General features: G+C 70.3%; 110 protein-coding genes and 1 tRNA gene (1 of these 111 cut by a window edge). 54 read left to right on the top strand and 57 right to left on the bottom strand.

Going from position 1 to position 112,084, the window contains the following annotated elements:
• On the bottom strand, positions 1-453 hold the beginning of the coding sequence (locus AWQ71_RS26780; protein ID WP_067137890.1) for a quinone-dependent dihydroorotate dehydrogenase. The gene continues 609 nt to the left of window position 1, outside the view; 453 of the gene's 1,062 nt are visible here — the first part of the coding sequence; its start codon is at positions 451-453; the stop codon falls past the left edge of the window.
• Positions 454-609: 156 nt separating this feature from the next.
• Complete coding sequence (locus tag AWQ71_RS43370; RefSeq protein ID WP_067137889.1) at positions 610-1,131, bottom strand: COG4315 family predicted lipoprotein; 522 nt, start codon at positions 1,129-1,131, stop codon at positions 610-612.
• Positions 1,132-1,475: 344 nt separating this feature from the next.
• On the opposite strand from AWQ71_RS43370, the gene AWQ71_RS26770 reads away from it, so the two are divergent.
• Positions 1,476-2,285 (top strand): SAM-dependent methyltransferase, encoded by an 810-nt coding sequence (locus AWQ71_RS26770; RefSeq protein ID WP_067137887.1) that lies wholly within the window; start codon positions 1,476-1,478, stop codon positions 2,283-2,285.
• A gap of 18 nt (positions 2,286-2,303) precedes the next feature.
• Positions 2,304-3,215 (top strand): LysR family transcriptional regulator, encoded by a 912-nt coding sequence (locus tag AWQ71_RS26765; RefSeq protein ID WP_067137886.1) that lies wholly within the window; start codon positions 2,304-2,306, stop codon positions 3,213-3,215.
• On the opposite strand, the gene AWQ71_RS26760 is transcribed toward AWQ71_RS26765, so the two are convergent.
• The 5 genes from AWQ71_RS26760 to AWQ71_RS26740 are packed head-to-tail and all read right to left on the bottom strand — an operon-like array spanning position 3,212 to position 8,243.
• Complete coding sequence (locus AWQ71_RS26760; RefSeq protein WP_067137974.1) at positions 3,212-4,021, bottom strand: serine hydrolase; 810 nt, start codon at positions 4,019-4,021, stop codon at positions 3,212-3,214. The two genes, AWQ71_RS26765 and AWQ71_RS26760, sit on opposite strands and share 4 nt — an antisense overlap.
• A 52-nt stretch (positions 4,022-4,073) precedes the next feature.
• Positions 4,074-5,669: an N-acyl-D-amino-acid deacylase family protein gene (locus AWQ71_RS26755; protein WP_067137885.1), complete on the bottom strand. Its 1,596-nt coding sequence runs from the start codon at positions 5,667-5,669 to the stop codon at positions 4,074-4,076.
• On the bottom strand, positions 5,666-6,442 hold the full coding sequence (locus AWQ71_RS26750) for an amino acid ABC transporter ATP-binding protein (RefSeq protein WP_281196260.1): 777 nt from the start codon (positions 6,440-6,442) through the stop codon (positions 5,666-5,668). The genes AWQ71_RS26755 and AWQ71_RS26750 overlap by 4 nt, the downstream gene beginning before the upstream one ends.
• Positions 6,439-7,368: an amino acid ABC transporter permease gene (locus AWQ71_RS26745; protein ID WP_245658479.1), complete on the bottom strand. Its 930-nt coding sequence runs from the start codon at positions 7,366-7,368 to the stop codon at positions 6,439-6,441. The genes AWQ71_RS26750 and AWQ71_RS26745 overlap by 4 nt, the downstream gene beginning before the upstream one ends.
• Positions 7,359-8,243 (bottom strand): ABC transporter substrate-binding protein, encoded by an 885-nt coding sequence (locus AWQ71_RS26740; protein WP_067137884.1) that lies wholly within the window; start codon positions 8,241-8,243, stop codon positions 7,359-7,361. Before AWQ71_RS26740 ends, AWQ71_RS26745 begins: the two co-directional genes overlap by 10 nt.
• Before the next feature lie 250 nt (positions 8,244-8,493).
• Here AWQ71_RS26740 and AWQ71_RS26735 point away from each other — a divergent pair, with 250 nt between their 5' ends.
• The gene (locus tag AWQ71_RS26735; RefSeq protein WP_067137883.1) at positions 8,494-9,738 is read left to right on the top strand and encodes an SLC13 family permease; all 1,245 of its coding nucleotides are present in this window, start codon (positions 8,494-8,496) and stop codon (positions 9,736-9,738) included.
• A 10-nt stretch (positions 9,739-9,748) separates the two neighbouring features.
• Here AWQ71_RS26735 and AWQ71_RS26730 read toward each other — a convergent pair whose 3' ends face one another.
• A complete protein-coding gene (locus tag AWQ71_RS26730; protein WP_067137882.1) occupies positions 9,749-10,714 on the bottom strand; it encodes a TIGR03557 family F420-dependent LLM class oxidoreductase in 966 nt (321 codons plus the stop codon).
• A gap of 138 nt (positions 10,715-10,852) precedes the next feature.
• Here AWQ71_RS26730 and AWQ71_RS26725 point away from each other — a divergent pair, with 138 nt between their 5' ends.
• Genes AWQ71_RS26725 through AWQ71_RS26705 form a run of 5 tightly spaced genes read left to right on the top strand, consistent with a single transcriptional unit; the run spans position 10,853 to position 14,958 of the window.
• Positions 10,853-11,746: an ABC transporter ATP-binding protein gene (locus AWQ71_RS26725; protein ID WP_067137880.1), complete on the top strand. Its 894-nt coding sequence runs from the start codon at positions 10,853-10,855 to the stop codon at positions 11,744-11,746.
• Positions 11,746-12,513 (top strand): ABC transporter permease, encoded by a 768-nt coding sequence (locus AWQ71_RS26720; protein WP_067137879.1) that lies wholly within the window; start codon positions 11,746-11,748, stop codon positions 12,511-12,513. Before AWQ71_RS26725 ends, AWQ71_RS26720 begins: the two co-directional genes overlap by 1 nt.
• Positions 12,514-12,537: 24 nt before the next feature.
• Positions 12,538-13,755, top strand: a complete 1,218-nt coding sequence (locus tag AWQ71_RS26715) for a sensor histidine kinase (RefSeq protein WP_157570589.1) — start codon at positions 12,538-12,540, stop codon at positions 13,753-13,755.
• On the top strand, positions 13,752-14,357 hold the full coding sequence (locus tag AWQ71_RS26710; protein WP_067137877.1) for a response regulator transcription factor: 606 nt from the start codon (positions 13,752-13,754) through the stop codon (positions 14,355-14,357). The genes AWQ71_RS26715 and AWQ71_RS26710 overlap by 4 nt, the downstream gene beginning before the upstream one ends.
• Before the next feature lie 46 nt (positions 14,358-14,403).
• Positions 14,404-14,958, top strand: a complete 555-nt coding sequence (locus AWQ71_RS26705) for an AAA family ATPase (protein ID WP_067137876.1) — start codon at positions 14,404-14,406, stop codon at positions 14,956-14,958.
• Between the two features lie 17 nt (positions 14,959-14,975).
• Here AWQ71_RS26705 and AWQ71_RS26700 read toward each other — a convergent pair whose 3' ends face one another.
• Positions 14,976-15,398 carry a hypothetical protein gene (locus AWQ71_RS26700; protein WP_067137874.1) on the bottom strand — a complete coding sequence of 141 codons (423 nt, stop codon included), beginning with the start codon at positions 15,396-15,398 and terminating at the stop codon, positions 14,976-14,978.
• Between the two features lie 160 nt (positions 15,399-15,558).
• Between AWQ71_RS26700 and pip the strand changes: the two genes are divergently transcribed.
• From pip to AWQ71_RS26670, 6 genes are all read left to right on the top strand, one after another.
• Positions 15,559-16,521: a prolyl aminopeptidase gene (pip, locus tag AWQ71_RS26695; RefSeq protein ID WP_067137873.1), complete on the top strand. Its 963-nt coding sequence runs from the start codon at positions 15,559-15,561 to the stop codon at positions 16,519-16,521.
• A 29-nt stretch (positions 16,522-16,550) separates the two neighbouring features.
• On the top strand, positions 16,551-17,282 hold the full coding sequence (locus tag AWQ71_RS26690) for an MOSC domain-containing protein (protein ID WP_067137872.1): 732 nt from the start codon (positions 16,551-16,553) through the stop codon (positions 17,280-17,282).
• Positions 17,283-17,336: 54 nt separating this feature from the next.
• The gene (locus AWQ71_RS26685) at positions 17,337-18,089 is read left to right on the top strand and encodes an SAM-dependent methyltransferase (RefSeq protein ID WP_067137871.1); all 753 of its coding nucleotides are present in this window, start codon (positions 17,337-17,339) and stop codon (positions 18,087-18,089) included.
• A 177-nt stretch (positions 18,090-18,266) separates the two neighbouring features.
• Positions 18,267-19,451: an acyltransferase family protein gene (locus tag AWQ71_RS26680; protein ID WP_084259322.1), complete on the top strand. Its 1,185-nt coding sequence runs from the start codon at positions 18,267-18,269 to the stop codon at positions 19,449-19,451.
• A gap of 142 nt (positions 19,452-19,593) precedes the next feature.
• On the top strand, positions 19,594-19,788 hold the full coding sequence (locus AWQ71_RS26675; RefSeq protein ID WP_067137868.1) for a DUF5999 family protein: 195 nt from the start codon (positions 19,594-19,596) through the stop codon (positions 19,786-19,788).
• On the top strand, positions 19,785-20,318 hold the full coding sequence (locus AWQ71_RS26670; protein ID WP_169806633.1) for an ATP-binding protein: 534 nt from the start codon (positions 19,785-19,787) through the stop codon (positions 20,316-20,318). Before AWQ71_RS26675 ends, AWQ71_RS26670 begins: the two co-directional genes overlap by 4 nt.
• Here AWQ71_RS26670 and AWQ71_RS26665 read toward each other — a convergent pair.
• From AWQ71_RS26665 to AWQ71_RS26655, 3 genes are all read right to left on the bottom strand, one after another.
• Complete coding sequence (locus AWQ71_RS26665; protein ID WP_067137971.1) at positions 20,307-20,735, bottom strand: nuclear transport factor 2 family protein; 429 nt, start codon at positions 20,733-20,735, stop codon at positions 20,307-20,309. The two genes, AWQ71_RS26670 and AWQ71_RS26665, sit on opposite strands and share 12 nt — an antisense overlap.
• A 118-nt stretch (positions 20,736-20,853) precedes the next feature.
• Complete coding sequence (locus AWQ71_RS26660; RefSeq protein ID WP_067137864.1) at positions 20,854-22,857, bottom strand: bifunctional rhamnulose-1-phosphate aldolase/short-chain dehydrogenase; 2,004 nt, start codon at positions 22,855-22,857, stop codon at positions 20,854-20,856.
• Between the two features lie 149 nt (positions 22,858-23,006).
• Positions 23,007-24,416, bottom strand: coding sequence for an ATP-binding protein (locus AWQ71_RS26655; RefSeq protein ID WP_067137862.1), 1,410 nt, complete (start codon positions 24,414-24,416; stop codon positions 23,007-23,009).
• Between the two features lie 172 nt (positions 24,417-24,588).
• On the opposite strand from AWQ71_RS26655, the gene AWQ71_RS26650 reads away from it, so the two are divergent.
• Entirely contained in the window at positions 24,589-25,440 is an 852-nt protein-coding gene (locus AWQ71_RS26650) for an alpha/beta fold hydrolase (RefSeq protein ID WP_067137860.1), read from the top strand.
• Positions 25,441-25,518: 78 nt separating this feature from the next.
• Here AWQ71_RS26650 and AWQ71_RS26645 read toward each other — a convergent pair whose 3' ends face one another.
• Positions 25,519-25,746: a hypothetical protein gene (locus AWQ71_RS26645; RefSeq protein WP_067137854.1), complete on the bottom strand. Its 228-nt coding sequence runs from the start codon at positions 25,744-25,746 to the stop codon at positions 25,519-25,521.
• Between the two features lie 141 nt (positions 25,747-25,887).
• On the opposite strand from AWQ71_RS26645, the gene AWQ71_RS26640 reads away from it, so the two are divergent.
• A complete protein-coding gene (locus tag AWQ71_RS26640) occupies positions 25,888-27,852 on the top strand; it encodes an MMPL family transporter (RefSeq protein ID WP_245658477.1) in 1,965 nt (654 codons plus the stop codon).
• Between the two features lie 92 nt (positions 27,853-27,944).
• Here AWQ71_RS26640 and AWQ71_RS26635 read toward each other — a convergent pair whose 3' ends face one another.
• Entirely contained in the window at positions 27,945-28,829 is an 885-nt protein-coding gene (locus tag AWQ71_RS26635) for a hypothetical protein (RefSeq protein WP_067137852.1), read from the bottom strand.
• A gap of 101 nt (positions 28,830-28,930) precedes the next feature.
• Positions 28,931-29,668, bottom strand: a complete 738-nt coding sequence (locus AWQ71_RS26630; RefSeq protein ID WP_067137969.1) for an MBL fold metallo-hydrolase — start codon at positions 29,666-29,668, stop codon at positions 28,931-28,933.
• Between the two features lie 230 nt (positions 29,669-29,898).
• Here AWQ71_RS26630 and AWQ71_RS26625 point away from each other — a divergent pair, with 230 nt between their 5' ends.
• Both AWQ71_RS26625 and AWQ71_RS26620 read left to right on the top strand, forming a co-directional pair.
• The gene (locus AWQ71_RS26625; RefSeq protein WP_067137850.1) at positions 29,899-30,723 is read left to right on the top strand and encodes a putative RNA methyltransferase; all 825 of its coding nucleotides are present in this window, start codon (positions 29,899-29,901) and stop codon (positions 30,721-30,723) included.
• 172 nt (positions 30,724-30,895) lie between these two features.
• On the top strand, positions 30,896-32,611 hold the full coding sequence (locus AWQ71_RS26620; RefSeq protein WP_067137967.1) for a S9 family peptidase: 1,716 nt from the start codon (positions 30,896-30,898) through the stop codon (positions 32,609-32,611).
• On the opposite strand, the gene AWQ71_RS26615 is transcribed toward AWQ71_RS26620, so the two are convergent.
• Positions 32,586-34,118 carry a SpoIIE family protein phosphatase gene (locus AWQ71_RS26615; RefSeq protein ID WP_067137848.1) on the bottom strand — a complete coding sequence of 511 codons (1,533 nt, stop codon included), beginning with the start codon at positions 34,116-34,118 and terminating at the stop codon, positions 32,586-32,588. The two genes, AWQ71_RS26620 and AWQ71_RS26615, sit on opposite strands and share 26 nt — an antisense overlap.
• A gap of 154 nt (positions 34,119-34,272) precedes the next feature.
• On the opposite strand from AWQ71_RS26615, the gene AWQ71_RS26610 reads away from it, so the two are divergent.
• Both AWQ71_RS26610 and AWQ71_RS26605 read left to right on the top strand, forming a co-directional pair.
• Positions 34,273-38,448, top strand: coding sequence for a HAMP domain-containing protein (locus AWQ71_RS26610; RefSeq protein ID WP_067137846.1), 4,176 nt, complete (start codon positions 34,273-34,275; stop codon positions 38,446-38,448).
• A 3-nt stretch (positions 38,449-38,451) separates the two neighbouring features.
• Positions 38,452-39,084, top strand: a complete 633-nt coding sequence (locus tag AWQ71_RS26605) for a response regulator (RefSeq protein ID WP_067137845.1) — start codon at positions 38,452-38,454, stop codon at positions 39,082-39,084.
• Between the two features lie 13 nt (positions 39,085-39,097).
• Here the strand turns inward: AWQ71_RS26605 and AWQ71_RS26600 are convergent, their stop codons facing one another.
• Both AWQ71_RS26600 and AWQ71_RS26595 read right to left on the bottom strand, forming a co-directional pair.
• Positions 39,098-40,594: an NYN domain-containing protein gene (locus AWQ71_RS26600; protein WP_067137843.1), complete on the bottom strand. Its 1,497-nt coding sequence runs from the start codon at positions 40,592-40,594 to the stop codon at positions 39,098-39,100.
• 193 nt (positions 40,595-40,787) lie between these two features.
• Entirely contained in the window at positions 40,788-43,301 is a 2,514-nt protein-coding gene (locus tag AWQ71_RS26595; RefSeq protein ID WP_169806632.1) for a zf-HC2 domain-containing protein, read from the bottom strand.
• Between the two features lie 119 nt (positions 43,302-43,420).
• Between AWQ71_RS26595 and pyrE the strand changes: the two genes are divergently transcribed.
• Positions 43,421-43,957 (top strand): orotate phosphoribosyltransferase, encoded by a 537-nt coding sequence (gene pyrE, locus AWQ71_RS26590; protein WP_067137838.1) that lies wholly within the window; start codon positions 43,421-43,423, stop codon positions 43,955-43,957.
• Here the strand turns inward: pyrE and AWQ71_RS26585 are convergent.
• The gene (locus AWQ71_RS26585; protein WP_067137836.1) at positions 43,935-44,345 is read right to left on the bottom strand and encodes a hypothetical protein; all 411 of its coding nucleotides are present in this window, start codon (positions 44,343-44,345) and stop codon (positions 43,935-43,937) included. The two genes, pyrE and AWQ71_RS26585, sit on opposite strands and share 23 nt — an antisense overlap.
• Positions 44,346-44,447: 102 nt before the next feature.
• Entirely contained in the window at positions 44,448-45,131 is a 684-nt protein-coding gene (locus AWQ71_RS26580) for a DedA family protein (RefSeq protein WP_067137833.1), read from the bottom strand.
• A 137-nt stretch (positions 45,132-45,268) separates the two neighbouring features.
• On the opposite strand from AWQ71_RS26580, the gene fbaA reads away from it, so the two are divergent.
• The 4 genes from fbaA (at position 45,269) to AWQ71_RS26560 (ending at position 49,452) form a co-directional block, all read left to right on the top strand.
• Positions 45,269-46,291 carry a class II fructose-bisphosphate aldolase gene (gene fbaA, locus AWQ71_RS26575; RefSeq protein ID WP_067137831.1) on the top strand — a complete coding sequence of 341 codons (1,023 nt, stop codon included), beginning with the start codon at positions 45,269-45,271 and terminating at the stop codon, positions 46,289-46,291.
• A gap of 272 nt (positions 46,292-46,563) precedes the next feature.
• Entirely contained in the window at positions 46,564-46,983 is a 420-nt protein-coding gene (locus AWQ71_RS26570) for a DUF3151 domain-containing protein (RefSeq protein WP_067137830.1), read from the top strand.
• Between the two features lie 151 nt (positions 46,984-47,134).
• The gene (locus AWQ71_RS26565) at positions 47,135-48,418 is read left to right on the top strand and encodes an adenylosuccinate synthase (RefSeq protein WP_067137828.1); all 1,284 of its coding nucleotides are present in this window, start codon (positions 47,135-47,137) and stop codon (positions 48,416-48,418) included.
• Between the two features lie 107 nt (positions 48,419-48,525).
• Complete coding sequence (locus AWQ71_RS26560) at positions 48,526-49,452, top strand: glycerophosphodiester phosphodiesterase family protein (protein WP_067137826.1); 927 nt, start codon at positions 48,526-48,528, stop codon at positions 49,450-49,452.
• Positions 49,453-49,487: 35 nt separating this feature from the next.
• Here the strand turns inward: AWQ71_RS26560 and AWQ71_RS26555 are convergent, their stop codons facing one another.
• Together AWQ71_RS26555 and AWQ71_RS26550 are read right to left on the bottom strand one after the other, a co-directional pair.
• A complete protein-coding gene (locus AWQ71_RS26555) occupies positions 49,488-49,712 on the bottom strand; it encodes a ferredoxin (protein WP_067137824.1) in 225 nt (74 codons plus the stop codon).
• Positions 49,713-49,724: 12 nt separating this feature from the next.
• A complete protein-coding gene (locus tag AWQ71_RS26550; protein WP_067137823.1) occupies positions 49,725-50,924 on the bottom strand; it encodes a cytochrome P450 in 1,200 nt (399 codons plus the stop codon).
• Between the two features lie 137 nt (positions 50,925-51,061).
• Between AWQ71_RS26550 and AWQ71_RS26545 the strand changes: the two genes are divergently transcribed.
• Complete coding sequence (locus AWQ71_RS26545; protein WP_067137821.1) at positions 51,062-51,697, top strand: TetR family transcriptional regulator; 636 nt, start codon at positions 51,062-51,064, stop codon at positions 51,695-51,697.
• Positions 51,698-51,790: 93 nt separating this feature from the next.
• Here AWQ71_RS26545 and AWQ71_RS26540 read toward each other — a convergent pair whose 3' ends face one another.
• From AWQ71_RS26540 to AWQ71_RS26530, 3 genes are all read right to left on the bottom strand, one after another.
• Positions 51,791-52,684 (bottom strand): GlxA family transcriptional regulator, encoded by an 894-nt coding sequence (locus AWQ71_RS26540; protein ID WP_067137819.1) that lies wholly within the window; start codon positions 52,682-52,684, stop codon positions 51,791-51,793.
• Positions 52,685-52,695: 11 nt separating this feature from the next.
• Positions 52,696-53,280 (bottom strand): cysteine hydrolase family protein, encoded by a 585-nt coding sequence (locus AWQ71_RS26535; RefSeq protein WP_067137818.1) that lies wholly within the window; start codon positions 53,278-53,280, stop codon positions 52,696-52,698.
• A gap of 432 nt (positions 53,281-53,712) precedes the next feature.
• A complete protein-coding gene (locus tag AWQ71_RS26530; protein WP_245658476.1) occupies positions 53,713-54,759 on the bottom strand; it encodes a magnesium and cobalt transport protein CorA in 1,047 nt (348 codons plus the stop codon).
• 475 nt (positions 54,760-55,234) lie between these two features.
• Here AWQ71_RS26530 and AWQ71_RS26525 point away from each other — a divergent pair, with 475 nt between their 5' ends.
• The 6 genes from AWQ71_RS26525 (at position 55,235) to AWQ71_RS26500 (ending at position 61,887) form a co-directional block, all read left to right on the top strand.
• A complete protein-coding gene (locus tag AWQ71_RS26525) occupies positions 55,235-55,609 on the top strand; it encodes an ASCH domain-containing protein (RefSeq protein ID WP_245658486.1) in 375 nt (124 codons plus the stop codon).
• Positions 55,610-55,833: 224 nt separating this feature from the next.
• Positions 55,834-57,075, top strand: a complete 1,242-nt coding sequence (gene purD / locus AWQ71_RS26520; RefSeq protein ID WP_067137812.1) for a phosphoribosylamine--glycine ligase — start codon at positions 55,834-55,836, stop codon at positions 57,073-57,075.
• 124 nt (positions 57,076-57,199) lie between these two features.
• Entirely contained in the window at positions 57,200-58,048 is an 849-nt protein-coding gene (locus AWQ71_RS26515; RefSeq protein WP_067137810.1) for a phosphoribosylaminoimidazolesuccinocarboxamide synthase, read from the top strand.
• A gap of 93 nt (positions 58,049-58,141) precedes the next feature.
• On the top strand, positions 58,142-59,419 hold the full coding sequence (gene murA / locus AWQ71_RS26510) for a UDP-N-acetylglucosamine 1-carboxyvinyltransferase (protein WP_067137809.1): 1,278 nt from the start codon (positions 58,142-58,144) through the stop codon (positions 59,417-59,419).
• A gap of 220 nt (positions 59,420-59,639) precedes the next feature.
• A complete protein-coding gene (locus AWQ71_RS26505; RefSeq protein ID WP_084259315.1) occupies positions 59,640-60,926 on the top strand; it encodes a transcriptional regulator in 1,287 nt (428 codons plus the stop codon).
• A gap of 31 nt (positions 60,927-60,957) precedes the next feature.
• Positions 60,958-61,887, top strand: a complete 930-nt coding sequence (locus AWQ71_RS26500) for an EamA family transporter (RefSeq protein ID WP_067137807.1) — start codon at positions 60,958-60,960, stop codon at positions 61,885-61,887.
• Positions 61,888-62,006: 119 nt separating this feature from the next.
• On the opposite strand, the gene hisC is transcribed toward AWQ71_RS26500, so the two are convergent.
• The 3 genes from hisC to AWQ71_RS26485 all read right to left on the bottom strand — a co-directional run bounded on the left by hisC (position 62,007) and on the right by AWQ71_RS26485 (position 64,133).
• Positions 62,007-63,071 carry a histidinol-phosphate transaminase gene (hisC, locus tag AWQ71_RS26495; protein WP_067137805.1) on the bottom strand — a complete coding sequence of 355 codons (1,065 nt, stop codon included), beginning with the start codon at positions 63,069-63,071 and terminating at the stop codon, positions 62,007-62,009.
• A gap of 253 nt (positions 63,072-63,324) precedes the next feature.
• Positions 63,325-63,753 carry a GNAT family N-acetyltransferase gene (locus AWQ71_RS26490; protein WP_157570586.1) on the bottom strand — a complete coding sequence of 143 codons (429 nt, stop codon included), beginning with the start codon at positions 63,751-63,753 and terminating at the stop codon, positions 63,325-63,327.
• Positions 63,754-63,797: 44 nt separating this feature from the next.
• On the bottom strand, positions 63,798-64,133 hold the full coding sequence (locus AWQ71_RS26485; RefSeq protein ID WP_066934578.1) for a YnfA family protein: 336 nt from the start codon (positions 64,131-64,133) through the stop codon (positions 63,798-63,800).
• 73 nt (positions 64,134-64,206) lie between these two features.
• Here AWQ71_RS26485 and AWQ71_RS26480 point away from each other — a divergent pair, with 73 nt between their 5' ends.
• The gene (locus AWQ71_RS26480) at positions 64,207-64,854 is read left to right on the top strand and encodes a PadR family transcriptional regulator (RefSeq protein ID WP_067137802.1); all 648 of its coding nucleotides are present in this window, start codon (positions 64,207-64,209) and stop codon (positions 64,852-64,854) included.
• A 159-nt stretch (positions 64,855-65,013) separates the two neighbouring features.
• Complete coding sequence (locus AWQ71_RS26475; RefSeq protein WP_067137801.1) at positions 65,014-65,685, top strand: class I SAM-dependent methyltransferase; 672 nt, start codon at positions 65,014-65,016, stop codon at positions 65,683-65,685.
• 244 nt (positions 65,686-65,929) lie between these two features.
• Here AWQ71_RS26475 and AWQ71_RS40575 read toward each other — a convergent pair whose 3' ends face one another.
• Positions 65,930-66,097: a phosphotransferase-like protein gene (locus AWQ71_RS40575; protein ID WP_281196258.1), complete on the bottom strand. Its 168-nt coding sequence runs from the start codon at positions 66,095-66,097 to the stop codon at positions 65,930-65,932.
• Between the two features lie 267 nt (positions 66,098-66,364).
• Between AWQ71_RS40575 and AWQ71_RS26470 the strand changes: the two genes are divergently transcribed.
• The 4 genes from AWQ71_RS26470 to AWQ71_RS26455 all read left to right on the top strand — a co-directional run bounded on the left by AWQ71_RS26470 (position 66,365) and on the right by AWQ71_RS26455 (position 68,994).
• A complete protein-coding gene (locus AWQ71_RS26470) occupies positions 66,365-67,096 on the top strand; it encodes a DUF899 domain-containing protein (RefSeq protein ID WP_067137800.1) in 732 nt (243 codons plus the stop codon).
• 75 nt (positions 67,097-67,171) lie between these two features.
• Positions 67,172-67,366 carry a hypothetical protein gene (locus AWQ71_RS26465; RefSeq protein ID WP_067137798.1) on the top strand — a complete coding sequence of 65 codons (195 nt, stop codon included), beginning with the start codon at positions 67,172-67,174 and terminating at the stop codon, positions 67,364-67,366.
• Between the two features lie 111 nt (positions 67,367-67,477).
• On the top strand, positions 67,478-67,855 hold the full coding sequence (locus AWQ71_RS26460; protein WP_067137796.1) for a VOC family protein: 378 nt from the start codon (positions 67,478-67,480) through the stop codon (positions 67,853-67,855).
• 5 nt (positions 67,856-67,860) lie between these two features.
• The gene (locus AWQ71_RS26455; protein WP_084259314.1) at positions 67,861-68,994 is read left to right on the top strand and encodes a sigma-70 family RNA polymerase sigma factor; all 1,134 of its coding nucleotides are present in this window, start codon (positions 67,861-67,863) and stop codon (positions 68,992-68,994) included.
• Positions 68,995-68,999: 5 nt separating this feature from the next.
• On the opposite strand, the gene AWQ71_RS43365 is transcribed toward AWQ71_RS26455, so the two are convergent.
• The 8 genes from AWQ71_RS43365 to AWQ71_RS26415 form a co-directional block, all read right to left on the bottom strand.
• Complete coding sequence (locus AWQ71_RS43365) at positions 69,000-69,188, bottom strand: hypothetical protein (RefSeq protein ID WP_067137791.1); 189 nt, start codon at positions 69,186-69,188, stop codon at positions 69,000-69,002.
• A gap of 386 nt (positions 69,189-69,574) precedes the next feature.
• On the bottom strand, positions 69,575-70,231 hold the full coding sequence (locus AWQ71_RS26445; RefSeq protein WP_067137789.1) for an NUDIX hydrolase: 657 nt from the start codon (positions 70,229-70,231) through the stop codon (positions 69,575-69,577).
• A gap of 295 nt (positions 70,232-70,526) precedes the next feature.
• Positions 70,527-70,883, bottom strand: a complete 357-nt coding sequence (locus tag AWQ71_RS41970; RefSeq protein ID WP_157570585.1) for a DUF6036 family nucleotidyltransferase — start codon at positions 70,881-70,883, stop codon at positions 70,527-70,529.
• Positions 70,880-71,266: a hypothetical protein gene (locus AWQ71_RS26435; protein ID WP_067137786.1), complete on the bottom strand. Its 387-nt coding sequence runs from the start codon at positions 71,264-71,266 to the stop codon at positions 70,880-70,882. The genes AWQ71_RS41970 and AWQ71_RS26435 overlap by 4 nt, the downstream gene beginning before the upstream one ends.
• A gap of 168 nt (positions 71,267-71,434) precedes the next feature.
• Entirely contained in the window at positions 71,435-73,276 is a 1,842-nt protein-coding gene (locus tag AWQ71_RS26430) for a DUF4434 domain-containing protein (RefSeq protein WP_067137963.1), read from the bottom strand.
• A gap of 66 nt (positions 73,277-73,342) precedes the next feature.
• Complete coding sequence (locus AWQ71_RS26425) at positions 73,343-74,431, bottom strand: glycosyltransferase (protein WP_174550765.1); 1,089 nt, start codon at positions 74,429-74,431, stop codon at positions 73,343-73,345.
• 12 nt (positions 74,432-74,443) lie between these two features.
• Positions 74,444-75,715 (bottom strand): nucleotide sugar dehydrogenase, encoded by a 1,272-nt coding sequence (locus AWQ71_RS26420; protein ID WP_281196257.1) that lies wholly within the window; start codon positions 75,713-75,715, stop codon positions 74,444-74,446.
• A gap of 107 nt (positions 75,716-75,822) precedes the next feature.
• Complete coding sequence (locus AWQ71_RS26415) at positions 75,823-77,403, bottom strand: glycosyltransferase family 4 protein (protein ID WP_245658474.1); 1,581 nt, start codon at positions 77,401-77,403, stop codon at positions 75,823-75,825.
• 135 nt (positions 77,404-77,538) lie between these two features.
• On the opposite strand from AWQ71_RS26415, the gene wecB reads away from it, so the two are divergent.
• The 5 genes from wecB (at position 77,539) to AWQ71_RS26390 (ending at position 84,431) form a co-directional block, all read left to right on the top strand.
• The gene (wecB, locus tag AWQ71_RS26410; protein ID WP_067137782.1) at positions 77,539-78,666 is read left to right on the top strand and encodes a non-hydrolyzing UDP-N-acetylglucosamine 2-epimerase; all 1,128 of its coding nucleotides are present in this window, start codon (positions 77,539-77,541) and stop codon (positions 78,664-78,666) included.
• 65 nt (positions 78,667-78,731) lie between these two features.
• Positions 78,732-80,744: a glycosyltransferase family protein gene (locus AWQ71_RS26405; RefSeq protein WP_245658472.1), complete on the top strand. Its 2,013-nt coding sequence runs from the start codon at positions 78,732-78,734 to the stop codon at positions 80,742-80,744.
• 72 nt (positions 80,745-80,816) lie between these two features.
• Positions 80,817-82,373, top strand: coding sequence for an MDR family MFS transporter (locus AWQ71_RS26400; RefSeq protein WP_218001973.1), 1,557 nt, complete (start codon positions 80,817-80,819; stop codon positions 82,371-82,373).
• Positions 82,374-82,887: 514 nt separating this feature from the next.
• On the top strand, positions 82,888-83,850 hold the full coding sequence (locus tag AWQ71_RS26395) for an ankyrin repeat domain-containing protein (protein WP_067137778.1): 963 nt from the start codon (positions 82,888-82,890) through the stop codon (positions 83,848-83,850).
• A 143-nt stretch (positions 83,851-83,993) separates the two neighbouring features.
• Positions 83,994-84,431 (top strand): ATP-binding protein, encoded by a 438-nt coding sequence (locus AWQ71_RS26390; RefSeq protein ID WP_067137776.1) that lies wholly within the window; start codon positions 83,994-83,996, stop codon positions 84,429-84,431.
• A 62-nt stretch (positions 84,432-84,493) separates the two neighbouring features.
• Here AWQ71_RS26390 and AWQ71_RS26385 read toward each other — a convergent pair whose 3' ends face one another.
• Both AWQ71_RS26385 and AWQ71_RS26380 read right to left on the bottom strand, forming a co-directional pair.
• Positions 84,494-85,948, bottom strand: coding sequence for a flotillin family protein (locus AWQ71_RS26385; protein WP_067137774.1), 1,455 nt, complete (start codon positions 85,946-85,948; stop codon positions 84,494-84,496).
• 30 nt (positions 85,949-85,978) lie between these two features.
• Positions 85,979-86,179, bottom strand: coding sequence for an NfeD C-terminal domain-containing protein (locus AWQ71_RS26380; RefSeq protein ID WP_066934616.1), 201 nt, complete (start codon positions 86,177-86,179; stop codon positions 85,979-85,981).
• Positions 86,180-86,234: 55 nt separating this feature from the next.
• Here AWQ71_RS26380 and AWQ71_RS41965 point away from each other — a divergent pair, with 55 nt between their 5' ends.
• Positions 86,235-86,381 (top strand): hypothetical protein, encoded by a 147-nt coding sequence (locus tag AWQ71_RS41965; protein WP_157570584.1) that lies wholly within the window; start codon positions 86,235-86,237, stop codon positions 86,379-86,381.
• 585 nt (positions 86,382-86,966) lie between these two features.
• On the opposite strand, the gene AWQ71_RS26375 is transcribed toward AWQ71_RS41965, so the two are convergent.
• Entirely contained in the window at positions 86,967-87,782 is an 816-nt protein-coding gene (locus AWQ71_RS26375) for an SDR family NAD(P)-dependent oxidoreductase (RefSeq protein WP_067137772.1), read from the bottom strand.
• A 186-nt stretch (positions 87,783-87,968) separates the two neighbouring features.
• Here AWQ71_RS26375 and AWQ71_RS26370 point away from each other — a divergent pair, with 186 nt between their 5' ends.
• From AWQ71_RS26370 to AWQ71_RS26355, 4 genes are read left to right on the top strand one after another with little or no spacing between them, the layout of a single operon-like run.
• Positions 87,969-90,416 carry a sensor histidine kinase gene (locus AWQ71_RS26370; protein ID WP_067137770.1) on the top strand — a complete coding sequence of 816 codons (2,448 nt, stop codon included), beginning with the start codon at positions 87,969-87,971 and terminating at the stop codon, positions 90,414-90,416.
• On the top strand, positions 90,413-90,811 hold the full coding sequence (locus tag AWQ71_RS26365) for a roadblock/LC7 domain-containing protein (RefSeq protein ID WP_067137768.1): 399 nt from the start codon (positions 90,413-90,415) through the stop codon (positions 90,809-90,811). Before AWQ71_RS26370 ends, AWQ71_RS26365 begins: the two co-directional genes overlap by 4 nt.
• Positions 90,812-90,833: 22 nt before the next feature.
• Positions 90,834-91,202 carry a DUF742 domain-containing protein gene (locus AWQ71_RS26360; protein ID WP_067137766.1) on the top strand — a complete coding sequence of 123 codons (369 nt, stop codon included), beginning with the start codon at positions 90,834-90,836 and terminating at the stop codon, positions 91,200-91,202.
• Positions 91,183-91,761 (top strand): GTP-binding protein, encoded by a 579-nt coding sequence (locus tag AWQ71_RS26355; protein WP_067137764.1) that lies wholly within the window; start codon positions 91,183-91,185, stop codon positions 91,759-91,761. Before AWQ71_RS26360 ends, AWQ71_RS26355 begins: the two co-directional genes overlap by 20 nt.
• A 54-nt stretch (positions 91,762-91,815) precedes the next feature.
• Here the strand turns inward: AWQ71_RS26355 and AWQ71_RS26350 are convergent, their stop codons facing one another.
• The 5 genes from AWQ71_RS26350 to xylA all read right to left on the bottom strand — a co-directional run bounded on the left by AWQ71_RS26350 (position 91,816) and on the right by xylA (position 97,559).
• The gene (locus tag AWQ71_RS26350; protein ID WP_067137762.1) at positions 91,816-92,193 is read right to left on the bottom strand and encodes a DUF742 domain-containing protein; all 378 of its coding nucleotides are present in this window, start codon (positions 92,191-92,193) and stop codon (positions 91,816-91,818) included.
• Positions 92,190-94,133 carry a sensor histidine kinase gene (locus AWQ71_RS26345; protein WP_169806631.1) on the bottom strand — a complete coding sequence of 648 codons (1,944 nt, stop codon included), beginning with the start codon at positions 94,131-94,133 and terminating at the stop codon, positions 92,190-92,192. Before AWQ71_RS26345 ends, AWQ71_RS26350 begins: the two co-directional genes overlap by 4 nt.
• Before the next feature lie 78 nt (positions 94,134-94,211).
• Positions 94,212-94,901, bottom strand: a complete 690-nt coding sequence (locus AWQ71_RS26340) for a DUF998 domain-containing protein (protein WP_067137758.1) — start codon at positions 94,899-94,901, stop codon at positions 94,212-94,214.
• A gap of 106 nt (positions 94,902-95,007) precedes the next feature.
• Positions 95,008-96,417 carry a xylulokinase gene (gene xylB / locus AWQ71_RS26335; RefSeq protein ID WP_067137756.1) on the bottom strand — a complete coding sequence of 470 codons (1,410 nt, stop codon included), beginning with the start codon at positions 96,415-96,417 and terminating at the stop codon, positions 95,008-95,010.
• Positions 96,414-97,559, bottom strand: a complete 1,146-nt coding sequence (gene xylA / locus AWQ71_RS26330; protein ID WP_067137754.1) for a xylose isomerase — start codon at positions 97,557-97,559, stop codon at positions 96,414-96,416. The genes xylB and xylA overlap by 4 nt, the downstream gene beginning before the upstream one ends.
• A 260-nt stretch (positions 97,560-97,819) precedes the next feature.
• Here xylA and AWQ71_RS26325 point away from each other — a divergent pair, with 260 nt between their 5' ends.
• The gene (locus AWQ71_RS26325; RefSeq protein ID WP_067137752.1) at positions 97,820-99,139 is read left to right on the top strand and encodes an ROK family transcriptional regulator; all 1,320 of its coding nucleotides are present in this window, start codon (positions 97,820-97,822) and stop codon (positions 99,137-99,139) included.
• A 112-nt stretch (positions 99,140-99,251) separates the two neighbouring features.
• On the opposite strand, the gene AWQ71_RS26320 is transcribed toward AWQ71_RS26325, so the two are convergent.
• The gene (locus AWQ71_RS26320) at positions 99,252-99,464 is read right to left on the bottom strand and encodes a hypothetical protein (RefSeq protein WP_067137957.1); all 213 of its coding nucleotides are present in this window, start codon (positions 99,462-99,464) and stop codon (positions 99,252-99,254) included.
• 117 nt (positions 99,465-99,581) lie between these two features.
• Between AWQ71_RS26320 and AWQ71_RS26315 the strand changes: the two genes are divergently transcribed.
• Both AWQ71_RS26315 and AWQ71_RS26310 read left to right on the top strand, forming a co-directional pair.
• Entirely contained in the window at positions 99,582-100,091 is a 510-nt protein-coding gene (locus AWQ71_RS26315) for a VOC family protein (protein ID WP_067137750.1), read from the top strand.
• Between the two features lie 343 nt (positions 100,092-100,434).
• Positions 100,435-100,510: transfer RNA gene (locus AWQ71_RS26310), tRNA-Arg, on the top strand.
• A gap of 242 nt (positions 100,511-100,752) precedes the next feature.
• Here the strand turns inward: AWQ71_RS26310 and AWQ71_RS26305 are convergent.
• The 10 genes from AWQ71_RS26305 to AWQ71_RS26265 form a co-directional block, all read right to left on the bottom strand.
• Positions 100,753-101,991 carry a pentapeptide repeat-containing protein gene (locus tag AWQ71_RS26305; protein WP_067137748.1) on the bottom strand — a complete coding sequence of 413 codons (1,239 nt, stop codon included), beginning with the start codon at positions 101,989-101,991 and terminating at the stop codon, positions 100,753-100,755.
• A gap of 139 nt (positions 101,992-102,130) precedes the next feature.
• Positions 102,131-103,369 carry a site-specific integrase gene (locus AWQ71_RS26300; protein WP_245658470.1) on the bottom strand — a complete coding sequence of 413 codons (1,239 nt, stop codon included), beginning with the start codon at positions 103,367-103,369 and terminating at the stop codon, positions 102,131-102,133.
• A complete protein-coding gene (locus AWQ71_RS26295; protein WP_067137746.1) occupies positions 103,366-103,548 on the bottom strand; it encodes a helix-turn-helix domain-containing protein in 183 nt (60 codons plus the stop codon). The genes AWQ71_RS26300 and AWQ71_RS26295 overlap by 4 nt, the downstream gene beginning before the upstream one ends.
• Positions 103,520-104,920, bottom strand: coding sequence for a replication initiator (locus AWQ71_RS26290; protein WP_067137744.1), 1,401 nt, complete (start codon positions 104,918-104,920; stop codon positions 103,520-103,522). Before AWQ71_RS26290 ends, AWQ71_RS26295 begins: the two co-directional genes overlap by 29 nt.
• Positions 104,921-105,020: 100 nt before the next feature.
• On the bottom strand, positions 105,021-105,155 hold the full coding sequence (locus tag AWQ71_RS44470) for a hypothetical protein (RefSeq protein WP_281196254.1): 135 nt from the start codon (positions 105,153-105,155) through the stop codon (positions 105,021-105,023).
• Positions 105,156-105,167: 12 nt separating this feature from the next.
• The gene (locus AWQ71_RS26285) at positions 105,168-105,905 is read right to left on the bottom strand and encodes a DUF2637 domain-containing protein (RefSeq protein WP_067137742.1); all 738 of its coding nucleotides are present in this window, start codon (positions 105,903-105,905) and stop codon (positions 105,168-105,170) included.
• Positions 105,906-105,938: 33 nt separating this feature from the next.
• Positions 105,939-107,312 (bottom strand): FtsK/SpoIIIE domain-containing protein, encoded by a 1,374-nt coding sequence (locus AWQ71_RS26280; RefSeq protein ID WP_067137740.1) that lies wholly within the window; start codon positions 107,310-107,312, stop codon positions 105,939-105,941.
• Positions 107,312-107,644, bottom strand: a complete 333-nt coding sequence (locus tag AWQ71_RS42765; protein ID WP_067137738.1) for an SCO3933 family regulatory protein — start codon at positions 107,642-107,644, stop codon at positions 107,312-107,314. Before AWQ71_RS42765 ends, AWQ71_RS26280 begins: the two co-directional genes overlap by 1 nt.
• A 328-nt stretch (positions 107,645-107,972) precedes the next feature.
• A complete protein-coding gene (locus tag AWQ71_RS26270) occupies positions 107,973-109,175 on the bottom strand; it encodes a helix-turn-helix domain-containing protein (RefSeq protein ID WP_067137736.1) in 1,203 nt (400 codons plus the stop codon).
• Complete coding sequence (locus AWQ71_RS26265) at positions 109,172-109,480, bottom strand: putative quinol monooxygenase (protein ID WP_067137734.1); 309 nt, start codon at positions 109,478-109,480, stop codon at positions 109,172-109,174. The genes AWQ71_RS26270 and AWQ71_RS26265 overlap by 4 nt, the downstream gene beginning before the upstream one ends.
• Before the next feature lie 152 nt (positions 109,481-109,632).
• Between AWQ71_RS26265 and AWQ71_RS26260 the strand changes: the two genes are divergently transcribed.
• The 3 genes from AWQ71_RS26260 to AWQ71_RS26255 all read left to right on the top strand — a co-directional run bounded on the left by AWQ71_RS26260 (position 109,633) and on the right by AWQ71_RS26255 (position 110,672).
• Complete coding sequence (locus AWQ71_RS26260) at positions 109,633-110,037, top strand: ATP-binding protein (protein ID WP_067137955.1); 405 nt, start codon at positions 109,633-109,635, stop codon at positions 110,035-110,037.
• Positions 110,034-110,264 carry a hypothetical protein gene (locus AWQ71_RS41960; RefSeq protein WP_157570583.1) on the top strand — a complete coding sequence of 77 codons (231 nt, stop codon included), beginning with the start codon at positions 110,034-110,036 and terminating at the stop codon, positions 110,262-110,264. The genes AWQ71_RS26260 and AWQ71_RS41960 overlap by 4 nt, the downstream gene beginning before the upstream one ends.
• Positions 110,265-110,375: 111 nt before the next feature.
• Positions 110,376-110,672 (top strand): hypothetical protein, encoded by a 297-nt coding sequence (locus AWQ71_RS26255; RefSeq protein ID WP_067137733.1) that lies wholly within the window; start codon positions 110,376-110,378, stop codon positions 110,670-110,672.
• A gap of 755 nt (positions 110,673-111,427) precedes the next feature.
• Here AWQ71_RS26255 and AWQ71_RS26250 read toward each other — a convergent pair.
• Positions 111,428-112,084: tetratricopeptide repeat protein (locus AWQ71_RS26250; RefSeq protein WP_157570582.1), on the bottom strand; the 657-nt coding region annotated here is incomplete at its 5' end.

The raw sequence follows: 112,084 nt of genomic DNA, 5'->3' as shown, positions 1-112,084 counted from the left end.
CACCTTGGTCTTGCCGATGTTCACCCCGACGACGGCGGGGACCGCGCGAGGACGGCGCAGCCGGGCCGCGACGGCGCGGGCTCCCGAGTTGTTGAAGCCCATCCTGTTGATGATCGCGCGGTTCTTCGTCAGCCGGAACAGGCGGGGCCGCGGGTTCCCCGGCTGGGGCCGCGCGGTGATGGTCCCCACCTCGACGTGGCTGAACCCGAAGGCCGCGAGCGCCTCGAAGCACTCGGCGTTCTTGTCGAATCCGGCGGCCAGGCCGAAGGGGCCGGGGAAGTGCACTCCGAAGGCGCGGACGCGGAGCGCCTCGTCACGGGGGGCCAGCCGCCGGTGCAGCACCCGTTTGGCGACCGGGAGGACCGCCAGCAGGCGGAGCGCCCTGATCGTCCAATGGTGGATGTCCTCCGCGTCGAGGCGGCTCAGGACCTGCGTGAACACGAATCGATACATCACGGTCAGGGTAGCGGTTCGCCCCCGAGCGCCGGTCGCCGGGCGGACCGGCGGGACCGGGCGCCGCTTCCGCTGACGGCCGGAGAGCTCGTCGCCCGGGCCGGTGAGCCCGGGGCGACGAGTGTCCGGTGGAGCCGGAGCCTCGGAACCGAGGCGCTAGCCCACCTTCTTGCCGTCCGGTCCCACCGCGAACCACTCGGCGCCGAAGTCCTTGAGCTTCTGACCCTTGGTGTCGCCGGGCTTCTCGTCCTTGATGAAGTAGTACAGCGGGTGGTTGTTGTACGTCACCTGCATCTTGCCGTCGGGGCGCTTGTGGGTGCCGAGGAGGTTCGCCTTGATGCCCTCGCCCGCCTCGGGCTTGCCCTCGGTGAGGACCGGAGGCCAGGCCTCCGCGCAGGCGTCCGTGCAGGACGACTTGCCGTTCTTGTCCTTCTCGAAGAGGTAGACCGTGTGCTGGTTGCTGCCGACGAGGATCTTGCCGATGCTCGCCGGCATGACCGAGAGCTTGGCGGGACCGGTCTCGGCGGGCATCGGCGTCATCATCTCCGAGGGAGTCATCCCGCCGGGCGAGGTCTCCTCACCGGCGACGGGGCTGGCTCCGCTGGTGTCGGTGCCGGTTCCGCAGCCGGTCGCCAGAACGCCGAGCGCGAGCGCACCGACGCAAAGCAGTTTCTTCATGTTCGGCCTCCAAGGCAGTAGGCGAATACGGCTATCTAGGAGACACGCCATGGAGCCTTTCCACAGGCGAGACACGAAGTACTGAGAGATGCCTTTACAAGTCTTTTGAATTTGCGGTCGCGCCCATTCCCCAGGGCGCGCCGAATCGGTGGTGATTGGCCGTACAGGACGGGCATTTCCGGCAGGTCACATTTCCCGGCGCACCGGTCGGACGCGGGGGGCACGAGAAGTCCGGAACGCGCCCCGAACTGCGCGAAATATAACGATATGGGGGTTTAATCGCATACCGTGCGGCAATCGGCTAGCGTCCCTGAACACGATCGAACCAGAGCGAGGCGGGACCGATGACCACGGAACAGGCACCCCCGGGGGTCGATCCGGCCATTCCAAGCGTGGCGCGGATCTATGACTACCTCCTGGGCGGAAAGGACAATTTCGCCTCCGACCGGGCCGCGGCCGAGAAGGTCATCGCCCTCACCCCGAACGTGCGGGAGGGCGTGCAGGCCAACCGGCGCTTCCTGAGCCGCGCCGTGGAGTTCCTGGCCGGGACCGGGATCCGCCAGTTCCTGGACATCGGCGCCGGGCTGCCCACACAGGAGAACGTGCACCAGGTGGCGCTGCGCGCCGCCCCGGACTCCCGTGTCGTGTACGTCGACAACGACCCCATCGTGCTGGCCCACGGGCGCGCCCTGCTGGCGGACAACTCCCGGACCATCGTCATAGACGGCGACCTGCGGGATCCCGCGGCCATCCTCGGCGATCCGCGGGTCACCGGGCACCTCGACCTGGACCGGCCCGTCGGGCTGCTCATGCTCGCCGTACTGCACTTCATCCCGGAGGACGACCTCGCCGAGCGGGTGGTCAGGACGCTGCGCGACCGGCTCGCCCCCGGAAGCGCGATGGTCATCAGCCACCTCTCGTTCGGCGACCTCGACGACGACGCGCTGCGCGAGGGCCGCGAGCTGTACGCGCGGACCTCGGCGGGCAACGCCACGCCCCGGACCAGGACGCAGATCCTGCGCTTCTTCGACGGCTTCGAGCTGGTGGAGCCGGGTCTGGTCTCCACCGGCGACTGGCGTCCCGAGGAGGGCGAGCCCGAGCTGCCCAAGCTCCCCGGCGTCGACGGCTTCAGCGGGGTCGGTCTGCTCCGGTGATGCACCGATACTGGGTGAATGCTGAGCAGCCACCGCCTGAGGGTGCTTCTCGAGGTCTTCAGGACGGGGAGCATCGCCGGAGCCGCGCGTAATCTGCGACTCTCCCCCTCCGCCGTCTCCCACCAGCTCTCCCGGCTGGAGGAGGAGGCCGGGGTGGGGCTGGTGGAGCGCGCGGCGCACAGCCTGCGGCTCACCGCGGCCGGGCGGCGGCTCGCCACCCGGGCGCACGAGGTGCTCGACCTGATCGAAGCCGCGGAGAAGGACCTGCTCGCCCAGGCGCGGGCCGACGCCGGGCAGCTCCGCATCGGGTTCTTCGCCTCGGCGGGCTACCGGCTGCTGCCGCTCGCGTTGTCCACCTTCACCGCCCGGCATCCCGCCGTCGAGCTGGACCTCGTCCTCGGACAGCCGCATGATCTGCTGCCGGACGTGGAGCGGGGCGCCCTGGACGTGCTCGTCGTCTTCGAGCACGCGCTCGACCCGTGGAAGCCGCCGAAGGGCGTGGAGGTCACCCACCTGTTCGACGAGCCGCAGCTGCTCGTGCTGCCGCTCGGGCACCCGGCCGGGCAGCGCCCCCGGGTGCGGCTCGCCGACCTGGCCGACGAGCCGTGGATCACCACGTACGGCACGGACACGCCGGTGTCGGTTCTGGAACGCGCCAGCGCGCTGGAGGGGTTCAGCCCGACCATCCGGTGCCGCAGCGACCACTACGAGGTGACCCTCGGCCTGGTGCGGGCCGGGCTGGGAGTGGCGTTGGTGCCGTGCCTGGGCGCGCACGGCGCGAGCGGCATCCAGGTGTGCCAGGTGGACGCGCCCAAGCTCTATCGGAGGATCGGCGCCGCGTCCCGGCCGACCAACCCCAACCCGGCGCTCCGCTCCTTCCTGGACTACCTCCGCGACGCCTCGTCCCGGATGCGCATCGCCCTTCGCTAGTGAATGAGCGCGGCGACGGCGCGGCCCACCTCGCGGATGGCCAGGACCAGGTCGTGGTCGCCGCCCTCCGGTCCGTGCGCCAGCACGGCGTACCCCACCCGGCGGGTCCCGACGAGCAGGCCCACGTCGGCTCGGGTCCCCGCGTCGGTGCCCGTCTTGTTGGCCACCCACACCTCCGGGTACGGCATGGCCGCGCGGATCTCCCGGTCCTCGGGCTCGTGCGGCAGGAGCGCGGGCACCAGGCCGCGGTCCGTGTTGTACGCCATCCAGCCGAGCATCAGGCGCTTCCACGGCTCCGGACCGTCGAGGGAGGCGGCGAGGGTGGCCAGCTCCTGGGCGGTGCCGAGGGCGAAGGTCGGGGGATGGACGGGCAGCCGCGGCTCCCTGATCCGGTCCAGGATCCGGGTCCTGGCCAGCCCGAGCCCGGCCGCGACCGTGGCGACCCGGTCCAGGCCGAGCCGCCGCAGCAGCGCGTTCGTGGCGGTGTTGTCGCTGACCGACGCGGTGAGCAGCGCCAGGTCCCCGATCGTCCAGGTCCGGGCGGACAGACCGATCAGCAGCCCGGATCCGGCCGCGTAGTCGTCCTCGGCCAGCTCGACCGGCTCGCCGGGGTCGAGTTCGCCGCCGGTCACCCCTTGGGCGACCGCGGCGAGCAGCAGCAGCTTGCCGGTGCTGGCGAGCGGCAGTTCGACGTCCTCGTTCACACCGATCAGGCCGGGCACGCAGGCGGCGAGCGTCCCGGGGCAGGACGCGGCGACCTCCTCGACCCGGGCGGCCGCCGCCCGCACCCGCTCGTCAACCGTCATGGCCTCATCGATCCCGCTGGTCAATTTCCGCTCCACCGTCACAGCTCCACCGTCACAGCTCCAGCACCGTGCCCGGCCGCGCGCCGGTCTCCACCCCCTCGCGGGCGACGACCGAGCCGCCCACGACGACCGCTTCCACGCCCGAGGGCGGCAGCAGCGGATCGGTGAAGGTCGCGCCGTCCGCCACCGTGTCCGGGTCGAAGACCACCAGGTCGGCGTGCGCGCCGTCGCGGATCACACCGCGCCCGGCGAGCCCGAACCTGGCCGCCGCCATCCCGGTCATCTTGTGCACCGCGCTCTCCAGCGTGAGCAGCCCGAGCTCGCGGACGTAGTGTCCGAGAACGCGCGGGAACGTTCCCGCCCAGCGCGGGTGCGGCCGGCCGCCCGGCTTGGGCACGCCGTCCGAACCGATCATCGCGTACGGCGCGGCCAGCACCCGGCGCACGTCGTCCTCGATCATCGAGTGGCTGATGATCGTCACCTCGCCGCCCTCGGACAGGAGGAGCTCCGCGACCACGTCGAGGGGGTCTGCCGCCGCGGCGGCGGCCAGCTCCGCGACGGTCCTGCCCTCGGTCTGCGGGTTGCGCGGCGCGCAGGCGACCGAGATGCGGTCCCAGCCGCCGTTGCCGACCGTGTTCTCCCAGCCGGGCACGCCCTCGGCGATGGCGCGGCGCATCCGGTCCCGCTCTTCGGGGCTGCCCAGCCGGCGGGTGAGCGCGGCCAGGCCGCCGTCGTTGGCCCATGGCGGGAGCATCGCGGCCAGCGCCGTGCTGCCCGCCGTGTACGGGTACACGTCGCAGGTCACGTCCATGCCGCCGGCCCGCAGCTCGGCGATCCTCGGCAGGGTGCGCTCCGTACGGCCCCAGGCGTACCGGCCGGCCGTCTTGTGGTGGGAGACGTGCAGCGGCGCGCCACTGCGGCGGGCGATCTCGACGGCCTCCTCCAGCGCCTCCTCCACGCGGGACATCTCGTCGCGCAGGTGGGTGACGTACGGCTTGCCGTGCCGGGCGGCGACGGCGGCGAGGGCCACCACCTCGTCGGTGCTCGCGTACGTGCCCGGGGTGTAGATCAGGCCGGTGGAGAGCCCGGCGGCGCCCTGGGACAGGGCGCGGTCGAGCAGGTCGCACATCGCGGCCAGCTCGGTGGGGGTCGCCGGCCGGTCCACGGGGCCGAGCACTCCGGAGCGGAGGGTGCCGTGGCCGACGAGCGAGGCCAGGTGGTTGGCCCTCGGCACCCGGGCGTGCGCCTCGGCGAAGCCCGTGAAGTCCTGGTACATGCCGACGTCGCCGCCGAAGGTCACCCGGGTGTCCGCCCGCATCGCGTCCACCCGCTCGGGCAGCGCCGGGAACAGGCCGGAACCGCAGTTGCCGGAGATCTCCGTGGTCACGCCCTGGATCACCGCGGCGCGCACCAGCTCGCGGTCGTCCTGGCGGAGCAGGGCCACGCCGTCGGAGTGGGTGTGGACGTCGATGAACCCGGGCGCGACGGCCCGGCCGCGGGCGTCGATCACCTCGGCGGCGTCCGCCGCGGCGCCGGGCGGCAGTATGGTCAGCCGTCCGCCGTCGGCGGCGACGTCCGCCTCGCGGCCGGGACGTCCCGTGCCGTCGAACACGAGACCGCCGCGGATCAGGAGATCGAATCGGCTCACAGGACCTGCCCGAGGAAGGTGCGGAAACGGTCGTTCTTGGGTGCGGCGAGGACCTCGCGGGGGTCTCCCCGCTCCACGATCACACCACCGTCAACGAACACGAGCTGGTCGCCGACCTCGCGGGCGAAGCCCATCTCGTGGGTGACGACCATCATCGTCATGCCGCTCGCGGCGAGGTCGCGCATGACCGCGAGCACCTCCTGCACCAGCTCGGGGTCGAGCGCGCTGGTCGGCTCGTCGAACAGCATCAGTTTGGGCCGCATCGCCAGGCTGCGGGCGATGGCGACGCGCTGCTGCTGGCCGCCGGAGAGCTGGGACGGGTAGTGGTCGGCGCGGTCGGCCAGGCCGACCCGCTCCAGCAGCTCGGTGGCCTGCCGCCGGGCCTCGGCCCGGGACGCGCCGAGCACGGTGACCGGGCCCTCCATGACGTTCTCGATCGCCGTACGGTGCGGGAACAGGTGGAAGCGCTGGAACACCATGCCGATGGGCCGCCGCTGGCGGCACAGCTCGGCCGGGGGAAGCAGGTGCAGCCGGTCGCCCCGCTCGGCGTAGCCCATCAGCTCGCCGTCCACCCAGACCCGGCCGGAGTCGATGGTCTCCATCCGGTTGACGCAGCGCAGCAGGGTCGACTTGCCCGACCCGGACGGGCCGACCACGCACACCACCTGGCCGTGCGGCACGTCGAGGTCGATGCCCTTGAGCACCTCCACCGAGCCGAACCGCTTGCGCAGCGAGCGGATCTTCACCATCGGCTCGGCCTGCATGATCGTCATGCCGGCTCCTTCGCGAACGGCCGCAGGTTGCGGCGGACCCGTGCCCCCAGCGCGGCGTGGCCGCGCTCGAACCGCTTCTCGATGAAGTGCTGGCCGATGCTGGCGATCGTGGTGAGCACGACGTACCAGATCGACGCCACGATGAGCATGGCGATGACCTCGAAGTTGCCCAGGTAGATGCGCTGGGCGACGGTCAGCAGCTCGGCCCCGGCGATCACCGACACCATCGACGTGGTCTTCAGCATGGAGATGAACTGGTTGCCGGTCGGCGGGATGATCACCCGCATCGCCTGCGGGAGCACCACCCGGATCAGCACCTGCCGGTGCGACATGCCGAGCGCTTCGGCGGCCTCACGCTGGCCGGGGTCCACCGAGCGGATGCCGGCCCGCACGATCTCGGCCATGTACGCGCCCTCGTTGATCGCGAGGCCGAGCAGCGCCGCCGTGAACGGTGTGATCAGCTCGTTGGCCTGCCACTCGATCAGCTTCGGCCCGTCGAACGGCACGCCGATCCCGAAGTTCGGGAACACCAGCCCGATGTTGAACCAGAAGATGAGCTGGACCAGCAGCGGCGTGCCGCGGAAGAACCAGGTGTAGAGGCCGGAGGTGCCGCGCAGCACGGGGTTGTCGGAGAGCTGCATCACCGCGGCGAGCACGCCGAGGACCAGGCCGATCGCCATGGAGAAGACGGTGAGCTGGATCGTCACCCACAGGCCGCCGAGGATCCGGCCGTCCATGAGGAACGAGACGATCACGTCCCAGTGGAGGTTCTCGTTGACGATGACCGTGTACGCGAGCCAGACCATGAAGAAGAGCGCGACGGCCGCCCCGATCAGGCGGCCGGGGCGCGGGGGCCGCACCGCGTTGATCGGCAATTCGACCGGCGAACCGCCGGTCGGCATCTGCCCGGTGGGGGTCACTTCCATGGGGCGGTGTTCACCATGACCTCGGGGACGGCGTTGGCGCCGACGCCGTACTCGTCGAGCACGGCCTTGTAGCCGCCGTCGGCCTGGAGCTCGCCCATCGCCTTGGCCACGGCGTCACGCAGCCCGGTGTTGCGCTTGTCGATCGCGATGCCCCACGGGCCGGCGTCGTACTGCTCGGAGAGGACCTCGTAGTTGCCGGTGTCGTTCGCGTACATGTGCGCGACGGGCGAGTCGACGATGGTGGCCACCGCGCGGCCGGAGTCCAGGGAGAGCAGGCCGGTGGGGGCGTCCTCGCTCTGCATGATCTTCATCTTGGTGGCGCACTTCTCGTTCTGCCGCTCGCCGATGGCCAGGTTGGAGCTGCCCTTGGCGAGGACCACCGTCTTGCCGCAGAGGTCGTCGAGGGTCTTGATGCCCTCGGGGTTGCCCTTCTTGACCATGATCGCGCCACCGGCGTTGAAGTAGTCGACGAAGTCGACCGCGCCGCGCCGTTCCTCGGTGTCGCTCATCGACGACATCACGATGTCCCAGCGGCCGCCCTGGAGGCCGGGGATGAGGCCATCGAAGGCGGCGTTGGTGATGGTGAACTTGAGGCCCAGCTTCTCGGCGATGGCGGCGCCGAGGTCGGGGTCGACTCCGGTGAGATCCTGGGTGCCCTTCTTGTACATCTCCATCGGGGGGTACCCCTCGGACGTGGCCACCCGCAGCTCACCGGTCTTGCGCACGGCTTCGGGCACCAGATCCTTGGCGGACTTGCCCGCCGTCGCCGCCGCGCCCTCGCCCGCGGTGGTTCCCGACGACGAACGCCCGCAGCCGCCCGCGAGCGCGGACACCACCAGCGCGCCAGCAATGGCAACAAATAGGCGATTTGCCATGGATCCTCCTGATTTGCGAACGATTGAGCATATGCTGGCGATGCCGTGTCACAGCCCCAAGAGTCGTGAACGCTTGCGGGTCTGAGCGCCGAATTCTTCGATGCTCCCCTCCGGCGTGCCCGTGACGGCTACTGCTTCCGGGCCGCGGTATCGCTCCGCGTAGCCTCTCAGGTCCCCGGAACCGGCCTCGACACGTGATCGGGCGGAGCGCTCCCGGTAACGTCCTCCTGCGCGCGGCGAAGGGAGATCGGTGGCGGAGGCGGCGTCGATCATTCTGCTCCTGTCGGTGCTCGCCTTCGCCGTCGTCAAGCCGAAGGGTCTGCCGGAGGTCGTGGCCGCCGCCCCCGCGGCCGTCCTGGTGGTCGTGACCGGCCTGGTCTCCCCGGAGGTCGCCGGCGCGGAGGTGCTGCGCCTGCTTCCTGTGGTCGGCTTCCTGGCCGCGGTGCTCGCGCTGGCCCACCTGTGCGACCGGGAGGGGCTGTTCGAGGCCGCGGGCGCGCTGATGGCGCGCGGCCCCGGAGGCCTGCTGATCCGGGTCTTCGCGGTCGCCTCGGTGGTCACGGCGGTGCTCAGCCTGGACGCGACCGTCGTGCTGCTGACCCCCGTGGTCCTCGTCACCACGTCACGGCTGCGCGTGCGCCCCGCCCCGCACCTTTACGCGTGCACCCACCTCGCCAACACGGCGTCGCTGCTGCTGCCGGTCTCCAACCTGACGAACCTGCTGGCGTTCACGGCCAGCGGGCTGTCGTTCACCCGGTTCGCGGCCCTCATGGCACTGCCGTGGCTGGCCGCGATCGCGGTGGAGTACGCCGTCTTCCGCCGGTTCTTCGCCGCGGAGCTGCGGCCCGCGGAACCCCGCGCGCCGGAGCCGGAGCCTGCGCCGGGAAAGCCGGGGGTGCCGGTCTTCGCGATCATCACGGTCGCACTGACTCTCGCCGGATTCGTCGTCGCGTCCGCCGTGGGTGTCAACCCCGCCTGGGCCGCGCTCGGGGGCGTGCTCGTGCTGGCCGTACGCGCGCTGGCCCAGGGGCGGGTGACCGCACGGGCCGTGCTCAGGTCCGCCGACTTCCCGTTCTGCGGGTTCGTGCTCGCGCTCGGGATCGTCGTACGCGCGGTGGTGGACGGCGGGCTGGGCCGTGCCGTACGGCCTCTGGTGCCGGAGGGGTCGTCGCTCCTCGGGCTGCTCGCGATCGCGGCCATCGCCGCCGTGCTCGCGAACCTGTTCAACAACCTGCCCGCCGTGCTCGTGCTGCTGCCGATCGCCGCCGCGAGCGGCCCCGGCCCCGTGCTCGCGACGCTGATCGGGGTGAACGTCGGCCCTAACCTCACCTACGTCGGGTCGCTGGCGACCCTGCTCTGGCGGCGGGTGCTGCACGCCCACGACCACGAGCCCGACCTCGGCCGGTTCCTCCGCCTCGGCCTGCTCACGGTCCCGCCGGCACTCGCCGTGGCGGTGGCGGGGCTCTGGGCGGGGCTCCGCGTGATCGGCCCCTGAGCGCGTCCCCTCACAGGCGGCGCAGCGTCGCCAGCAGCTCCCGTTCCGCCCATTCGAAGAACCCCTTCTGGTGCCGCTGCCCGATCTGGACCAGGGCGACGTGGGTGAACCCGGCGTCCATGTACGTGCGCACCGCCTCCACCACCGCGTCCACGTCCGCGCCGCAGGGCACCTTCGCCGCGACGTCCTCGGGCCGTACGGTCCCCGCGTACGCGTCGAAGTTCACCGGTGCGGGCAGCTCGGCCATCACCTTCCAGCCCGCCACCGACCAGCGCCACAGCCGGTGGGCCCGCTCGACGGCGGCGTCCCGGTCGGTGTCGTAGGAGATCGGGAGCTGGCCGTAGACCGGCTTGTCCCGGCCGCCCTCGGCGAAGAACTTCGCGACCAGCGCGGCGTCCGGATCCACGGCGACCAGACCGTCCCCGTACTCGGCGGCGATCTCGACGGACTGCTCGCCCGAGGCGGCGACGGCGATCGGCACCGGCTGGTCCGGCAGGTCGTACAGGCGGGCCGAGTCGACGTCGAAGTGCGCCCCGCGATAGCTCGTGTAACCGCCCTCGAACAGCTCCTGGATGATCTCGATGGCCTCGCGGAACATGTCGTGCCTGGTGTTGACCGGCGGCCAGCCGCGGCCGATCACGTGCTCGTTGAGGTTCTCGCCCGCCCCCAGACCGAGCGTGAACCGCCCTTCGGACAGGACGCCCACCGTGGCCGCCTTCTGCGCGACCACCGCCGGGTGGTACCGCATGATCGGGCAGGTGACGTACGTCATGAGCGGCAGCCGCCGCGTCGAGACGGCCGCCGCGCCCAGCACCGACCACGCGTACGGCGCGTGTCCCATCTCCTCCAGCCAGGGGAAGTAGTGGTCGGAGATGACGGCGTAATCGAAGCCGACCCGTTCGGCGGCGACGACGTCGTCGACGAGCTGCCGGGCGGGTGTCTGCTCGGTCATCATCGTGTACCCGATTTGCACCATGGGGCACGGATACCCGCCTCACGTCCGCCCTCGCCGGGGCGGACGGTCTCTTTGCCGGAACCGGTTCCGGGGCGGTTCCGGGGCAAGTCGTGAATTTTTCACTGCCGCCGCGCGGCGCGGCTCCGAAGAATCGGAGCCATGGAAGCGATCCAGGTGGACGGGCTCAGGAAGAGCTACGGCGACTTCGAGGCGGTCCGGGAAATCTCCTTCTCCGTCGCCCGCGGCGAGATATTCGCCCTGCTCGGCAGGAACGGCGCGGGCAAGAGCACGACGCTGGAGATCCTCGCCGGGTTCCAGCGCCCCGACGGCGGCACCGTACGGGTGCTCGGCCTCGACCCGGTGAAGGACCGGGGCAAGGTGCGCAAGAGCACAGGGATCATGCTGCAGGAGGCGGGCTTCTTCCCCGACCTGACCGTGGCGCAGACAGTGGACTCCTGGCGGCAGCTCGTCCCGGCCGCCCGGCCGCGCGCCGAGGCCCTGGAGCTGACCGGGCTGACCGCCAAGGCGGGCACCAAGGTGCGCCAGCTCTCCGGCGGCGAGAAGCGGCGGCTCGACCTCGCGCTGGCCACGCTGGGCCGTCCCGACCTGCTCTTCCTGGACGAGCCGACGACGGGCATGGACCCGGAGGCGCGCAAGGCCACCTGGGACGTCGTCACGGATCTGGCGGCGCACGGCACCACCGTGTTGCTCACCACGCACTACCTGGAGGAGGCCCAGCGCCTCGCCTCCCGGATGGCGATCATGGACAAGGGCGCCATCGTGGCCGCCGGCGGCATGGCCGAGACGCTCGCCGCGCAGACCGGGCGGGTGGCGTTCGAGCTGCCCGCCGGCGTGGAGATCCACGACCTGCCCGTGGAGGTCACGGCCGTGGAGGGCGGCACCGTGATCTGCCGGGTGCCCGACCCCGATGTGGCCGCGCAGACGCTCCTCGGCTGGGCCGGCGAGCGCGGACTGCGGCTGCGCGGCCTGGAAGTCCGTACGGCGACGCTCGAAGACCTGTTCCTCGACCTGGCGAGCAAGGAGAACGCGTGATGACGGCTCGTGAGACCCTGGCGGTCGCCCGCCTCGGCGGCCGGATCTACTGGCGGGACAAGCAGGCGCTGACCGCGACCGTGCTGACCTCCCTGGGGCTCGGCATCGGCCTGCCGGTGCTGATGGACCGGGTGCGTGCGGGAGACCCCTCGGTGGTGGCCGCCCAGTTGCTCGGCATGCTGGCGGTGGTGCTCACGCTCAGCGGGTTCAACCAGAGCGCCGTCTCGCTGACCGCACGGCGCGACCAGCTCATCCTCAAGCGACTGCGCGCCACCGGGCTGGGCGACGGCGCGGTGCTCGGCGGTGAGCTGCTCAACATCATGGTCCAGAGCGTGCTGATCGCGCTGGTCACGACGGTGGCGGTGGTGAGCCTCACCTCGGCCTCTGCACCGCGCGACCCGATCCTGTTCGCCGTCTTCGTGGTGCTCGGCGCGGCCGTGATCACGCTGCTCGGGGCCGCCTGGACCACGGTCATCCCCCGGGCCGAGGTGGCCGCCCCGATGAGCATCCCGTTCTTCATGATCGCCGGGCTGGGCGCCGGGGCCTTCGGGCCGATGGGCCAGCTCCTCCCCGGCTGGCTGACGACCGCGCTCGACCTGCTGCCCACCGCGGCGGTGGTCAAGGTGGGCAGGGCGACCTTCTCCGACGGCACCTTCGCCGGCGACCTCCAGACGGCGGCGGTGCCCCTGCTGATCCTGAGCGTCTGGGCGGCCATCGCGCTGCTGGTGATCAGCCGCCGGTTCCGCTGGGAGCCGCGCCGCTCGTAGGCGCCCCGCCATAATCAACCCATCATGCGTATAACGCCCCAGGGGCTCGCGATCACCGTGGTCGGCACGATCTCGGTGGGGTTCACGGTCAACCTGATCGCCTCGGTCCTGATGTTCGGCTCCCCGCTGCACGACGGGATCATGGTCGTCGCGATGGCCGGGTTCTTCGTCCCCCACTACCTGCACATCCGCGCCGCCCTGCGCGGACAGGCTTTCCGGGGGTTCCCGGTGGCCCTCCTCGTGCAGGCGGTGGCCACCTACGCGACGTCCCTCGCCTTCGGCGACCTGTGGTTCTTCTGGATCGCCCCGATGGTCCCGATCCTCATGGGCTCGGTGCTGATCCGCCTGCGGTTCGCCGTGGCCCTGCCGATCGTGGCCGGCGCGATGGCCGTCCACGCCTGGGTGTTCACCACCGTCCCGCCGGACGGGAACCTGTCGAGCGGGTTCTACTTCGCCATCACCGTCTTCGTCACCGGATTCGTGACCTACGCGGTGATCCGGCTGGTGGTCGTGACCAGGGAGCTGGAGCGGGCCCGCGCCGACCTGGCCGAGGCGGCGGTGCTGAAGGAGCGGCTGCGCATCTCGCGTGATCTCCACGACGGCCTCGGGCACAGCCTGTCCGCCATCGCGCTGAAGGGCGATCTCGCGCGGCGGCTGGTCGAGCGCGACCCCGCCGTGGCCGCCGGCGAGCTGGAGGAGCTCGTCCGGGTCGCCAGGGACGCCGCCCAGGACGTACGGCAGGTGGTCCGGGGGTTCCGGGAGATGTCGCTGTCGCAGGAGGTCGATCGGGGCGTGGCGCTGCTCACGGCCGCGGGCGTCCGCTGCCACGTCAACCTCGTGGACGTCGAGTGGCCGAAGGCGGTGGGCGAGACCCTGGCCTGGGGCGTGCGCGAGGGGGTCACCAACGTCGTACGGCACAGCCGCGCGACGACCTGCTCGATCACCACCTCGCGGCGCGGCCGGGCCGTACGCCTTGAGGTCGTGAACGACGGCCGCGTCGAGGAAGACGGCGGCCCCTCACCCGTCCCCGGTGCTTCCGCCGGCGGCCGGGGTGGCGGCGGCAGCGGGCTGGCGGGCCTGCGGGAACGCGCGGAGCAGGTCGGCGGCTCGGTGGTCGCGGAGCGGGTCGGCGACAGCGGGTTCCGGCTCGTCATGGAGATCCCCGTGCCCGACGCGTCCTCCCAGGGGACGGCGGACGGTTCCGGGACATCGGAGCTTTCCCGGCCGGAGGTGACCGGATGATCAAGGTGCTGCTCGCCGAGGACATGCATATGATCAGAGCGGCCCTGACGGCGTTGCTGCGCCTCGAATCGGACATCGAGGTGGTCGCCGAGGTGACCCGGGGTGACGAGATCGTCCCCGAGGCGCTCCGCACCCGTCCGGACGTGGCGGTCGTCGACATCGACCTCCCCGTCGTGGACGGCATCACCGCCGCGGCCGAGTTGCGCGGCCTTTTGCCCTCCTGCCGCATCCTGGTGCTCACCGCGATGGGCCAGCCCGGACAGGTACGGCGTGCCCTGCAGGCCGGCATCGAGGCGTTCCTGGTGAAGGACGCCCCCGGCGACCGGTTGGCGGACGCGATCCGCCGCACGGCCCAGGGGCTGCGCGTCCTGGATCCGGAGCTCGTCGCGTCCGCGATGGAGTACGGCGCCAGCCCGCTGACTCCCCGGGAGGCGACCGTGCTCAAGGAGGCGGCCCACGGGGCGGCGGCGGAGGAGATCGCGGCCCGGCTGCACCTCTCCCCGGGCACCGTGCGCAACTACCTGACCAGCGCGATCACCAAGATCGGCGCACGCAACAAGATCGACGCCATCCGGGTGGCCCAGGACGCCGGCTGGCTGTGACGGGGCGGCCGGAAGCCGCACCACGTGAGAACGAGGAGGCGGCCGGATGCCGGTCCGAGCAGGAGATCCCGGGGAGTTCGTCGTCATCACCGGAGGGCCCGGTTCAGGGAAGACGACCCTGATCGACCGGCTTGAGCGCGCCGGGTTCGCGCGGTCACACGAGGCGGGACGCGCGATCATCCAGGACCAGACCGCGATCGGCGGGCGCGCCCTGCCCTGGCGCGACCCGGAGCTGTTCGCCGAGCTGATGCTCTGCTGGGAGCTGCGCTCGTACCAGATCGCGCGCGGCCGGCCGGGGCCGGTCTTCTTCGACCGCGGAGTGCCGGACATCGTGGGATATCTGCGTCTCGAAGGGCGCGCGGTGCCCGATCACGTGGACGCCGCCGCGCGGACCTTCCGGTACCACCCGCGCGTCTTCATCGCCCCGCCCTGGCCCGAGATCTACCGCCGGGACGGCGAGCGCAGGCAGTCGCCCGACGAGGCCGAGCGGACGTACGCCTCCATGGTCGCCGCGTACACGGAGTACGGGTACGAGCTGGTCACGCTGCCGCGCGGCTCGGTGGAGGAGCGGGCGCGCTTCGTCAGGTCCGAGATCGGCTGATCCGCGAAAAGTACGGGTCAGTCGCGGCGGCCGAGCTCCTCGCAGAGGAGGCTCGCCCCGATGCCCACCAGCCAGGTGTCCTTGGCGATGGCGACGCCCTCCTGCGTCGGCCGCAGGCTGCCTTCCTGGCGCAGGCCCGGCGTCTTCAGGTAGAGGCCCATCAGCCCGCCGGCGAACGCGGTGAGCGCCGCCCCGGCGACGACGGAGGGGACGACCGGGAGCAGCAACGCCACGCCGAGCGCGATCTCGCTCTTCGACAGCAGCTTGGCGAAGGTCATCGGCTCCATGTCCTTGAGGAAGGGATAGGTCCCGGACGCCATCCCGTGCAGCGCGGCGGCGGTCTCCTCGTCCGCCGACGCCTTGCTGAGTCCCGAGTTCAGCATGAACAGCCCGGTGGCCAGCCGTACGGGGATCTGGTGTGGCCGGACAAGAACCCGCATGTCGTCCCCCGAAGAGTGATTTATCCGGTTTCTTCGCCCTACCCGATGAGGTCGTGGCTATCCGTCGAAGGGGCGCTCATCGCGGCTCCCGCCCCCGATCGGCCCCGTCGCGATCGGCGGGACTCCGCTCCAGGCGCCTTGTACGGCAGGATGGCCGCTCATGAGGACGCTTTATCCGCCGATCGAGCCCTACGACTCCGGCCTGCTCGACGTCGGCCACGGCAACCAGATCTACTGGGAGATCTGCGGCAATCCGGAGGGCAAGCCCGTCGTCATGGTGCACGGAGGCCCGGGCGGCGGCTGCACCGCCGACCACCGCCGCCAGTTCGATCCGGAGGCGTACCGGATCGTGCTGTTCGACCAGCGCAACTGCGGGCGCAGTCTCCCGCACGCGTCCGACCCCGCGGTGTCGCTGGAGGACAACACCACGGGGAACCTCGTCGCCGACATGGAGCGGCTCCGCGAACTCCTGGGGATCGACCGCTGGATGGTCTTCGGCGGGTCGTGGGGCAGCGCGCTCTCCCTGGCGTACGCGCAGACCCATCCCGACCGGGTGTCCGAGCTGGTGCTGCGCGGCGTCTTCACGCTGCGGCCGTTCGAGCTGCGCTGGTTCTACCAGGAGGGCGCCTCGATGGTCTATCCCGACCAGTGGGAGAGCTACGTCGCGCCGATCCCGGAGGACGAGCGCGGCGACCTCATCGCCGCCTTCGCCCGGCGGCTGAACGATCCCGACCCGGCCGTACGGATCCCCGCCGCACGGGCGTGGAGCGTCTGGGAGGGCTCGACCATCACGCTGCGCCGCGATCCCTCGATCGTCGCCAAGCACGCGGACGACGACTACGCCGTGGCGTTCGCCAGGATCGAGTGCCACTACTTCGTGAACGGCGGCTTCTTCACCGAGGGGCAGTTGATCCGGAACGTCGATCGGATCAGGCACATCCCCTGCGTCATCGTCCAGGGGCGGTACGACATGTGCACCCCGGCGGTCACCGCCTGGGACCTGCACCGGGCGTGGCCGGAGTCGGAGCTTCACATCGCCGACGACGCCGGACACGCCTACACCGAGCCAAACATCCTGGACCGACTCATCGAGGCCACCGACCGGTTCGCCCGGCACCACTGATCTTCCCGGGGCGCATCTAGGATCGAGGCATGCATCGGGGAACCGTGGACGGCCTGCACCGCTGGCCGGTCAAGTCCTTGCGCGGAGAGCGCCTCTCCGCCGCCCTCCTGGACCACCGAGGCCTGGCCGGCGACCGCGCGTACGCGCTGATCGACGAGCGGCCGGCGCACGCGGGCAAGCGGCTCACCGTGCGCCAGTCGCCGCCGATGCTGGCCTGGGAGGCGGCCTACCCGGCCACCTGCGACGGCTCCCCCGAGCCGCCCGGCCCTCCGGTGCTCTACTCGCCCGGCGGCGTGCCGTGGGCCTGGGACGACCCCGGACTCCCCGCCGAGCTGGCGGAGTCGTACGGCGTGCCGCTGTCGCTGCGGGCGGGGGACGGCCAGCAGGATCGGGGCCCGACGGTGCTGGTCACCTTCGCGGCGTCGTTGCACCGCCTGGAGGAGGAGCTCGGCGCGAAGGTCGAGCTGGAGCGGTTCCGCCCCAACGTCCACCTCGCCACCGGCGCGCCCGCGTTCGCCGAGGAGTCCTTCACCGACGGCACGGTGATCACGGTGGGTGAGGCGGTCCTGGAGGTGACCGGCGACCACGCGGGCCCGTGCATCCGCTGTGCCGTGCCGAGCTGGGACCCGTACGGCCGGGAGCGCTGGCCCGAGCTGCAGAAGCACCTGATCGCGGCGCACGAGAACAAGTTCGGCGTGATCATGCGGGTGACCCGGCCCGGCACGGTGCGCACCGGGGACCCCGTGGAAGTGCGGCATTAGGGCGATGCCGTTATTCGGTGGCGTTCCCGGCAAAACGCACGAGACAGTGTGCGGATGGAACGTGACCTGATCAGCCACATCGCGCACGGCGACCACCCGATCGCCTCTCCCATCAGTGAGGCGCACATCGACCGCCTAATCACCCGGGCGAAGCTGCCCGAGGGCGCGCGGATCCTCGACCTGGGCTGCGGCGGCGGGGAGTGGACGCTGCGGGCGCTGGCGCTCTGTCCGGACGCGACGGCGGACGGTGTGGACATCTCCGCGCACGCCCTCGACTCCGCCGCCCAAGCGGCGAAGGAGCGGGGCGTGGCCGACCGGATCCGCCTGCACCGGGTGTCCGCGACCGAGTTCGGCGGTCCGGAGGGCGGCGAGCCGTACGACCTGGTCATGTGCATGGGGGCGACCCACGCCTTCGGCGGGCTCGTCCCGACGTTGGAGGCGGTCGCCGGTTTCCTGCGCCCGGGCGGCCTCGCCCTGGTCGGCGAGGGCTTCTGGGAGAGCCCGCCCACCCCGGACGTCGTCGGCCTGCTGGTCGACGACCCGGACGACTACGCCGACCTCGCCGGGACGGTGGCACGGGCCGAGGGCGCGGGTTACGTGACCGTCTACGCGCACACCAGCGAGCGCGGCGAGTGGGACGAGTACGAGTGGTCCTGGACCGGCACCCTGCTGCGCTGGGCCGAGGAGAACCCCGGCGCCGACGGCGAAGCGGCGCGCGAGGCGGCTCTGGCCCACCGCGACATGTGGTTGAACGGCTACCGGGACGTCTTCGGCTTCGTCTCGCTGCTGCTGCGCCGTACGCGGTAGGGCGGGGAATTTCGCGCCGGTTGGCGCGACCGTCGCGGAGGCGCTCGCGGCGCGGAATCCGCGCCGCGGCATTCTCCAGATCGGGCAGATCTGACCACATCTCGTTGAACTGGTGTAATTTCCCCAAATCGGGAACTCTTCTGCGATCCCCAAGAAGCATCGTTTAATGTGGCATAAGTGTCTATTGACGATCAGGTGGCCATAACCAGATACAGGTGGTTGGACGCCCTGCGCGGGCTGGGCGCCACAGCGGTGCTGCTCGAACACATGACCTACCGCTTCCTGCCCGAGATCCGGCCGACCTGGTTCAACCTGGGGAACTACGGCGTCCTGGTGTTCTTCCTGGTCAGCGGCTACATCATCCCCGCCTCGCTGGAGCGCAGGGGGGACGTGCGGGCGTTCTGGATCGGCCGGCTGTTCCGCCTCTATCCCCTGTACGTCCTGACCATCGCCGTCGTCCTCGCGATGACGCCGATCCAGCCGCTGCGCCCCAACATCGACCCCGTCGGGCACATCACGATGCTCATGGAAGTCACCGGCTCGTGGGCGTTCACCGAGCCGATGTGGACCCTTTCCTACGAGATGGTCTTCTACCTCCTCGTCACCGCCCTTTTCGTGGCCGGTGTGCACCGGCGCAGTGGCCTGTTCGCCCTGGCGTTCGCGGCGCTGTCGGTGCTGGTGGCGTTCGTCATGCCGACCCGGGGCCTGCTCGGCGGCCCGGTCGTGCCGGTCATCGCGCTCGCGGTGATCGTGGCGAGCCTCGGAGGCGTGCTGTTCGGCGCCGGTCGGGTCCGTACGGCCGGGGCGTTCGGGTTGGGCGCCCTCGCCATCGGGCTGATCGTGGTCGGCAGCCGGGTGCCCTGGCAGGGGGCGATGGTCCTGGCGGTCATGTTCACCGGCACGGTGATCTACCGCTGGGAGCGCGGTGAGATGTCGGGGATGTGGCCGGTCCTGGGCGTCGCGTTCCTGATCTGCCTGACGCCGTTCCTGAAGCCGGTGACGGTCAACGGCATGGCCAACCTGGCGACCGTCGCACTGGCCGGGGGCACGTTCTGGCTCTTCCACGCCCTGCGCGGGCGCCGGATCCCGTACGCCCTGGCCTGGCTGGGGTTGATCAGCTACTCCGTCTACATGCTGCACATGCCGGTGCTGCGGCTCTTCATGATGGTCTCCGGCAACCCGCTCAGGTTCTCCTGGCCGGTCCAGCTCGGGCTCGGTCTCGCCGCCTTCGCGTGCATCTGCGGCGTGAGCTGGCTCACGTACCGGTTCGTGGAGCTGCCGATGCAGGGACTCGGGCGACGCCTGGCGAGGCGGCGTCCGGCGCCCCTCACCCCCGCCCCGGAGCGCATTACCGTCTCTTAGCCCAGGTACGTAGATGCAAATACGTACCCATACGGGGGTTTATCCCCTCACGACCTGGGGGTGTCTCTCGGCATCCTGATGGTGGAAGAAAACCACGACGACCGGCCATGACGACCAGCGAGGATCTACCAAGGACACGACCATGTGCGAGCACCGACCTTCCTGCCCTTCCGCCTACGCCTCCGACCACGAGGCGGCCGTCCTGGTGGCGTACCACCCGGAACAGGGATGGGGTCTGCTCTGCAACGGCGTGGTGGTCTTCGACGACAACGGCGAGCTGCTGCCCGACGGGCGCGGTCTCCCGGCCGATCGGAAGCTCACGGGGTGTACGTCATGACTATCGACATCGCGACGGCGGGGGTTCGGAACGTCCCGCCGGCCTCTCCGCTCTCCGCGCGACGTAGTTGGGCCGTGAACTGGGACCAGGACTGGGCCACGGCGCAGGCCCCGGCCGAGGCCCCCGGCGGGTCGGAGCCGGGCGCGGACTTCACCGCCACCTGGGAGCTTCCGCAGCGCCTCGCCTCCACGTGCATGGCCCGCCGGGTGACCCGCGCCCGGCTCTCCGCCTGGGGCCTGCCCGACGAGACGATCGACCTCGCCGAGCTGCTCGTCAGCGAGGTGGCCGGCAACGCGCTGCGGCACACCCACGGGCCGGTCCTGCTCTCCCTCTCCCTGGCGGACGGCCTGCTGCGGTGCGAGGTCGAGGACGCCGACCGGAACCTGCCGCGGCCGTGCGATCCGGGCCCGGACGACGAGCGCGGCCGGGGCCTGGACATGCTGCGGCAGCTCTCCTGCTGCTGGGGCACCGTCCCCACGTTCACCGGCAAGGTCGTGTGGTTCGAGCTGCCCGAGAACTCAGAGTTCTGATCCCGGCAGCAGCCCGAGCTGGGCGAGCAGCTCCAACTGGTCGAAGTAGAAGCGCAGGCTGACGATGAGCCCGCTCTCGACCGTGCACATGGAACAGCAGCGGAGCTGGATGGGACGGCCGGTCCCGGGGACCGCCCGCCCGCCCGGCATCAGGTAGGTGCCCGCGTGGGTGCCCACCATCATCACTTCCTCGGCCGCCAGGTCGCCGTTGTCGACGGTCTCCCAGACCAGGGCGCGTATGTCGGGGAACGCGGCGAAGAAGTGCCCGATATAGGAGGCGATCTCCTCGTGCCCCTCGGCGGGGCCCTCCGGGCTGACCCACACAGCCCTTGGACTCACGACCCGCAACAGCGCGTCGATGTCGTGGGCGTTGAACGCGGCCGTGTGCCTGTTCAGGACCTCCCGGGCCTCCGTCATGGCGTCCCCCTGCCCGATCCGGCGACCCTCGAACGCGGAGATCCGGCGCGCGGACGCCACCCATCGCGAGAGGTGGCGTCCGCGCTGTCCGCGCTGTTTCAGTGGCGTCCGCGCTGTTTCAGCGGAGGAAGGCCGCCGCCACGCCGGCGTCCACCGGGATGTGCAGTCCGGTGGTCAGCGACAGGTCTCCGCCGGTGAGCGCGAAGACCGCCGCCGCGACGTGCTCGGGCAGCACCTCGCGCTTGAGCAGGGTCCGCTCGGCGTAGGACTCGCCGAGCTTCTCCTCCGGCCCGCCGTACGCGGCGGCCCGGTCGGCACCGCAGCCGGGGTCGACGCCGTTGACCCGGATGCCGTGCTCGCCCAGCTCGGCGGCGAGCAGCCGCACCTGGCCGGCCTTCGCCGCGCCGTACGCGACGGTGCCGGGGCCGGCGGAGACGGAGTTCGGGGACGAGATGGAGACGATGTCCCCGCCCATGCCCTGGTCGATCATGATCCGGGCGGACTCCCGGGAGACCAGGAACGAGCCGCGCGCCACGACGTCGTGCTGGAGGTCCCAGTCCTGGACGGTGGTCTCCAGCAGGGAGCGCGACAGCGACAGGCCCGCGTTACTGACGATCAGGTCGACGCCGCCGAAGGCCAGCACGGCCTCCCGGAAGGCGGCGGCGATCTGCTCCTCGTCCGTCACGTCCACGCCCGCGGCGACCGCCGCGTCCGAGGGCCGGTACGCGCGGGCGCCCAGCTCGGCGGCGACCTTCTCGGCGGCGGCGAGGTCACGGTCGGCGACGACCACGCAGGCGCCCTCGGCGGCGAGCCGCCGCGCGGTGGCGGCGCCGACGCCGGAGCCGCCGCCGGTGACCAGGGCGATCCGCCCGGCCAGCGGCTTGGGCGCGGGCAGGCGGCGCAGCTTGGCCTCCTCCAGCTCCCAGTACTCGATGCGGAACTTCTCCACCTCGGGGATCGGCGCGTACGTGGAGACCGCCTCGGCGCCGCGCATCACGTTGATCGCGTTGAGGTAGAACTCGCCGGCGACCCGGGCGGTCTGCTTGTCCTTGCCGAACGAGAACATGCCGACGCCGGGGACCAGCACGATCGCCGGGTCGGCGCCGCGCATGGCGGGCGAGCCGGGGACGGCGTGCCGCTCGTAGTAGGCGCGGTATTCCTCGCGGTAGGCGGCGTGCCGCTCGCGCAGCCGCGCCACGGCCTCCTCGATCGGCGTGCCGGCCGGCACGTCGAGCACCATCGGGACGATCTTGGTGCGCAGGAAGTGGTCCGGGCAGGAGGTGCCGAGCGCGGCCAGGCGCGGGTGCTCGGCCCGGGACAGGAAGTCCAGGACCGCGGGGGTGTCGGTGAAGTGGCCGATCTGGCGCACGTCGGTGCTCGCCAGCCCCCGGATGATCGGGAACAGCGCGGCGGCGCGGGCGCGCCGCTCCTCCTCCGGCAGCGGCTCGTAGCCGGACAGCACCGGCCCGAACGGCTCGGGCTCGCCGTGCTCGGCGACGTACGTCTCGACAGTGCGGATGATCTCCAGCGAGTTGGCCTCGCACTGGGCGGAGGTGTCGGCCCAGGCGGTGATGCCGTGGCCGCCCAGGATGCACCCGATGGCCTGCGGATTCTCCTCCTTGATCGCGGCGATGTCCAGGCCAAGCTGGAAGCCGGGCCGCCGCCAGGGCACCCAGACGACGCGGTCGCCGAAGATGCGCCGGGTCAGCTCCTCGCCGTCGGCGGCGGCCGCGACGACGAGGCCGGCGTCAGGGTGCAGGTGGTCCACGTGCGCGGCCTCGACCAGGCCGTGCATCGCGGTGTCGATGGACGGCGCGGCGCCACCCTTGCCGAAAGCGCAGAACTCGAACGCGGCGACCATCTCGTCCTCGCGTTCGACGCCCGGGTAGACGCCGGTCAGCGCGCGCAGCCGGTCCAGGCGGAGCACGGCGAGGCCGGCCTCGGTCAGCGTGCCGAGGTCGCCGCCCGACCCCTTCACCCAGATCAGCTCGACGTCGGACCCGGTCGCCGGGTCGACGGCGATGCCTTTGGCCGAGGTGTTGCCTCCGGCGAAGTTGGTGTTGCGCGGGTCGGACCCGAGCGCGTGCGACCGGTTCAGCAGCTCTTCAACCGGCGAAGCCATGAAATATCCCCCCAAAGTGTGCCAATACGCCCACGATGGTGTCAGGCGCCCCGGCCGACCTGGCAACCGCCCACCCGCTCCTGTGCCAGATGACCGCCGACGCCACCGGCCTTCCCGTGGCCGCCGCCCCGGTGGGGGCCGTTTCGATCTCACCGCCACGCCCGGACCAGTTCCTCCGGCCCGTATGCCGCCACTCCGGAACAGGCGACCCCGCTCCTGGACACCGCGACCAGCGGAAGCGCGCGGTCGGTCAGCGCGGCGCGCTGCCGGATCAACCGCTGGAGGTCGTGGTCGTCGAACGGACTTTCCAGCCACTTGATTGACCCGACGAAGCGCAGTTCCTTGGCGATGGGCGCGCGGTCGGCTCCGACAATGTCGATCTCCACGTCGTTGCCGCGCGTCCAGTAGGCGCCGATCGCCTCAGCCGCCGGAAGCCGGTCGTCGGGCAGCAGCCGGGCCAGCGCCTCGCGTACCAGGGGCTCGATCGCCCGCCCGCGCCAGCTGCTCCAGCCCGCCGCGATCCGCCGCAGCGTGAGATCGCCCCTTCGGCGTTCGATCTCGGGGATGTGCGGCCCGACGAAGCGGAGCCAGAAGCGGAGGTAGGGGTCGGTGATGCGATAGCGGCTTTCCTTGGAGGGGCGGGTCGAGAGCGGCAGCTCCGACGTGACCACCCCCTTGGCTGTCAACAGGTCGGCGGCCCTGCTGAGCGTGGAGTGCGCGATGCCGCCGGCCGCCCTGGCGATGTTGCTGTACGTCCGCTCCCCGCTCCCGAGGGCGCCCAGCACCTCTCGCGCCATCGCCTGGCCGGGGAACTCGGCCGCCAGCGATCTCTCCGCGGAGACGATCAGGGCCGAGACAGGATTGGTCAGCGCGCCGTTGAGGAATTCCCCGAGCGCCGCCCCGCGTCTCCACTCGGCGCACACCAGCGGCAGTCCTCCGGTGACGAGGGCGGCGTCCAGGGCGGCGGTCGCGTCCAGGCCCAGCATGTCCTGGATGTCCGCCGGATTGAGCGGCTTTATCACCATCTCGGTCCCGCGCTGGTGGAACGGCCGCTCATAACTGTTGAGCGCCTCCATCATGGCCAGATCCGAGCCGATAAGGATGAGCAGCACGGGCTTGCGGCTGAGATAGCGGTCCCACGCGCGTTGCAGCAGCCCCTCGAAGGCGTCGACCCGCTCCATCAGGTACGGGACCTCGTCGATCACCAGGATCGAGGGAGCGTCGTCGGGGACGGCGTCCGCGAGGAGCTGGAGCGCGCTGTTCCAGTTCGCCGGGGCGGCGTCGGCGAACAGGCCGCGATGGGGCAGCGACGAGGCGGCGACGTCCGCGAGCAGTTGTTCCAGCTCCTGTTCCGCGCTCCCCCGGGCCGCCGTGAAGTACAGGTGGGGCAGACCGCTGCGGCGGAGGAACTCCTCGGCGAGCGCCGACTTGCCGATCCGTCTCCGGCCTCGCATCAGCACGCACTGGCCCGGATTCGCGTGGCCCAGGCCGGATTTCACCCGGTCGAGCAGACCCTGGAGGCTGGCGAGTTCCGTGTCCCGCCCGATGAAGTCGGCCATGCAGTTAGTATCGCAACGAATAGTATCGCTGGCGATAGTATCTGTGATCGAAGTATTCCTTCGAGGCGGCGCAGCACGTGCCGGCGCGGGCCAGGGCCCGGGAGTTCCCGACCATCACGATCACCGGAATAATCGATCGCCTCGCTCGGGAACCCGTTGCCATGATCTGACCATGCCTCTCTTTTCAGCACATGACGGAACCAGCCTCGCCTACCACGAGTACGGATCGGGCACTCCGCTGATCTGCCTGCCGGGCGGCCCGATGCGAGAGTCCGCCTACCTGGGCGAACTCGGCGGCCTGTCCGCCAATCGGCGACTGATCCTGATGGATCTCCGGGGCACCGGCGGGTCCGCGTTACCGGAGGACAGCGGCTCCTACCGCTGTGACCGCCAGGTCGACGACGTCGAGGCGCTGCGCGAGCACCTGGGTCTGGAACGGATGGACCTGGTCGCGCACTCCGCGGGCGCGAACCTCGCCGCGCTCTACGCCGCCCGGAGCCCGGAGCGCATCGGCAGGCTCGTGCTCGTCACCCCGAGCACCAGGGCGGTCGGCCTCACGCCGACCGCGGAGATCCGGCGTGCGGTGACCCGGCCCCGCGCGGCCGAACCGTGGTATCCGGCGGCGTCCGCCGCCCTCGAAGCGATCATCGCGGGCGATGCCGCGGACGAGGACTGGGAGGCCGTCACCCCCTTCTTCTATGGCCGGTGGGACGCGGTGGCGCAGGCCCATCAAGCGGTCGAGGACGAGCAGCGGAACGGGGAGGCCGCGGCGGCCTTCGCCGCCGAGGGCGCGTTCGACCCGGACGCCACCCGCTCGGCGCTGGCCGGGTTCCCGGCGCCGGTGCTGGTGCTCGCCGGCGAGGTGGACCTGGGCGCCGCCCCGCAGGTGATCACCGAGTACGCCGCGTTGTTCCCGAACGCCGAACTCGTCGTACAGCCGGGCGGCGGACATTTCCCGTGGCTCGACGACGCCAAGGGGTTCGTGACCGCCATCGAGGCGTTCCTGACCCGGCACGCCGCGTAGCCGACCCGATGAATTCGCAGGTGAGAGCGGCACATCGAGGGATGGAATCGCCGGCGATACCGTCCGCGATCGAAATGATCAGGCCTCTTCGAGGCGGCGCAGCAAGTGCTGGCGCCTCAGTTCGAAGTCCTCGATCAGCGCCTCCTGCTGCTCCACATTGGTGAACAAGGCGGACATCTCGGCGGCATCGGTGGTGCCGTCGCGGCGCTCGCCGATCTCGCGGCGCAACTCCTTCACCTCTTGGCGCAACCGCGCCAGGTCCGCATCCACCCGCTCCAACTGGCTCCGGTAGTCCGGCTCGCTCATGGCTTCCCGCCCGTCGTCGTCACCCCTTCTTCAACGACATTCCACCAACAGACCGGACTAATCGGACTTTCGGCACCGCATGTGTCGAACTCCTCCTCATGGGGGACGATGCCGTCGGCCGGCGTGCCGGGGTTGAACAGGATGTGGGCCGGCAGCACCCGGCCCTCGGAGCACGTGCGCACGCCGTACGACAAGGAGCCGTCGCCGGTCACCGAGGACGGCGGGACGGCGCTGGTCCAGTTCGACATGAAGGGTGAGGGCGGCACCGCCAAGGAACGGGTCCAGCCGGTGCTCGACGCGGTGGCCGGGGTGGCCGCCGCGCACCCCGGCCTGCGGATCGAGCAGGCGGGCGGCGCGAGCTCGGACAAGCTCATCGGCGAGGCGATCGACAAGGACTTCGTCCGGGCCGAGCAGTTGTCGCTTCCGATCACCCTGGGCATCCTGCTCGCCGCGTTCGGCGCGCTGCTGGCCGCGGTGGTCCCGGTCGCGCTCGCGATGACGGCGATCTTCTCCGCCACCGGGCTGCTGGCCCTGACCAGCCATCTCCTGCACGTGGGCGACGCCACGACCAACGTGATGCTGCTGATCGGCCTGGCGGTCGGCGTCGACTACTCGCTCTTCTACATCATGCGTGAGCGGGAGGAGCGGGCGAAGGGCCGCGATCGGCGCAGGGCCATGGAGATCCCGGCCGCCACGTCGGGCCGGGCCGTGCTCGTCTCCGGCGTCACGGTGATCGTCGCCATGGCCGGGATGTTCCTCACCGGCAACGGCGTCTTCATGGGCTTCGCCGAAGGCACGATCCTCGTGGTGCTGACGGCCGTGGTCGGCTCGCTCACCGTGCTGCCCGCGCTGCTCTCGCTCATCGGCGACAAGATCGACGCCCGGGTGGTCCACGGGGCGGTCCGCGCCGCCACCGGCGGCCGGGTCACCTGGCGGCGCGTCCTCGGCGTACGCGGCGGCGAGAGCCGCTTCTGGGGCGCGCTCCTCGGCCCGGTGCTGCGCCGTCCCGCGATCTCCGCCCTGCTGGCGGGCGGCCTGCTCGTGGCGCTGGCGATCCCCGCCGCCGGCCTGAAGACCGGCCCGCAGACCATCGACGACCTCCAGGGCGACTACGCGATCGCGCAGACCTTCAAGCGGATCGACACGGCCTTCCCCGGCGGCAACGAACCCGCCGTCGTCGTACTCAAGGCGGCCGACGTGACGACCCCGGAGATCACCTCGGCGATCGCCGAGTTCAAGAAGCGCGCGTTCGCCACCGGGGAGGCGAACGAGCCGTTCGCCGTCTCGGTCAACCCCGGCAAGACCGTCGCGCGGATCGCCGTCGGCATCAAGGGCACCGGCTCCGACGCCGTCTCCGAGCACGCCGTACGCACGCTGCGTGAGCGGGTCATCCCCGCGACCATCCCCGGCGCGCACGTGACCGGCGCCACGGCGGGGTCGATGGACTTCAACGAGCAGCTCGGCCGGAGCCTGCCTCTCGTGTTCGGGTCCGTGCTGCTGTTCGCGTTCGTCCTGCTGCTGGCCTCGTTCCGCTCCCTGGTGGTCGCGATCAAGGCCATCGTGCTCAACCTGCTGTCCGTCGCGGCGGCGTACGGCGTGCTCGTGCTGGTCTTCCAGAAGGGGTACGGCGAGAGCCTGCTGGGCTTCCACTCCACCGGCACGATCACCGACTGGCTGCCGCTGTTCCTGTTCGTGATCCTCTTCGGGCTCTCGATGGACTACCACGTCTTCATCCTGAGCCGGGTCCGTGAGGCGTACGACAAGGGCATGCGCACGGAGGACGCGGTCGCGCACGGCATCAAGAGCACGGCCGCCGTGGTGACCAGCGCGGCGCTCATCATGGTCGCGGTGTTCGCCACGTTCGCCACGCTGTCGCTGCTGACGTTCATGCAGCTGGGGGTCGGCCTGGCGGTGGCGGTCCTGATCGACGCCACGATCGTGCGGGCGGTGCTGCTGCCCGCGACGATGAAGCTGCTCGGCGACTGGAACTGGTACCTGCCCCGATGGCTCCAGTGGCTGCCGCGGTTCTCCCACGGCGAGGACGAGGCCGAGGACGAGGACCGGCCGGCGTCCGACCGGGACCGCGTCGCCGTCCCGGTCGGCTGACGCCGGGGGTACGGCGGCGCAGGGCGCGGAGGCCGGCAGGCCACCGCGCCCGAGCCGTCACGCGGCGCCCGGAAATCCGGAAATCCGGAAAGTTACGAGATCAGGCCGAGCAGGCCGAACTGGCGGGCCTCGGCGGGCTCGATGATCCGCTGGATCTCCTTCAGGTTGCCGTCGAGCACCGCGATGGTGTTGTTCTTGGCGCCCTTGACCCGCACCGCGAGCCGGCCGTCCTTCGTGTAGAGCGCGCCGATGAGGCTGCCCTTGACCGGCAGCTTGATGGTCGCGCCGGTCATGGTGTCCACCAGGGTGGGACGGAAGGCGAGCGGCCACGTCCCGTCACCGCCGGGGGCGTTCGCGCCGATCTTGTTCACGATCACCCGGCGGCCGTCGGGCGACAGGCTCTGGACGTGGTTCGCGAGCTTGATCCCCGCGGCCCGCCGAGACTTGCCGGTGGTCGTGTCGAGGAGGAAGACGCCGTCGGTGCTCCCGGCGTAACCCGCGAGGTAGCGGCCGCCGGCCGACCAGGCGAGGTGGCACACGCCGTACGTCTTGGCGATCGTGCGGCGGTTCTTGCCGTCTGCGCCGACGATCGCGATGGGGGCCATCGACTCCGCCGCGGTCATCGCGTACGCGATGCGGGTGGAGTCGGCCGACCAGACGGGGGTGGCGCACGGAATGCCGGCCACGGCGCCCTTGGCCACGACGGCGTCCTTCGTCCCCTGGGTCACGTGCAGTCTGCCGTTGTCGTCGATCCAGGCGACCTTCTTGCCGTCGGGCGCGGCGGAGAACTGGAACAGGCCGCGGACCTTGGTCGTGGAGGTGAATCCCCGGCCCGGCAGGTACGTGTAGACCGTGGCGCCGGATCCCCCGTACCCCACGAAGGTCGCCCCGCCGACCTGCTTGGCCGCCGCCTGAGCCGGCGCCGGGATCGCAAGGAGGGGGAGAGCCAGCGCGGATAGTGCCGTCATGATTCGCATAGCCGTAACGACTATCGGATCGCCGCCGCCACCGGCAATCCATATCACCTCTTGTCCACAAAAAACGCGATTTGTAGGGATTTCGCCCCGAGTGCCGGAAATCAGCGCGCGGACGTCGGCGTGAAGGGCTCGGGGAAATGGCCGGTGGCGAGGACGGCGACCCGCTCAAGGAGGGCCATTCGGCTCCGCGCCGCCAGCTCCGGGTCGTCGTCGTAGACGTAGGTGATCGAGGGGTCGCGGAGCTGCACCGGATGGAGCACCACGTCGCCGCTCAGCGCGAGATCGCCCACCTCGACCGTCTGGTGCCCCGGGGTGTGGCCGGGCGTGTGGACGGCGGTGATCCCGGGGAGCAGCTCCGTCGTCCCGTCGAGGATCTGCAGCGAGTCGCGGAGCGGGGCGACGACCTGGTCGAACATCGGCCCGCGCGCCCAGTCCAGATCGGCCCGTTGTACGGCATGGCGCGCGTTGGGGAAGGCCGGGCCGTCACCGCCGACGCAGCCGCTCGCGTGGTCGCTGTGCAGATGGGTGAGGACGACCAGGTCCACGTCCTCGGGGGCGACGCCGACGGCGGACAGCTCCTCGGGCAGCCGCCCCGGCACGGGCGCCCAGCTCGCCGCGGGCGACCCGGTCCCGCCGATCCCGGTGTCCACGAGGATGGTGCGCCCTGCCGCCCGCAGCAGGTAGCAGTGGAAGTGGAGGATCCACTCCTCACCCTCCTCGAACGTCCCGCCGGGGAACATCTCGGGCAGCGGCTTCCGGATGTGCGTCCCCATCGGCCCGACGGCGTCGCACAACGGGACGACCTCGACACCGGACACGATCTTCGTCTCATGCGGCATGGCGTCCACAATAGGGAGGAAACGCGCGCGCACCACCAGGGTTTCAGCCGTGGGGCCGGCCCAGCCCTTGGTAGGGTCTTGGCGTTCGCGATAACCAAGCGGACTCGCCGCCGGGCTGCGGTGACAGGGCGTGGAGACCTTGCCGTCAGGCGGTCTGTGCGGCGCCGACCACCGACCTCCAGGTTCGGATCTCCCCGGCCTTCAGCTGTGGGGAGGAAGTCAAGGGACCCATGCTCGCCGACGTGATCGACCACCTGATCTGCCCGGTCTGCCGGGAAGGGCTGGCGCTGACCGGGGGCACGGTCCGGTGCGGGCACGGGCACAGCTTCGACGTCGCGCGCCAGGGATACGTCAGCCTGCTGACCGGGTCCGCGGCGCCCGGCACGGCCGACACCCCCGCGATGGTGGCCGCTCGCGCCGACTTCCTCGCCGCCGGGCACTACGCGCCGCTCGCCGACCGGCTCGCCCGGCTCTGCGCGGACGCCGCCGTGGTCGCGGACGCGGGGGCGGGGACCGGCTACTACCTGGCCCGCGCCCTGCCCGAGGCGGCCGTCGGCATCGCCCTCGACATCTCCCGGCACGCGATCAAGCGGGCCGCGCGGGCGCACCCCCGCGTCGGCGCCGTCGTCGCGGACGTCTGGCGCCCCCTCCCCGTACGCGACGCGAGCGTGGACGTGCTGCTCAACGTGTTCGCGCCGCGCAACCCCGCCGAGTTCGCCCGGGTGCTGCGGCCGGAGGGCACGCTCGCGGTGGTGACCCCGGACGCCGGGCACCTGCGCCCCCTGGTGGAGCGCCTGGGCCTGCTGTCGGTGGACGAGGACAAGGAACGGCGGCTGGAGGCGGCGCTCGGCGACCGGTTCGCGCGCTCCGGACGCGAGGCGGTCGAGGTCACGCTCGACCTCTCCCATCCGGAGGTCGAGGCCGTGGTGGGGATGGGGCCGAGCGCCTGGCACACCGACCCCGCCACCCTGGCCGGCCGGGTCCGCGACCTGCCCGATCCGGTACGGGTGACCGCGTCCTTCCGGATCACCACCTGGGCGCGACGAAACTCCTGATACTGCTGCGACCAAAGGGACATTTCCCCAGAAATTCCGGTTTAACTTCCCGGCATTCTCCGGCGATTCCGCAGATTCGCGGGACATACTTGACGCGACCCCGCCGGCACCGAATCCAGGAGGCCGCGTGAAAGGCGAGGAACGCTGGCAGGCCAGGTTCCGGGCCCCGCGCATGACCCTGCCGATCTGGGCCAGGCAGGCGCCGCACCGGGCCGTCTACCGCAGCGACGCCTCGGGCGCCTGGGAGATCCACGCCTGGGACCGCTCGACCGGGCGCACCCGCCAGGTGACCGACCGCCCCGGCGGCACCGCCCGCGGCGCCATCGACCCCACCGGCCAGTGGATCTGGTGGTTCGCCGACACCGGCGGCGACGAGTACGGCGGGTGGATGCGCCAGCCGTTCTCCGGCGGACCCGACGTGCCCGTGAACGCGCCGCCCGGCCACCCCGGCGGGCTCGGGCTGTCCGTCGCGGGCGGCGCCGCGGTGGGACGCTCCGGCCGGGACGGCTTCCAGGTCCTGCTCGTCCGCGACCAGGAGGAGCCGGTCACGATCTACGAGCACGCCGAGCACGCCTCGGTCGCCGCGATGTCGCTCGACGGGTCCCTCATCGCCGTCGAGCACAGCGAGCAGGGCGACTCGCGCCACCCGGCCCTGCGCGTGATCAGGGCGAACGGCCGCACGGTCGGCGAGCTGGACGACGGCGCGGGCAAGGGCCTCACCGGCGTCGGGTTCGCCCCCGCGCTCGGCGACCGGAGACTGCTCGTCCTGCACGAACGACGCGGCCGGCGCGAACCGCTGGTCTGGGACCCGCAGACCGGCGCGCTGCGCGAGATCTGGCTCCGCGTGCCCGGCGACATCGACGCGACCTGGTACGACGACGGCCGGGCCCTGCTCATCGTGCACAACCACCGCGGCCGCACCGAACTGCTGAGATATGACCTCACCGGAGGCGGGCTCACCCCCATCGACACACCGCGCGGCGTCATCGAGGCGGCGGCCCCACGCCCCGACGGCAGCGTCGAGTACGCGTGGTCGAGCGCCTCCCAGCCCCCGGTGATCCGGTCGAGCAAAGGCCACGTGGTGATGAACCCCGGCCGGACGGCCCCGGCCTCGGTGCCCGTCGAGGACGCCGACATCGAGGGTCCCGGCGGGCGGGTCCACGCGCTGGTCTCCCGGCCCGAGACCGGCGCCCCGCCGTACCCCACGGTCTTCCTGCTGCACGGCGGCCCGGCCGCGCGGGACGGCGACGCCTTCCTGCCCGCCGTCGCCGCCTGGGTGGACAGCGGGTTCGCGGTGATCCGGGTCAACTACCGCGGCTCCACCGGGTACGGCTCCGCCTGGCGCGACGCCCTGCACGGCGACGTCGGGCACATCGAGCTGGCCGACGTGACAGCCGTGCGCGAATGGGCGGTCCGCCGGGGCGTGGCCGACCCCGAGCGGCTCGTCCTCGCCGGATCCTCGTGGGGCGGCTATCTCACGCTGCTCGGCCTGGGCACCCAGCCGAAGATCTGGGCCGCGGGCATCGCCGCGTCACCCATCGCCGACCACGTCGCCACGTACGAGGACGAGACGGAACGGCTGCGCGCCCACCACCGGGCGCTGCTCGGCGGCTCACCCGAGGAGCTGCCCGAGCGGTATGCCGCGTGCTCCCCCATCGCCTACGCCGACCTGGTGCAGGCGCCGCTGCTGGTCCTCGCCGGGGAGAACGACCCGCGGTGCCCGATGCGGCAGCTGGAGGGCTATCTCGACGCGCTCGCCAGGCGCGGCCACCAGGCCCGCACCCACCGGTACGACGCGGGACACGGCACCCTGGTGGTGGCCGAGCTCATCCGCCAGATGTCACTCCAGATCGACTTCGCGATCAGGGCGCTCGCAGAACGAGAATAGCCAGGTCGTCGGCGCTCGGCTCGGGCGCGAAGTCCTGGCAGGCGCGACGGATCCGCTCGGCCACGGCGCGCGCCGACAGGTCCACGCACTCGGCCAGCAGCTTGGCCAGCCCGCCGTCGTCGTCGAGCAGCCGCGCGCCGCTGCGCCGCTCGGTCACCCCGTCGGTGACCCCGAGCAGGACGTCGCCGGACTCCAGCCGGACGCTCTCCTCGTGGAACTCGGCCTCGGGGAAGACGCCGAGCAGGGACTGCGGCGACGCCACGGCCTCCACCACGCCGCTCGGCCGCAGCCGCAGCGCCTCGGGGTGCCCGGCCGACACCAGGCTGATGTCCAGGCCGCCCTCCGTGCGGGTGATCTCGCCGTGCAGCAGCGTCAGGAACCGCGCCCGGTCGCCCTCCTCCAGGATCGCCTGGTTGAGCCGGGCCACCACGGCGGCGACGCCGTACCCCTCCCGGGCGAGCAGGCGCAACGCGTGCCGGGCCAGGCCGGTGACCGCCGCCGCCACCGGTCCGGTGCCGCAGACGTCGCCGATGGCGAAGCGCCAGACACCGTCGCCCACCGGGAACAGGTCGTAGAAGTCGCCGCCGACCTCGTTGGTCTCCCCCGCCGGCTCGTAGATGACATGCGAGTCCAGGCCGGGCGTGTGCGGTTCCTCCGGCGGCAGCAGGCTGCGCTGGAGCGCCAGGTTCGCCGCCGCCTGCTGCGCGTACAGCCGGGCATTGTCCATCGCGAGAGCGGCCCGCCGGCAGAGGTCCTCGGCGAGCTGCATCCCCTCGTCCGGGAAGCGGTCGCTGCGGCCCAGGCACATGACGCCGAGCCGCCGCCCGCGCGCGGTCAGCGGGAAGGCCAGCGCCTGCCACTCGCCCACGTGCAGCACGGCCGGCCCCTCCCCCGGCGGCATGACGATCTCGGCGAGCTCCTCGCGCAGCGTGTCCAGCTGAGCCTCGTCGGCGTGCCAGAGGTAGGCCGGGACCACCTCGCCCGACCTGCGCTCCATCGTGTAGACCGCGCACCAGGTCGCGAGCCTCGGGACCACGATCTGGGCGATGATCGCCGGGACCATGTCCGGGTCGAGCGTGCCGGCGAGCAGATCGCTGGCGTCGGCGAGGAAGCCGAGCCAGCCCGGCCCGTGCGTCGGCTCGCCCACCCAGTCGTCACTGGTACGGCCGACGCCGCCGGGGAGGTCGATCCTCGCCCACCGGGTGCGGCTCGCGCCGTTGAACGTGACCCCCCAGGAGATGGCGTTCGTGGGCGGCTCGGGCACCTCGACGTCGCTCTTCTCGCGCACCTCGACCTGCACGGAGTCGCCGTGGTGCACCCACATGACCTCGAACGGGCCGTCGCCCGCCTCCCGCACCAGGTCGCCGGCGAGCCGTTCGGCGTCGCCACTCACAGACATGGCCGCCCACGCGGTCATCACCTCGCGCGTGAACCGCCTCGTGGCTGGTACGGCTTCGTCGCCCGGCGCGAAAGACGCGGCGAGCACGGCTCGTGGGGTAGTCGTCACCGATTCCGTGTTATCACACTTCCCCCTGACCCTCGTAAAACAAGCAGACGACTACATTCCACGGAACGTGACAGACTGGCATGAGGTTCGTGCCAGTCGCGGTGCCCTTCGCCGTGCCCGCCGGCCGGAAAATCCCGCAGGGGAAGGAGGCTCGATGTCGCGCGCCAACGGTGAGGTCGCAGAATCGGAGATCCGCTACGCCGAATCCGACCTGAGGCCGCTGCTCGACACGCTCGTCTCATGGCGCGACGGCGACTTCCGCCGCCGCGTCCCGCATGCGGCCCCGGGGATCTTGAGTGAGATCACTCTCCTCCTCAACGAGATCGCCGACCGGCGCGAGCACCTCGCGAACGAGCTGTCCCGGGTCCGCCGCGAGGTCGTGCGCGAAGGCCAGTTCTCCGAGCGACTCATGCCGGGGCCGGGCACCGGGCAGTGGGCCGACAGCGTGGAGGCCGTCAACGACCTGCTCGACGCGCTGGTCACACCGGTCAGCGCCGCGGCGGACGTGATCGACGCCGTCGCCAAGGGCGACCTCTCCCGGCGCATCGACATCTCGCGGGCCGCCCGGGGCGAGGTGCGGCGGCTCGGCAAGGCCGTCAACGGCATGGTGGACCAGCTCGCGCTCTTCACGTCCGAGGTGACGCGGGTCACCAGGGACATCGGCACCGAGGGCAAGCTCGGCGGCCGGGCCAACCTGCGGGGCATGTCGGGGAGCTGGCGCGACCTGACCGAGGCGGTGAACACGATGTCCGGCCGCGTCTCGGCGCAGGTCCGCGACATCGCCGTCGTCACCACCGCGGTGGCTCGCGGCGACCTCAGCCGCAAGGTCACGGTCGACGCGGTCGGCGAGATGGACGAGCTGAAGAACACCGTGAACACGATGGTGGACCAGCTCTCGGCGTTCGCCGAGGAGGTCACCCGCGTCGCCCGCGAAGTCGGCACCGAAGGCCGACTCGGCGGCCAGGCCCAGGTCCGCGGCGTCTCCGGCGTCTGGAAGGACCTCACCGACAACGTCAACTTCATGGCGAACAACCTCACCTCACAGGTCCGCCAAATCGCCGCCGTCTCCACCGCCGTCGCCCAGGGCAACCTCTCCAAGAAGATCACCGTCGACGCGCAAGGCGAGATCCTGGAGCTGAAGGACACCCTCAACACGATGGTCGACCAGCTCTCCGCCTTCGCCGACGAGGTCACCCGCGTCGCCCGCGAAGTCGGCACCGAAGGCCGACTCGGCGGCCGCGCCGAGGTCAAGGGCGTCTCGGGCGTCTGGAAGGACCTCACCGACAACGTCAACTCGATGGCCAAGAACCTGACGTACCAGGTGCGGAACATCGCCCAGGTGACCACCGCCGTCGCGAACGGCGACCTCACCCGCAAGATCGACGTGGACGCCCAGGGCGAGATCCTGGAGCTGAAGAGCACCATGAACACGATGGTCGACCAGCTCTCCTCGTTCGCGGACGAGGTCACCCGCGTCGCCCGCGAAGTCGGCACCGAAGGCCGACTCGGCGGCCAGGCCCAGGTCCGCGGCGTCTCCGGCGTCTGGAAGGGCCTCACCGACAACGTCAACTTCATGGCGAACAACCTCACCTCACAGGTCCGCCAGATCGCCGCCGTCTCCACCGCCGTCGCCCAGGGCAACCTCTCCAGGAAGATCACCGTCGACGCCCAGGGCGAGATCCTGGAGCTGAAGGACACCATGAACACGATGGTGGACCAGCTCTCCGCCTTCGCCGACGAGGTCACCCGCGTCGCCCGCGAAGTCGGCACCGAAGGCCGACTCGGCGGCCAGGCCCGCGTCCTCGGCGTCTCCGGCGTCTGGCAAGACCTCACCGACAACGTCAACTCGATGGCGAACAACCTGACATACCAGGTGCGCGACATCGCCGAGGTGACCACCGCCGTCGCGAACGGCGACCTCACCCGCAAGATCGACGTGGACGCCCAGGGCGAGATCCTGGCGCTCAAGACGACGATCAACACGATGGTGGACCAGCTCTCCTCGTTCGCCTCCGAGGTCACCCGCGTCGCCCGCGAAGTCGGCTCCGAGGGCCGCCTCGGCGGCCAGGCGCGGGTCGAGGGCGTCGAGGGCATCTGGAAGGGCCTCACCGAGAACGTGAACGAGCTGGCCGGGCGCCTCACCACCCAGGTCCGCGCGATCGCCGCCGTCACCAGCGCGGTCGCCAGGGGCGACCTCACCCAGTCGATCACGGCGGAGGCCGAGGGCGAGCTGGCCGACCTGAAGGACAACATCAACACGATGGTGGGCAACCTGCGGCTCACCACGAACGCCAACCAGGAACAGGACTGGCTCAAGTCCAACCTGGCCAGGATCTCCCGCCTGATGCAGGGCCACCGCGACCTGATCGAGGTCGCCCGGCTGATCATGAGCGAGCTGACGCCGCTGGTGTCCGCCAGCCACGGCGCGTGCTACCTCATGGTGGACGGTGAGCTCACCCTGATCGCCGGGTACGGCATCCAGCCCGGGCCGAGCCCCCGGCAGCGGTTCACGCTCGGCGAGGGCATCGTGGGCCAGGCGGCCCTGGAGGCCCAGCAGATCATCCTGGAGAACGTCCCCGGCGACTACATCACGATCGAGACCGGGCTCAGCAAGTCCACCCCGGCCCAGATCGTGGTCCTGCCGATCCTGTTCGAGAGCCAGGTGCTCGGCGTCCTGGAAATGGCGTCGTTCAACCAGTTCAGCGAGGTGCACCTCGCGTTCCTGACCCAGCTCGTCGAGACCATCGGCGTCACGATCAACACGATCATCGCCAACTCGCGTACCGAGGACCTGCTCAAGGAGTCCCAGCGCCTCGCGATCGAGCTGCAGGAGCGCTCCGACGAGCTGCAGCGCCAGCAGGAGGAGCTGCGCCGCTCCAACGCGGAGTTGGAGGACAAGGCGGCGCTGCTGGCCAAGCAGAACCGCGCGATCGAGATCCAGAACTTCCAGATCGAGCAAGCCCGGCGCACCCTGGAGGAGCGGGCCGAGCAGCTCGCCGTCTCCTCGCGCTACAAGTCCGAGTTCCTCGCCAACATGTCGCACGAGCTGCGCACACCGCTGAACAGCCTGCTCGTGCTGGCCAAGCTCCTCACGGAGAACGCCGAGGGCAACCTCACCCCGCAGCAGGTCGAGTTCGCCCGGACCATCCACGGCGCCGGCTCGTCCCTCCTGCAGTTGATCAACGACATCCTCGACCTGTCCAAGGTCGAGGCCGGCCGCATGGACATCCACCCGCAGCAGCTGTCGCTGCCCCGGCTGGTCGACTACATGGAGGCCACTTTCGCCCCGCTCGCCCAGGACAAAGGACTGGCGTTCTCGGTCGAGGTCGACCCGACCGTGCCCGGCGAACTGCGCACCGACGAGCAGCGCATGCAGCAGGTCCTGCGCAACCTGCTCTCCAACGCGATCAAGTTCACGCCCAAGGGCGAGGTCAAGCTCAAGGTTAGCCACGCGCCCGTGAGCGTGCCGTACGTCGATGAGACACTCCAGGCGACGGACAACATCCTCGCCTTCTCGGTGATCGACTCCGGCATCGGCATCGCCCCGGACAAGCTTGAGGTGATCTTCGAGGCGTTCCGCCAGGCCGACGGCACCACCAGCCGCAAGTACGGCGGCACCGGGCTCGGCCTGTCCATCTGCCGGGAGATCGCCCGCCTCCTCGGCGGCGAGATCCACGTCGACAGCGAGCCGAGCCAGGGCAGCACCTTCACCCTCTACCTGCCCATGGCGTACTCCGGGCCGCTCGCGGCGCGCGACGGCGGCGCCACGACCAACGGCGCGCACGCCACCGATCTGGGCGACGATCTCATCGAGAGGGAGCGGGACGACGTCCTCCCCGAGATCCCGCTCCCGACCGACCTGCCGGTGCCCCAGCTCGCGCCGCTGATGAACGGCCAGGACTGGCAGGGCGAGGACCCGCTCAACGGAGCCAAGATCCTCATCGTGGACGACGACATCCGCAACGTGTTCGCGCTCACCAGCGTGCTGGAACGGCACGGCGCGACCGTCGTGTACGCCGAGAACGGCCGCGAGGGCATCGAGCAGCTCGAACGCAACGAGGACGTCGCCCTCGTCCTGATGGACATCATGATGCCGGAGATGGACGGCTGGGCCACCACCTCGGCCATCCGGCAGATGCCCCAGTTCGCCGACCTGCCCATCATCGCGCTGACCGCCAAGGTGATGCGCGGCGACCGGGAGAAGAGCATCGCCTCCGGAGCCTCCGACTACGTGCCCAAGCCGGTGGACGTCGACCGGCTGCTCGAACGCCTGCGCGGCTGGCTGATGCGCGGCCGTGAGGCCACCCCCGAAACCCGCGAAGGAACCTGATCGATGTCGGACCGCGCCAAGATCCTCCTCGTCGACGACCGCGAAGAGAATCTGATCGCCCTGGAGGCGATCCTCAGCTCGCTCGACCTGATCCCCGTCCGGGCCAGGTCGGGTGAAGAGGCGCTGAAGGCCCTGCTGGGCAACGAGTTCGCGCTCATCCTCCTCGACGTCCGGATGCCCGGGATGGACGGCTTCGAGACCGCCGCCCACATCAAGCGGCGCGAGCGCACCCGCAACATCCCGATCATCTTCCTGACCGTCGTGGACAGCGCCCCCGACTACGCCTTCCGCGGCTACGCCGCCGGAGCGGTCGACTACCTCACCAAGCCTTTCGACCCCTGGGTGCTGCGCGCCAAGGTCGCCGTCTTCGTCGAGCTCTACTACATGAACCAGCGCCTCACCGAGCAGGCCGCGCTCCTGCGCGACCGGGTGACCTCCGAGCTGTCCGAAGGAAACGGCGCCGGGCAGGGCGAGGTGCTGCCCGAGTTGTCCCGCCGGCTCAGCGCCGTCGAAGACGAGCTGACCCGGGTACGCGACCTGGTCGGGAAGACGGGCGACGGCCACCTCATCGGCCCCATGGCCGACCTCGCCGAACGCGTCGGCCGCCTCAGAGCCGGCTTCGACGCCCTGACCTGACCCGCCGAGCGACTTAGTGTCGCGCCCGCTCCAGGGCATCCCAGAAGCCGCGGCGGAGGGCTTGGCGTACTTCCTCGTGGAGGAGGAAGTCGATCGGGAGAGACGAGCCCTGGAGCAGCCGGGCCTCCAGGTCGGAGGGCATCCGGGGCTTGCGGGCCAGCACCGCCTCCAGCCACAGGACGGGGGCGTCACGGGCGACCGACTCGCCGAAGTCGAACCCCTCCTTGTGCGCCGACTGCACCGACTCCGTGAGCGTCGTCGCGTTGCCCGCGCTGTGCGACGCCACATGCGTGGGCTGCGGCCCCGTGTACGGCCCGAGCGGCACCGGACCGGGCGCCGGGTAGGCGCTCCCTGACGCGCCGGAATAGCTCCCTGAACTCCCCGAATGCTGGTTCTGCGCGGGTGCGGGCGCGGACGACGCGTGCTGCCCGGGCGGCGCCGAGATGGGCGCGGGAAGCGGCGGCGGCGTGGCCGGAGCGAGCGAGGAGATCTGCACCGGGGGCGAGCTCTGGGGCGGCGGCAAAGCCGGTGGCGCCGCCTGCGGCGCGGCGTGGGCGGGCGGAGGCGTCTGGGCCGGGCTCGGCATCGAGGTGGACGGCGCGGCGGGCGCGATCGAAGCGGGCGCGATCGAAGCGGGCGCGATCGAAGCGGGCGCGGAGATCGGAGCCCGCACGGGAAGCTGCGCGGGCTGCGGATCCGCCGTGTACGCGGCGAACGCGGGAAGGGCGGGCTGCGCGTGCGCGGCTCCCGGGGAAGGAGCGGACGCCGCACCGCCGCCGGACCCCGCGACGACGTTCCCACCGGAAGATGCGCCGTTCGGCGTGCTTCCGCTGTGGGAGCTCATCGTGCCGTTGGCGAAGCCCCCGCCCAGCGTGCCGTTACCGGAGGAGGCGCTCGTGAGCTGGCCGGAGCCGTTCTGCCAGGACTGGCCGTTCAGGGCCGGCGCCGGCCCGTTCCCCGGGGCGGAAGCCTGGTCGGCGTTCAGGGTGGCATACGGCCGGAGCTGGTCGCCGCCGACCTCGATGAGGTCGTCGCACTCCTGGCGCAGGGCGCGCGAGACCGCCCAGCCGCCCTCGACCCCGATGTGGATCACGGTCACCCTGACGCCGAGGTCCTGCGCGTCGCTGACGACCTGGGCCAGGTCCTCGTCGCCGCTGACCACCACGGCGTCGCAGACGGCGTTGTTGCGCGCGAGCGTCATCAGGTCGCGGTGCACCTGGGCGTCGACGCCCTCGCGGCGGCCGGGCCGGATCCGGGCCAGGCGGAGCTTGAGGCCGGGCAGGTCGGCCAGCGCGTCGTGATCGGTCGTGCGGCGGCCCTCCACCGTCGCCTCGTACCAGTAGCAGCGCAGCAGCGGGAGGCCGGTACGGTCCGTGCACAGACCGGTCAGCAGTTTCAGGAGGCCGGGGTAGTCCCAGGAGACGGACTCTCGGTGGCGGGTCCCGTGCGCGGCGAGCGCGCCGTCCGCCAGCAGGTAGCCGGCGTCAACGAACAACGCGCAGCGATCCACGCGACACCGCCCTTCTACGAGGCCATCTCAGGGTAATCAAGCCAGTGAGGCGACGTGGGTGAATCGACACGATTCAGGCCCCGCCGACACGATGGGGGTCTCGTGCGCCCCAGCCCCGATGCCGCGGCGTTCACGGAGACCGTACCAGTTTGTCCTTGCCTTGCCTTCCCCTCATTTCGCTATAGATCAGGCACTATGGGAGGGTCGGCACGCTGATCGCCGCCAGCCCGAAGAGCAGCGCGTCCTTCCTGGTCAGGACGGTGAGCACCGGGCTCTGACCACGCAGCGTCACCGCGTTGCGCCGCGGCCCGGCCTTCCCCGGCCAGCTCAGGACCTCCAGCCGGGCCTCCCGTCCCCCGGCCCCCAGCCCGCCGAGCGTGACGTTGAGCGGACGCCCGCCCCGCAGCAGCGACGCGGTCTCCAGCACCGCCGCCTGCCCGTACGGCTGCCGCGGATCGGAGGCGACCACGACCAGCGTCCATCCGGCCCGGCCCGCGGAACCGGCGGCACGGCCCGCGGAACCGGCGGCACGGGCCGCCCCCCGGCCGGCGGGCCCGCTCCGGCTCGGCGCCGGGGTGGCGGAGGAGCTCGCGGCGGTCCCGGAAGCGGCAGGGGAAGGAACGGCGCGCTTGGGAGAGGCGGGCGGAGAGACAGCCGGGACGGCGGCCCTGGGAGAGGGGGATCCGGAGGGCCGGAGCGCCTTCGCGGAGGCCGGTGCGACGATCCCGATGGACGGGTCCGCCACCCACCACACGCCGTTCGGGCCGGCGTCGCGCACGAGGCGCGTCACGTCGGCGAACGCGAGATAGCCGGTCCCCGGGGAAAACGACCGCCGGGTCAGCTCGGTGGCGCGCACCGTCACGTAGCGAGCCGATCGCGGCGCCCGGACCCGGACGACCCCGGCCGGGGAGCTCCCTTCCCTGCCCGCCGACCAGTACAGCCCTGCCCAGAGCACCCGGGCGCGGCTCGGCAGCGAGAGGCGGGCCGAGCCGGAGCTCCGTGTCGAGGGGTCGCCGTCGCGGTCGACGAGGACCTTCTCCGCGCAGCCGGACGTCTTCGAGGGGCAGGCCAGCAGGTCGCCGCCGGCCGCCTGGCCGGTCACGTGCCCGTCGGCGGCGAAGCGCGCGGTGGCCCCCGACGCGCTCACCCCCTTGGCCGACGTCGCCGCCGCCCGCAGCGTCCCGGCCCGCACGCGTACGGCGGGGCCGCGGTCGCGTGGCGCGTCCCCGGCCACGGTCACCGGCAGGAAGATCGAGGTGGCCTGGCCCGGCGCGAGCCCGTCGTGCGCGCACCGCGCCCCCGTCCCGCTCGTACGGCACGCCCACCCGCCGGACGCCTCCAGCGCGGCGGTCGAGCGCCCCTTGCCCGCCGGGGCCGCCGCCGGGGCGACCCCCCGGGGCAGGTCCACGGCCGCCTCCACCTCGGCGGAGGCGGCGTTCCCCGTGTTGCGCAGCCGTACCGCGACGATGCCGCGCCGGTCCCGCACGAGCGCGCCGACCGGCTCGACGGTCGCGGCGAGCCGGGCCGTCCGGGGGACGGGCGCCTGCGCCTGCTTCCTGGTCAGGGTCGGCCGCCCGGCCGCCGGAGTGGGGGTCGCCGCTCCCGAGGACGACCCGCCGCCGGCCGTCCGGGGACGCGCGGAGCCGGTGGCCGACGGAGCGGGCGACCGCCCCGGTGTGAACGGCAGGAGAGAGGAGGGCGCCGACGGGACGGACACGGGTGAGCGCGCGGGCGGCGAGGGCACCGGCTGCGGCTCGGAGCGCCCCTCGACGCCGGAGCCGTCCAGCCGGTCGTGGACGCCCTGGGCGGCGGGGTGCCGTCCGCCGGTGACTGTGCCGGCGAGGAGCAGGCCGCCACCGGCGGCGGCCATGGCCGCACCCGCGGCGGCGGCCCAGTACGCCGGCGGCACCCGCCGCAGCCGCCCCCACACGCCGCCGGCCCGCGGCCCGCCTCCCTCCGCCGCCCCGTTCAGCGCGGCGAGATACCCGGTGAGGAAAGGCCCGGCGATGAGGGGGCCGACGACGACCCGCAGCCCCTGGACGAGGTCGGACAGTTCGAGGAAGACCGTGCGGCAGCCGACGCAGTCGGCGACGTGGCCGTCCACCATGCGGGTCTCCCGCCGGCTCAGACCGCCCCGGACGTAGGCCCCCATCTTCTCCACCGTGGCGCGGCAGCCGGAAAGCGGCCCGGCGGCCAGGTGGATCTGCAGGAACGCCTGGCGCAGCCCCTCCCGCGCGCGGAACGCGAGCGCCGCGACGCCCTTCACCGACAGGCCGAGCATCGGGGCGATCTCCGCCGCCGCGCAGGTCTCCACCTCGGTGTGCCACAGCACCATGCGCCACCGCTCCGGCAGCGAGAAGTACGCCGCGGCGACCGGCGACCGCTCCGGCCCCATGTGCGCCGGGTCCACGTACGGGGCGCCGAGCTCGCCTTCGTCGCGCTGCCCGGCGGCGGTACGGCGCAGCGCGGTCAGGAGGTAGGGGCGGAAGGCCGACTCGGGGCCGCTCCCGCTCCTGATCGCGTTGAGCACGGCCGCGAACGTCTCGGAGAGGATCTCCTCAGCCTCGGCGTCGCCCTCGACCATCTGCCCGGCCAGGGCGCGGGCCGCGGTGACGTGGCGGTCGAAGAGGGCGGCGTAGGCCGACACGTTGCCGCCCCGCACCGCGTCCAGCAGTTCTGCATCGGTTTGCCGGTTTCCCGCACTCATTGTTACCTCACGATTACGCGGCGTCGTCCCGCACATGATTCCGCCGACCATGTGCCGGCTAAACCGATGTCGGGCCCTTACCTCCGGAGCGATGGCCGTGACCTCGTAGGCTGGGCGCCATGAACGACCGCGAGAAGCTGCTGGACGAGATCAAAAAGAAGGGGGTCGTGCACGGCAAGGTCGTGCTCTCCTCGGGCAAGGAGGCCGACTGGTACGTCGATCTCCGCCGCATCACGCTGGACGGCGTCGCGGCACCTCTCGTCGGGCGGGTGATGCTCGACCTGACCGAGGACCTCGGCTACGACGCGGTCGGCGGCCTGACGCTCGGCGCGGACCCCGTCGCGACCGCGATGCTGCACGCCGCCCACGCCCGCGGCCGGGTGCTCGACGCCTTCGTCGTACGGAAGGCGGGCAAGGCGCACGGCCTGCAGCGCCGCATCGAGGGGCCGGACGTGAAGGGGCGCCGCGTGCTCGCGGTGGAGGACACGACCACCACGGGCGGCTCCGTGCTGACGGCCGTGGAGGCGCTGCGCGAGGCGGGCGCCGAGGTGGTGGGCATCGCGACGATCGTCCACCGGGGCGGCGACGAGAACCTGGCCGCCACCGGCCTGCCGTACCGGTCGGCCTACGGCCTCACGGACCTGGGGCTCGCGTGACCTTGAACGACTGGCGTTCCCCGGCCTCGCCCGGGGGACGCTGGGTCCCGTTCTCCAGCACCGTGACGGTGCTCGCGTCGCCGAGGACCACGTCCAGCTCGGGTTCGAAGTAGGAGGCCTGCTCGCCTCTGGTCATGTCCCGGTCCATCAGCACGTCCCCGCCGGGGATACGGACGAACACCGGGCATCGGTCGGCGCTGCACACGATCTGCACGGTGGAGGTACGCGTCCCTGCGGGCGACGGCGTGCCGCCGGTGGCCGCGGGAGTGGCGGCGGCGCCGGCCTCGTCCGTACCGAGGGCCGTCATGAGCGACTTCGCTCCGACGGCGAGGAGTGCCAGCACGAGCAGGACCGCCAGGCCGATGAGTACCAGCCGGGCGATCCCCATCGGATCAGTCCTGTGGCGTCCCACATACCGGAGAGTAGCGGTTCCGCGAACAGGTCAACAGGACCCAAATGGGGATTTATCGCACTTTCGGCAAGTAAAAGGTCAGCGCCGGGCGTGGTGCTTGCCCCTCGGGGCGTCGGCGTTCCCGCCCTTCCGGTTCTTCAAGACCTCGCGGACGATCGGCACCAGCGACAGCACGACGATCACGAAAACACCCGGCAGGATGTACTTGTCGATGCCCTCGACCTTGGCGCCGAGGAAGTGGCCGAGCAGCAGCAGCGCCTCGACCCACACGACACCGCCCACCGCGTTCCACACGAAGAACCTGCGCGCGTCCATTTCCAGAACGCCGGCCACGGGGTTCATGAAGGTGCGCACGATCGGCATGAACCGCGCGGCGACCACCGCCTTGGCCGGGCCGAACTTCTGGAAGTAGAACTCAGCCTTTTCGACGTGCTCCTTTTTGAACAACCGAGAGTCGGGCTTGTCGAAAAGCTTGCGGCCGACTCGCGCGCCGATGAAATGGCCGAGCTGGGCGCCGAGGATCGCGGCCAGCGGCGTTCCGATGAGCAGCGTGGGCAGCGACAGGGGTTCGATGCCGAGTCCCTGGGCCGCCGCGGCCGAACTGAAGATCCCGGCCGCGACCAGCAGTGAGTCGCCGGGCAGAAAGAAACCGACGAGCAGCCCGGTCTCGGCAAAGATGATCGCGATGACGCCGACCGTCGCGAAGGCGCCGAGCATGGTCAGCCACCACTGCGGGTCAAGGAGGTTCAGGATCACGTCCACGCCCAGAGCTTACCGGTCCGATATGAGGCAAGACTGAAAGAAGACGGGCCGCGGACCGGAGCCTGCTTCACACATCGGTGGGCGCTTCGGGATACTTGCGACCGCCGGTAACTGTCTCAGAAGGAGATGAATTTCCGATGCCTATCGCGACTCCAGAGGTCTACGCCGAGATGCTCGACCGGGCCAAGGAGGGCGGCTTCGCCTACCCGGCGATCAACGTGACCTCGTCCCAGACCCTGAACGCTGCGCTGCGCGGCTTCGCCGAGGCGGAGAGCGACGGCATCATCCAGGTATCGACCGGCGGGGCGGAGTTCCTCTCCGGCGCGACGGTCAAGGACATGGTGACCGGCTCGGTCGCGCTGGCGGAGTACGCCCGCGTGGTGGCGGCGAAGTACCCGGTCACGGTGGCGCTGCACACGGACCACTGCCCGAAGGACAAGCTGGACGGCTTCATGCGGCCGCTGATCGAGATCTCTCGCGAGCGGGTCGCCCGGGGCGAGGAGCCGCTGTTCCAGTCCCACATGTGGGACGGCTCCGCCGTACCGCTGGAGGAGAACCTCGCCATCGCCTCCGAGCTGATCGACAAGTGCGCGGCGGCTCGAGTGATCATGGAGATGGAGATCGGCGTCGTCGGCGGCGAGGAGGACGGCGTCGTCGGCGAGATCAACGAGAAGCTGTACACCACGCCGCAGGACGCGATCGCCACCGCCGAGGCCGTCGGCCTGGGTGAGCGCGGCCGCTACCTGCTGGCCGCCACCTTCGGCAACGTGCACGGCGTCTACAAGCCGGGCCACGTCAAGCTGCGCCCGACCGTCCTGAAGGAGATCCAGGACGCCGTCGGCGCCAAGTTCGGCAAGGACAAGCCGTTCGACCTGGTCTTCCACGGCGGCTCCGGCTCGCTGCTGGAGGAGATCCACGAGGCCATCTCGTACGGCGTGGTGAAGATGAACATCGACACCGACACGCAGTACGCCTTCACGCGGCCGGTCGCGGACCACATGTTCCGCAACTACGACGGCGTGCTGAAGGTCGACGGAGAGGTCGGCAACAAGAAGGTCTACGACCCCCGCTCGTACGGCAAGGCCGCCGAGGCGGGCATGGCCGCGCGCGTCGCCGAGGCGTGCGCGCACCTCAAGTCGGCGGGCACCAAGCTCCGCTGATCCGGGGCCGGATGCCGGAAGGCGTCGCGCGAAGCGGGCGTGATCCGCTCCGCGCGGCGCCGCGCCGTTTCCGGACGTCTCACCCACGGCACCGCCCCTGTGACACCGCGTCTTCGCTGAACCCCCTCCACCGGGCCGTCTTCACTGTGCCTTCACTGCGCCGTCTCCAGTGAGCACGGAAAAGTCGCCGCGTCTTCGCGGTATGGAAAAGCGGCGCGGAAAGTAGATTCACCCCCGAATGAATCCGGCGATCCCCTCGTTAGAATCGATCGATGGAAACGCACGAAAACCTCCTGGCCGGTCCGCCGCCCACACTTCTCCCCGAGAACGCCGAGGCCCGGCAGATGCTGGAGTCCGGCGCCAAGGCGGCCGACGTGGCCGCGCGCTTCCCCTCCCACGCCGAGGCCTGGGCGGCGCTCGCCGACGACTACTTCACGGCCGGCCACGCCGTCACCTCGTACGCGTTCGCGCGCACGGGCTACCACCGCGGGCTCGACCAGCTCCGGCGAGCCGGGTGGAAGGGCCACGGCCCGGTCCCCTGGGAGCACGCCCCCAACCGCGGCTTCCTCCGCTGCCTGCACGCGCTGAGCCGCGCGGCGGGCGCCATCGGAGAGAAGGACGAGGCCGAGCGCTGCGCCCAGTTCCTGCGCGACAGCAGCGCCGAGGCCGCCCGCCTCCTCGCCGGCAACTGACCTGCCCGAGCCGGCGGAGCCGTACGCCGGGGGCGGGAACGCCCATACCCGCGGATCCCCTTTTCCGACCGGCTCAGGTAGTCTCAGGTTGCAAGAGGCCCCTGTCGTGCTTGCGTCAGGGGTTTTCGTTTTGTGGTGCAGGAGTCAGACCATGCCGGCTGTGGTTCTTGTAGGTGCCCAATGGGGCGATGAAGGCAAGGGAAAGGCCACCGACCTGCTCGGTGGTGACGTCCACTACGTCGTTCGCTACCAGGGTGGCAACAACGCGGGCCACACCGTGGTCATCGGCGATCAGAAATACGCCCTGCACCTGCTGCCCACGGGCGTGCTCTCCCCCGACGTCGTCCCGGTGATCGGCAATGGCGTCGTGGTGGACCCGGGCGTGCTGCTCAGCGAGATCGACGGTCTGGCCAAGCGCGGGATCAGCGCCGAGCGGCTGCTGATCTCGGCGAACGCCCACTTGATCATGCCGCACCACAAGGCCATCGACAAGGTCAGCGAGCGCTACCTCGGCAAGGCCAAGATCGGCACGACCGGCCGTGGCATCGGCCCGTCCTACGGCGACAAGATCTACCGCATGGGCATCCGCGTCCAGGACCTGCTCGACCCGGGCATCCTCCAGCAGAAGATCGAGATCTCGCTGGGCGACAAGAACCAGATCCTCACCAAGATCTACAACCGGCGCGGGCTCGACCCGGCCAAGGTGCTCGACGAGTACCTCGGGTACGCCGAGCGGCTCAAGCCGCACATCACCGACACGTCGCTGGTGCTGAGCAAGGCGCTGGACGAGGGCAAGGTCGTCCTCCTCGAAGGCGGCCAGGGCACTCTGCTGGACATCGACCACGGCACCTACCCGTTCGTGACCTCCTCGTCGCCGACCTCCGGCGGCGCGTGCGTCGGCTCGGGCATCCCGCCGTCGCGGCTCACCCGCGTCATCGGCATCCTCAAGGCGTACACCACGCGGGTCGGCTCCGGGCCGTTCCCGACCGAACTGACCGACGAGATGGGCGACTGGCTGCGCTCCACCGGCGGCGAGTACGGCGTGACCACGGGCCGCAACCGCCGCTGCGGCTGGTTCGACGCGGTGATCGCCCGGTACGCCACCCGGATCAACGGCGTGACCGACTTCTTCCTCACCAAGCTGGACGTGCTGTCCGGTCTGGAGCGGATCCCCGTCTGCGTCGCGTACGACGTGGACGGCGTGCGCCACGAGGAGATCCCCATGACGCAGACCGAGTTCCACCACGCCAAGCCGATCTACGAGGAGCTGCCCGGCTGGCAGGAGGACATCACCGGCGCCAAGACGTTCGAGGATCTGCCGCCCAAGGCGCAGGACTACGTCAAGGCCCTGGAGGAGATGAGCGGCGCCCCGATCTCGGCGATCGGCGTCGGTCCCGGCCGCACCCAGACCCTCCAGATCCGTCCGCTGATCTGAGCGGGCTTCCCCCATTTCGCGGGACTTCCCGGCGTTTTAGGGGGATGCGCGCCCGACGGGGTACGGGTGCACAGGGAGCGAAGTGCGACACAGTAGGGTTCGCCGTTGTGCATGGACACGTTGAAATACACGGCCATCGGGGGGCACGCGGGCTACGGCCCGAGAACACGCTCCCCGGGCTCGCCTTCGCGCTGGAACTCGGGGTCGACGCGCTGGAGTTCGACGTCGCCCTGAGTTCCGACGGTCAGATCGTGCTGACCCACGATCTGATCGTCTCGCCGGTGACCAGCGCGGACACCGGGATGGCCACTCCGGGCGACGAGATGTTCCCCTATGTCGGCAAGCCGATCGCCTCCCTGTCGCTCGCCCAGCTCAGGACGCTCGACGTCGGCATCCGGCTGCCGAAGCACCCCGACGACCCCTTCGCGCTCACCCAGGTCCCGCTGCCCGACACCCACATGCCCACGCTGGGCTCCGTGCTCGGTCTCGTCGACGCGTACGGCGCGGACGGGGTCAGGCTGCACGTCGAGCTGAAGTCCGACCCGGAGCGCCCCGAGCTGACGGCCGATCCCCGCGAGTTCACCGAGCTGGTGGTGGAGGAGCTCGACCGGCACGGCAGGCTCGGCAACGCCGCCCTGCTCAGCTTCGACTGGCGCATCCTGGAGGCCGCCCGGCCGCTGGTGGATCGCCGGTTCGCGCTGGTCGAGGAGGTCACGAAGGCTCCGGCCTGGATGAACGGCCTCGACCTGGCCGACTTCGACGGCGACCTGGCGGCCGCGGCCGAGGCGGTCGGGGCCACCACGCTCTCCCCCGACCGTGTGCTGGTCGACGACGCCCTGATGGCCGCCGCGTCGGATCGCGGCCTGCCCGTCGTCGTCTGGACGGTCAACGACCCCGACGAGGCGGCCAGGCTGCTCGACCTCGGCGTGGCCGGCCTCGTCACCGACTATCCGGACCGGATGCGGCGCCTGTGGGCCGCCCGCGGCCTCCCCCTGCCCGCGCCGATCCCCCCGCTCCGCACCGCCGTCGCCTAGACCTGGCAGGACTGCCGGCCCTGCGAACCGGCGCGTCAGGTATCGCTCTCGCCGTCGGCCCGGTCCCCCTCCGCGAGGGACAGGGCGCCGGACGGGCAGAGCTGCACCGCCCGCCGGACCGCGCCCGCCATCGACGCGGGCGGATCGGGATCGAGCAGCACGACGGTGCCGTCCTCCTCGCTCTGGTCGAAGACCTCGCCCAGGGCGAGGACACACATGCCCGCGCCGATGCAGCGACCGCTATCCGCGATGATCTTCATCGCTCCCCTCTCCTACCAGGTGACCGGCAACCGGTGCACCCCATAGATTGCCATGTCGGTCCGCATCGGGATCTCCTCGGCCGGGACGGCGAGGCGGAGGCCGGGGAACCGGCGCAGCAGGGCCGGATAGGCGATGCGCATCTCCGTCCTGGCGAGCTGCTGACCGAGGCACTGGTGGATGCCGTGACCGAAGGTCAGGTGCCCGCTCGCGGGCCGCGCGACGTCGAGCTGGTCGGGCTCGGGGAACCGTTCGGGGTCGCGGTTGGCGGCGGCCACCGAGATGGTCACCGACTCGCCCGCCCTGATGAGGCGACCGTCGATCTCGACGTCCTCCAGAGCGGCGCGCAGCGGGCCGATGTGGATGACGGTCAGATAGCGGAGCAGCTCCTCGACCGCGTGGTCCACCGCCTCGGGGTTGTCGCGCACCGCGGCGAGCTGCTCGGGGTTGCGCAGCAGGGCGAAGGTGCCGAGCCCCAGCATGTTGGCGGTCGTCTCGTGGCCCGCGATGAGAAGCAGGGTGGTGACGCCGGCGAGCTCCTCGTCGGTCAGGTCGGTTTCGGTGGCGAGCCCGCTGACCAGGTCGTCGTCCGGCTCGGCCCGCTTGCGCCGTACCAGGTCGTCGAGATAGTCGAGCAGGTCCTTCATCGCGGCCTCTATCTGCTCCACTGAGGAGTTCAGGCTGAGCAGCACCGCGGAGTCGCGTTGGAACTTCTCCCTGTCGGCGTACGGGACGCCGAGCAGCTCGCAGATCACGAGGGACGGGATCGGCAGCGCGAACGCCTGGACGAGGTCGGTGGGGGCGCCCGCGCGCTCCATGGCGTCGAGGTGGTCGCGGGTGATCTCCTCGATCCTCGGTTCGAGCCCCTTCATCCGGCGTACGGTGAACTGCCCGGCCAGCAGCCGCCGGTAGCGGGTGTGGTCCGGCGGGTCCAGCCGCAGGAAGAACCCGGGCCGCCTCAGCGTGTTGCGGAACTGCATGGCGCGCTGCGGCAACGGTGTGTGCAGCAACTCGATCCGCGTGCTGAACCTCGGGTCGGCGAGGATGGCGCGGGCGGCGGCGTAGCCGGTCACCAGCCAGCCCTGGTGGCCGTCGGGGTAGGCGAGCGGGCGGATGGGATCTTCGTCGCGCCACAGGCCGAGGGCGTCCGGCGGATCGAAGGGGCGTTCACGCGTGAGAGGGAGTGTCACCGGACGAGTCGTGGCCTCGGTCATGACGGGCTCCTTGTAGGAGAACGCGGTGGGAGAAGCGGTGGGAGTGCGGTGCGGAAATCGCTTTCACCGCTTCTCACAGAACAACATTTAATGCAAAGTTGCAATGGATGAAGATATATATGCGGTAAATTCAGAACATGTCGGACGCTCCTGGCCTGCGGGAACGCAAGAAGATCCGCACACGGAACGCGCTGATCGACGCGTCGTTGCGGCTGTTCGACGAGAAGGGATTCGACGAGACCACGATCGCGGAGATCGCCGCCGCCGTCGACGTCTCACCGAGAACGTTCTTCAGCTATTTCACGAGCAAGGAAGACGTGGTCTTCTACGACAATGAGACGCGGCTCGCCGAGGCGCTCGACGTGATCGCGAGCCGCCGCCCCGGCGAGACCGCGATCGACCTCCTGGCCCGCGCCGCGCGGCAGACCGTGGACCGCGACTTCCCCGGACCGGAGCGCTCGCCGGAGTCGGTCGCGCGACGTGAGCGCCTGATCGAGTCGGTCCCGGCGCTCCAGGCGCGGGCGCTCCGCCTGCTCTTCGACACGCAGCGGCGGGTGGTCCGCGCCCTGTACGAGGCCTGCCCCGGCGAACTGGCCCCCGTTGAGGCGGCCGCGGCGGTCGGCGCGCTCGCCGGCGCGGCCAGGCTCGCCATCATGACCAGCCGCCACAGCGGGGCCTCCTGGGAGGAGACCCGGGCCGCCGCCCAGAGGGCGATCGACATCACAATCAGCGGCCTCGCCTCCCTCGGCTCCCGTGAGGGCGACCCCCGATAGCCTGTGCCGTCCTGCTTGGCGGTAAGGCTCGGCCCCGGTCTCGATCACGTTGTGGCCGCACAGGCGCTGAGACGAACGGGCCCTCTGCCGGGCCTACATCCGGGCGCGTAGACGGCGCAGCATCCGCGGGTCGCCGAAGCCGGCCTCGCGGGCGGCTGTCTCAGTCGTCGCGCCTTGCCCGAGAAGGTGTTCGGCCCGTTCCAGCCGCAGCGCGGTCTGGTAGGCCAGAGGCGTAAGGCCGGTCGCCTGCCGGAAGAGCCGGGTGACCGTCCGTTCGCTGCATCCAACCGCGTCCGCCAGCATCGAGAGCGTGAGCCGCTGGGTGAAACGCGCGTCGATCAGGTCCTGAATGTGATGCACCGTCTCGTCGTTGTGACTGCGGTGCCGGAGCATCGCGCTGATCTGTGGCGAGGCTCCCTGCCGGCGGGCGTACACCACCATGGCGCGGGCCACCTGGCTGGCGGCGTACGGCCCGCGCCTGGTGCTCAGCAAGTGGAGCGCCACGTCGATGCCGCTGGCCACGCCCGCCGAGGTCACCACCCGCTCGTCCTCGACATAGAGCACGTCGCGCACGACCTCGGCCGTCGGATAGAGGCGGGCAAGCTCGTCCTGGGTCGCATGGTGGGTGGTGCAGCGGCGGCCATCGAGCAAGCCGGCCCGGCCGAGTGCGTCGGCGCCCGCGCAAATGCCCGCCACGGTGCCGCCGGCCGCGTGATGCGCGCGTAGCCGGTGCAAGGTGTCGGCGCTGGCCATGCGGGTCGGGCCGCGCCAGCCCGGCACGATGATGAGGTCGTCGGGCTCCAGGTGGGGCCAGTCACGCTCGGCGTGCAGGGGCAGCCCTTGCACGGTAGCGACGTGCGTGTCTTCGGACACGTACGACAGGGCGTGCTCGTAGCCGAGGTCGGCCGCCGTGGAGAAGACCTGGGCCGGCCCGGCCACGTCGAGCAGGTGCACTCGTGGAATGAGCAGGAAGACAACCCGGGGCACAGCCGCCGAGCCTATGCCCCGGCCAGTTCATCGACCGTGCGGATGGCGGCGAACCGGCCTGCGAGCGCGTACTCGGTGCGCGCGACGATATCGGCGACGCCCAGCGTCCGCGGGTCGCTCACCAGCTGCGAGAACGGCAGATCCTGCGGCGCGTCGCGGTGCGGGATGGGGGTGGTCGCGGTGGCGTCGGTGGCGAAGGCGACGTCGAAGCCGAGGTCGGAGGCGATCCGGGTGGTGGTTTCGCAGCACTGCTCGGTACGGATGCCGCACACGGTCAACCCTCGGATGCCGCGGCTGGTGAGGATCTGGTGCAGGTTCGTGGTGGTGAAGGCATTGTGCGCGGTCTTGGTGATGAGCGGCTCGCCCGTGTGCGGCTCGAGCCCGTCCATCAGGCGGACGTACCCCCGCGCCGGATCGAACACGGTGCCGGCCCCTGGCCGGGAGCCGAGCACCCACACCACCAGGTGGCCCTGGGCGCGGGCCGCGGTGACCAGGCGGTTGACCTGACCGACGATGTCCGGCTGCGACACGAACTCCCAGTCGGGCAGCTGCCGGAAGGACTCCTGAACGTCGATGACGACGAGTGCGTTGTTCACCCCTCAAGGGTGGAGCGGTGAGGGACGAGGGCTGAAGGTGTGAACAGGTCACCCTGCGGAACGATCCGGTCAGCGGCATGGCCTCGCCCTCAGGGGCGGCGGGCTCGTTTCCCTCGGCTCCCGTGAGGACGCCCCCGGACAGACGCTAGGAGCCCGTGTACAGACGATCGAGATCGACCAACTCGACGTCCACACGCGCGTCCGCGACCCGCCGCAGACGCCCGACATCCGCCCCCCAGGAGAACTTTGATAGTTACAACCATCATTCTCCCCCTGAAGGTCAGGTCACGCAGAGAACGCGGTCGGCCGCTCGGCGTCGGAATCGCTCTGGGCGACGGCCGGGGCGCGAACGTCCTGGCGCCTTGGGGTTGCCGAACCACGCTGACGTCACCGCGCCTTCAGGGCGCGGTGGTGGGCGTCGGGGGCGCGGTCTCAGAGCCAGCCGTTGCGGCGGAAGACGCGATGGAGCAGGGCGCAGACGCCCGCCATCAGACCGAGCGCCGCCGGATACCCCCAGTACGTGTCGACCTCCGGCATGTGAGTGAAGTTCATGCCGTACAAGCCGGCGATCATCGTGGGCACGGAGATGATGGCCACCCAGGCCGAGATCTTGCGCATGTCCTCGTTCGCCAGCGCGTTGGAGCGGGCGAGCGCGGCCTGCAGGATCGAGTCGGACAGCTCGTTGGACGACTGGACCTGCTCGCACACCCGGGACAGGTGGTCGCCGACGTCGCGGAAGTACTCCCGCATCTCGGAGGGGATCATCCGCCGCTGGGGAAGGGCGTTGAAGGGGGTCTGCAGCGGCCCGACGGCGCGCTTGAGCTCCAGCATCTCGCGCTTGAGCTGGTAGATCCGGTTGATGTCCCGCGAGCTGACCTCGGCGAAGACGGCCGCCTCGACGTTCTCCAGCTCGTCCTGCATCAGGTCGGCGACGTACAGGTACTTGTCCACGACGAAGTCGGCGATGGCGTGGAGGACGCCGGTCGGGCCGCGCCCGAGCAGCTTGGGGTCGTCCTCCAGCTTCTCGCGGACATCCGCCAGGGAGCACTGCTCGCCGTGTCGTACGGTGACGACGAAGTCGGGGCCGACGAAGGCCATGATCTCGCCGATGGCGATGATCTCGCTCGCGACGGTGGGCGTCTGGTGGTCGAGGAAGGCCACGGTCTTGAGCACGACGAAGAGGGAGTCGCCGTACCGCTCGACCTTGGGCCGCTGGTGTGCCTTGATGGCGTCTTCGACAGCGAGCGGGTGCAGGCCGAAGACCTCGGCGAGCCACTCGACCTCGGGGGCGGCGGGCTCGTAGAGGCCGACCCAAACGTAGGCGTCGGGGGCGCCGTTAGCGTCATTGTGCGCACGGACCATGTTGACGGCCTCGGGGATGCCCGCGGCCTCGACCTTCTTACCGGCGATGTAGGCGCCGTATTCAATCAGGGAACTGCTCGGCGGCACGCAGCGGTCGGTCACGGGGTTGTCAGGCACGGGAGGCTTGACCAGTCGCGGCGGAGTCACCCGGGCGTGCCGTGAAATCAGCGGAAAAATGGTTGAGGAGCGCATGGCGGACCCTTCCCGCCCGGACCGACACGCTCCACGCGCGACGCGATGTCACCCCTTTTTCAGGCGTGAGCTTGTCTCTCGGGCTCAGAGATCAGATGGTCGGGAATGCGCACGTCGCACGTGCGCCGGCACGTACTAACGGGATCACCAGAGGACACCCGAACCACCTCCAATCGCCACGAGACACAGCGAAGCTGGGCTAATCTATCACATCTGCCTGGCCTGCCTCTAGGATAACGAGCCCCTTCGCCGCGATCAGGTACTTCCCCACAAAAAGCCACCAAGTACCCCCGAGTCCCCCGATCCCATCGACCGCTCGGCGTTGGTGCAGCCCTGCTCGCAGCGTTGCCGCAGACAGTGCTCCAATAGGCTGCACGGAATGTGGCCACGGGTGAACAACATGCGAGCGCTTGAACTGGGCAGCCCGGGAGCCCTGCGCGACGAGCTCAACGGCCTGGTGTTGGCCGGCGCCAAGACCGCCACGGCCACTCTGCTGGTCGAATACGACGAGGAAGGCGAACAGCTCGAATTCCCCGGTGAACGGTTCGCCCTGCTCGGCAACCAAGGCGATGCTCTCGCCACAGTGGAGATCGCCACTGTGGCCACCGTGCCGTTCGGCGAGGTTACGTGGGAGTTCGCCCAAGCTGAGGGCGAGGGTTACACCGACATCGAGCACTGGCGGTGTGCCCACATCCGCTTCTGGCAGCAGGTCGAAGGCCGCCATATCACCGATGACACCGCTGTGGTCTGCGTTCACTTCACGCTCTGCCGGTGAGCGCCCGCGCGAGCACCATCCATCATCACGCGGCCTAACCATCACGCTCGAGGCGCGGCGGTGTCTGGACTGAGGAACGAGTGGGCTGAGGAACGAGGCCCCGAGAGACGAGGGAAGACATCGACTGAAGGCGCCCCGAGCCCGCGCGAGCGAAGCGAGCGCAATCAGACACAGACACAGCCCCGAGCCCGCGCGAGCGAAGCGAGCGCAAATAGACTCGCCGGGTGCGCGTTCTAGTCATTGGATCCGGTGGTCGTGAGCATGCCCTGTGCCGGGGCCTGCGGCTCGACCCCTCCGTATCGGAAGTCCACTGCGCCCCCGGCAACGCCGGGATCGCTCAGGTGGCGACACTGCACTCGGTGACGCCGACCGACGGCGCCGCGGTGTCGGAGCTCGCGGTCTCGCTGGGGGCCGATCTTGTGGTGATCGGCCCGGAGGCGCCGCTGGTCTCGGGGGTCGCCGACGCGGTGCGGGCCGCCGGGATCCCGTGCTTCGGCCCGTCGCGGGAGCCGGCCGCGATCGAGGGGTCCAAGTCCTTCGCCAAGGACGTCATGACGGCCGCCGGGGTGCCGACCGCCCGCGCGTTCACCTGCACGACGCCGGACGAGGCGGCGGCCGCGCTGGACGAGTTCGGCCCGCCGTACGTCGTGAAGGACGACGGTCTGGCCGCGGGCAAGGGCGTGGTGGTGACCGGTGACCGGGACCAGGCGCTCGCGCACGCCGCGGCGTGCGGGCGGGTCGTCATCGAGGAGTATCTCGACGGTCCCGAGGTGTCGCTGTTCGCGCTGTGCGACGGCGAGACGGCCGTACCGCTCCAGCCCGCGCAGGACTTCAAGCGCGCCGGGGACGGCGACACGGGTCCCAACACGGGCGGGATGGGGGCGTACACGCCGCTCCCGTGGGCTCCGGAGGGGCTGACCGAGCAGGTGATGTCCGAGGTCGTGCGGCCCACGGTGGCCGAGCTGGCCGCGCGCGGCACGCCGTACACGGGTGTGCTCTACGCGGGCCTGGCGCTCACGGCGAAGGGGCCGCGGGTCATCGAGTTCAACGCGCGGTTCGGCGACCCGGAGACGCAGGTCGTGCTGGACCGGCTGGAGACGCCGCTCGCGGGGCTGCTGCTGGCCTGTGCCAAGGGCGAGCTGGCCGGGCACGGCCCGCTCCGCTGGCGCGACGGCGCGGCGGTGACCGTGGTCGTCGCGGCGGAGAACTACCCGGCCGATCCGGTCAAGGGCGACGTGATCGAGGGCCTCGATGCGGAGGTGCCCGGAGCGTACGTGTTGCACGCGGGGACGGCGTTGGACGCCGAGGGGCGGATCGTCTCCAACGGCGGCCGGGTGCTGAGCGTGGTCGGAACCGGACGCGATCTCGCCGAGGCGCGCTCGCGCGCGTACGAGCTGGCCGGGCACATCCGGATGCGCGGCTCGCACCACCGCTCTGACATCGCGCTACGCGCCGTCGAGGCGTAGGACCGGGTTCCCCTTCGGCCGGACGCGCGTCGGCGTCCGGCCGGAGCGGGCCCGATCGGCCGTCGCAGGCGCGAGGGTTTGGGGCGGTCGGCAAAGAGGTCTGAACCACTGACAAAATGGCATAGTGAAGCACCTCCACTCCGGCAAGGTCCGCGATCTGTACGAGACCGACGACGGGCTGCTCCTGATGGTGGCCTCAGACCGGATCTCGGCGTTCGACCATGTTCTGACGCCCGACATCCCCGACAAGGGCGTGATCCTCACCCAGCTCTCGCTGTGGTGGTTCGAGCAACTCGCGGACGTGGTCCCCAACCACGTGGTCTCGACCGATGTGCCCGCCGAGTTCGCCGGTCGCGCCGTCCTGTGCCGCAAGCTGCGGATGGTCCCGGTGGAGTGCGTGGCGCGCGGTTACCTGACCGGGTCCGGACTGATCGACTACCGCCGTGAGGGCGTGGTCTCGGGTGTTTCACTCCCCGCCGGGCTGACCGACGGCTCCCGACTGCCCGAGGCGATCTTCACGCCGTCGACCAAGGCCCCGATCGGCCAGCACGACCAGCCGATGACGTACGACCAGGTCGTCGAGGAGGTCGGGGCGGACGTCGCGGAGCGGCTGCGGCAGATCACGCTCGACGTCTACGTGCGTGGTGCCGAGATCGCCCGTGAGCGCGGCATCATCCTGGCCGACACGAAGATCGAGCTCGGCTGGGACGCCGACGGCGGGCTCGTCCTCGGCGACGAGGTGCTCACCCCCGACTCCTCCCGCTTCTGGCCGCTGGAGGAGTGGCAGCCGGGCCGGCCTCAGCCGTCGTTCGACAAGCAGTTCGTCCGCGACTGGCTGACCTCCCCCGAGTCCGGCTGGGACCGGTCGTCGGACGAGCCGCCGCCGCCCCTTCCCGACGAGATCGTCGAGCGCACCCGGCAACGGTACGTGGAAGCGTACGAGCGGCTGACCGGCCGCGACTTCCGCGGGTAGTTCCCCTCAAAACGCCTGCCCCAGCGGCTACTCTGGTCACTCTCGGCCGCCGCGTCATGCGAGTTCCCCACCTTTGATTTAGGAGTCTCATCGATGGTCCGTTACCGCGTGCGCGGAGGCAACGTACTGCGCGGAACCGCCTTCATCCAGGGGGCGAAGAACGCCGTGCTCCCCATGATCGGCGCGGCGCTCCTCGCGGCGGAGGGCCAGACGGTACTGCGTAACGTGCCCGTGATCGAGGACGTTCGCCGCGCCGTCGAGCTGGCCCAGGCCGTCGGCGCCAAGGTGCAGTTCCACGAGGCCGAGCGGACGCTGGTCATCGACGCGTCCCAGCTCACCACCCCGGTGCTGCCGGCGGAGATCGCGCGCCGCTTCCGCGGCTCGGTGCTGTTCGTCCCGGCCCTGCTGCACCGGCTGGGCGAGGCGATCATCGAGGGCGTGGGCGGCTGCAACCTCGGCAGCCGGAACCTGGACTTCCACTACCTCGGCTACAAGCGCCTCGGCGCGGTGGTGGACGAGGGGGAGTCGGTCATCCACATCAAGGCGGCCGGCCTGGTCGGCGCCCCGCTGTACCTGGACACCCCCTCGCACACCGGCACCGAGAACCTGATCATGGCGGCCGCCCTGGCCGGGGGCACCACCGTGATCGAGAACGCGGCCCTCGAGCCCGAGGTGCTCGACGTCATCGTCATGCTGTCCCGGATGGGCGCGCGGATCCAGGGCGGCGGCACCGGCTTCATCACCGTCGAGGGTGTCTCCGAGCTGTCCGCGGTCGAGCACACCGTGATGCCCGACCGGCTGGACGCCGGTGTCTTCGCGATGGCCGCCGCGATCACCGGCGGCGAGGTCAACCTGGTCGGCGCCTCTCTTGAGCACCTCGGCGTGGTCCGCTGGAAGCTGGAGCAGATGGGCGTCGAGTTCGCCACCGACGGCGCGGTGCTGAACGTCCGCAGGGACCGTCCGCTGCGGCCGATCAACGTGATCACCGACACCTACCCGGGCTTCGCCACCGACCTGCAGTCGCCGTTGATGACGGTCGCGTGCCTGGCCGACGGCTCCAGCTACATCCACGAGCGGATCTTCGACGGGCGTTTCGCGCTCGCCGGCGAGCTGAACAAGATGGGCGCCAACATCGAGGTCGACGACAGCCGCGCCGTCGTGCACGGCCCGACGCCGCTGCGCGGCACCGAGGTCACCGCGCACGATCTCCGGTCGGGCATCGCGCTCGTGCTCGCCGGGCTCTGCGCCGAAGGCGAGACGACAATCGACTCCGGTTATCTCATCGACCGCGGTCACGCCCATCTCGCGCAGCGTATGCAGGCGCTCGGGGCAGATGTGGAACGCCAGATTTCCTCTTTGGCCACCGACTGATCCAGGGGTCAATTTTACCCACCTGAGCTGGCGAGACCTTCTGATTGGCCACATCCGGCCACTATGCAGAACGGAATTCCGGCGAATTTGGGCGTGACATTACGGCCGCCAGACGCGATCGTTTCAAAGAGAGCTTCAACGAATTTGGAAACGGTCACGGATGGGACAGACATTGGTCGAGCGCACGGAAGAGAATCCGCGCGGGTCACGAGTGGGCACGATGACGCCGGATCTCACTATCGGTGTGGTGGGGCCGCATGATCTTGTCGAGCGAGTGATGCTCATGGGTCATGCGGCCGCGCCTGTGCCGTGCCGCCTGGTGGCGGCGGCCTATCGGGACGAACAGGAGGCGGCCGACAAGGTGACCCGCCTCGGCCCGAACGTGGATGCCTGCCTGTTCTCCAGCCCCGCGCCATACGAGATCGCCCGGCGCGCCGGGGTGCTCACGATGCCCGCGACGTTCGTGCAACTGGGCGGCGCGGCCCTGTCCGCCGCGATCGCCCAGGCTGCCATGGACGAGCGGATCGACCCCCGGCGGGTGAGCGTGGACGTGCTCAGCCGCGCGGAGATCGACGAGGCGTACACCGATCTCGGCCTGCCCTCGGAGGAGGTGCACTGCCGCGACGAGCCTGGAGCCGTCGGCGTGATTGCCGCGTTCCACGAGCGCCTGATCCGGCAGGGGGCGTCCACGGGGGCGCTCACCTGCGTTCCGGGCGTCGCCGAGCGACTGGCCGCCGCCGGCCTGCCCGTCGTGGGGATCCGCCCGACATCGGCCGCGATCCGTACGGCGCTGCACACCGCGGCACTACTTGGAGCGCACCATCGGCTGGAGGAGTCGCAACTCACGGTCGTGCTGGTGGAGGTTCCCACGCTGCGTGAGCCGGTACGGCGGGCCGCGCCCCGCTACTGGCGGGACGAGTTACGGCTGTCGCTGCACCGCCTGCTCGTCCAGGAGGCCAACCGGATGAACTCCAGCGTGTGGCCGATCGACGACCACAGCTACCTGGTGGTGGCCTCGCGCGGCTCGATCGCGGCCGCGACGGACGGGTTCCGGGTGCTGCCGTTCGCGGCCAAGATCAGGGACGAGCTGGGCCTGGCCGTCGAGGTCGGGGTCGGCATGGGCCGGACGACGCACGACGCGGAGACGCACGCCCGGGGCGCGCTGGGGCGCAGCCAGGGGGCCAAGAACTCCCAGGGCTTCGCGGTCGACCGGGAGGGCCGCGCGCTGGTGCCGGCGCCCAGGATGCCTCCGAACGCGGCCGGGGCGGCCAAGCCGAAGGGCGTCGAGGTGCTCGCGCGCCTCGCGGCCAAGCTGGAGGGCGGCGACACCGTGGTGGACGCCGAGAGTGCGGGCAAGATGCTCGGCGTGACACCGCGCACCGCCCGGCGGTTGCTGCGCACGTTGGTCGACGAGGGACTCGCGTGGCCGCTTCCGCCGAACCGGACACCCGCCCCCGGACGGCCGCGCCAGCTCTACCGGCTCATCGTGGAGAAACTCAACCGCTGAGTCAGGATGCGCCCCGCTATTGTAAGGAGCCATGGGGAAGAACACTCATGGCATGCGGGTCTGGCTGGCGTTGGCGACGGTCTACATCGTGTGGGGATCGACGTACCTCGGCATCCGCATCGCCATCGAGACCCTGCCCAGCATGGTGAGCGGCGGCCTGCGCTTCATCACGGCCGCGCTGATCCTCGGCGTGGTGCTGCTGCTCCGCAAGGGGCGGGAGCCGTTCCGTGTCACCGGACGGGAACTGGGCGGGGCCGCCCTGGTCGGCCTGCTGCTGCTGACCGCCGGGAACGGCATGGTCGCGGTGGCCGAGCAGCACATCGGCAGCGGGCTGGCGGCCCTCCTGGTCGCGTCGGTCCCGCTCTGGCTGGTCATGCTGCGTACGGTGTTCCGCGACCGGCCGCAGGCGCTCACGCTCGCCGGAGTGTTCATCGGGTTCGTCGGCGTGGCGGGGATCTCGCTGGGCGGCGGCACCGGATCGGACTCCGTCGGCGTGGTCATCATCCTGGTGGCGTCGCTGTCGTGGTCGATCGGCTCCTTCCTGTCGGGGCGCATCCCCATGCCGCGTGACCCGTTCGTGGCGAGCACGGTGGAGATGGCCGTCGGCGGCGTCGGTCTGCTGATCATCGGAACCGGCCTGGGCGAGCGCCTGGACCTGGCCGCCGTCAGCGGCCGGTCCTGGGCGGCGCTCGCCTACCTGATCCTGGTGGGCTCGCTGATCGGCTTCACGTCGTACGTCTGGCTGCTCGGCAACGCGCCCATCTCGCTCGTGTCCACGTACGCGTACGTGAACCCGGTCGTGGCGGTGCTGCTCGGGGTGGCCGTGGTCGGGGAGAGCGTCACGGCGGCCATGCTCGGCGCCGGCGGCCTGATCGTGATCGGCGTCGCTTTGGTGGTGTCCACCGAGCGCCGTAGCCGGGCCGCCCAGGCCGTGCCCGAGGTGGAGGCGGCGCCGAGCTGATCGATGGACGGCGGCGGGGTGTGGGGCCCCGCCCGCCGGTCCCCCGGCGTCCCTCTGGCGCCTCTCAGCGAACCTCGGCGCCTCCTGGGCGCCTCTCAGGTGCCGCGTCAGGTGCCGCGTCAGGCGCCGAACGCCTCGGCGGCGGCGAGGAAGGCGTCGTTGGCCTCCCGGTCGCCGATGGAGATCCGGACGCCTTCGGCGCCGAAGGGCCGCACGGCCACGCCGGACCCGGCGCAGAGCTCGGCGAACGCGGAGCTCCGGTCGCCGAGGCGCATCCACACGAAGTTGGCCTCGGTGGGCGGGATCGTCCACCCCTGGGCGATCAGCGTCTCCCTGACCCGGGTACGTTCCTTCACCACGGTCTCGACCCGCTCCAGCAGCTCGCCCTCCGCCTTGAGGGACGCGACGGCGGCGACCTGCGCGATGCGGTTGATCGCGAACGGCACCATGGTCTTGCGCGCGGCGGCGACCACGGGCTCGTGCCCGATCAGGTAGCCCACCCGCAGCCCGGCCAGCCCGTACGCCTTGGAGAACGTGCGCAGGACGGCGACGTTGGGGCGGTCGCGGTAGAGCGCCAGGCCGTCGGGGACGTCCTCGTCGCGGACGTACTCGCAGTAGGCCTCATCGAGGATCACCAGCACGTCACTCGGGACGCGGTCGAGGAACTCCACCAGCTCGGCCGTGCGCTTGACCGTGCCGGTCGGGTTGTTCGGGTTGCAGACGAGGATCATGCGGGTGGCGTCGGTGATCGCCTCCGCCATCGCGTCGAGGTCGTGCGCCTCGTCCTTGAGCGGCACCTGGACCGAGGCCGCCCCGGACAGGTCGGCGAGCAGCGGATACGCCTCGAAGGACCGCCACGCGTAGATCACCTCGGCGCCCGGCTCTCCGACGGTCTCGAAGAGCTGCTGCGCCAGCGTCACCGAGCCCGCGCCGAGCGCGACGTGCTCGCACGGCACCGCGAACCGCTCGGCGAGCGCCTCCGTGAGCGCGACCGAGGCCGGGTCCGGGTAGCGGTGGATCTCCGCGGCCGCCTCGGCGATCGCCTCGCGCACGCTCGGCAGCGGCCCGAACGGGCTCTCGTTCGAGGACAGCTTGAACGACTTGCCGTCAGGCCCGACGACGACCTTGCCCGGCTTGTACGCGGGCATGGTGTCGAGTACGGCCCGGAAGCGCGGCGTCGTCATGCTCGTCCTCCTCAAATCTGTGCCTTTGTGCAGCATTAACCCTACTGAGAGCGGGGTACTGCACGGCACCGCGTCAGCGCGGCGAGGCCGTCCGTCGTCTCGATCACGTGGCCAACGCTAAGAACCCGGCGCCGATCCACCCCTGACGAAGCCCGCGGATGTGGCGCGGTCTTGCCTCAGTGCCACCCTGTGTAAGACCGTACGGACCCGGACGAGACCCGCGCGGGGGACGCCGCGGGAATGTCCCCGCCTTTCAGACCAGGTGCTTCACCCAGCGGCCCCATTGGGGCTGCCGCCCGTAGCCGGACGCCGACCAGGCCCGATGGGCGAGCTCGTTGTCGTGCAGGACCATCGCGTCCGCGCGGAAGGCCCCGAACGTCCGGAACCGGTCCTCCGCCGCCTCGATCAGGCGGGAGCCGATGCCCATGCGCCGGTGCCCGGGGTCCACGGCGAGCCGGTAGAGATGGGCCCGCCAGCCGTCCCACCCGGCGATGAGCGTGCCGACCAGGCTCCCGTCGATTTCGGCGATCAGCAGCGCTTCCGGGTCACGCTCGACAAGCTGGACGACCTTGTCCGCGTCGTCGTGCCGATCGGTGCCCTCGGCCGCCTCAGCCCAGAAGCGGAGCACCGCCTCGACGTCGTCCCGTCCGCCGTACCTGATCGCCACCCGAGCTGTCCCCATAGCGGACAAACCTAACAAAGCGGTCGGTTGTCGGGTTTTCGGCGTCAGCCGCCTCGCGGCGCGTACATGATCACAGCGACCCCGGCGAGGCAGATCAGGGCTCCGATGACGTCGAACCGGTCCGGCCGGTAGCCGTCCATCGCCATGCCCCACGCGAGCGAGCCCGCCACGAACACCCCGCCGTACGCCGCCAGGATGCGCCCGAAGTTGGCGTCCTGCTGGAGCGTGGCGACGAATCCGTACAGGCCGAGCGCGATCACTCCGGCGCCGATCCACGCCCAGCCGCGGCTCTCACGGGTGCCCTGCCACACCAGCCAGGCTCCACCGATCTCCAGCACCGCGGCCAGGACGAACAGGAGCACAGAACGCACGACGGTCATGTCGGTGGACTCTATGCGTTGTGCCGGGGTACTCGCAGACGTATACTCGCGTACGAGTAGCAGGGGGTGCCAAGTGGCCAAGCGCCGCAAAGTGAACAACATGCTCGGCCTGGCCGTGCTCGCGACGGTCGTGGAAAGGCCGATGCACCCGTACGAGATGGCCTCCCTGATGCGCGCCCGCGGCAAGGACCGGGACATGGACGTCAAGTGGGGCTCGCTCTACACGGTCGTGCGCAACTTGGAGAAGCACGGGTTCCTCGAAGTGACCGACAGCGTCCGCGACAGCGGGCACCCCGAGCGCACGATCTACCGCATCACCGAGGCCGGGCGGGCGGAACTGGCCGACTGGGTCCGGGACCTTCTCGCGACACCGGAGCGGGAGCAGCCGAAGTTCGAGGCCGCGCTCTCTGTCTGCGGCGTACTCCCGCCCGACGAGGTGACGAGTCTGCTCCGGCGGCGCGTGGGCCTGCTGGAGGCGGAGGTCGCCGGACAGCGGGAGTCGCTGGCCGCGTACCTCCGGGAGGTCCCCCGGCTGTTCCTCGTGGAGGCGGAGTACGACCTCGCCATCCGGGAGGCCGAGCTGGCCTGGACCCGGTCCCTGCTCGACGAACTCGCCTCCGGGACGTTTCCCGACCTCGCGCTGTGGCGCGACTGGCACGAGAAGGGCCGGCGGCCGCCCGAGATCGCCGAACTCGCGGAAAGGGGCGCCGTCACGGACTGACCCCGAAAAAGACGACCCCGGCGGCGTGCGCCAACACGACCGCCGGGGAGCCCTCGAACCGAACCTGCGGAACGCAGCCCGGCCACGAGGTGGCACCGGTAAGAATAGTCGGGCTCTTTCCCGGGCCGGTTCGGAAGAACATCCGAAACCGGAGGGAACATGGAGAAGACACACACCACCCGCTCCCAGGCCATGGGGATCGAGGGAGCGATGGCGCGCTGGTACGCCCGCCAGCGCGGCTCGGCCCCCCAAGTTGCCGCCGTCCGGCGATACGCCGCGCAGCTCACGGCGAGCCTGCCCGGCGGAGCCGCCGTACTGGAGGTGGCCCCGGGGCCCGGCTACCTGGCCGTCGAGATGGCGCGGCTCGGGTTCGAGGTGACCGGGCTCGACATGAGCCACACGTTCGTGGAGATCGCGAGCGAGCGGGCCCGCCGCGCCGGCGTGTCCGTCCGGATCGAGCAGGGCGACGCCGCCGACCTGCCCTTCGACGACGCGTCCTTCGACCTGGTCGTCTGCCAGGCCGCCTTCAAGAACTTCGGACGGCCCGTCCGCGCCATGGACGAGATGCACCGGGTCCTCCGGGGCGGCGGCACAGCGGTGATCCACGACCTGAACCGGGACGCGTCCGGGGCCGACATCGGCGAGGAGGTCAGAAGAATGGAGCTCAACCGGCTGAACTCCGTACTGACCAGGGTGCCGCTGACAATGCTCAAACGCCGCGCCTACTCACGGGCCCAGTTCGAGCGTCTCGCCGCCGAGAGCGCCTTCCGCACCTGCGACGTCCGGGCCGACGGCATCACCCTTGAGGTCCGGCTGACCAAACCCGCCTGATCCCTCAGGTGTGTCTCGCCGGATGGCAAGGGGCGCCTCAATGATCGAATCGAGGGCCCAAGGGCGACCGTGCCGCACAGCACGGTCGCCCTACGCGCGTCTGATCCGGCGAGATACGCCGCGGCGTCGTCCCACATCACAAGCTCGGAGGTTCCGGGAGCCCGATCGGGGCCCGCCTCCCCTTTCGCCGCATCACAGCGTCGGGCGGTACTTGACCTTCCGGGGCGGGCAGGTGAGCCGTCGATCAGGCGACGTGGGCGACGATGGCTCGCGCGCACATCAGGGACTCCCTACGCATGGTGCCCACCTCCAGGTCATAGACCACGCCCTGGTGAACCACCTCCGCCTGGGACGTGGCCATCCCCGAAACCCGGTCGCCCCGGGCGAGCTCACGGGTAGACGTCCTCCCCACAAGGCCCGAAACGGATTTCGGGCTACTTCCTGGACGCTCCTGGTCGCAGTGCCTAGTGCCGTGACTGGCAAGGTTTGCCCCGTCGCGTCGCCCAGGGCGGCACCCACATCTTCCGCAACACGGAGCGCCAAGCCCGCGCCTACGCCGTCCTGATGAACCCAGCCACGCTGCGCCCCGAGCGACGAGGCCCTGTTGGCCACCGATTCCTTTCGGCGGATCGCCGAGTCGATAGGTGTGAGCCTTCACACGTCACGAATGGAGAGAGTCATGGTTCTTCCGCAGGTGGTGTCCCGCGAGGAGTGGCTGGCAGCTCGGCTGAAGCTACTCGCACAGGAGAAGGAGGTCATGCGGGCGCAGGACGCGGTGACCGCGCGCCGCGCTGAGCTGCCGATGGTCAGGGTCGACAAGGATTACGTGTTCGAAGGTCCGACCGGCAAGGTGAATCTCGTCGACCTGTTCGAGGGCCGTCACCAGCTCCTCGTGTACCACTTCATGTTCCACCCGGGCTGGGAGAACGGCTGCCCGAGTTGCTCGTTCACGATCGACAGCGTGGGCCGTCTGGAGCACCTGCATGCCGAGGACACCACGCTCGTGCTCGTCTCCCGCGCGCCGCTCGCCAAGCTCGAGAGATTTCGGGCGCGGATGGAATGGACGATCCCGTGGTATTCCTCCGCCGGGACCGGCTTCAATTACGACTTCCACGTGACGAACGACGAGTCCGTCGCTCCCGTCGAGTACAACTACAAGGACAAAGCGACCCTCGCGCGGGACGCGGCGTACCGGCTGCACGGCGACGGGCAGGGCCTGAGTGTCTTCGTCCACGAGGACGACGCCGTCTTCCACACCTACTCGACGTACGGGCGGGGCACCGAGGTCATGATGAGCACCTACCACTATCTCGACCTGACCCCACGCGGCCGGCGGCGCTACGTCAACGAGATCCCCTACCACGACACGTACGGCAGCGAAGCAGACCACTCTCACCACGCCCACCACTGAGCCGTTGACGGCAGGGCCGGTGGCGCCTCAAAACCGAGGCGTCACCGCTCGGTCTCGAACCAGGGGAGCCACCGAATGATGATGATCGAGCCCATGCCGCTGCGGTGGACACTCATCCTTGTGCTCGCGGGAACCGGAGTGTGGTTCCTGTTACGCGGCCTGCGCCCCGGTTCCGGTGGCACCGCACCGGGCGCCGCCGACAGGATCTCCCACCTGGCTCACGCGCTCATGGCCGCGGCGATGGCCGCCATGATCTGGCCGATGGGATGAGTCCGCCGGGTAGTACGAAAGATCCGGCGGACGCCTTCGCCGATTCCTTTCGGCGGATCGCCGAGTCGATAGGTGTGACGGTATACCGATGACGTCCGAGGAGGACCGATCATGGCGGAGACGAGGGGGGTCCGGCTGGGCGGCCTGGTGCTGGGCAGCGACGACCCGGAGCGGCTCAGCGCCTGGTACCGCGCAGCGTTCGCGCCGTCGGCCGAGCCGAGCACCGTCCTGACGATGGGCGGCGGGCGGTTGATCTTCGACCGCCGCGACGATCTCGAACAGAACACGCGGGAGCCCGGCCGGATTCTGATCAACTTCTACGTCGACGACATCGGGGCGGTCGTGGCCCACCTGAAGACGCTGGGCGTCACGCGGTGGATCCGCCCGGTGGAGCACTTCGGCCCGGGCCTCATCGCGACGGTGGAGGATCCGGTCGGAAACTACGTGCAGATCGTCGAGTTGGCCGCCCGGCCCGGTACCGGACGGTGACGTAGATGAGCCAGACCCACGTCGAAGTCGATAATCTGGCGGGCGATGATCCCGTCGAAGCACCCGCAGGGAGGCCGCGGGAACTCCGCCTCGATATCCCGTTCGAGGTGTTCGGCCCAGCGGGCGGCGGGTGGCCTCGCCCCGGTGGACCGGCCGGGGAGACCGTGACGCCGGACGACGACGCCTTCGCACGGCTGACCCACCCATACCGGCCGGAGCTCCTGGCCTACTGCTACCGCATGCTCGGTTCGGTCCACGACGCCGAAGACCTCGTCCAGGAGACCTATCTGCGCGCGTGGCGCTCGTACGAGACGTTCGAAGGCCGGGCGTCGCTGCGCACCTGGCTCTATCGGATCGCGACCAACGTCTGCCTCACCGCACTCGAACACCGCAAGCGCCGGCCGTTGCCGTCAGGTCTCGGCGGTCCCTCCGACGCTCCGGAAGGGCCTCTGGCGCCGCCACCTGAGGTGATCTGGCTACAGCCCTTTCCCGACCGGCTGGTTCATCCCGGCTCGGACGACCCCGCCACGATCGTCGCGGCGCGGGCAAGCCTGCGGCTCGCCCTGATCGCGGCCCTGCAGTATCTGCCCCCGCGCCAGCGCGCTGTCCTCATCCTGCGTGACGTACTGGCGCTGCGCGCGGCCGAGGTGGCCGAGTTGCTCGGCATCTCCGTCCCCGCGGTCAAGAGCGTCCTACAACGCGCTCGAGCCCAGCTCGGCCAGGTGGCACCCTCCGAAGACGATACGACCGACGCCTCCGGCACGCACCAGCGGGACCTGCTGGATCGCTATGTCGCGGCCTTCGAGAACGCCGACGTCACCGCCCTGATGGGGCTGCTGACCGAGGACGCCGTCCTGGAGATGCCGCCCACCCCATCCTGGTTCGCCGGCCGCCAGGCCATCGGCCGCTTCTTCGGGTCCAGGGTTCTCACCGTGCCAGGTGTCTTCCGGATGACGGCGACCGCGGCCAACGGGCAGCCCGCGGTCGCCATGTATCAGCGTGGGCCGGACGGCGTTCATCACGTACACGCGGTGATGGTCCTCTCGATCTCCACCGCGGGGATTACACACATCGTCGCGTTCCGCGACCCAGGCCTGTTCGAACTCTTCGAACTCCCCTGGACACTCGGCCCCAGCTAGCACCGTCAGGCGACGTTTGCCTTCTTCACGATCCGGCGTAGGCGGGGGTTGTCGGTGTTGCGGTTTCGCCAGGCGATGTAGCGGCGGATCATGCTGCCCTGCTCGCGGTGGCTGGCATGGTCGGTGCCGTTGAGGGTGAGCTCGCCGCGTCGCTTGCGTTTCTTGATGTGCCCGTACATCTTGCCCTTGCCCACGTTTAACGCGGCGACGTTGCGGCAGCGTGAACGTCGGTGCCCGGCCGCCCTTGTACTTGGGATACAGCGAGTCGAATCCATCGGTATTGAAGTTATGGATCACGTCCCGGACCCAGTCTTTGCTGGTGAAGCCACTGCGCGATCTTCGCGACAGACATGCCCTGGGCAGACAGGAGCACCAGCTGCGCTCGCCGCCAGGTCACCACCGACCCGCTGCCGCGCCGTACGATCCGCAGCAGCCGGTTGCCTTCATCGTCATCGATCTCACGTACGCGAACCCGTTCAGCCACACGCAGAGTGTGAAGCGATCACGCCGACCAGTGGTGGGACCTTGATCGGCATGCCCCCACGAAACAGGGCAAACCCAAGCTGATGCGGCGCATCTACTAGATGCGGAGCATCGGCGGGTGCAGGACGAGGGCGGGGCCGCGCCGGTAGAGCATCGCCGGACGTCCCCCGTCACGGGTGGTGGTCTCGCCCGTGGGGATCAGGAAGCCCTCGGTCTTGGTGACCTTGCGGTGGAAGTTGCGCGGATCCAGGGGCCTGCCCCACACGATCTCGTACACGCGGCGCAGCTCCGCCACCGTGAACTGCGGCGGGCAGAACGCGGCGCCCAGCGGGCTGTACTCCAGCTTGGCCCTGGCCCGCTCGATGCCGTCGAGCATGATGCGCCGGTGGTCGAACGCCATGCGGGTCAGCGAGTCGACCGACTGCCAGCTCATGTGCGCCTCGGTCGAGGCCGGCAGATCGGGCGCGAGCCCCAGATAGGCCACGCTGACCACGCGCTGCCGGGGGTCGCGGTCCGGATATCCGTACGTCTGGAGCTGCTCCAGATGGACGGGGGCGCCCGGAAGTCCGGCGCGCTCCGCGAGCACCCGGGCGGCGGCGGCCGGAAGGTCCTCGTCGAGCTGGATGAACCCCCCGGACAGCGCCCAGCACCCTTCGTACGGGGGCCTGTCCCGCCGCCAGACCAGCGCGCAGAGCGCCTGCGACCTCACCGTGAGCACGACGAGATCCACGCTGACGGGGATACGCGGGATCATGTACAGAACGCTACCTGAACGCACCCACCCCGGTATCCCTCGATTCGATCACTGAGATGCCCCGGATCAGACGCGGCCGCCCTCACGACAGGCGAGAGAGCGGAGAACCGCGGAAGCGAATGGCCTCAGCCTTCCCCGAACAGGTCCTCCAATATGAGACGAGCCCTGTCTGGAACGGGTTCGTCAGGGAAGATCTCGGCACACAGCCTGAGGACATCGCCAGCCGAGCCGAGTTCCAAACGCTCGACGAGAGCACGAATGTCACCGGCATCCCGTCGGCGAGCCGCCAGGACCTTCATCGCGAGCAGATGCTCCTGCGATGCCGCGGACACGCGCAGTCCCGGATGATCGAAGACCCGTTGTGCCGAGTCATCCCCTCTGGGGGCCACGCGCTGGCCTGTTCGTTGAGCCACCATGGCGGCAGACCGAGCTCGGATGCGACCGCTCGGGCTTCGTCCAGAACGATGCCATGCGGCTCGAAGACAGCGTCGATGTCCCGAGTGGATCGACGAGCATCGTAGGCCAACGCCATCGCTGCGCCGCCGAAGACATAGAGATCGGCGACGACTCCACGACGCGCGAGGCGATCACCGAGACGTTTGAAGGCGTTCTCGATCGCGGACCGGTCGAGAAGGGGAGAATCACTGGTCATGCCACTTCCAGCTCCTGTGGGTGGATGAACACTCCACGGCGGCGGAACGAAGCCGGCGCATGAACGAAGGCGTCCACCCGGGCAGCGGGGGTGTTGAACGGGAACCAGAACTGACGAAGTCTCCGTGACTCGGCCCAAGGAGGACCCGCATGCCCATCCTTCGCAGCGAGATACTCGGCGAGAGCCGCAAGGAAGACATCCCATCGGGGATCTCCCACGTCTGACGGTTCCGTCGCCAACAAAACGAGTCTCGTCACCGGCGACTCGTGCCGGTACTCCTCAAGGAACTCGGCGACCAGGCGCCAGCGCGTTTCCTCATCGGAGTGGTGAGCCAACCAGTTCGCGAGCACGGCCATGGAAGCGGCCCGATATTCGCCCCTCATGGGTCTCACGTTAATCCACCATGCCAGCGACCTCCGAGGGTCCGGGGAATACACCCCCTCACAGCCCGAAACCACCAGAGACAACGGCCGCCCTCACGACAGGCGAGAGAGCGGACCGGAGCTTCCGGACGGCGCCACACGGACCGGGCGGTGCGGCGGGGCCCGGCCTCAGCCGGCGTTCTTGTAGTAGACGGGCTCGGCGGCCTTGCGGCCGTCAGGGGAGCTCACCTCGACGCGGACCCACACGTCCGCCGGCACCGTCGCCCAGTCGACCGGGATCCAGACCTTCTCGATTCCGTACGGGAGGTTCTCGATCGGGGTGGTGTCGTGCCAGCCGACCGAGGCCGAGTCGACGACCCGAGGGGTGTCGATGCCGGGCCAGCTCAGCGTGAGCTTGGCCGAGGCGAGGTGGTAGCCGCGGACCTCCAGACCCTCCTGGATCTGCCGGGCCTGCCGGACCGCCTGGACGGCGATCGGGCGGTCCCAGTCCTGGATGATCTCCTCGGACAGCGACGGCGAGCCGCAGGTGAAGAAGTCGCTCCACATGTACGAGATGACTTTCGACACGTACGGGCCGGCCAGCGTCACCTGGGTGTCGAGGCGGGGCTTGGTGGTACGGCTGCGGACCTGGCTGCCGCACTTCGGGGTGCCCGACTGCTCCGGCGTGGACGGCTCGAACGCCTCCACGTTGGCCCAGAGCTGAACCTGTACGCCTTCGGAGGCGAGTTCCTCCCTCGCCTGCGCCATCTCCCGGTAGTAGTCGCGCGTGCCGCCGTAGTACGCGGCCGCGTACGTGCTGTCGCCCACGCCGTTAACGATCTTGAGCTGGTCGTCGACCTGCTTGTTCTTCCAGTTGGGCCAGAAGAGGCCGACCTTGCCGGTGCCCCGTCCGTCCTGCGGGGCGATGATCTCCACGCCGGTCTTGGCGAGGTCCTTGAAGCCCTGGGCCACCTGCTTCGGCGTGGCGGTGAACTTCTGGTTGCGGCGGCCGTCGATGTACGGGCTGATCAGGATGGGCTTGCCCGGCAGCTCCTGCTCGACGATGCGGTGCTGCTCGGCGTAGACCGTGAGGGTCTGGACCTTGGACGGGTCGGGCCAGTCGCGAAGTTGCAGTTCGAACGGCTGGTAGACGCCGCCGAGTGACTGCCGGTCGGCGAACCGGGCGCCGTAGTCCTGCACGATGCGCCGGGTGAGGGTGGTCAGCGTGCCGATGTGGCGCGGGTCGGCCCGGGTGCTGTTGGCGGGGTCGCGCGGGGCGAGCGGCAGCGCGGGGAAGACCTGGATGCCGAACTGGTCTCCGAGGTCCAGCAACTCGGTCAGGCTGTCCTCGGCTCCGGCCGACACGATGATCACGTGATAGTTGCGCCCCTTGGACGAGAAGTCGCAGGTCGCGTCGTCGGAACCGTCATCGGGGGCGACCAGCCGGTAGAACACGGACTTGCCGACGACGATCTTCCGTTCCATCGTGGGGCAGCGGAAGATCCCGTCGCCGTACTGCTCGTCGGTGCGGTAGACGTACGTCCAGGTGATCCGGTTGCCGGGGTTGGCCGCCTGCAGGTCCTTCTCGGCCGCCTTCACGCAGGGGACGCCGTCCTCCACGCAGGTGGCGTACCGCGTGTCGGGGCCCTCACCGTTCTTGTCCTTGATTTCGCCGGTCTGGTAGTTCACCTGGCGCGGCGACAGGCCGAAGCCGAGCCGGACCACGGTGTCGCCGCCGACCTTGTGGATGGCCTGAAGCTGGCGCCGCCAGGTGCAGCGGTCTGCCGTCGGCACGAGCCAGTACCCGCTCACCGCGTACGGCGCGGGTGTCGTGGTGTCGAACGTGCCGCAGGGGTCGGTGAACGCGCTGGCCGTCGGGGTGAGCGGTCCCGGGGAGCCCGGCGGTGTCGCGGGCGTGGTGCGGCCGACTCCGGCGACCTTGGAGGAGGGCTGGTCGTGCCGCATGACGATCACTACGGAGGCGACACCGGCGAGAATCGCGACGCCCAGGAGCAATGTGAGCCAGCGCACCTTCAGGACACTACCGCCCATCGTTTCAGGACCGGATAAATCGAATCCGCCCGTCGGCGGGGACGGTCAGCGCCGGACGCCCGCCCACTCTTCGAGCTGGGTGACGAAGCGGCGGGCGGAGTTCGGCCAGTGATGGTTGGCCCGCGCGGCCGTGTAGCCGCGGCCGCCGATGGCGTGCCGCTCCGCCGCGTTGTCCCGGAGGAAGAGGACGGCCCGGGCCACCGCCTGCGGGTCCTGCCACGGGACGACGAGGCCGGAGCGGTAGCGCTCGACCAGATCGACCGCGCGCGGGGACGGCGTGGTGATCACGGGGATGCCGTGCGCCATGTACTCCACGATCTTGGTGGGCATGGAGTGCCGGTAGTTGGGCTCGTCGTGCAGGAGCGAGAGGCCGGCGAGCGCGCCGTCCAGCCGCTTGAGCGCCTCGTCGTTGGGCATGAAGTCGCGCCATTCGAGCACGCCCTCGGCGACCGCCTGGTTCAGCAGCGGACGGCTCTGCGGGTCGGCGTAGCCGATGAGCTCGACGACCACCCGGTACGGCTGGAGCAGCCGGCCCACCTCGACGGCCTCGCGTACACCGCGCGCCTCGGACAGCCAGCCGAGGTAGACCACCCGGTCGTCCCCGGGGGCGCTGACGGTGTCGGGCACCCAGGTCTCGTTGGGCACGACGAGGTGCGTCTGCTTGAAGCGTCCCGCGTAGGCCGTCTCGGCGAGCAGCAGGCGCAGGCGGCGTTCCGCGGCCCCTTCGAGCATCCGGGCCAGGAACCGGGTGGGCGGACGTAAGAACGCGGGCAGCCACGGCTTCAGGGAGAGTGTGGCCGGGGTGTCCTCGTGGACGTCCCAGACGACCGGCGGGCGGCCGCGTACGCCGACGACGGCGAGCAGCAGCTCCGGGTCGTGGATGAGCGCGAGGTCGATCTTGTCTCGCATGCTCTTGAACAGCTTGCGGGCGGCCCGGACCGCCGTGAACCTGCGCCGCTCGGCGGCGCGCGGCAGATCCACCCCGTTGACCCAGGACCGTGGGACGACCCCGCGCGCAGAGTACGGCGCGGCATACGTGACCTCATGACCGGCGTCGACGAGCGCGCGGATCTGGCGGTGCAGGATCCGGGCGTCCTCGGGGTGATGCACCACCGTCATGACGAGCACGTGCACGCGCGGACCCTCCTACAGTCGCTCGACGCGATCGCTCGTGGCCAGAACGCCGCGAGTATCGAGCACAAGCTGGGCCCGTTCCTCCACCACGCCGAGGTCGAACGCCGAGTGCTGCTGCAGCAGCAGCGTGACGTCGGCGTCGGCCACCGCCGCGGCCAGGTCGTCCGCCCGGGGAATCTGGTTGCCCTTGACCGCCCACTCCTTGACGTGCGGATCGCAGAACACGATCTCGGCGCCGAGTTCGAGGAGCGCCTCGGCGACGGGCACGGCGGGGGTCTCCCGCTCGTCGGCGATGTCGGGCTTGTAGGTGACGCCGAGCAGCAGCACCCGGGAGCCGTTCACCGGCTTGCGGGCGCGGTTGAGCAGCCGCTGCGCGCGGGCCACGACGTACGACGGCATCCGCTCGTTGATCTCCTGGGCCAGCTCGACGAACCGGAAGGGGTAGCCGAGCTTGCGGACCGTGTAGGAGAGGTACGACGGATCGACCGGGATGCAGTGCCCGCCGACACCGGGGCCGGGCAGGAACTTCTGGAAGCCGAACGGCTTCGTGGAGGCGGCCTCGATGGCCTCCCACAGGTTGACCCCGAGCTCGTCACAGAAGATCGCCATCTCGTTGACGAGGGCGATGTTGACGTGACGGTAGGTGTTCTCCAGCAGCTTGGCCATCTCGGCCTCGCGGGTGCCGCTGACGGGGACGACCCACTCCACGAACTGGCTGTAGAAGGCGACGGCGCGGTCGCGGCAGGCGACGGTGTAGCCGCCGACCACCTTGGGCGTGTTGCGCAGGCCGTACTTGGTGTTGCCCGGGTCGATGCGCTCGGGCGAGAAGGCGAGGTGGAAGTCCGTGCCGGCGGCGAGCCCGGCGCTCTCCAGGATCGGCCGCGCGACCTCGTCGGTGGTGCCGGGCCAGGTGGTGGACTCCAGCACGACCAGGGTGCCGGGCCGCAGGTGCTGGGCGACGGCACGCGTCGCGCCCTCGACGGCCGACAGGTCGGGGCGGTGGTCCTCGTCCAGCGGCGTGGGCACGCAGATGACGATCGTGCGCGACTCGGCCAGCACCGAGGCGTCCAGGGTGGCGGTGAACCCACCGGCCAGCATCGCGTCGAGGTCGGCGTCGGTCAGGTCGTCGATGTAGGACTGACCGGCGTTCAGCGCCTCGACCTTGCGGGGGTCGACGTCCAGACCGGCCACCCGCAGGCCCGCCGCCGTGGCCTCTTTGGCCAGCGGCATACCTACGTATCCCAGTCCGATGACCGTGAGGTCGAAGCCGGTTCGCTCGCTCACGATGCGACCTGGGGGCGGAAACAACACTTCATGGTGGCAAAGGCTATCTCAAGTCGACACCAACGGTGCCTGATGCCGCACATACGAAGTCCCCGTCATTTCCATTATCAGGTCAAAGATTGGTAGATCGCGCGGTATGTCCGGGCGAGGCTGCTCCATGTGCGTTTTGCGGCGACCTCGGCCTTCCCGGCCTCGCCCATCTCGCGGCGGCGCTCCGGATCGTCACGCAGCGCGGCCACCGCGTCGGCGAGCGCGCGGGGATCCCCGGCGCGTACCAACATCCCGGCGCCCTCGCCGCCGACAAGTTCGGAAAGCGCGGGCAGATCGCTCAAAACGACCGGCTTGCCGAGCGCCATCGCCTCGACGGGTTTCAATGGCGTAACAAGTCGGCAGACCCGGAGGTCCTCGCGCGGGCAGGTGAAGATGTCGATCGCCGCCTGGGCCTGGAGTGCCTCGTCCGGGCCCACCCGGCCGGGCAGGATCGCGATGTCGCGCAGGCGCAGCCGCTCGACCTGCTGGAGCAGGTTCGGCCGCTCGACGCCGTCGCCGACCAGCAGGACCCTGACCGGCGTGCCGGCGTCCCGCAGCAGCGCCGCCGCGTCCAGCAGCGTGGCGAACCCCTCGTAGGCCACGATGCTCGACACCGAGCCGATGACGATCTCGTTGTCGCCGATGCCGTACTGCCTGCGGAAGGACGCGCCGTCGTACTCGACGGTCAGCAGCGAGTCGTCCACCGCGTTCGGCGCGAGGTGGATCCGCTCGCGCGGCACGCCGCGCTCGACGATCTCGGCCGCCATGGTCTCGGCCAGCGTCACGACCGCGTCCGCCTCGTTCATGATGAACGCCTCGCGCTCACGCTGCATGATGTGGCGCTCGGTGCCCACCCGCTTGGGGTCCCTGGAGGCCCAGGTCTCCTCAAGGAAGCCGCGCACCTCGTAGACGACCGGCGTGCTCGTCCGCTCGCGTACGGCGAGCGCGACCGAGCCGTTGCGGTGGTCGGTGGCCGCGTGCAGCACCTGCGGGCGCAGCCTCCTGACCAGCTCGGTCACCTGGGCGGCACCGCGGATCAGCCGCCCTCGGGTCTCGAACGGCAGGTCTCCCCCGCTGGGCAGCTGCCGGTGGTAGGGGATGTCGTCGATCTCCTCGTACGACGTGGCGTCGGTGTGGCCCTGGAGCATCGGCCAGCCCCAGCTCGTCACGACGTGCGGGTCGAGCCCGGCCTTGCGCTGCGCGGTGACGATGCGATGGGTCCGCACGGTGTACCCCGCCTGCGTGTACGGCAGGGCGTTGGTGACCATGTGGAGGATCCGGCCCTCGTGCCGGGTCCCCATGATCACCTGGGGCTTCGGCGGGATCGGGTTGGGGCCGATCGCGGCCATCTCGCCCTGGTAGAACGCGATCCTGCGGCGGACGAACGGCCACCTCATGTGCGGCCTGAGCACCTTGACGGCGTCGCTCATCCGGCCGGCGTCGAAGTAGATCTTCGCCGCCTCCATGGGGCCGTCGGCCATCCTGCGGACGATCTTGCGCACCTTGACTTTGGCGTACCGGGCGGCGGGCCAGGCGACTTTGCCGATGATGGGGCGCACCGCCGGCGGCATCGCGTCCGCCGCCGCCTGCGCGACCCGCATCGGATCGGACTTCACCTTGCTCGCCACGATGCGGGAGACGACCACCGGATTCTTCACGAAACCGCGGAGTAGGCCGCCCATCCCGGCCCTTGCCGACTTGGCTGCCACGGAGGGTTTCTTGGCCTCGGATACCACGGCGTGACCGTACCATAGGCAACGTTTGCCCCAGTCCCACCATGAAAGGCGAGGTCAATGAGGGACAACCCCCTCGTCCTGCACGTGTTGGGTGCCCGGCCCAACTTCGTCAAGGCCGCCCCGGTCGTCCGGGCGCTGGACGAGCTCGGCGTACGGCAGGGCATCGTTCACACCGGGCAGCACTACGACGCGCTGATGTCGGACGTGTTCTTCGCCGACCTCGGCCTGCCCGAGCCGATCGCCAACCTGGGCGTCGGCTCCGGGTCGCACGCGCGGCAGACGGCCGCGCTGCTGACCGGCCTCGAAGACGTGGTGCTCGAACACCACCCCTCGCTCGTCGTCGTGTACGGCGACGTGAACTCGACGCTGGCCGCGATCCTCGTCTGCGCCAAGCTGCACGTGCCGACCGCGCACGTGGAGGCGGGCCTGCGCTCCTTCGACCGGGAGATGCCCGAGGAGGTGAACCGCGTCGTCACCGACGCGCTGAGCGACATCCTGTTCGCCACCTCACCGGAAGCCCTCTCGCACCTCGCCCGCGAGGGCGTCGACCCCGAGCGGGTGCACCTCGTCGGCAACCCGATGATCGACAGTCTCTTCTCCGCGCTGCCCAAGCTCGACCCGGCGCCGGTGCAGGCACGGCTCGGCGTGTCCGGCAGGTACGCGGTGGCGACGCTGCACCGCCCGGCGAACGTCGACGACCCGGAGTCGGCGCGTGAGCTGGTCGACGCGGTGCTCGCGGTCGCCGAGCGGGTCCCGGTCGTGGTGCCGCTGCACCCGCGCGGCCGGCAGCGGCTGGCCGACGCCGGGCTGGTGAACCGGGAGAACCTCTCAATCGTCGATCCGCTGGGCTATGTGGACTTCCTCTCACTGGTGCGCGGCGCCGCGCTCGTCGTGACCGACTCGGGCGGCGTGCAGGAGGAGACCACCATGCTGGGCGTCCCTTGCCTGACCGTACGGCCGAACACCGAGCGGCCGGTCACCGTCACGCACGGCACCAACCGCCTGGTCACCCCGGCGGGGCTGCCCGCCGCCGCCGACAAGGCCCTCGCCGACGGCTCCAGCACCCCGAGCGGGGAGCTTCCGCCGCTGTGGGACGGCGCGGCCGGGCCCAGGATCGCCCGCGTCATCGCCGCCTGGCTGCGCGGCGACAACCTCTCCCCCGCCGCCAAGGGACGCGTCAGCTAGAGCAGGAGGCCGTAATGTCCGACCAGAATCCTTCAGATGAGCCGAAATTCCAGCGCCTTGGCCCGGTGAACTGGCTGCCGGAGGAGCGCAAGGTCGTCGAGCGCTACGAGCAGCGGATCCGCGAGCTGGAGAAGAAGGTCGCCATCCAGGAGGCGCGGGCCGACTACGCCATCTGGAAGCTCAAGGCCACCCAGACGCAGCGGCCGTACCGGGTCGCGCAGGCGTTGACCGGCGCCACGAAGCCGACGAAGTTCGCCCGGCTGCCGCGCGACCTGAGCAAGGCCATGAAGGCCGGGAAGAGCCCCAAGGCGCCGATTCCCGTGACCGAGGCCGTCGAGCTGGCCGAGACCAAGGGCCCCGAGGTCAAGATCCCCACGTTGCAGTGGCCGGACGGACCGGTGGTGCGCCCCGACCTCAAGGTTGCCGTCATCCTGGACGACTTCTCCCGGCTCGCGTTCAAGTACGAGTGGGACCAGATCGAGTTCGGGCTGGCGGACTGGCCGGAGATCTTCGCCGAGAACCGTCCGGACGTGCTGTTCTGCGAGTCGGCCTGGCACGGCAACCAGGGCCGCTGGCGCTACCAGATGACCGGGACGAACGCTCCGAAGCAGGAACTGCGCGACCTCATCGCCTGGTGTAAGTCGGAGGGCATCCCCACGGTCTTCTGGAACAAGGAGGACCCGCCGAACTTCGACTTCTTCATCGACACGGCCAGGCTGTTCGACTACGTGTACACGTGCGACGGCGACATGATCCCGAAATATCAGGAAATCTTGGGGCATGATCGGGTAGGCGTGCTGCAGTTCGCCGCCCAGCCGCGCATCCACAACCCCATCCAGACCAAGCAGGGCCGGCCGTACGACATCGTCTTCGGCGGCATGTACTTCCGCGACAAGCACCCCGAGCGGCGCGAGCAGATGGAGACGCTGCTCGCCCCCGCGCGCGAGCTGGGCCTGCACATCTTCGCCCGCAACGGCACCGTGGACGACAAGTACGCCTGGCCGGCGGAGTACCGCCCCCACATCGTGGGCGAGCTGCCGTACGAGCAGATGCTGGCCGCGTACAAGATGTACAAGGTCTTCCTGAACGTGAACTCGGTGATCGACTCGCCGACGATGTGCGCACGGCGCGTCTTCGAGCTGTCGGCCTGCGCGACCACCGTGCTCTCCGGCTGGTCGCGGGCCATCGAGGAGACGTTCGGCTCGTTGATCCCGATCGCCCACTCGCAGGAGGAGGCGTACAACCGGGCGCTGTACTTCATCAACAGCCCCGAGCTGCGCGCCCGGCAGGCGCACCTGGCGATGCGTGAGGTGTTCGACAAGCACCTCTTCTCGCACCGGGTCGACCAGATCCTCACCGACCTCGGCCGCCCCGTGGCGCCCCGGTCGCGTTCGGTCTCGGTGGTGCTGCCCACCAACCGGGCCGGACAGCTCGAACACGCCATCGCGCAGGTCGCCCGGCAACGGCACCGCAACATCGAGCTGATCCTCGTGCTGCACGGCCTCTCCGAGGACCCCGGCGTGGTCCGCGACAAGGCCCTCGCCGCGGGCATCCCCGGCGTGAAGGTGCTGACCGCCGACCCGGCGTGGACGCTCGGCGAGGTGCTCAACCACGGCATCGCGCACGCGGACGGCGAGCTGATCGCCAAGATGGACGACGACAACATCTACGGCGAGCACTACCTGTCCGACCTGCTGCGGGCGTTCGACTACGCGGACGCCGAGATGGTGGGCAAGGGCGCGCACTACACCTACTTCCCCGACCAGAACGTCACCGTGTTCCGCCTGCCCGGCCTGGAGAACCGTTACGCCCACCTGATCCAGGGCGCCACGATCGTCGCCAAGGCCGACATGCTCCGGTCGATAATGTTCGAGCCGGTCAACGCGGGCGAGGACACCCGGCTCGTCCGGCGCTGCAAGGAGGAGGGCATCCGCATCTACTCCGCGGACCGCTTCAACTTCGTCTACATGCGCGGGTCCGACGCCACCGCGCACACCTGGCAGGCGCCGGACTACAAGCTCACCCGCAACGCCCAGTTCTGCTTCGCCGGCAACCCGGAGCAGCACGTCCTGATCTAGCTCGGAATGTACGGGAGTGGCCAACGGTTGGCCACTCCCGTAATGGCGGCATGCCCAGGGGAGCTTGGCCACGTGAGCACGAAGACAGGCGAGAAACAGGACGGCATCGGGTTCAGGTCCGAGCGTGGCCCGGTGCTCGCCGCCATCATGCTGTGCACCGGTCTCGTGGCCCTGGACAGCACGATCATCGCGACCGCGGTGCCGTCCGTCGTCGGCGACCTCGGCGGGTTCTCGCAGTTTCCGTGGCTGTTCTCGATCTACCTGCTCACGCAGGCCGTGACCGTGCCCATCTACGGCAAGCTCGCCGACGTCTTCGGGCGCAAGCCGGTGATGTTCTTCGGCATCGCCGCCTTCCTCCTCGGTTCCGTGCTGTGCGGCGTCGCCTGGAGCATGCCGGCGCTCATCCTCTTCCGTGCGATCCAGGGCATCGGCGCCGGGGCCGTCCAGCCGATCAGCATCACCATGGTCGGAGACCTGTACTCGGTGGAGGAACGTGCCCGGGTGCAGGGCTACCTCGCCAGCGTCTGGGGCGTGTCGGCCGTCGTCGGACCGACGCTGGGCGGCGTCTTCTCCGAGTACGTGTCCTGGCGGTGGATCTTCTTCATCAACCTGCCGCTCGGGGCCGTGGCCGCCTGGACGCTGGCCCGGCGGTTCAAGGAGAAGGTGGCCCGCGGCTCACACCGGATCGACTACCTGGGCGCCGTGCTGCTCACCGCCGGCTCCTCCCTGCTCATCCTGGGCCTGCTCGAAGGAGGGGTCGCCTGGAGCTGGGGGTCGCCGGTCAGCCTGGCCATCTTCGCGGGCGGCGCCGCCATGCTGATCGCGTTCGTGTTCGTGGAACGCCGGGCGGTCGAGCCCATCCTGCCGCTGTGGGTGTTCCGCCACCGTGTGCTGACCGGCGCCAACCTCGCCGCGCTGGGGATCGGCACACTCACCATCGGCCTGAGCTCCTATGTGCCCACGTACGCGCAGGGCGTGCTCGGCACCGGCGCCCTGGTGGCGGGTTTCACCCTGGCCGCGCTCAGCATCGGCTGGCCCCTCGCCGCGGCGCTCTCCGGCCGCGTCTACATGCGCATCGGCTTCCGCGACACCGCGCTGATCGGCGGCACCATCACCGTGGCCGGGGCCGTACTGTGCGCCGTGCTCGGCCAGGAATCACACATCTGGCAGGTCGCGACCGCGTGCCTGATCGTCGGCGTCGGCCTGGGGCTCATATCGAGCCCGACGATGGTCGCCGTGCAGTCCGTCGTCGGGTGGGAGCGCCGCGGTGTGGTCACGGCGACCAACATGTTCTTCCGCTCCATCGGCAGCACCGTCGGGGCCGCCGTCCTGGGCGCGGTCTCCAACGCGACGCTGTCGGACCGCTTCGCCCACCCTCCGGCCTCGGTCGGCGGTGACCACCTGCCGAAGAGCGTCGACGCCACGAGTGACGTGCTGACCGGGCAGGGCGCGGGCGGCGTGAGTTCGGCCGTGACCACCTTCGTCCGCGGAGCGCTCAACGACGCCGTCCACAACGCCTTCCTCACGGCGCTCGTCGTGGCCGTGCTCATCGTGGGCGCGGTGCTGCTCATGCCCCGTGTCCGCGCCACGACCGGCGCCGGCCCCGGAACCGGCTCCGAGGCCCACTGAGCCGGCCCCGGCCTACACCCGCCCCCGCTCCCTCACCTCGGCGTCCACCACTGCGAAGGGCCGCGACTCAATCGTGGATGACGTTGTCGCGTGGCCCGCCGTAGACCGGGTTCCTGTCGTAGCGCTTGTCGGTGACGAGCAGGATGACCTTCCCTGGAACGCCCTTCTCTTCTTCCGCCTCCCAGACGATCCAGTCGTCGCCGACCGGAGTGTCCTGCCTGCGCAGTTCCCCGAAGCCCCCATCTCGGCGTCGAGCTCGACGCTGCGTGCCTGACGACGGACCTCGCCGCGGCGGTGGTTGGCCAGCACGTTGCGTGCGGACATCCTCGCTATGCGCGGAGCGAGGCCGTCATTTCTCACCGAACCAAAGGATCTTCGGGCGCGTCCGATCAGGTCGGCGCCCGCCGACCCGACCGCACAACGTACGACCGGGCCATCAAGGCAGCCGGGTTCTGTCGGACTCGTACGCCATGATCGGGCGGGACATGATCGTCACGTTCCCCCGAGGAGTGTCATGGACCTTTCATCGTCCGGATGGTCCGGCATCGACTGTCAGGACTGGACGAAGCTCGACGTGATCCGCGCCCGGCTCGACGCCGGGGCGGACCCCGACTCCGGCCCTCACGTCTGGGAGTCGGCGCTGCAGACGGCGGCAAGGGAGGGCTCGCCCGAGGTGGTGGTTGAGCTGGCCCGGCGGGTCACCGACGTCGACGCCGAGTCCGACGGCCGCACGGCGCTATGGGACGCCGTCTTCGAGAACCGTCCGGACAACGCTCGTGCCCTCGTCTCGGCCGGGGCCGACCCGTGGCGGCCCATGATGTCCGGCTGGTCCCCCGGACGGCTCAGCCTGGTCACCCGCCACCCCGGCCTGTTCGGCACACCGCCGGGCGGTGTCGGCCTGTCCGCCGAGGAGACCGCTGCGGTGGCCGAGGCCCGGCGGCTGATCACGAGCCTGGGAAGCTGGGACGACGACGGCATGAGCCTGGCCTGCGTGGCCGGGATCGACGCGGCTGAGGCGGCGCGCCGCCTCGCGGCCGTGCCCGCCAACGAGGCCGAGGTCGAGGAGATCATGGAAGATCCCTTCGCGGACATGGACGCGTCGCTGGCCCTCGCCGGGATCACCGACGTTCCCGGCGGCTGCGTACTGAGCCAGATGTGCGACTACGCCCTGTCCACCCCCGGTGTCGGTGAGCGGCTGTCCACGGGCACTGTCTGCTATTCCATGTTCGCCAACCCCAAGAGCGGCAACCAGGGAGGCGCCTTCCGCGACGGCGTGACCGAGGACTGGGACGCCCACCCCGGCGGTGGAAGCGTGGACTCCGGCATGTCGGCCCTGGAGATCCTCACGACGTTTCTCTACCAGGGGCACGCCGTCGCCTACTGCTGCGCGAGAGCCGGCCTGCGGCTACCCGACGCCCGAGCGTTCACCGGCACTCCGGACATGTGGGTGCGGCTTCCCGGCGACTACTGGCATTGACCACCCGCGAAACCGGCGGATGGCCGTACGCGATGGGGCGCGTGCCCGCCCGGACGGCGGGCACGCGCCGCCCGTGTCAGGTAGGCGGTGTCGACGGTGTTCTTGGGCTCGGAGCCGTTGAGTCCCGCCGGGGTGCCGCAGGCGTGGCCTCTTCCGCCGAACCGCACGGACTCGGCGTCGGCCTCATCCGGCCCTTCGACCACCGCATCGCGGCCCGGTACTGGAACGCCACACATCGCCCGACGGCCCTGCGGTTGCCTGCCATCGTGGGGGGAGTCCCCGGCTATCGGATGCTGTCCGAATCCGTTCACCCCAGCTCGGGATTCCACGCTCCAGGCGATCTGGACGAATGGGTGCCGGCGACCGTGCTGAACCCCGCGTCCATGCTCTTCCAAGAGCAGGATCTACTGCTGCGGGAGGATCCGCGGATCACTCACCGAGCGCTCTATCAGGGGGTGCTCCGGCAGATCGCCCAAGGCGTGACCAAGCCCGGCAAGATCGCCGCCGCCTTGGGCCGCGACGCGCGGAGCATGAAGCGTCCATTCGACACACTGGTCGACACCGGCGGCCTTTCCGGCTGAAGCGACGTCCGTCCCCGCGCTGGTGGCGGGGACGGACGCGCACCTTCAGTGAACGCGTGCCGTCAGGAGTCGACGGCCTTCTTGGAATCGGGCTCCGAGCCGTTGAGACCGGCCGGCGTGCCGCCGGAGAGCAGGGTGCGGGCCAGACCCAGGCCGGTGCCGCCGAGCGTGAGGGCCTTGGCGAGCATCTCCTCGATGCCCTGGGCGCCGTTCAGCACGACCATGTGGTCCACGTTGCCGAACGCCTTGGCCCCGGCCTCGACGATCTGCGGCCAGTTCTCGGCGAGCTGCTGGGCGATGACGGCCTCCTGGTTCTCGGCCAGCGCCTCGGACCTGGCGCGGATCGCCTCGGCCTCGGCCAGACCCTTCGCCTTGGCCGCCTCAGCCTGGGCCAGACCCTTGGCCTTGGCCGCGTCGGCCTCGGCGACACCGGTCGCCTTGGTCGCCGCCGCCGTGGCCTCTCCACGGACTCGCACGGACTCGGCGTCGGCCGCCGCGGCCTGCTTGACCTGGGACGCCTGGGCGGCGGCGCGGAGCTCCGTCTCGCGCGCCTCGGCCTCGGCCTGCGCGATGCGGGCATCACGCTCGGCCTGCGACAGCGTCACGGTCTCGTACGCCTTGGCGTCGGCGGGCTTGCGCACCTGGGACTGGAGCCGCTGCTCGGAGAGCTGGGCCTCAAGCTCGGCCGCCCGGGTCTCCTGGACGACGACCTCCTGGCGGGCGGTGGCCTCCGAAAGGGGGCCGGCCTGCCGGGCCTTCGCGGCGGCCTGGTCCACCTCGGCCTGGTAACCGGCCTGCTGGATCTGGGACTCGCGGATCGCGGCGGCCTTCCTCGCGGCGGCCACCTGCTCGGCCTCGGTGGCCTCCTGGTCGCGCTGCGCCTCCGCGATGCGGGCCGACGCGGCGATCTTGGCGGCGTGCGGCTTGCCCAGGTTGACGATGTAGCCGGTCTCGTCGTCGATCTCCTGGATCTGCAGCGAGTCGACGACCAGGCCCAGCTTGCTCATCTCGTCGGCGGCCGAACTGCGCGTCTCGCTGGTGAGCCGCTCGCGGTTGAGGATGAGGTCCTCGACGGTCAGGTTGCCGGTGATCGAGCGCAGGTGGCCGGTGAACAGCTCGTGGATCGCGCCGTTCATCGAGTCCTGCTGGTCGAGGAAGCGCCGGGCGGCGTTGGCGATGCTGGTGAAGTCGTCACCGACCTTGTAGATCACCACGCCGCGCACCTGGACGGGGATGCCCTGCTGGGTCACACAGGACACCTGGAGATTGGTCGCCCGGCTGTCGAGGCGCAGCCGGCGGGCCGTCTGGAACCCCGGCAGCACGGCGGTTCCCTTACCAGTGATGATCTTGAACCCGAGACTGTCGGCGAGTTCGTTCTTCGTGTGGGCGCCGAGGCCGGAAATGATCAATGCCTCGTTGGGCTCCGCGACCCGCCAGACGGCCTTGAACAACAGGATGATGACGATGAGAGCGACGACGATCGCGCCGCCGATAACTAGGAATTCCGTGCTGGACATCTACGCCTCCACTTCCGGGGGGACAGGGGGTCAGGCGATCGCGCGCGTGACGTAGACCGTACGCGGCGGCGAATACTCGACAATGACGACGAGCGACCCGACCGGGATCTCTTCCTCCGGAAGGCTCGGATGCGCGTAGAACGCCTCGACGCCCCCGCGGATCGGCACCATCACTTCACCAACAAGGCCCGGACCTATCTTGCCCGTCACCCTGCCCTGCTTGCCGACCACTGCTTCACCCCGTCGTCTTTCACTTCACCGCGAACGCGCACGTTACCCCGATCACGTGCGCTACGTCATCATGGGCGATACTCCCCTGACGGTCGCCCGGACGACGTTCGCCATCCGCGCCGACGTGCCGTCGACCCGGACAACGAACACCTTGCGCGAAACGTTCCGATGCCGCAACACCTGGCCGGAAATCGAGACGTGAACGTCATGTTCCGAAAATTCTTGACTCATCGGTGCACTATTTCCGGCGATTTCACCGGACGTACTCGACTGCGTTTTCAGGAACGCATGCCGAAAAAGCGACTTTCCCATTCGGCCGGGATTCCGTGAATGCGAACCACGACGTCGCCGCTCGCTATTACATCGCCCTCTGTAGGCCACCCGCGCACCGGGGTCCGGCTCCGTACGTGTGCCCGTCGCCGTCGTGTCGCCCGCCGCGCGTCCCCCGCATGTCTGTCGCGTGTCGCCGCGCGACCGGGCCGCGCCCCGGTGAACCGTCCGCGCGCCACCCGACGTGCCGGAAGCACACCGCCGGGAGCGCCCGGCCGGCCGATCGCCGCTTCCCGGGGGCACCGCCCCCGGGACCCATGCGACCGCCCCTCGCGCCGGATTTCGCCGCCGACCGATCCTCCGCACCCGGTCCGGTCGCGGCCTTCGCCGCCGTCATGGCCCCGTCCCGAGGGATGTTCACGACGCGGACCACGGTGCGGCCGTCCCGGAGGGTCCGGCGGCGCGGACGCGGCCGGCCCACGGGAAGGGCCGTCCCCCACCAACCCGGGGCGGGCGGTCAGGACGCGGGGAGGCCGGCGGCGGCGAGGCTGGCGGTCCAGAGGTCGGCGGCCAACGCTGGATCGGACATCTGGCGGGGCGCCTCCACGGGCGCGTTCCCGGCGAAGTACCGGCCCGGGTGATCCACACCGTCCTGATGGGCGGCGAGATGGACGAGCCTGGCGGCCCCCGCCTCGACCGGCTCCCCCACCCCCGGCACATGGAGCACCAACTTCATGAAGAAGGTCCCCGGCGCGAACCCGGTGCGGATGACACCGGGGTGCGCGCAGGTGGCCGCGATCCCCCGCTCGGCGAGCGAGACCGTGAAAAGGGCGTTCGCCTGCTTGGAGTCGCCGTACTGGAGCCATCCGCTCCACCGGCGGCGCTCCCGCGAGAGGTCGGCGGGGTCGAGACGCCCGGTCTTCGCGGCGCGCGAACAGGTGGTGACCACCCGGCCGGAGGACTCCCTGATCCGGTCCAGCAGCAGGTTCGTCAGCAAGAACGGCGACAGGTGGTTCACCTGGATCATCAGCTCGTGCCCGTCCGCCGTGCGCCGCCGCTCCGTCGACATCACTCCGGCGTTGTTGACCAGGACGTCGATGCTCTCGGAGCGCTCCAAAAGCTGACCGGCCAGCCGCCGGACGTCGTCGAACGAGGTGAAGTCCGCGGTCAATGTGGCCGGCCGGTCGCCCGCGACCTCGGCAATCTGATCCGCGACCGCCGCCAGTTTGGACGCGGTCCGGCCCACGAGGACGAGGCGGTGCCCCATGCGCGCGAGCTGCAGCGCGGCCGCCGCACCAATTCCGTCGCTTGCCCCGGTAATGACAGTATTCATCAGGTCCCTCCAATGCGCCGGAACTGTATCGGTGCTAGTCTCCTGTGCGATCTTCCGGAGGTGCATTTCCCCATAAATGCGGCGCGACCTCCACGCACTGCAGGAGTGGCCATGGGTTCGAGAAACCGGTCGATTCGGTTCAAGATCTTCTTATTGCTGCTCCTACCACTGCTCACACTGAGTGCTTTGTGGGGGTTTGTCCTCAATCTCACCGTCGGCGACGGCCTGGCCCTCGTGCGGGCCGGCGCGCTGTACGACTCGATCGGCGTGGCCTCCACCGACCTCGGCCTCCAGGTCCAGGCCGAGCGTGCCCTCGCCGCCGACACGCTGAGCTCCGGGCAGACCACGTCCACCGCACTGAGCATCCAGCAGGAGAAAACCAACGCCTCGGTGGACAAGTTCACCAAGGCCGCCAAGAGCGACGACGCCCGCGCGTCGATGGGCGAGGACGTGGTCGCCCCCGTCGACACGCTGGTCAAGGGCCTCGGCCGGCTCACTTCCATCCGCGAGTCCGTGGCGCTCGGCAAGTACACCCGCCTCGACGCGCTCACCGCGTACAACGAGCTGATGGACGACCTGTTCGACGTCTACTCGCGGCTCGTCTCCCTCCCCGACCTCGGCGTCCACGAGCAGGGCCAGGCGATGCAGGCCATGGGTCTCGCACACGAGATGACCGCGCGAGAGGACGCCCTGATCCGCGGCGCGCTCTCACGGGGCCAGATGAGCCAGCAGGAGCACAACGCCTTCAGCGAGTGGGTGGCGACCCGCCGCTTCCTGTACCAGACGAACCGCCCCGTCCTGCGGGACGGCATGCGCGAGCCGTACGAGAAGGTGCTCACCTCCGAGCTGTTCAGCAAGTTCAGCGGGCTCGAGGACCGGATCGTGGACCAGGTGCGCTCCGGCGGCCCGCTCCCGACCGACGCCCGGCAGTGGAAGAGCACCACGAACGCGCTGTTCAGCGCGCTGGACAAGGCGCGGATCGAGGCGTCCGCCGCGCTGAACGAGCGGTCCACCTCGGTCGCCGGCACCATCATGATCCGCATCGCGGTCGCCGGCGGCGTCGGCCTGATCGCGGTGATCGCGACCATCATCTTCTCGGTCAGGTTCGGCCGCCGCCTGGCGCGTGATCTCGCCGGGCTGCAGCACGCCGCCCTGGAACTCGCCGACGTCCGCCTGCCGAACGTGGTCGAGCGGCTGCGCAAGGGCGAGGACGTCGACGTCGAGGCCGAGGTGCCGCCGATCCAGGCGCACGGCTCCAGCGAGGTCGAGGACCTGGCGCACGCCTTCAGCTCGGTGCAGCGCACCGCGGTCGAGGCGGCGGTCGGCCAGGCCGCACTCCGGCGTGGCGTCAACCAGGTCTTCCTCAACCTGGCCCGGCGCAAGCAGAGCCTGCTGCACCGCCAGCTCACGATGCTGGACTCGATGCAGCGGCGGGCCAGCGACCCGGAGAGCCTGGAGGACCTGTTCCGGCTCGACCACCTCACCACGCGCATGCGCCGGCACGCCGAGGGCCTGATCATCCTCTCCGGCGCGACGCCGGGCCGGGCGTGGCGCAAGCCGGTCGCCGTGGTCGACGTCGTACGCGCCGCGATCGCCGAGGTGGAGGACTACACCCGCATCACCCTGCTGCCGATGCCGAACGCGTCGCTGGTGGGGTCGGCGGTCACCGACCTCATCCACCTGATCGCGGAGCTCCTGGAGAACGCGACGATCTTCTCGCCGCCGCAGACCCGGGTGCAGGTGCGCGGCGAGCTGGTGGCGAACGGCATGGTGATCGAGGTCGAGGACCGGGGTCTCGGTCTGTCGCCCGAGGAGTACGGCGTCATCAACGAGCGGCTGGCCACGCCGCCGGAGTTCGACCTGGCGGACAGCGACCGGCTCGGCCTGTTCGTGGTCAGCCGGCTCGCCACCCGCTACGGGATCAGCGTCGTGCTGCGCGCGTCGCCGTACGGCGGCACGACGGCGATCATCCTCGTCCCGCGCGACCTGGTGGCCAAGGACGGCACGCCCCAGGCCATCACCGGCTCGGCGGCGCCGGACGGCGACGTCATCTCGGGCACGGTGGCGCCGGCTCCGGTCACCGGGGCGATGACGGCGGCCGACATCGTGAGCGGCGGCTCCTCGCCCCTTCCGGCCCCGACGCCGACACTGACGCCGACCCCCGGCGACGCGGAGCGGTCGCCGTTCTTCACGCCGGCGACGCGGCGCGCCGACCCCGTGCCGGCCGCGACGCGCGAGGGCGCCCCGGAGGAGACCCGGGTGCGCAACCTCAGCATCGTCCAGAACGGCTCGGAGCCGGGGCTCCCGACCCGGACCAGGGGCACGAACCTGCCGAGCCGAGCCAAGGACCCGGCGCAGCCCGGTGGGCCCAAGAACTCGAGCCTGCCGAGCCGCCGGTCCGGTGCGGACGGCTCGCACGCCGGCCTCCCCCGGCGTGTACGGCAGGCCAACATCGCCCCTCAGCTCCGCGAGACGTCCCAGCCGCTGTCGGCGCCCGTCCAGCCGGAGCCCGAGGAACGTTCGCCGGAGCAGGCCAGGGCGACGTTCTCGGCCTTCCAGATGGGCGCGCGACGCGGCCGGGAGGACGCGGACGACAATTCCGGAAACACGCATGGCGAGAAGGGTGACGAATGACCAGCAAAGTGACATCGGCCGGCGAACTGAACTGGCTCCTGGACGATCTCATCAGCAGGGTCGCCGCCGTCCGCCAGGCGGTGATCCTTTCGACGGACGGCCTCGTCGTCGGGGCCTCCCAGGGGCTCAGCCGTGAGGACTCCGAGCACCTGTCCGCCGTCGCCGCGGGCTTCCAGAGCCTGGCGCGCGGCGCGGGCCGCCACTTCGGCGGCGGCGAGGTGCGGCAGACCATCGTCGAGATGGAGTCGGCGTACCTGTTCGTGACCGCCGCGGGGCAGGGCACCTGCCTCGCCGTGCTGGCCGCCTCCGACGCGGACGTCGGCCACATCGCGTACGAGATGGCCATGCTCGTCAAGCGGGTCGGCCAGCACATCTCGACCAACCCCCGCCGATAACGAGGGCCCCCGAGGAGGAGGCGTGACCGAACCGCAGTGGCTTGACGAGGATGCCGGTCCCATCGTCCGGCCGTACGCGCTGACAGGAGGCCGCACCCGCTCGTCCGGTGACGACTTCGACCTCATCTCTATCGTCACCGCCGTCGAGGGACGACGGGCGGACGAGGGCCCCCTTGGGCCGGAGCAACGCCGTATTCTCGCGATCGCCAGGGAACCCATGTCCGTCGCGGACATCGCGTCCGAGATCGACCTGCCCCTCGGCGTGGTCCGCGTACTTCTCGGGGATCTGCACGACCATGAGCTGATCAGCGTGCGACCGCCCGCCCAAGTGGCGCCGCTGCCCAGCGAGCGCATTCTCAAGGAAGTGATCAATGGCCTACGCGCCCTCTGAGGAGCCCGTCGCCCTCAAGATCCTGGTCGCCGGCGGCTTCGGCGTGGGGAAGACCACGCTCGTCGGCGCGATCAGCGAGATCCGTCCCCTCCGCACCGAGGAGGTCCTCTCGGACCGCGGGGTCGGCGTCGACGACGTCGACGGGGTGGAGGGCAAGACCACCACCACCGTGGCGATGGACTTCGGCCGGATCACGATCCGCGAGGGTCTCGTCGTCTACCTGTTCGGCACGCCCGGACAGGAGCGCTTCTGGTTCATGTGGGACGAGCTGTCCTACGGTGCGCTCGGGGCGGTCGTCCTCGCCGACACCCGGCGGCTCACCGACTGCTTCCCGTCGATCGACTACTTCGAGCAGCGGGGCACGCCGTTCATCGTCGCGGTCAACTGCTTCGACGACGCCGACAAGCACGAGCCCGACGACGTCCGGGTGGCGCTCGACCTCGACCCCGACGTCCCCGTCCTCCTCTGTGACGTACGACGGCGCGCCTCGGCCAAGGTCGTCCTCGTGACGCTCGTCGAACACGCGCTGAAGACGCTGACGGCGGCCCAGCGCAAGTAGTCCGCGCGAGAGACTCCCCGGCGGCACCCGGCCGGGGAGCCGGTCCTGCGCCCGCTACAGCGCGCGCAGGCCGTTGATCACCTCAAGCAGGATGCTCTCCATGGGCGACGACTCCGGCGCCGGCGGCCGGACCAGCACCAGCCCGTGGTCGAGCAGGTCGCCGATCAGCACCCGGACCACGCTCAGCGGCAGCCCCGCCTCCGACGCCACGTCGGCGAGCGGCCGGGCCCGGCGCACCAGGTTCAGCATCCGCAGATGCTGGTGCCCCAGATCCGCGTGGAACGGCACGGTCGCCCCGGTCGCACCGACCACGGCGACCAGGTCGAGCGCGGCCGCCGACGTCGGCTCCACCCGCCCTTTGGTGAGGGCGTAGGCGCGGACGACCGGGCCGTCCTCGACCAGCTCCTCGTCCCAGCGCTCGCGATCGGTCACGTACCCGCTCCTTCCGGGATGCCGAGCCGTACGGGCTCCTGACCCTGGTCGTCACCCGAACCGGCCAGCAGGGTCGCCGGCAGCAGCACGATCGCGGTGGTCCCGCCGAACGGCGAGGGACGCAGCTCCACGCGCACGCCGTGCCGGGAGGCGAGCCAGGAGACCACCACGAGGCCGAGCCGGTCGGTGTCGGCCAGGTCCAGCTCGGGCGGGCTGGCCAGCCGGTAGTTGATCGTCTGAAGTTCCTCGGCGGAGAGCCCGAGCCCGCGGTCCTCCACCTCGACGGCGTATCCCCTGGCCACCGACTCCCCGCGCAGGGACACCTCGGTGTGCGGCGGCGAGAAGGACACCGCGTTCTCGATCAGCTCGGCGAACAGGTGGATGATGTCGGCCACCGCGCCGCCGGAGATCCTGGCCTCGGGCATGGGATAGATCCGGACCCGCGTGTAGTCCTCCACCTCGGCGACCGCGCCCTGCAGCATGTCCGCCACGGGCACCGGCCTGCGCCATGTACGGCCGGGCGAGCCGCCGGCGAGGACGATCAGGCCCTCCGCCTGGCGGCGCATCCGGGTGGTCAGGTGGTCGAGCCGGAAGAGGTCCTCCATCGTGCCGGCGTCCGAGGTGCGGCGCTGCATCGCGTCCAGCAGGCGGAGCTGGCGCTGCAGCAGCCCCTGGCTGCGGCGGGCGAGGTTGCGCAGGGCCTGGCCGACGCTCTCCCGCGTACGCGCCAGGTCCACCGCGGCGTCCACGGCGGTGTGCCGCACGGCGCTGAACGCGGCGGCCACGTCGCGCACCTCGGCGGTGCTGCCGGTCGGCTCCAGCGGAGGCGCCTCGGCCTCGACGTCGCCCACCTTCTCGCCGCGCCGCAGGCGCCGTACCAGCAGCGGCAGCCGGACGTCGGACAGCTCGGTCGCGGCCTCCTTCAGGCCGACGAGCTCGCGGGTGAGCCCGCGTCCCATCCGCAGCGAGATGATCAGCGAGGCGGCGACCGCGCCGAAGCCCAGCAGGCCGGCCACCCCGGCCCGCACGAAGGCGCCCATCGCCTCGGGCTCGGTGCGCGCGATGTGCACCGCTCCAGCCTTGCTCAGCGCGTTCGTGTACGCGTTGTCCACCCGGTCGACGACGGACCGCCACAGGACTGGTGAGACCTGCCCCGTGACCTCGCCCTGGAGGATGCGGTCCTCCAGGTTCGTCAGCTGCCGGTACGCCTCCGACTTCGCGAGCACCTCGATGGGGGCGCGCAGCTCGTCGTCCAGCTCGTTCAGGCCCTGGGCGAAGAGCACCCGGCGGGTCGTGACGTACTCGGAGAATCGCAGCTTCTCCGCGTCGGTGAACTTCCTGGCCTGCCCGAGAACGCCGGCCACGAGCGCCCGCTCCTTGGCCAGCACGTGCTGGGCGCCCGAGATCGAGGTGAGGCTGCGCCCCTGCTGGCCGCTCGTCGCGACCGAGCCCATGGCGGCGATCACGGAGAAGCGCTGCGCGGCGTCGGGGAAGGGCTGGTAGTTCTCGCCCAGGTTGACCAGGTCGAGCTGGTCGGCGTCGAACTCCATCCGCACGGTGTCCAGCCGGGCCGCCGCGGATTTCATGTCCTGGTAGGGCTTCCTCGCCTCGTCCAGGATCAGCGTGTCCGCGTTGCTCTCCGCGACGAGTTCACGCATCCGGGCGCGCGCCCGGTCCACCACGGCGCGCTGGGCGGCCAGGTCGGCTCTGTCGGACTCGGACCGCGTAGCGAGATATTGGGCCGAGACGAGCCATTCGCGTTCGATCTCGGTGGACAGCACGTTGGCGGGCTCGCCGAGGCTGTCGTAAACCGTCTTGGTGTTGAGCAGCCGGAACGCGTCGCCCACGGTCAACGAGGCGGAGAAGATCCACAGCGCAACGAGCGAGACCAGGGGGATCACCAGTAATAAGGTGATCTTGAATCCGATGGACCTGCTCACCGACATGCGCCCTCTTCTCGATCTTTAAAAGATCGACCGAAAGGCTAGCAGTGAAGCGATCCAATTTCTATATACCGCCTATATACCGCGAAGCCGGTGAAGCACCTGGTCAGCCCGGCGGGCGACATTTCCGGCGACGGCCGGCTGGTGGAGAAACGCGTCCCTCCACGCCAGCCGGGCGAGCTGTATGGCGAGCACGCCGAGAACGGCCACCTCAACCGCCAGGAACAGCCGCTCCGCCAGCCCGATCATCAGGCCGTGACCGGGCAGCGCGAGATAGGTCATCGCGGCGAGGCCGACGCCCGACGCGAGCGTCAGCCACTCGACCGGCCGGGCGACCGCCCGCCAGCGTTCGTCCGCCGCGAACCTCCCGACGAGCTGCGCCATCGCGGCCGGCAGGCTGACGAGCCCGGCCACCGAGACGTACCGGTGGACCTGCGCCGCCCAGCTCGCCCCCTCCGAGAGGGCCGACGCCGGCATGATCGCGGCGGCCACCAGCGCGAGGCTCCACACGAGCATGAGCCGCTCCGGCCAGCCCGACACCGGCGCCCGTACGGCCCGCATCCCGGCGAGCAGCGCGAGCGAGCCGCCGCCCAGGACGACCATGGCCACCTCGGTCGCGCCGCTCCGGTCGAGCACCGCGTAGTCGGTCAGCGTGAGGTTGAGTGGATCGAGGTACGGATCCGGGTCGATCTGCCCCACGACCGCCGCGGCGACGGCGGTCGCGATGCCGGCACAGGCAAGCAGCGGATAGATCCTCTTGACCATATTTTGAGAATCTCGCGAAAGAGCCGCCCCGACCATCCGGAGAACTCCCTACCCGCCCCTGATGCCCTCCCCCGAGACATGGTCAGGGTCGCCTCAGGGATCGGGGTCAGACCTGGGCCGTGGCCGAGGCGGTCGCCGCGGCTTCGGCGTAGCGTTCGCGCAGGCCGGGCGTGGGCGGCCCCTCGTAGCGGACCGGTTCGCCCGCCGCCCACTCCGGAGGCTCCGGCCCGCCCGCGAGCAGCCAGGCCGCCTGCCGCGCCGCCCCGTCGGCCACGTACTCCCCCGGTTCGGGCACCAGCACCGGATGGCCGAAGACCGTGGGCGCGATCCGCCGTACGGCCTCGGAGCGGGCTCCGCCGCCGATCAGCAGCACCCGCCGGGGCTCCAGGCCGAGCGCGTCGAGCGCGTCGGCCAGCCCGCACAGCATGCCCTCCACCGCCGCCCGCGCCAGGTGCGCCGGAGTCGCGGTGGCGAGCGTCAGGCCGCGCAGCGAGCCGGTCGCCTCCGGCAGGTTGGGCGTGCGCTCCCCCTCCAGGTAGGGCACCAGCACCAGACCGCCCGCCCCCGGGGGGCCCTGCAACGCGAGCTCGTCGAGCTCCTCGCGGGTGACCCGCAGCAGGCGGGCGGCGGCGTCGAGCACGCGCGCCGCGTTCAACGTGCAGACCAGCGGCAGGAACCGGCCGGTGGCGTCGGCGAAGCCCGCGACCGCGCCGCTCGGGTCGCTCGACGGGGTGTCCGCGACCGCGAAAGCCGTGCCGGACGTGCCGATCGACACCACGACGTCGCCCGGCCGCGCCCCCACGCCGAGGGCCGCCGCCATGTTGTCCCCCGTGCCGGGCGCGAGCCGTGCCGTACTGTCGCCGAGGGCCGGGGCGAGGGTTCCGGCCTGCTCGGCGGGCGCGAGGACGCGGGGCAGCTCCGGCGTCGCGCCGAGGGCCCGCTCCAGGAGGTCGGTACGGTACGCGCCGGTGGCGGGCGACCAGTAGCCGGTCCCTGACGCGTCGCCGCGATCGGTCGTGATCTCGCCGGACGCGCCCGCGAGCCGCCAGGTGAGCCAGTCGTGCGGCAGGCACACCCGGGCGGTGCGCCGCGCGTTGTCCGGCTCGTGTTCGGCCAGCCAGCGGAGCTTGGCCACCGTGAACGCCGCCACGGGCACGCTGCCGACGGCCTCGGCCCACCGCGCCGGGCCGCCCAGCTCATCGACCAGGTCCCGGGCGGCCCCCGCCGAGCGGGTGTCGTTCCACAGCAGCGCGGGCCGTACGACATCTCCCGACTCGTCCAGGCAGACCATGCCGTGCTGCTGGCCCGCCACGCTCATCGCGGCGACGCCGTCCAGGCCGCCGGCCCGCTCGATCGCCTCCTGGAGCGCGGCCCACCAGCGCTCGGGGTGGACCTCGGTGCCCTCGGGGTGCGCCGCGCGGCCCTGGCGGACCAGGGCGCCCGACCGGGCGTCCCTGATCACGACCTTGCAGCTCTGCGTCGAGGAGTCGACGCCGGCGACAAGCGCTCCACTCACCCGCGCACCCCGAGAAGGTGCTCCAGGGCGAGCTGGTTGAGCCGGGTGAAGTGGAACCCACGCTCGGCCGCCTTGTCCGGGTCGAACTCGTCCCCGGCCAGGTCCTCGTACGTCTCACCGGGCTCCAGGGTCGGCCGCGCCAACTCGGTCACCCGGGAGTTCGCCAGCGCCTCCTGGACCTCCGGGTCGGCCCGGAACGCAGCGGCCTTCGCCTTGAGGATGAGGTAGGTCCGCATGTTGGCCGCCGCCGAGTCCCACACGTCCGCCGCGTCCTCGGTGCGCAGCGGCTTGTAGTCGAAGTGCCGTGGGCCGTCGTAACCGCCGTGCTCCAGCAGATCGACGAGGAAGAACGCGTTCTTCACGTCGCCGTGTCCGAAGATCAGGTCCTGGTCGTACTTCGGCCCGTGCTGGCCGTTCAGGTCGAGGTGGAACAACTTGCCGTGCCACAGCGCCTGGGCGATGCCGTGCGCGAAGTTCATCCCGGCCATCTGCTCGTGGCCCACCTCGGGGTTGAGGCCGACCCGCTCCGAGTGCTCCAGTTCGTTGATGAAGGCGAGAGCGTGTCCGATCGTCGGCAGCAGGATGTCCCCGCGCGGCTCGTTGGGCTTGGGCTCGATCGCGAACCTGATGTCGTAGCCCTTGTCGATCACATACTGGCAGAGCAGGTCCAGGGCTTCCTTGTAGCGGTCGAGCGCGGCCCGGACGTCCTTCGCGGCCTCGGACTCCGCTCCCTCACGGCCGCCCCAGCAGACGTACGTCGTCGCGCCCAGCTCGGCGGCGAGGTCGATGTTGCGGATGACCTTCCGGAGGGCGTACCTGCGGACGTCGCGGTCGTTGCTGGTGAAGGCGCCGTCCTTGAACACGGGGTGGGTGAACAGGTTGGTCGTGGCCATCGGCACCTTGAGCCCGGTCTCGTCCAGCGCCCGCCGGAAGTTCGCGATCGCCCGCTCCCGGTCCGGCTCGACGGCGAGCAGGTCGTCGTCGTGGAAGGTCACACCGAACGCACCGAGCTCGGCCAGCCGGTGAACGCTCTCGACCGGGTCGAGCGGGGCCCTGGTCGCGTCGCCGAACGGGTCGCGGGCCTGCCAGCCGACGGTCCACAGGCCGAAGGTGAAACGGTCTTCGGGGGTGGGTGTGTACACGTGACTCCTCCGAATTAGTCTTGGTTATGGACTAAATATCCGGACGGCGAGGCGGCAGGTCAAGAGCCGCCGCCCCTAACGGTGAGCCCACGCGGCGGACCGGCCGCGTACGTGAGGGGCGCGCGGGCCGGGGCTGCGACGACGCGCCCAGCCTGGGCGAGTCACGATGGTCATGCGGCGGGCGGCGAGGCCGCGACGGCCGGCCCGCACGCGCGGACGGGCCAAGATTGGTTCGCCCGCCCAGCAGAACGAGAGGTGCGATGACTCAGGCGGTCCGGCATGACGCGATGCGCGCGCGCAACCTGGCACTCGTCCTCGGCGAGGTCAGCGCGCGCGGCTCGGTGACGCGCGCCGCGCTGGCCGAGATCACCGGACTCGCCAAGACCACGGTGTCGAAACTGATCGCCGACCTGATCGAGGCCGGACTCGTGGTCGAAACCGGCATCGTGCGAGCGGGCGAGCGCGGCCGCCCCGGCATGGAGGTACAGGTCAGCGGCCTGAGCGTCGCCGCGATCGGCTTGGAGATCAACGTCGACTACCTCGCCGCGCACGTCGTGGACCTCTCCCGGTCGGTACGGCTCCGCCGTGCACGGCCTGTGGACAACCGCCTGGCATCGCCTGGGGATGTCATCGCGAACCTGCAGCATCTGGCGCTTTCGGCTGTGGACGAAGCTGTGGACATCGGGCTCAGAGTTGTGGGTGGAGTGCTCGCCGTCCCCGGGACGGTGGACCTGACGACCGGCACCGTCCGCCGGGCGCCCAACCTGGGATGGCGCGATGTGCCGCTGCTCTCGCTGCTGCGGATGCCGTTCCCGATCCGGGTGGACAACGAGGCCAACCTCGCGGCGTTGGGCGAACTCTGGTTCGGCGCCGGACACCGGGACTTCCTTCACGTGTCCGGCGAGATCGGCGTCGGCGCGGGCCTCGTCGTGCGGGGCGAGCTCTTCCGGGGATTCCGCGGTTTCGCCGGAGAGCTCGGGCACGTGGTCGTCTCACCCGGCGGCCCGCCCTGCCACTGCGGAGGGCAGGGATGCCTCGAAAGGTACGCCGGCCAGGACGCCCTCCTGTCCGCCGCCGGTCTCGCCCCCTCGGCGCCGTCCTCCGGCCCGGGGCAGGACGCCACCCGGCTCCCGGCCTCCCCGCCGCCCCCTTCCGGGCCCGAGCAGGGACCCGGCCGGCGCCCGGACCCCGGCTGCCCGGCACCGGCCGTTGCGGACACCCCAAGCACGCCGGGCCACCCCGGGACGGGGATCGCCGAGCTCCTCCGACGGCTCGAAGCGAGCGACAGTGACGCGCTGGCCGCCTGCGAGCGTGCGGGATGGGCGCTCGGCATCGCCCTCACCTCGGCCGTCAATCTCGTCGATCCGGAACGGATCGTGCTCGGCGGGATCTACGCGCCGCTCTTCCCGTGGATCGGCGGCGCGGTGACGGAGACGCTGACCGCCCGCCTCGGCGAGATGCGCGAGGTCGTGCCATCCGTCGAGGTGTCCCGGCTGGGCACCGAGGCGGCGCCTTTGGGCGCGGCCGGGCAGGTGATCCATCAGATCATCGCCGACCCCGCCGGCCTCCTGAACGCCTGACGAAGGAGTTCGCCACGGCGGCACCCCACCGCATGGTGAGGTGCTCCGCAGGGAAGACGGCGCACCGTCGCCCGAGGACGGGAGCGCGACACACCCCTCCCGTCCGCGGAGCTCACAACCCCGAGGGGTCGCGCCCGACGGCGATCTCCTCGGCGATGCGGCGGACCTCCGGCTCGTCCAACCCGGGGACGGGGGGAAGGGCCCTTCGGAGGATGGGAAGCACCTCATGGAACGGCCGCCCGCCATGGTGCACGGCCACTTCGTGAACGACCCGGAACAGGGTCAGGTTGGCCTCGCGCTCCTGGGTGACCCGGTCAGCGATCATCAAACGCCCCCTCCGTCGGCACCAGTCCGCAGGCCACCGTACGGCCTCCCACCGACAGTTTCCGAGAACGCCGCGTCGCGTAGAATGATTGAGAGTTCAATTAATTAAGGAGGGGCCATGCCGATCCAGCGGCTCAACCACGCGGTGCTGTTCGTCAGGGACGTTTCGGCGAGCGTCGCGTTCTACCAGGAGGCACTCGGCTTCCGGGTCGTCATGAGCGGCCCCGGGGCGGCGTTCCTCCAGGCCTCAGGTTCGACGAACGATCACGACCTCGGACTCTTCGAGCTCGGCCCGCAGGCGGGACCGTCCCCGGCGGGCCGGTCGGCCGTCGGGCTCTACCACCTCGCATGGGAGGTCGACACCCTCGCCGAGCTGCAGCGCATCGCGGTCAAGCTGAGCGATCTGGACTCCCTGGTCGGCGCGTCCGACCACTCCACCACCAAGGCCCTGTACGCCAAGGATCCCGACGGGCTGGAGTTCGAGGTCTCCTGGCTGGTCCCGCTCGACCTGATCGACGACGAGACCCTCGCGGGCCGGGCGCGCACCAAGCCGCTGGACCTCGCCAAGGAGCTGGAGCGGTACGGCGCGCAGACCCGAGGCGGCGTCGGGGTCTCCATCCCAACCTGACCGCCTCCTGCACTCCGCCCGCCCATCCGGGAGCCGCAGAGCCGGCCCGCGTTCCACGCGTACGCCGCCCTTCGCGGCGCTGCGGCGGCGCAGGAAGACCCTTCGGCCGCACCATCGCCCAGCCCTCCCTGGCGCCGCCTCTCGCAGCTCGTGTCCGGATCTGCTTTCCCACCGTCCGTCGCCCTCGTCGCCCCACCTCACAGGCCAGCGACCAGGGATAGCACCCCTCCCGTGCGGCACCACGACGAGATAAGGCGGTGGTCGGCGACTACCTCGGGGCGGCACGCCGCAAATCCGGTTCGGAGCACGGCGCAGAACCCGCTATGCTTACTCAAGTCAGCGAGCGGCCGTAGCTCAATGGATAGAGCATCTGACTACGGATCAGAAGGTTGGGGGTTCGAGTCCTCCCGGCCGCGCCAGACAGAGAAGGCCCGCCACCAGGGAAAACCTGGGAACGGGCCTTCTTGCTTTCTAGATCATCCAGGCCGTTTGCTAACACCCTTGCTAACAGGGTGACTCCCAGCGCTCCACTCCGTCCCGATTGCCTCGGTGAAGATCTCAACAGCCGCGGCTCCGCTGCTCAGGTCCTCGCGAGCCGAGGGGTAGACGCATGTGCTCTTCTCTTGTCCTGGCTCACGGCACTACAGGTGTCGAAGACGGCCTACGGCATCGGCTCCGGGCTCCCCGCTCCGTCCCCTGTCTTGGTCTGCTCGGTGTCCTCTTCGGCCGATTGAGCGACGGCATGTGAGACGGGCTGGGGTGGCAGATCTAGCCCAGGAGCCTGGGCGGGAAGATCGATAGGGGGATGGGACCAGTCGGCTACCCGGGTGAAGTCGACCTGGCTGCCGGAGAACACCGCGCGGTCGAACGAGACTTGACCGCCGGAGAACTCCGCGGCGCCGAACGCGACCTGGCCGCCGGAGAACGCTGCCCTGCGGAACCAGACCGTGCCGCCGGAGAACACCGCGAAGTCGAACGAGACCCGGCCGCCGGAGAACACCGCGCCGCTGAACCAGACCGTGCCGCCAGAGAACACCGCGCCGCGGAACCAAACGTTGCCACCGGAGAACACCGCGCCGCTGAACCAGACCGTGCCGCCAGAGAACACCGCGCCGCCGAACCAAACGTTGCCACCGGAGAACATCGCCTCGTCGAACGAGACCTCACCGTCGGAGAACACCGCGTTGCGGAACATGACCGTGCCGCCGGAGAACACCGCGCCGGTGAAGTCGGCGCCGGTGTCGAAGACGACCCCGGTGAAGTCCAGGTCGGCTCCGCTCCAGGAGATGGGGGCGCTCTCGCGTAGGTGGGTGGCGATGAGACGGATGATCGTGGCGCGCACCTCGCTCATCGCGCGCCAGGACCCATGTGCGCCCGGGTCGTCCTCGGTGTCGGGTTCGGGTTCGGGCGGCATGCGCAGGTAGGCGCACAGCACGTCGATGCACATCTGGCGGCCGCCGTCCCAGTCGTCTGCGAGGGCGGCCAGGGCGTGGACGCCGGCCAGGCGGATCGCGGGGGCGCCGGAACCGAGTTTGTCGGTGGCCTTGTCGAAGCGTTCGGCGTACAGCTTGGTGTCTTCGCGCCGGGCGGCCTCCCGGGCGCGCTGATTCTGCTCCCGGGCGCGGTGGTTGTCCTCCTCAGCGAGGCGCTGCTTGCGGTAGGCGACGACCAGGGCGACGGCACCGCCGATGCCTCCTACCACGGCGAGGGAAATCTTGATGATCTCAAGCAGGCTGCCGGTGTCGAGGGTGAGCTTGGACGGCAGGCCGAGCCAGGCCAGGGCGCCTGCCAGCAGTCCACCAGCGAGAAGCGTGGCGACGGCCAGGGTGAGGGTCAAGGCGGCGCCGATGTGCAGCAGCTTGACCGGCCTCGGCTCGGGGCGGTCGTCCTGATGTGACATGCGACGAAGCCAGGGCAAACGTGCCAGGCGGGGGAGACGCGGCATGTCTGCCACGATGCCGGGCCGGTGTGGTAGCCGGGGAGAAGATCGGGAAGCCGTTGGCGGATCGTGTCCCAGCGCGGGCGGGGACGAGCCGGAGCTACTGACCCATTGCCCTGGCGAAGATATCGGCGGCGGAGGCTTCCGCGGCGCGGATCACATGGGCGTAGACCCGGAGCGTGATCGACGGGTCGACGTGGCCGAGGCGGGCCGCGACAACGTGCACGGGAACGCCTGCCAGAAGGAGCGTGGTCGCGTGCATGTGTCGGAGGTCGTGAAGCCGCGCGCGAGGGAGCGGCTCAACCGGCTCGGGGCCATCCTTGGGAGCGTTGTGGCTCTTGATCAGGATCGGCATGAGCGATGACACCGTGTCGGGGTGGATCGGGTCACCCCATCCCGTCGTGAACACGTGATCATCGGCACCACGCCATTCATTACCGGCAAGAAGCTTGTCCGCAGCCTGTTTCTTCCGGTGTTCCTTAAGGACCGCCACAGTTCCCGGATCGATCGACACCACGCGCGTGCGGCCCGTCTTCGTCGTCCCCTCGATCCGCTCCCCATCGATGAAGGCAGCCGAGCCGGTGATGGTGATCTCACAGGTGTCCAGATCGACCGAGGACCACCGGAGGTTGAGCAGTTCGCCACGGCGAGCGCCGGTGTAGGCCGCCAGGTGGAAGAAGGCGAACAGCCTGTGTCGACGGGCTATCGCAAGGAAGGCCCGAAGTTGTTCGGGGTTCCACACAGTGCCGGGTTCGGTAGGCGTACGGCGGGGCCGCTTGGCCCGTTCGACCGGGTTCGACGGGAGCACCTGGTCAATCTCGACCGCATCCCGGAATGCCTTCCGAAGAACGGCGTGAACATAGTCGATCGTCCGGGCCGAGAGCTTGCGCCCGTTCTTCCCGCCTCCCGCCATGAGGTCGCGGTACAGCTTGGTGATCGTGGCTGGACGAACCGCTTGGAGCTTCTGACCGCCGATGTGCGGTTTGACGTACCGGTTGATGATGTCCCGGTAGTCCTTGAGCGTCTTGGGCTTGATCTCGACCGCGTGAGCCTCGATCCATTCATCGAGGTACTCCCCCACGGTGATCGCCTTCCGGTCGACGTACTCACCCCGCCGAGCTTTGACGCGCGCCTCATCACGCGCCGCCTTGGCGTCATCCTCCGTGGCGAAGCCGCCGACCCACTTGGGTTTACTCTCGCCCGTCTCCGGGTCCTTGACGCGGATCACGTAGTACCACGTCGTGCCACGTTTCATTACGCCGTCTCGGAGCTTGGATGACTTCGGCCCCTGTTTGCTGCCGTTCTCTGGATCGGGGGTAGCCGCAACGGTCTTGCTCACGCTGCCTCCTTGGCTGCGAGTCGGGCGATGTAGTCGGTGAGCGCGGCGACAGGAACACGGCGAGCACCATCGATACGGACTGAGACGACCGCGCCGGAGGCGATGAGCTGGTAGAGCTTGGCCCGCGAGATTGCCAGCGCTTCGGCGGCCTCAGTGACCGTGAGCAGGAGCCGGTTCATGATTCACCTCCGTCGAGATATGGGCGGACAGCGGAGTTCCGGTGAGGGCGGCGGCGAGGAGGGTGTCTCCCGCGGAGAGGCCCTGTCCGGCGTACTCCCAGTGCGCGAGGACGAGGACGGTGTCTTCCTCGAAGAGCGGGAGCCGTCCCGTGGTGATCTCCTCGCCGCGCATGTGGTCGGCCCGAGCGGCACGCAGCGCGCCCAGGGTGGTCGAGTAACGGCGGGACTTGGTGGAGAAGTGACCGCGGAAGCCGAGCATGTGCGCCCACTGGATCAGCCGCAGATCGGCCAACTCTTCCAAGGCACCCAGGCGTAGACACTCGGCGATGAGCCGCCGGGCGTGCTCGCGTACGGGCAGCGCGGCCAGGTCGTCGAGAAGCTGGATGCGCCGGTCCAGAGTGCCGACGCATTCGGCGGCCTTGGTGGCGTACTTGGCGATGTACGCCGCTACGGCCTGTTCGGTGAGTTCGCCGCTCATGGTGATCTCGCGCACGTCGAGCTGCGCGCCCCAAAGCAGGACCCGGGACGGTTCCTCGGCCACGGCGGGGGTGGTGACGGTGACGGCGGAGGCGGCGTGCTGTACGGCGTCGGCCAGGGCGTCGGCGGTCGCCCAGGCGGGAGGGGGCGAGTTGGGTCCGTCGGGGCCGTCGAGGCGGATCACGGCGTGGAAGTGGACGACGCCACGGCGTTGGTATTCGGCGACTTTGGCGAAGGAGATGACGAGCTGTTCCCGTAGCTCTTTCAAGGTGAGGCCGGAGGTTCGGGCGAAGCGCCGGCGAAGGGCTTCGGTGAACCGTCGCCACAGCTCGGGGGCGGTGGCGTTGAAGAGCACCGATCCGGCGTAGTCGTAGCAGTCCGGGCACAGCGGCTCACCAAGGCAAGGGTCGTCGGTCCCGTGCCGGGCGGTGCAGGACATGACCACGCCGTGCGGGCACGTCTGGGCGTTGCGGCGGGCGTGGCACGGGAGGACCTTGCCGTTCTTCTCCGCCCTGGTGTGGACGACACCGAAGGAAGGGGCGGTGAGGGTGACGAACAGGCACGGGTGAGCGGTCACCGTCTCCGGGACGCCTTTCCCGCCCACCAGGCCAGCGCGGACGAGTTGGTAGGTGTCGGCCCGGTAGGTCTCGGCGCAGGACGGGCAGCGGGAGGCGCGGCGGGTCTTGCACGCGACGCGGAGGACGCCGTTCGGTTCGAGGTGGGTGCTGTAGCGGTGGAGGAGTTCGCCGGTGGCGCGGTCGATGTGTTCGACCTTGCCGCGCAGGTGGACGGGCTGTCGGCAGCCGCCGGTACGGCGGATCTGCGAGGCCCAGCGGGCGTATTGCGGGTCGTGGAGCCGGGCGATGAGTCCGGCCATGGCATGGGTGGTTGGCATGATGGGGTGCGTCCCTTCCGGGCTTTGCGGTTCGGTTCGGGATGGCCCCCGACGTGACGGACTTCTTGGCGGTTGTGCGGTCACGCCGGGGGCGCTGCGGCTATGCGCCGTGGCTGTCGATTCCGGAGCCGTCGCAGTCAACGCAGGTGTTGTTGAGGCTGTCGACGCCGATTCCGTTGCAGGTACAGCAGCGGTACCGGATCACGGTCAGGTTCTGGTCCGGTCCGGTGGTCATGGCGAGTCCCTTTCAGAAGGCGTCGGATGCGGTGCGCAGGGTGCGGACCAGGTCTGAGGCGAGTTGGTTGGACACGCCCAGGCGGGCGCGGAGTAGGTCACTGGTGATCGGCTTGCCGTGCTTGGAGTGGTGTTCGTCGGCCACCCGCCGGGCGTAGTCGACGAGCGCCGGGGACGGCCCAGGGCCGTCGTCCTGTTCGTCCTCGTCGGTAGGGACGAGAGCCGGGACGGAGGACGGCCCGCCATCGACCGAGGACGATGCAGGGCCGTCGAGGACGGCGAGGGCAACAGACGCGGACGGCGAGGTGCTGACCGGCGAGGACGCCGGGACGACGGCCGGGGACGGCTCTGGATGAGGGCCGGAGGCCCGCCGCTCCAGCATCGAGACCGCCACCAGGAACGCCCCGGCAGGAGTCGCCGCGGTCAGCCATCCCCACGCGGTGGGTTCGGCCTGGTGGAGGTTGGCGGCAAGGGACAGGACGACACCGGCAACGAGGACGAGCGTCGGCCACGACACCCAGCCCCGCCGGGCGCGTCCGGTTTTCTTGTCCCGCTGACGTTCCCGAGCGGCCATCACGCAGGTGAGGTCGACGCAGACCGCCACCGCCCAGGCCATCCAGCCGCTCTGTCCGCTCGCGGCGGCAGTGTCGCGGATGTGGGTGAAACTGCCGGCCCCTGCGATCGCGGCCAGGACGACGACCGGCCCGGAGTCGACCACCCGACCCCCGAGGCGGGACAGCATCGCACCCATCTGGCGTTCTCCTTTCATGCCACAGGCCGGTTGTCAGGCGGCGAGTTCGGGACTGCCATTGGCGGGAAGCTCGTGGCCCAGGCCAGAGGCGGCGACCTGCGACCACGACGGCGTCACGATGGCGAAGGTCTCGGCGGCCTGCTCCGCCGCCGAGGTGGAGACGTAGCCAGATCGGGCGCGGTACCAGCGGCCATCGCTCCCGGTGACCACGGCGACGCCAGGCAGCTCCGGCGGGATCGACCGAGCGGCAACCAGCGCGTCAGGGTCGAGATCCCCGAGCGTCATCACCGCGGTTTCCGGATCATTCACGCGGTGGCAGACCCGGCCGCCGATCTGCGCCCGCAGCGCGGTCACTCCCGGGCCGAGGTCGGAGCCGATCCGCTGGCCCGACAGCACGAGATGGATGCCGAACGCCCGCCCGAGCTGAGCGATCCGCAACAGTGCGGTAGCCGTCTGGGTGACCTGCTCCTTTTCGGCCCTGTCGGCGGTCAGGAACAGCTCGGCCACCTCGTCCACCAGGAGCACGACCGGGATCGGCCGCGCGCCATCGGGGAGCTGCCAGATGTCACGCACCCCGTACCGGCGGCAAGCCAGCATCCGCGCGCCCATGACCGCGATCAGGTCGGCCAGCAGCTCCAGGCACTCACCGCGCGTCGTCGCCAAGGCGGTCAACCGTTGCGCGTACGGGGACAGCTCCACCCCGCCTTTGAGGTCGAACCCGACCAGGGCGACCGGTTGCGGCGCCAGGCCGACGATGAGCGCGTTGATCAGGTTGGACTTGCCGGACTGCGTCGCTCCCGCGTTCATCCAGTGCGGGATCAGCCGCAGGTCCATCCGCCAGGCTGCGCCCGTCTCCAGCACCCCCACCACCGGCCGTAGGAGATCCTCGGCCCGCCAGCCGTCCGCCGGTTCAGCGGGAGGCAGGGCGGGGGCGACGTGCGCTAAAGGGTCGCGGTTGATCCCCTGCACGGTGACCCGGCCGGGCCGGGAGCCGACGACGCGGACCGCTTCGATCCGCCAGGCGTGCGCCAGCCGGTCGCAGATCTTGGCGTAGTCGTCGGGGATCTGCCCGTCCAGCAGGTGGAAGGTGATGCGGAAGCCGTGCCGGACCGGGCGGGGCAGGCCCATCCACGGCTTGGTGTCGACCGCGACCCGCTGGAAGCGCCGCTTGACCCGGATGATGCCGGTCGAGGCGACCAGGCCGGGGACGGTGGTGAACCACCAGCGGTGCCGCTTTTTGGTGAGCCCGCAGCCGGAGGCGACGTGCCGCCAGGACCAGCGCAGCCAGACCGCTTTGCGTGGGAAGACCAGCAGGTACCAGTACGAGACCGGCGCCCACCGCCGCCAGGCCAGCAGGACGACCAGGGCAGCGGCGGCGAGCAGGATCGGCCGGGGGATGTCGGGCATCAGTTCACCCCCGCACCGGCCGTGACCGGGGTGAAGGACTGGGCGCGGTAGGAGATGCCCCACCGGCCCGCCTGCTCCCAGACGTAGCCGACCAGGCCGACCGGGATCACCTCGTCCCCTGCCGAGACCTGCGGTTCCGGGGTGATGCTGACCTTGACGAGTTCCATCCGGCCGAACTCGTCTTCAACCATGAGGGTGACCTCGTACATGACGTTGCCGTCGCGGTCCCGCTTGACCTCTCCGGTCTCCTTGCTCACCAGCCGCGGCCGGGCCGCCTTGGCGACGGAGACGGAAAGCCGGGTGACGTCGACGGGGATCGGGATGTTGCGCATGCTGAATACACCTCTCGTCTGCCTGCTGTGCAGGCGCCAGTGACGAGGGAGAACACACGCCATCGGAACCGAACGCGATAGCATCGAAGTGCCAACTAGGGTGCTATCGCATCCGGCCTGGGCGGGCCTCCCGCTCAGGCCACTTTCATTTGTGGCCTGTGTTGCCGCCTTCCAGGAGCGGTCCTCCTGCATCCACCCCTGAAACGCGAAGAGCGTCTGTGCTGAGCTGTCGCCTCCTACTGCTGAGGAGAGCTTCAGCGTCAACACAGACGCTACATCGCACTTGTAGTCTCGCCTAGTACTTTTAGTATTAGGACACGTACTTTTTCTACGCCCCTACGCGGTCGGCGAGTTCCCGCAGCTCAGGCGAGGGCGGATCTTGCATGGTCAACAAATCGGACACAAGTTGGTGGGTAATTCGGTGGTTCCTTATCTGCTCTGGAGTGATCGCCTCGGCTTCCAGAAGCGCGGATACGGCCTCCGCGACCTGTCGGCGCTGGGCATGCGCGCGGGCAAGGTCGACCTGGAGGCGAGCACGCCGCTCGGGTGAGAGTGTCGAGATATCCACGGCCGCTCCGACCCGGAGAGCATGACCGGCGTCCCCCAACTCGACCGCCACAGCCACTTCGTGGAGCACGACGTTGGCCGGGCCGAACTCGGTGTTGAAGTCGTTGCGTCCGCCTCCGAGTCGTTCAGCGATCTCGCGGGCGCGCGCGAGATGCTGGTACGCGGCATCTGCCGCATTCAGCCGGGACGCGGCTACGGCCCGTTGCAAGGTCAAACCGCCCCACAACGACATGGCCTCGGGCTTGCCCTGATCGACAAGGAACCACAGAGCCTCGGAAGCCGTCCGAGCGGTTTCCTCTACCTGGTCGAAGTGCCGTGCCCCTAGGAAGACGAAGCCAAGCCGGAAGGCGCCGGCCGCCATCATCAACGGGTCACCTGCACGCTCCGCCGCGACGATCGCTCGGTCGGCGGCGATCCATGCGGCCTCAGGCTCGCCCAGCTTTGCGAGCGCGGCTGAGCATGCCTGGTAGGTCGTAGCAAGCAGCTCAAACAGCTCTGCCTTCCGCTCATCGGGCGCCGAACGGACGGCAGTTTCCAGAGCGGGCACCAAGCCCCGAAGCAGGTCGGCCAGCTCGACGTAGCGGCTTTCGTGAGCCAGCTCCCAGGCCCGGTCAACCCGCGGCTTAATCTCCGCAGTGGGCGGTACAGGCGCCGAATGCAGCATGGCGCGCAATGAGTGAGCACCCGAGAGTACGAGACGCAGACCAGCCGTACCCGGAACCTCTTCGGTTGTGGCGGCGACCACCGGCGCTTCGGCAGCGAGCTCCGACAGCGGCACATCCAGGGCCTCGGCGACCTTCTCCAAGACCGACATGCGGTCGACTTTCCGGACTCCGCGTTCTACCTGGGAGACCCACGCCACCGACCGATCGATCAGCCGGGCCAACTCCGGCTGGGACAGACCGCGCCGCTTTCGTTCCTGCGCGATGCGTCGCCCCAGCGCTCTTTGATACTCGGTGCTCACCCTGTTGTTCCCTTGCTGGCTTGCAGGTTCAGCCAGTCGACCTCGACTGACGCTAGGAGTTCGTCACGAGCTGCCAGGAATCGCCTGGTGTGCTGCTGCTCCTCGTGCGCATCGAAGGCCGACCGGTCTCGGTAAAGCTCGTAGAAGATCCGTTGGAGCGGCTGGCCGTCGACTCGATGAGCCGCGTAGACCAGCGTCCCCGGTTCGCTGTCCCGGATCTTCTCGATCGTCGTCTCTACGAGCCGATCGAACGCCGCAGCGCTCTCCTCGTCCTTACAGGTGAATCGGACCACCAGACCGAACATGAGCAGCCTCCTCCATCGCAGCTCCTACGAGATCAGTACTTATTGTGCGGCGCAAGTACACGAATGACTTGTACTTGAAGTACTATACACGTACTTTAAGTATCACTTGCAAGAGTCATCCTTCTGACCTGCGTGATCGCGAGGTGAACTTCATGATTCCGCGCCAAAGCAGCCGCGAGAGCGCTACCAGGTGGCACCGAACCTTCTCAGGACACAGAAACCAGGTGCGCGAGGCCCGCTGCTTCGTCAGGGCACACCTTCCGAACCATCCCGACGCCGAACTCATCGTCAGCGAACTCGCTACGAACGCCGTCGAGCACACACGAACGGGAGACGCAGGCGGAACATTCACCGCCACCATCAAGCAACAGCCCGACGGCACTATCTACATGGAGATCGAAGACCAGGGCGGACCCACCGTGTTCGGCGAACCCACTCCCAACCGCGAAGGCGGCCGAGGACTCGACCTGGTCTCCGCCCTGACCCTGGCCTGGGGAGTCAAAGGCGACGCCACCGGCCGAACCGTGTGGGTTGAGTTACCCCGGTCGGACGCATGAGCACCGCGCACACGGGTTGGTCTCTACACACTCTCCGCGAGCGCTACCCCACCTGGGCGTTCCTTTATGACCCGTTCGCGCTCCGATGGTTCGCCCTCCGCGGCCGCAGCATCACGGTCGTCGCTGACACCGCCGAAGAGCTGGCCACCCGCATCAAGCACTTCCGGGCCCGACCCGCATGCAGATCCCAACGGCCGCGAGGACAGGGCCCCGACTACGCCCGCTGATGGTGACCTTCCCTCTCATTGGCGGGCACGCGCCCCCGCAGACCTCTTCCCAACTCGTTTGTCTGCGGGGGCGCAGGCACCTCTAACACCTGAAAGCAAGGAGCCGACGACGTGTCCCCCAGCGACCTGCCTGGCCCCTATCACGGCATCCACCCCGCGCCCCCGCAGGCCGGATGGGAGAAGGTGGCGTGGCAGGAGTGCTTCTCCCGCGCCACTCGCATCCGCGTACACGAGCACACCTGTGAATGCAAGAAGATCGTCTACGAACTCTGCCAGGCCGGGGGACTGATCTTCGTACGCCGTCTATATCGCGCCAGTGACGGCACCGCGGTACTCGAAACCGAATGGCTACGCCCTGCCCTCGCCCGGCAACTATGGATGCGCATCCTGTTGGGGCAGATGCGATAACCCGAAGCCTCGGCCCTATTCATGGTGCACCGCGAAGCGCCGGCACCTTGTGGTTGAGCGGACGCGCAGATGCCCGTACGCGAAGGGACCGGCGATGCAGGCTCACGCCCTCCCCGGCGGCCGAACCACCATCGCCGTAGACAGGCACGGACAGGAAACCGCCTACAGGCACGGGCACCCAGCGATCAGCCACCATCCGCGCAGGCCAAACGCCGACATCGGGCCAGGGCTGTCAGGTACACGAGTGACGGATGAGAACTTTCTCTACGTCTTTAAAGCGGCCCGCCTACGGCGGCCCGCACGCGCGCCGGTCGGCCAGCCGGCCGGGCATGCGGCTCTTCGGCCGGTCCCGGCCGTCGCCGCCCGCGCGCTCCAGAAACGCCGAAACGAGACGCCGCAGACGAGCGAAACGCTCCGGAACGAGAACGACGGCCAGGGCGAGGCGGCGAAGCCTTCACGGAACCTAGGAGGAACCGCAAGGGGCTCCGCCCCCTGCACCCCCGGCCCTCCTCGGAGATGAGCCGGAAAGAGTGCGGGTGGATGGGCGGTCATCCCCTCATCGGTCACCACGAAGGGATGCCAGACCAGCCGCCCAAGGTCAAGCCGTCGAGTGCGGGCAGGCCAACCAGCAGGCCCGGAAGGTCACCGGGACACATGTACACGCGAACGACGTCTTGACCCCAGGCGTCCGGCCCGGCATGACTGGCGTCTGCCCGACGAGGAGATGACCACAACCTCCGGAATGATCTAGATGATCACTCCGTCATCCAATCTGGAGGTTCGGTCGAGGTGGCATGTCTCCATGCTTTCGCGGTCTGTGACGGCTTCTGCTGATACGCCCTTCGAAGGGCTGAGGCGCCAGCGTTGACGAGATCAGGAAGCTCCCTTTCTAGGGCGATGCCGAGTCCTCGCAGGATCGACCAGATCGCTTCGTCTGTGATTGCAGTTTCGGTCAGCATCACTCCCTTGACGAGACTGCTTCTGGCCAGGTCAGGTAGGTAGATGTCTGGGTTGGCCTCGGCCAGCCGCTCATACGCCTCGGCGGCGCGTTGGACTGCGGCCAGGCCCTCCTCCCGACGCCCCACCCCAGCCAACTGGACCGACAGGTTGTTCAACGACATCGCGAGGGCAGGCAGGTAGGCGTCCGGGTTCGTCTCGGCCAGCCGCTCACGTATCTCGGCGGCGCGTTGGCTCACGACCAGGCCCTCCTCCCGACGCCCCACCTCACCCAACCGGACCGACAGGTTGTTCAACGAAGAGGCGAGGTCGGGTAGGTAGGCGTCCGGATTCACCTCGGCCAGCCGCTCATACACCTCGACCGCACGTTGGATCGTGGCCAGGCCCTCCTCCCGACGCCCCACCTCACTCAACCGATTCGCCAGGTTGTTCAACGACATCGCGAGGGCGGGCAG

This window comes from Microtetraspora malaysiensis (assembly GCF_001528665.1).
In the GTDB taxonomy this organism is placed as follows: domain Bacteria; phylum Actinomycetota; class Actinomycetes; order Streptosporangiales; family Streptosporangiaceae; genus Microtetraspora_A; species Microtetraspora_A malaysiensis.
This window is presented reverse-complemented; position numbering and strand designations above follow the sequence as displayed.

What these genes read in the sequence shown, in the direction of transcription:
- AWQ71_RS43370 (WP_067137889.1), bottom strand. Translation starts at nt 1,131, where the DNA reads ATGAAGAAACTGCTTTGCGTCGGTGCGCTCGCGCTCGGCGTTCTGGCG.
- AWQ71_RS26770 (WP_067137887.1), top strand. Translation starts at nt 1,476, where the DNA reads ATGACCACGGAACAGGCACCCCCGGGGGTCGATCCGGCCATTCCAAGC.
- AWQ71_RS26765 (WP_067137886.1), top strand. Translation starts at nt 2,304, where the DNA reads ATGCTGAGCAGCCACCGCCTGAGGGTGCTTCTCGAGGTCTTCAGGACG.
- AWQ71_RS26760 (WP_067137974.1), bottom strand. Translation starts at nt 4,021, where the DNA reads ATGACGGTTGACGAGCGGGTGCGGGCGGCGGCCGCCCGGGTCGAGGAG.
- AWQ71_RS26750 (WP_281196260.1), bottom strand. Translation starts at nt 6,442, where the DNA reads ATGACGATCATGCAGGCCGAGCCGATGGTGAAGATCCGCTCGCTGCGC.
- AWQ71_RS26745 (WP_245658479.1), bottom strand. Translation starts at nt 7,368, where the DNA reads ATGGAAGTGACCCCCACCGGGCAGATGCCGACCGGCGGTTCGCCGGTC.
- AWQ71_RS26740 (WP_067137884.1), bottom strand. Translation starts at nt 8,243, where the DNA reads ATGGCAAATCGCCTATTTGTTGCCATTGCTGGCGCGCTGGTGGTGTCC.
- AWQ71_RS26730 (WP_067137882.1), bottom strand. Translation starts at nt 10,714, where the DNA reads ATGGTGCAAATCGGGTACACGATGATGACCGAGCAGACACCCGCCCGG.
- AWQ71_RS26725 (WP_067137880.1), top strand. Translation starts at nt 10,853, where the DNA reads ATGGAAGCGATCCAGGTGGACGGGCTCAGGAAGAGCTACGGCGACTTC.
- AWQ71_RS26720 (WP_067137879.1), top strand. Translation starts at nt 11,746, where the DNA reads ATGACGGCTCGTGAGACCCTGGCGGTCGCCCGCCTCGGCGGCCGGATC.
- AWQ71_RS26715 (WP_157570589.1), top strand. Translation starts at nt 12,538, where the DNA reads ATGCGTATAACGCCCCAGGGGCTCGCGATCACCGTGGTCGGCACGATC.
- AWQ71_RS26710 (WP_067137877.1), top strand. Translation starts at nt 13,752, where the DNA reads ATGATCAAGGTGCTGCTCGCCGAGGACATGCATATGATCAGAGCGGCC.
- AWQ71_RS26705 (WP_067137876.1), top strand. Translation starts at nt 14,404, where the DNA reads ATGCCGGTCCGAGCAGGAGATCCCGGGGAGTTCGTCGTCATCACCGGA.
- AWQ71_RS26700 (WP_067137874.1), bottom strand. Translation starts at nt 15,398, where the DNA reads ATGCGGGTTCTTGTCCGGCCACACCAGATCCCCGTACGGCTGGCCACC.
- pip (WP_067137873.1), top strand. Translation starts at nt 15,559, where the DNA reads ATGAGGACGCTTTATCCGCCGATCGAGCCCTACGACTCCGGCCTGCTC.
- AWQ71_RS26690 (WP_067137872.1), top strand. Translation starts at nt 16,551, where the DNA reads ATGCATCGGGGAACCGTGGACGGCCTGCACCGCTGGCCGGTCAAGTCC.
- AWQ71_RS26685 (WP_067137871.1), top strand. Translation starts at nt 17,337, where the DNA reads ATGGAACGTGACCTGATCAGCCACATCGCGCACGGCGACCACCCGATC.
- AWQ71_RS26675 (WP_067137868.1), top strand. Translation starts at nt 19,594, where the DNA reads ATGTGCGAGCACCGACCTTCCTGCCCTTCCGCCTACGCCTCCGACCAC.
- AWQ71_RS26670 (WP_169806633.1), top strand. Translation starts at nt 19,785, where the DNA reads ATGACTATCGACATCGCGACGGCGGGGGTTCGGAACGTCCCGCCGGCC.
- AWQ71_RS26665 (WP_067137971.1), bottom strand. Translation starts at nt 20,735, where the DNA reads ATGACGGAGGCCCGGGAGGTCCTGAACAGGCACACGGCCGCGTTCAAC.
- AWQ71_RS26660 (WP_067137864.1), bottom strand. Translation starts at nt 22,857, where the DNA reads ATGGCTTCGCCGGTTGAAGAGCTGCTGAACCGGTCGCACGCGCTCGGG.
- AWQ71_RS26655 (WP_067137862.1), bottom strand. Translation starts at nt 24,416, where the DNA reads ATGGCCGACTTCATCGGGCGGGACACGGAACTCGCCAGCCTCCAGGGT.
- AWQ71_RS26650 (WP_067137860.1), top strand. Translation starts at nt 24,589, where the DNA reads ATGCCTCTCTTTTCAGCACATGACGGAACCAGCCTCGCCTACCACGAG.
- AWQ71_RS26645 (WP_067137854.1), bottom strand. Translation starts at nt 25,746, where the DNA reads ATGAGCGAGCCGGACTACCGGAGCCAGTTGGAGCGGGTGGATGCGGAC.
- AWQ71_RS26640 (WP_245658477.1), top strand. Translation starts at nt 25,888, where the DNA reads ATGTGGGCCGGCAGCACCCGGCCCTCGGAGCACGTGCGCACGCCGTAC.
- AWQ71_RS26635 (WP_067137852.1), bottom strand. Translation starts at nt 28,829, where the DNA reads ATGCGAATCATGACGGCACTATCCGCGCTGGCTCTCCCCCTCCTTGCG.
- AWQ71_RS26630 (WP_067137969.1), bottom strand. Translation starts at nt 29,668, where the DNA reads ATGCCGCATGAGACGAAGATCGTGTCCGGTGTCGAGGTCGTCCCGTTG.
- AWQ71_RS26625 (WP_067137850.1), top strand. Translation starts at nt 29,899, where the DNA reads ATGCTCGCCGACGTGATCGACCACCTGATCTGCCCGGTCTGCCGGGAA.
- AWQ71_RS26620 (WP_067137967.1), top strand. Translation starts at nt 30,896, where the DNA reads ATGACCCTGCCGATCTGGGCCAGGCAGGCGCCGCACCGGGCCGTCTAC.
- AWQ71_RS26610 (WP_067137846.1), top strand. Translation starts at nt 34,273, where the DNA reads ATGTCGCGCGCCAACGGTGAGGTCGCAGAATCGGAGATCCGCTACGCC.
- AWQ71_RS26605 (WP_067137845.1), top strand. Translation starts at nt 38,452, where the DNA reads ATGTCGGACCGCGCCAAGATCCTCCTCGTCGACGACCGCGAAGAGAAT.
- AWQ71_RS26595 (WP_169806632.1), bottom strand. Translation starts at nt 43,301, where the DNA reads ATGAGTGCGGGAAACCGGCAAACCGATGCAGAACTGCTGGACGCGGTG.
- pyrE (WP_067137838.1), top strand. Translation starts at nt 43,421, where the DNA reads ATGAACGACCGCGAGAAGCTGCTGGACGAGATCAAAAAGAAGGGGGTC.
- AWQ71_RS26585 (WP_067137836.1), bottom strand. Translation starts at nt 44,345, where the DNA reads ATGGGGATCGCCCGGCTGGTACTCATCGGCCTGGCGGTCCTGCTCGTG.
- fbaA (WP_067137831.1), top strand. Translation starts at nt 45,269, where the DNA reads ATGCCTATCGCGACTCCAGAGGTCTACGCCGAGATGCTCGACCGGGCC.
- AWQ71_RS26570 (WP_067137830.1), top strand. Translation starts at nt 46,564, where the DNA reads ATGGAAACGCACGAAAACCTCCTGGCCGGTCCGCCGCCCACACTTCTC.
- AWQ71_RS26565 (WP_067137828.1), top strand. Translation starts at nt 47,135, where the DNA reads ATGCCGGCTGTGGTTCTTGTAGGTGCCCAATGGGGCGATGAAGGCAAG.
- AWQ71_RS26555 (WP_067137824.1), bottom strand. Translation starts at nt 49,712, where the DNA reads ATGAAGATCATCGCGGATAGCGGTCGCTGCATCGGCGCGGGCATGTGT.
- AWQ71_RS26550 (WP_067137823.1), bottom strand. Translation starts at nt 50,924, where the DNA reads ATGACCGAGGCCACGACTCGTCCGGTGACACTCCCTCTCACGCGTGAA.
- AWQ71_RS26545 (WP_067137821.1), top strand. Translation starts at nt 51,062, where the DNA reads ATGTCGGACGCTCCTGGCCTGCGGGAACGCAAGAAGATCCGCACACGG.
- AWQ71_RS26525 (WP_245658486.1), top strand. Translation starts at nt 55,235, where the DNA reads ATGCGAGCGCTTGAACTGGGCAGCCCGGGAGCCCTGCGCGACGAGCTC.
- murA (WP_067137809.1), top strand. Translation starts at nt 58,142, where the DNA reads ATGGTCCGTTACCGCGTGCGCGGAGGCAACGTACTGCGCGGAACCGCC.
- AWQ71_RS26505 (WP_084259315.1), top strand. Translation starts at nt 59,640, where the DNA reads ATGACGCCGGATCTCACTATCGGTGTGGTGGGGCCGCATGATCTTGTC.
- AWQ71_RS26500 (WP_067137807.1), top strand. Translation starts at nt 60,958, where the DNA reads ATGGGGAAGAACACTCATGGCATGCGGGTCTGGCTGGCGTTGGCGACG.
- hisC (WP_067137805.1), bottom strand. Translation starts at nt 63,071, where the DNA reads ATGACGACGCCGCGCTTCCGGGCCGTACTCGACACCATGCCCGCGTAC.
- AWQ71_RS26490 (WP_157570586.1), bottom strand. Translation starts at nt 63,753, where the DNA reads ATGGGGACAGCTCGGGTGGCGATCAGGTACGGCGGACGGGACGACGTC.
- AWQ71_RS26485 (WP_066934578.1), bottom strand. Translation starts at nt 64,133, where the DNA reads ATGACCGTCGTGCGTTCTGTGCTCCTGTTCGTCCTGGCCGCGGTGCTG.
- AWQ71_RS26475 (WP_067137801.1), top strand. Translation starts at nt 65,014, where the DNA reads ATGGAGAAGACACACACCACCCGCTCCCAGGCCATGGGGATCGAGGGA.
- AWQ71_RS26470 (WP_067137800.1), top strand. Translation starts at nt 66,365, where the DNA reads ATGGTTCTTCCGCAGGTGGTGTCCCGCGAGGAGTGGCTGGCAGCTCGG.
- AWQ71_RS26465 (WP_067137798.1), top strand. Translation starts at nt 67,172, where the DNA reads ATGATGATGATCGAGCCCATGCCGCTGCGGTGGACACTCATCCTTGTG.
- AWQ71_RS26460 (WP_067137796.1), top strand. Translation starts at nt 67,478, where the DNA reads ATGGCGGAGACGAGGGGGGTCCGGCTGGGCGGCCTGGTGCTGGGCAGC.
- AWQ71_RS26455 (WP_084259314.1), top strand. Translation starts at nt 67,861, where the DNA reads ATGAGCCAGACCCACGTCGAAGTCGATAATCTGGCGGGCGATGATCCC.
- AWQ71_RS26445 (WP_067137789.1), bottom strand. Translation starts at nt 70,231, where the DNA reads ATGATCCCGCGTATCCCCGTCAGCGTGGATCTCGTCGTGCTCACGGTG.
- AWQ71_RS41970 (WP_157570585.1), bottom strand. Translation starts at nt 70,883, where the DNA reads ATGACCAGTGATTCTCCCCTTCTCGACCGGTCCGCGATCGAGAACGCC.
- AWQ71_RS26435 (WP_067137786.1), bottom strand. Translation starts at nt 71,266, where the DNA reads ATGAGGGGCGAATATCGGGCCGCTTCCATGGCCGTGCTCGCGAACTGG.
- wecB (WP_067137782.1), top strand. Translation starts at nt 77,539, where the DNA reads ATGAGGGACAACCCCCTCGTCCTGCACGTGTTGGGTGCCCGGCCCAAC.
- AWQ71_RS26395 (WP_067137778.1), top strand. Translation starts at nt 82,888, where the DNA reads ATGGACCTTTCATCGTCCGGATGGTCCGGCATCGACTGTCAGGACTGG.
- AWQ71_RS26385 (WP_067137774.1), bottom strand. Translation starts at nt 85,948, where the DNA reads ATGTCCAGCACGGAATTCCTAGTTATCGGCGGCGCGATCGTCGTCGCT.
- AWQ71_RS26375 (WP_067137772.1), bottom strand. Translation starts at nt 87,782, where the DNA reads ATGAATACTGTCATTACCGGGGCAAGCGACGGAATTGGTGCGGCGGCC.
- AWQ71_RS26365 (WP_067137768.1), top strand. Translation starts at nt 90,413, where the DNA reads ATGACCAGCAAAGTGACATCGGCCGGCGAACTGAACTGGCTCCTGGAC.
- AWQ71_RS26355 (WP_067137764.1), top strand. Translation starts at nt 91,183, where the DNA reads ATGGCCTACGCGCCCTCTGAGGAGCCCGTCGCCCTCAAGATCCTGGTC.
- AWQ71_RS26340 (WP_067137758.1), bottom strand. Translation starts at nt 94,901, where the DNA reads ATGGTCAAGAGGATCTATCCGCTGCTTGCCTGTGCCGGCATCGCGACC.
- AWQ71_RS26325 (WP_067137752.1), top strand. Translation starts at nt 97,820, where the DNA reads ATGACTCAGGCGGTCCGGCATGACGCGATGCGCGCGCGCAACCTGGCA.
- AWQ71_RS26320 (WP_067137957.1), bottom strand. Translation starts at nt 99,464, where the DNA reads ATGATCGCTGACCGGGTCACCCAGGAGCGCGAGGCCAACCTGACCCTG.
- AWQ71_RS26315 (WP_067137750.1), top strand. Translation starts at nt 99,582, where the DNA reads ATGCCGATCCAGCGGCTCAACCACGCGGTGCTGTTCGTCAGGGACGTT.
- AWQ71_RS26305 (WP_067137748.1), bottom strand. Translation starts at nt 101,991, where the DNA reads ATGTCACATCAGGACGACCGCCCCGAGCCGAGGCCGGTCAAGCTGCTG.
- AWQ71_RS26295 (WP_067137746.1), bottom strand. Translation starts at nt 103,548, where the DNA reads ATGAACCGGCTCCTGCTCACGGTCACTGAGGCCGCCGAAGCGCTGGCA.
- AWQ71_RS26290 (WP_067137744.1), bottom strand. Translation starts at nt 104,920, where the DNA reads ATGCCAACCACCCATGCCATGGCCGGACTCATCGCCCGGCTCCACGAC.
- AWQ71_RS44470 (WP_281196254.1), bottom strand. Translation starts at nt 105,155, where the DNA reads ATGACCACCGGACCGGACCAGAACCTGACCGTGATCCGGTACCGCTGC.
- AWQ71_RS26285 (WP_067137742.1), bottom strand. Translation starts at nt 105,905, where the DNA reads ATGGGTGCGATGCTGTCCCGCCTCGGGGGTCGGGTGGTCGACTCCGGG.
- AWQ71_RS26280 (WP_067137740.1), bottom strand. Translation starts at nt 107,312, where the DNA reads ATGCCCGACATCCCCCGGCCGATCCTGCTCGCCGCCGCTGCCCTGGTC.
- AWQ71_RS42765 (WP_067137738.1), bottom strand. Translation starts at nt 107,644, where the DNA reads ATGCGCAACATCCCGATCCCCGTCGACGTCACCCGGCTTTCCGTCTCC.
- AWQ71_RS26265 (WP_067137734.1), bottom strand. Translation starts at nt 109,480, where the DNA reads ATGTTCGGTCTGGTGGTCCGATTCACCTGTAAGGACGAGGAGAGCGCT.
- AWQ71_RS26260 (WP_067137955.1), top strand. Translation starts at nt 109,633, where the DNA reads ATGATTCCGCGCCAAAGCAGCCGCGAGAGCGCTACCAGGTGGCACCGA.
- AWQ71_RS41960 (WP_157570583.1), top strand. Translation starts at nt 110,034, where the DNA reads ATGAGCACCGCGCACACGGGTTGGTCTCTACACACTCTCCGCGAGCGC.